Here is a 91,983-nt window from a genome sequence, read left to right as displayed (position 1 = left end):
GAATATTGCAAAATAATCTACCCTATAAAACAAAAAAAGTCGGAAGAAAAAATCTTCCGACCATGGCTACCAAAATAGGCGCCTTTTTAAATTATTATGAAAAATTTTAGTTTGAGTTTACAAAACTACTCCTAAATCCATCACTGGCAAAAAGCGCTCTGGACCTGGTATGCTGATCAACAGTAAACATATACATACAATCATCATAAACATAATCCATATAGTTCATGGTCATGTCATTTGAGCCACATGCAACAGTTGGGTATTCTGGACACGCATAGTTAGGCCCGTCAGATATTGGAGTGTCATCAACATAATCGTCTACGGAGCAACCACCGTCACCCCATATGTGTCTTAAGTTTAACCAATGCCCCACTTCGTGGGTCGCGGTTCTGCCATCTCCATAAGCACCACTAGTTTCTCCAAAGTAATTAGTACTTATTACCACGCCGTCTGTTGAAGTTGGTCCTCCTGGAAATTGGGCATATCCGAGTATACCTCCTCCAATTTCGCAAACCCAAATGTTTAAATAATGAGAGGTGTCTGTTGCATCAATACCTCCTTTTTTAGAAGATTTCATGGCATCTCTGGTGCCCCAACTATTTTTGCTCGAAGTTTTTCTGCTTATTTTGCTTAATGTAAACGTAATATTGTAATTGGCAACTAAGCTAGCAAACTCATTGGGCACTTTAGATGTATTGGGGTTTAGATTGTTGAAGTCTTCGTTTAAAATAGCTATTTGTGAATTAATTTGAGCATCTGAAACCTGCCCTTCAGAATTTTCAATAACATTAACAACAACAGGGATGGTTATTGGCCCATCATAAGGAATTGGGTTAGATGGTGGATCCGGATCTTCATTGTTGCCTGGAGGGCCACCACCTGGAGTTCCGGTAGGCTTTTTTGTTGCAATAAATTTTCTTGTATGATATTCTATATCGTACATCCTTTTTTCTAGACCGGGGTTTTCATTTAATAAACGGTTTAAGTTTTGCATTGTATAACAAGGCTCTATATTTCTTTTTCCTTGGATTTGTTTTGAAGTTACGTCGGTGTCATTATCGGTATAGACAAAAAAATCACTCATGTCAATTTCAATTTGATCCTGAGTTATATCTATGCCATTGTTATTACAGGCGGTTACCAGCAACAAAATAGATGCAATTTTCAAAAAATACTGTTTCATTTTAGGTGGTTTTGGTTAAGATTTAATAAAAGATATAATTTATTAGGAAAATAGTAGCATAAAATCTTTAAAGGCATCACCTTTTCGATAAACTACCTAACTTGGTACTAATTCTAGTCAGGTTGCGTTATCTGATAGGTATCATCGTATTGACCAAGTTGGATTTTTTTCCATTGAGCTCCTTCTAAAAATACGGGGTGAGGAAGTGTTACATCCCATTCGCCCAATGTCTTTAATAAATCTTTTGTTGTTTCTAAATGTTTAAGGGCAATGTTGTTTTGTTCTGAAGGGTCGGATGGTAAATGGTATAGTAGGGGTAACCTGTCTGGGAGTCTTATTAATTTCCATTCACCTTTTCTAATAGCAGCACTAATGGTAAATCGCCATTTAAGCAGCTCGTGAGGTTCTGCTAATGGGGTTGTTGATGTGATTGCTGGAAGTAAATTAACACCACTAAACGAAACAGCTTTTTCATTTCCCCCAGCTAATGCCATAAAGGTGGGAGCAAAGTCTAACGACGAGACAGGGTTGCTGTATGTAGTGCCTGAAGGGATAGTTCCTGGCCAATGCATAATATAAGGGACATGGATACCACCTTCTAATAAGGTGCCCTTCTTTCCGTTATATGGCGCGTTAATAGAGCCATTTGTTTTAGTTGGGCCTCCATTATCACTAATAAATATAACCAAAGTGTTTTTGTCCAAGCCTTGATTTTTTAAAGTGTTCATGATTTTACCAACATTAACATCTAAACGATGAACCATGGCAGCATAGGTACGTCTTTTAGAGTCTTTTATATGGGCATAAAGCTCTAGATCCTCTTTGGTGGCTTGCATAGGCGTATGCGGAGCGTTAAAGGAAGCGAATAGGAAGAACGCTTCATTTTTATGGCGCTTAATAAAATCAACACATTCATCGCCTTTGTCATCTGTAATATAAGTTATTTGTTGGGGTTTTTTGTAATTACATTCTAAGGGAACCCGATAACCTTTTCCATTAGTTTCTGAAACAAAGTAATCGTGGCCGCCTCCTGTATAGCCCCAGAATTCATCAAACCCACGTTTTAAGGGGTGAAATTGTTTGGTGTGTCCAAGGTGCCATTTTCCTATTAAGCCATTAACATATCCAAGTGGTTTTAAATGATCCGCTATGGTTTTAACAGATAGAGGTAACCCTAAATATTCGGGATCGAAACCTGGTTGGTTGTTTGCTAAATTATTGTCATGTCCAAATTCTACTTGGTTAATGCCTGTAATAAATCCGGCTCTTGACGGACTACAAACAGCAGAAGATACATAACCTTGTGAAAAAAACATACCACCATTTGCAAGTTTGTCTATGTTAGGTGTTTTAATTTGAGTGCTTCCAGTTAAGCTTAAGTCTCCATAGCCTAGATCGTCAGCTACGATTAAAATAAAGTTTGGTTTTTGTTTTTGATTTTGCCCTAAAGTGATGAGACAATTTAGTATTACTAAGAAGAGTAATCCTGTTCTTTTTTTATTCATAGAGTCTTTACAGTTTTAAAGGCTAAAAGATAAAAAAAGAAAACAATAAACTTTATAAAGCACTTTACTTATTTGTAAAAGAGTGTTAAAGAAGCATATGCTTTGCTTTGATAACTCCCTCAACAAGGATGTCAATTTCGTTTTTAGTATTGTAAAAAGCAATAGAGGCTCTAACCGTACCTGGGATATTGTAGAAATTCATAATAGGCTGGGCACAATGGTGTCCGGTTCGAACGGCAATACCCAATTTATCTAAAATGGAGCCAACGTCATAGGGGTGTATGCCTTCTAAATTAAACGAAATAACCGATGTTTTACGTTTTGAAGTACCGTATATTTTTAGTCCTTCAATCTCCAGAAGTTTTTTGGTGGCATACTCCAGTAATTCATTTTCATAGGAAGCAATAGTGCCTATGCCAATAGTATTCATATAGTCTATGGCTGCTCCAAAGGCAATACCACCACAAATATTGGGTGTGCCAGCCTCAAATTTATGGGGTAAATCGGCATAAGTTGTTTTTTCGAATGTTACTTCGGCGATCATTTCACCTCCACCTTGGTATGGAGGTAATATTTTAAGCAAAGCTTCTTTTCCATACAACATACCCACGCCTGTTGGACCACACATTTTGTGAGCGGATGCTACATAAAAGTCGACGTCGAGTTCTTGAACATCTATTTTTATATGAGGACAAGCCTGTGCACCATCAATTAATACAGCAGCCCCTACCTGGTGTGCTTTTTCAATAATGTATTCAATAGGGTTGATGGTTCCTAAGGCATTTGAAATATGGTTAACAAAAACCAGTTTAGTTTTTTTACTTAGTAGGTTATCATACGTTTCCATGAGTAATTCACCATCTTGATTCATGGGGATGACTTTTAAAATGGCTCCGGTACGTTCGCAGAGCATTTGCCAAGGAACAATATTGCTATGGTGTTCTAATGCGGATACAATAATTTCATCGCCCGCTTTTAAAAGTGATGTAAACCCACTAGCCACAATGTTAATGCTATGGGTTGTTCCCGAGGTTAATATAATCTCGTGAGCGTGTTTAGCATTAAAGTGCGCTTGTATCTTTAAGCGTGCTTGTTCGTATTTATCCGTAGCTTCCTGGCTTAAGGTGTGAACACCACGATGGATATTAGCGTTATAGTTTGAATAATAATCAACAATTGTGTCAATAACCTGCTGCGGGGTTTGAGATGTTGCAGCATTATCAAAATAAACCAAGGGTTTCCCATTTACTTCACGTTTAAGTATGGGGAAGTCTTTTCTAATATCTTCAGCTTTAAACATATTTATAGTAAATGGAATTCAACAACTTTAAGGAAAATTACAGGTCAAAACCAATGTTTACACCTAGCTTGTTGGCTATGATCTTGTTAATGCGTTGTTTTATTTCTGGTATTTTAACCGAATCCAAAACGTTATTGCTAAAAGCGTACATTAATAAAGCTTTTGCTTCTTTTTGAGGAATGCCCCGTGAACGCAGGTAAAACATGGCACTTTCGTCTAGCTGACCAATGGTGCATCCATGCGAACACTTAACATCGTCTGCAAAAATTTCAAGTTGTGGTTTGGTATTAATAGTGGCTTTATCACTAACAAGAATGTTGTTGTTGGCTTGGAACGCGTTGGTTTTTTGTGCTTCTTTTTCAACAACAACCTTTCCGTTAAATACACCTGTTGCGCTATCACCAAAAATACCTTTGTAGTCTTGATGGCTTTCACAGTTAGGTTCTATATGGTGAACTAAAGTGTTGTGGTCTACATGTTGTTTGTCTCCAATGATTGTAATGCCTTTTAAAGTGGAATCGATACGTTCTCCGTTTTGGTAAAAATTAAGGTTGTTACGTGTTAATTTTCCGCCAAATGAGAAGGTATGAACAGAACAGATGCTTTCCCGTTGTTGCTTAATAAAGGTGTTGTCTATTAAAGACGCATTAGCATTATCATTCTGAATTTTATAATAATCTACAATAGCACGTTTTTTAGTAAAAACTTCAGTAACGCTATTGGTTAATACGGGATTGTCTGTTAGACTTTGATGTCGTTCAATAATTTGAACATGAGAGTTCTCTTCTACTACAATCAAGTTGCGAGGTTGTACCATGGTAGCCGACTCACTACCTGTAGAGAAGTTTATTATTTGAATGGGTTTATCTACTAATTTATTCTTTGGGATATGGATATAAGCCCCTTCGCTTGAAAAAGCAGTATTTAAAGAAGTCAAGCTATCTTTTGTAGCGGCTTTATTAAAATAGTTTTCAATAACTAAGCGGTATTTGGGCTTAGAAAGTGCAGCAGACATAAGGCAAACATCCATGCCGTCGTGTGTTGTTTGCGATAAATGCGATGAATATTTACCATCAATAAAAACAACTTTGTAAGTGTCTATATCGTGGATAAAGTATTTTTTTATGTCTTTATATTCCAAAGCGTTTTCCTGCTTTGGAAAAACACTAAAATCTTGCTTTAAAATGCTGTTTAAAGAGGTATACTTCCAAGCTTCTTCTTTTTTAGAAGGAAAACCTTTCTCTTCAAATGTTTTTATAGCATCGGTTCTTATGTCATGTACATAGGTGTCTACATCGGTTTGGTTCTCAAATACCAGAAAGGATGCTATTAATTTTTCTTTTAAATCCATTTGTTTCAGTTTTCAGTCGCCAGTTTACAGTTTGCAGTAAAATAACTGCTTGCTTGATACTGAGGCTGCTTACTAGTTTAAGCGTTTACTTCTTCTTTAATCCAATCGTAACCTTTCTCTTCAAGTTCGTGGGCTAATTCTTTTGTTCCTGATTTTACAATTTTACCATTATACAATACGTGTACATAATCGGGAACGATATAGTCTAAAAGTCTTTGGTAGTGTGTAATGACTACAACAGCATTGTCCTTGCTTTTTAACTTGTTTACACCATTTGCTACTATACGTAGTGCATCGATGTCCAATCCAGAATCTGTTTCATCTAGAATGGCTAGCTGGGGTTCTAGCATGGCCATTTGGAAAATTTCATTACGTTTTTTCTCTCCTCCTGAAAAGCCTTCATTTAATGAGCGCGATAGAAATTTTCTGTCTATTTCCAGTAACTCCGATTTTTCACGGATAAGCTTAAGCATATCTTTGGCAGGCATTTCTTCTAAGCCTTTGGCCTTACGAGTTTCGTTGATGGCCGTTTTCATGAAGTTGGTTACCGAAACACCTGGAATTTCAACAGGGTATTGAAAAGAGAGAAAGATACCTTTATGGGCACGTTCTTCTGCAGCCAATTCTTCAATGTCTTCATTATTAAAGCTTATGTTTCCTTTGGTTACTTCGTAATCTTCTTTTCCTGCAATAACAGATGCCAGTGTACTTTTACCTGAGCCGTTAGGCCCCATAATGGCGTGTACTTCTCCAGCCTTTACTTCAAGGTTTATACCTTTTAGAATAGTCTTATCTTCAACACTTGCGTGTAAGTTTTCAATTTTTAACATACTACTATTATTCGTTTCCTAATTTTATAACGTTGTTATCTTTTGGGTTGGGTCTGGAAACATTTAAAATTTCCTTTATCTCAATTAGAAATGGCCAACCTTCTTCATTTTCTGGTTTTGGAATTATTTTACCGCGAATCTCAACAGGAACCATATCTGTATCTGCTACTTTAAATTTTTTTACTTGCTCGTTGAGTTCATGCATTTTAGTGTCTATTATAACACCATATATGTCTGTGTTGGTTTGCAGTACTGCGGCATCTGCATAGTAAATAAATTCCCCTTTTATAAGTGTTAAGCCATCATTTTTAGCAACAGCTTCTGGATTTTCTGCTGATACACTTTTTTTATTGTCTTTCTTGCAGCTGGTGAAAGTGATTAAACAGATTAATAGAACTAATATTTTTCCCATGTGTTTAAATTTTGGTAATGAGCTATTAATATTTGTTTTATGAATTTATGTTTACGAATTTTACCCAACACTTCCTTCTAAACTTATCTCTAATAATTTTTGAGCTTCAATAGCAAATTCCATGGGCAGCTTGTTTAGTACATCTTTGCTAAATCCGTTGACTATTAATGCGATGGCTTTTTCAGTATCAATACCACGTTGATTACAATAGAAAATTTGGTCTTCACCAATTTTACTTGTAGTTGCCTCATGTTCAATTTTTGCCGTTTTATTTTTGGCTTCAATATAAGGGAAGGTATGAGCACCACACTCATTGCCCATTAATAAGCTGTCGCATTGTGAAAAGTTACGAGCATTTTCGGCACGTGAACTTATTTGTACCAATCCCCTATAACTGTTTTGCGATTTACCTGCAGAGATACCTTTAGATATAATGGTCGATTTGGTGTTTTTTCCTAAATGGATCATTTTTGTACCTGTGTCGGCTTGCTGGTAATTATTGGTTACTGCAATGGAGTAGAATTCACCTACTGAATTATCGCCCTTTAATACGCAAGAAGGGTATTTCCAGGTGACAGCACTTCCTGTTTCTACTTGAGTCCAGGAAATTTTTGCATTGGTTTCACAGAAACCGCGTTTTGTTACAAAATTATAGACGCCACCTTTGCCTTCAGCATTCCCAGGGTACCAATTTTGAACGGTTGAGTATTTAATTTCGGCATCATCCAGAGCTATTAGTTCAACAACGGCTGCATGTAATTGGTTTTCGTCCCTGCTTGGTGCCGTACAGCCTTCAAGGTAACTTACATAACTGCCTTCGTCGGCAATAACCAGCGTGCGCTCGAATTGACCAGTGCCGGCTTGATTAATCCTGAAATAAGTGGATAATTCCATAGGGCATTTTACGCCTTTAGGAATGTAGCAGAAACTACCATCACTAAAAACGGCACTGTTTAGTGCTGCATAAAAGTTGTCTTTTTGTGGAACGACGGTTCCAATGTATTTTTTTACTAATTCGGGATGTTCTTGGATAGCTTCACTAATAGAACAGAAGATAATACCTTTTTCGCCCAAGGTCTTTTTAAAAGTTGTAGCTACCGATACAGAGTCTACTACAACATCCATAGCAACACCCGCTAGCTTTTTTTGTTCATCTAGAGAAATACCTAGTTTTTCGAAAGTAGCTAATAGTTCGGGGTCGACTTCGTCCAGACTATCGTATTTTGGTTTGCTGTTAGGAGCAGAATAGTACGAAATGGCTTGAAAGTCTGGCTTTTCATAGTTTACGTTGGCCCATTCTGGTTCAGTCATTTCTTTCCATATACGAAACGCATCTAGCCTCCAATCGGTCATCCATTGCGGTTCTTCCTTCTTTTGGGAAATAGCGCGTACAATATCTTCGTTTAAACCAACGGGAAACGTCTCGGATTCTATATCGGTATAAAATCCGTATTCGTATTCTTTGGTTTTAAGTTCTTCTCTTAAATCGTCTTCTGTATATTTACTCATCTTTGTTTTTAACTTTTAAACAACTTTCTACTTTAGAAACTACAGAGAAAAACTTTCTCCGCAGCCACATGTTCTATTAGCATTAGGGTTATTAAATACGAAACCTGTTCCGTTGAGTCCTCCAGAATATTCTAATGTAGTACCTATTAAATAAAGAAAGCTCTTTTTGTCAACAATGATCTTAACACCGTTATCTTCAAATATTTTATCATCCTCTTGATTTTTCTTGTCAAACTTTAAATCGTAGGACAAGCCAGAGCAACCGCCACTCTTAACGCCGACACGAACATAGTCTGTAGATGGATTATAGCCATCTTCTGTCATGAGTTCTATAACTTTCTTCTTAGCCGTTTCAGAAACCTTAATCATAATTTATAGATTTAATCATGTGATACTATTAACTTTTACATGTCACATGTAAGCTTCTATTTATAAAACCAACTCAATTAGTAAAATTGTTTTATTAAGAAGGTTTCTAAATAGAGTGCAAATATACAATATAAGTCATGGATAACCATATTACCTAACATTATATTGTTATATAGTTTCATAGGTTTTTCTTATTGGTAATAAAACGGAGTATTTCTTGATGAATTTTTGTTTTTAGACTGATAATTTTGTTTGAGGTTAAATTGATAAATATTATCGGTTTGTGGAATAAGCTTCTTATTTTTGCAGCATGATAGAAGACAAAAATCAACAACGTACACAGTTAAGTGATTTGGGTGAATTTGGCCTGATAGAACATTTGACCAAAAATTTTAAAATCACTCAAGAGTCAACCGTTAAAGGTATTGGTGACGATGCTGCTGTTTTGGAATTTAAGAATAAGCAAGTGGTGGTTTCTACCGATCTTATGGTTGAAGGCGTACATTTTGATTTGAGCTATATGCCCTTGAAGCATTTGGGTTATAAAGCAGTGGTTGTTAATCTATCGGATGTGTATGCGATGAATGCCAAGGCTACACAAATAACCGTTTCTATTGCAGTTTCCAATAGGTTTCCCTTAGAAGCCTTGGAAGATTTGTATGCAGGTATTGAAACAGTGGCAAGAATTTACGGTATTGATGTTATTGGGGGGGATACCACTTCCTCAAATAAAGGTTTGTTGATCTCTGTTACAGCAATTGGTGAAGTTGATAGTGATGGTGTTGTTTATAGAAATGGAGCAAAACCCAACGATCTTTTAGTGGTAACGGGCGATTTGGGAGGTGCATATATGGGGCTTCAGATCCTTGAACGCGAAAAAGAAGTGTTTAAGGTCAATCCTAATAACCAACCCGATTTAGAGCCTTACTCGTATATTGTTGAGCGCCAACTTAAACCCGAAGCACGTAAAGATATTGTTAAGTTGTTGACCGACTTGGAAGTGAAGCCAACTGCAATGATCGATATAAGTGATGGTTTGTCGTCGGAGATTATGCATATTTGTACACAAAGTAATGTGGGCTGTGATTTGTATGAAGAAAAGATTCCTTTGGACCCACAAGTTATTTCGACCTGTGAAGAGTTTGATATTGATAGTACTACGGTTGCTTTAAATGGAGGGGAGGACTATGAATTGTTATTTACAGTTTCGCAAGATGACTACCCTAAAATTAAGGCCAATCCTAATTTTTCAGTTATAGGATTTATAAAAGAAGCATCAGCAGGATTGCATTTGGTTACTAGAGCTGAAACAAGAATACCTATTAAAGCCCAGGGTTGGAAGAACTTTAATGCATAAACTAGGCGAGTTGCATTTCGCTTAGATGTTGTGTTTTGTAATAAGCCGAATGGTTTTTTGCTTTTCGTTTGTGATGTACGCGAGCTAAGACATCATTAATTTCCTTGTATTTTGGAGTAAGCGTAATTAAATGACCATTTCCATTAATGGTAAGCTCTTTTTTGCAGTTTTTGCAAGAATATTCTTTAACGTGGTAGGTGACATGTCTGGTTATTTGGAACTCGTGTCCAAACACCTTACATTGAAGGTTTTTCATTTTTGCTATTTAATCAAATTATTGTGAGTTGATTAAATTATTGAAAATCATTCGTTGGATTTAGTTTTATGTTAACAAATCGATGAAGTGATTGTTTTTCTCTGCGAACGGATCATTCTTTTGTTGTGTATTCGTTCTAATATGGCGTTTATTTCTTTAAACTTGGGGGTGAGTTCTGTTAAATTGCCATTACTATTTGTTGTTAATTGTTTTTTGCAATGGCTACATGTGTATTCTTTAACATGCCATGTAACTTTTTTCGTTACCTGAAAATCATGTCCAAAAAAGGAGCAATACATTTTTGGGATAAAAGCAGGTTTGCTGTTAGTTTTTTCCATGATGTCAAAATTTTGGAGGAACAATATAATAGAAATTAACAAAAAAATCGTTGAAATCTATATATTTTCGATGAAATGCATTATTTTTTGAAGGAATAAACTTTCATTTTCAATATGACTCATGTGTCCATCAGGAAATTCAACAACATTTACATTGGTATTTTTTGTTTGCTCAATGAGTTCATTGTAGTTTAATACGGGATCCTTTTTACTTATTATCATCATTTTTCTGTAAGGGGAAAAGTGTAGTAGAACTTCCCTGTCATTTCTTATTTTCATGCCTTCCAGCGCAGCTATGATACCTTGAACAGGTGTTTTTAAGGCTTCTTGTTTTACAAGTCTTATTTCTTTGGAGAAAATTTTTCTGTTTTTTGGCCTAAACAAATTGGAGATGGCCATTCGTATAAAGGTCTTGTGGTTTTGTTTTACAGCAAGGATCGCCCGATCTCTATTAGCTTTGCGTTCAGGAGAATCGGCTTTTGAAGTAGAATTCATTAGGCATAATCCTTTAAGGGAATCTGGGTGAGCTTCGGCAAAGACTAATGCTACGTAACCACCCATGGAGTGGCCTATAAAAATAGATCGTCTAATTTTTAGGTGTTTAAGAACGGCGCTTACGGCTTCGGCCATTTGCTCCATTGTGTGTACATAGCCTAAGCAACCTGTTTTTCCATGACCTAGCAGGTCGATACAAATAATCCTATTTCTTTTTGATAGTTCGGGAATAAAGACATGCCACATTGTTAGGTTTTCCAAAAAGCCGTGTAGAAGCACAACAACTTTGCCTTTTCCGGTATCTGTGTAATGTATGTCAATTCCTTTGTGGGCAAGAATCATTTTGAGATAAAATAAAAGCAAAGATAATTTGAATTGCTAATAATATCAACTCGGTTTTTAATTTGGGACAAGTATTATAATATAATGTTTTATGATTTCACCTTTTTTATGGCAGTAAATGCTTTGTCTACATATTCGTCCTCGACTAATATGGTAAACTCGTTGGTAGTGGATAGTACCTCGTATAAGACAATGCCTTCCCAAGCTAGTCGTTTAAAGAAATGATAATAAAGTCCTGCAATTTTAGAGTTGTCTTGTGGCAGGTTTATACTTATGGCCGATAAGCCGCTTTGCGTGGCAAGAAAGGTTTCGTTACGCAATTGTTCGTTAATAAATTCTTTCAAGCTACTTGAAACGATAATGTTGCTTTCGTGAATACCTCTAGTAAATGTGTAGAATAATTTAGATTCTTGGTTGATGCGCTCTAGGATTTTTGCATGATTGTTTATCAATGTATCCGAATTTCTTACTGTGAAATCAGTTAAATTAGAGCGCACCGTTATGTCTCCTAAGTTTTGGATCACCTTTTTCATCTTAACGGAATTCGTTAAAGTTGTAGGAGGACTATAGCGCCTTAAGGCCATCATGATAGCACCAGGTTTTACATCCTTCTTTAGCATTTTACTTATTGGTTCTGTTAGCTCAAGTGCTAAAGCGCTAAAGTTTATTATGTTTCTCGAAAGCGCTTCTTCTAAGTAAGGTTGTGTTATTAAAATGTCTTCAACACAGTTAGATACGGTCTTCATGTTAATTATTTAACAGTTTGTGTAAAAATAAACTTTTTTTTAAATAAATATCGTTTTTAGGTCTGAGAATTATAATTTAGCCTGCAAATTAGTGAAAATGAAGTGTGTAGGAGGGGTAAGGGGCTTGTGGTTTTGAGTGTTGTCACTTAAAACAGTCTGCAAGAATAGAATAATATAATTAACAAAAAATTAAACGAGTGAAAGTATTAAAATTTGGTGGAACATCGGTTGGGTCTATCGAGAACATGGCTAATGTTAAGAGCATTATTAATGATGGAGAGCAAAAGATAGTGGTGTTGTCTGCTATGTCTGGAACAACAAATCAGTTGGTGACGATTGCGGCAGACATAGCTAATGGTTCGACTAATGAGGCTGTAAATAAGATTGAGGTGTTAGGGGCTAAATATAAGGATACAATTAACGGACTTATAAGTGATGAGGTTTTGAATGCTGAGGTAACGGCTTATATAGCAGGTGTTTTTGATGTGATAGCTGCTTGTGCCGAAGATTCTTTTTCTGAGGTGTTGGAAAACAAAATCTTGGCTCAGGGTGAATTGATGTCTACTTATATGTTTAATGCTTATTTAAAACAGGAAGGCATTAGTTCTGTACTATTGCCTGCGTTGGATTTTATGCGTATTGACACGGCTAAGGAGCCTAATCAAGAGTATATAAGAGAGCATCTAATGGCGCAGCTAAATAAGGTAGGGGCCTACGATATATATATTACTCAAGGATTTATTTGCCTTGATGCAAATGATGACATTTCTAATCTGCAACGTGGAGGTAGTGATTACACAGCTACTATTATTGGAGCGGCTATAAAAGCTGAAGAAGTGCAAATTTGGACAGATATTGACGGGATGCATAATAACGATCCGAGGTATGTGGAAAATACGCGACCCATTTCAAATTTATCATTCGACGAAGCTGCAGAGCTGGCCTATTTTGGCGCTAAGATCTTGCATCCTCAAACAGTAACGCCTGTTAGGGCAGATAATATTCCCGTGCGTTTAAAAAACACAATGAATCCAGATGCTTGTGGTACCTCTATTACTAGTGATTATGTTGAAACAGGAGTAAAGGCCATTGCTGCAAAAGATGGGATTACAGCAATCAAGATCAAATCTGGAAGAATGTTACAGGCACATGGATTCTTGAAAAAGGTGTTTGAAATTTTTGAAGTTTATGAAACATCAATCGATATGATCACGACCTCTGAGGTGGCTGTTTCGTTAACAATTGATGACGACAGGAATCTAGATAAGATAGTAGCGGCCTTAGAAACATTTGCTTCTATTGAAGTTGATAAAAACCAAACTATTGTGTGTTTGGTGGGGCACTCAATTGTGAAGCATTCTGATACCTATAAATTGTTTCAGATACTTCAGGATGTAAAAATTAGAATGATCTCGTATGGGGGAAGTAACAATAATATATCGTTGTTAATCAACTCGAAAGATAAAATAACGACACTTAGCAAGCTAAACGATTATTTATTTGAATTAGTCACTCTATAAATTGAAAGATTTGGTATTGTTAGCAATCGGGATCGTTTTAACGATCCCGATTTTTTATTGTTAAGAATTCATGATGTCCTCTATCTCTTCAATTTCAATAGGGATGTTTCTCATTAAATTAAAAGGTTCACCATTTTCTTGGATAACAACATCGTCTTCTAAACGGATTCCAAAACCTTCGTCGGGTATATAGATGGCTGGCTCTACCGTAAATACCATGTTTGCCTGCATGGGTTCGGTTAAAATACCATAATCATGAGTGTCTAATCCCATGTGATGCGATGTGCCATGCATAAAATATTTTTTGTAAGCAGGCCAGTCTGGGTTTTCATTTTGTACATCGGCTTTGTCAAGTAGTCCCAGTCCAAGTAATTCCGATGTCATCATTTTACCAACTTCAGCATGATATTCTGTCCAGTCGGATCCTGGGACAAGAAGTTTAGTGGCTTCCTTTTTTATTCTATTCACGGCATTGTACACGTCTTTTTGCCTGTCGGAAAAACACCCCGATACTGGGATGGTACGTGTTAAATCACTGGAATAGTTGGCGTATTCAGCAGCAGTATCCAGTAATAACAGATCGCCAGCTTTACATTGTTGGTTGTTGTTTATATAATGTAATACATTGGCATTGTTGCCAGAAGCAATAATAGGCGTATAAGCAAAACCTTTGGATCGATTTCTTAAAAATTCGTGCATAAATTCGGCTTCAATTTCATATTCCCAAACACCCGGTTTTAAAAAGTTAAGGACACGACGAAATCCTTTTTCGGTGATGTTGCACGCTTCTTGGATAAGATCTATTTCTATAGGATCTTTAACAGAACGTAAACGTTGTAATATAGGGTTGCTTTTGGCTACAGCATGTGCAGGGTATCTGTTTTTTAGCCATTTTGTATAGCGGTCTTCCCTAGTTTCTGTTTCAACATTGGCGCGGTAGTGCTCGTTGGTGTTAATATATACCGTTTCACACTGAGTCATGAGTTCGAACATGATCTTTTCCATGTCCTGTAACCAGTAAATGGTTTTGATGCCGCTGGTTTCAAATGCTTGTTCTTTAGTTAATTTTTCGCCTTCCCAAATAGCAATAAGTTCGTTTGTTTCTTTTAAGAATAATATTTCGCGATGTTTTTCTTTTGGGCAATCTGGAAATAAAACCAGAATACTTTCTTCTTGATCGATACCGCTTAGGTAAAGAATATCGCGATGTTGTTGAAAAGGCATAGTGCTGTCTGCGCTAATCGGATAGATGTCGTTAGAGTTAAAAACAGCTAAACTGTTAGGAGTCATGTTAGCCGTGAAATTTTTTCTGTTTTTTATAAATAGTTGTTGGTCTATTTTATGATACTTCATTGTTCAGTTTTTTTAATTTAAGGTAAAAGCAATGTCTCTTTTGTGTTTTTATTGAAAGAAGGGTTAATGTTATAGAGGTGTTCTTTATTCAAAATTTTTCAAAATTACATAATATGTTTCAAGCAATAAAAAAAAGAGAGCCGATATGTTTATTGTTAAGTTAAAGGTTAATAGTTATTGGTTAATGGGAAGTTAGAAGCTAAGGTTGGTTTATGTAGTTTTTCAATTTTAGTATGCCTCCATATTGGGGAGTTAACAATCAATATGTAGTAGTTCTGTTATAAGTAAACGCTCTTTTTTAAAACCATTCTAAATACATAATAAAAGACCATATAAAACTTGTTATAATTACGCTTGCTCATTACATTTGCGTCAGTATAAACTAACTATGTAAAAAATGGGTGGATTTTTCAAATCTTCGATAGGAAGAAAAGTCGCTATGGCGCTTTCTGCTTTTTTCCTAATGTTTTTTTTATTGCAGCATTTTGTGATCAATTCTTTGTCTGTTTTTAGTGCAGAACTTTTTAATGAAGTGTCTCACTTTATGGGGACTAATTGGTTGATTCAATTTGTTTTGCAACCTGTGCTGATATTTGGTGTTGTTTTCCATTTTGTTATGGGATTTGTGCTAGAGCTTAAAAACAAAAGTGCAAGAAAAATTACATATGCTAAAAACAACGGTGCGGCTAATTCGTCATGGATGAGTAGAAATATGGTTTGGAGTGGTCTGGCTATTCTGGCATTCATTGTGCTACACTTTATCGATTTTTGGTTTCCAGAAATAAACACCAAGTTTATTAAAGGCGATTGGTCTGGTGTGCATGAAGGTGTTGAAGGCTATAGGTATTTTCATGAACTGCAAGGTAAATTTGTAAGTCCGGTAAGAGTAGCGGCTTATGCTTTAGCGTTTGTGTTTTTGGCATTGCATTTATTGCATGGATTTACATCGGCATTCCAATCGATGGGAGCTACGGCTGGGAGAAAGAAAACATTACAGAATATTGGAAAAGCTTATTCAATAGTAATACCTGTAGGGTTTATTATTATAGCTATTTTCCATCATCTTAATCACCATTAATCTTAGTATATTATGGCTTTAGATTCAAAAGTACCAAAAGGTCCAATTAAAGATAAATGGACAGATTATAAAAACAAAATAAACTTAGTGAACCCTGCGAACAAGCGTCATATAGATGTTATTGTTGTTGGAACAGGATTAGCAGGTGGTTCAGCTGCTGCTACTTTAGCAGAGTTGGGCTATAATGTAAAAGCGTTTGCTTATCAAGATTCGCCTCGTCGTGCACATTCCATTGCGGCACAAGGAGGAATTAATGCTGCTAAGAATTACCAGGGAGACGGGGATTCAACATATAGGTTGTTTTATGACACTGTAAAAGGAGGCGATTATAGGTCTCGTGAAGCGAACGTATACCGTTTGGCAGAAGTGTCTGCCAATATCATTGATCAATGTGTTGCTCAAGGTGTGCCATTTGCTCGTGATTATGGTGGGTTGTTAGATAACCGTTCTTTTGGAGGTGTTTTGGTTTCAAGAACATTTTATGCAAAAGGGCAAACAGGTCAGCAATTATTATTGGGGGCTTATTCAGCAATGAATCGTCAAATTGCTCGTGGGAAGATTGAAATGTTCAATCGTCATGAAATGCTCGATGTAGTCGTAGTGGATGGTAAGGCTCGAGGTATTATTGCCAGGAATTTGGTGACAGGTGAAATTGAGCGTCATTCGGCTCATGCTGTAGTAGTTGCTTCGGGAGGATATGGAAATGTATACTTCTTGTCAACTAATGCCATGGGGTCTAATGCCACCGCAGCTTGGAAGATTCATAAAAAAGGAGCTTATTTTGCCAACCCATGTTATACGCAAATCCATCCAACTTGTATTCCAAGATCAGGCGATTATCAGTCTAAATTAACATTGATGTCGGAATCGTTACGTAATGATGGGCGTATTTGGGTTCCTAAAAATATGGATGATGTTAAGGCCATTCGTGAAGGGCGAAAAAAACCGACTGATTTATCGGAAGACGAACGCGATTATTATTTAGAAAGACGTTATCCTGCTTTTGGTAACTTAGTGCCGCGTGATGTGGCTTCCAGAGCAGCTAAAGAACGTTGTGATGCTGGTTACGGAGTAAATGCTACTGGAGAAGCTGTGTATTTAGATTTTGCTTCTGCTATTGAACGTTATGGGAAAGAACAGGCTAAAATCCATAACATACAAAACCCTTCTAAAGAAAAGATTACAGAGCTTGGTGAGAAAATTGTGGAAGCCAAATATGGTAATCTATTCCAAATGTATGAGAAAATTGTGGATGAAAACCCATATAAAACACCTATGATGATTTACCCAGCTACACATTATACAATGGGAGGTGTTTGGGTAGACTATAACTTAATGACAACCATACCAGGTTGTTATTGTATAGGTGAGGCCAATTTCTCAGACCATGGTGCTAACCGTTTAGGGGCTTCGGCATTAATGCAAGGTTTAGCTGATGGCTATTTTGTGTTGCCTTATACGATAGGGGATTATTTGGCTGATGATATTAGAACAGGGAAAATACCAACCGATTCACCAGAGTTTGATGAAGCTGAAAAAGCGGTTAAAGATAGAATAGATTTCTTCATTAACAATAAAGGAACAAAGTCTGTTGACTATTTCCATAAGCGTTTAGGAAAAGTGATGTGGGATAAAGTAGGTATGGCTCGTAATGAAAAAGGCTTAAACGAAGCTATGGCTGAGATCAAAGCCATTCGTGAAGCGTTTTGGAAAGATGTTAAAGTACCGGGGTCTGCGAACGAAATGAACCCAGAATTGGAAAAAGCAGGGCGTGTAGCTGACTTTTTAGAGTTAGGTGAATTGTTTGCTAAGGATGCTCTAATGCGAGAAGAATCATGTGGCGGGCACTTTAGGGAAGAGTCTGTTGAAGAAAGTGGTGAGCAAAAAGGTGAGGCTAAGCGTAATGATAAAGATTTCGCATTTGTTGCAGCTTGGGAATATAAAGGGGATCCAGCGGATGCAGTTTTACACAAAGAACAATTGGAGTTTAAGGATATCGAGTTAAAGCAGAGGAGTTATAAGTAGTTAATTGTTATTGGTTAATAGTTAACAGTGTTATGGGTAATGATATTCAAACTTTTGAAGATTTAAACTGTTGGAAGAAAGCTAGAGATTTAAGAAATAAAATTTCAAAACTTGTTAAACAGTTTCCAAAGGAAGAAAAGTTTGCATTAACAGCTCAAATTATAAGGGCTTCGAGATCTGTAACCCATAATATAGCTGAAGGTTATGGTAGATATCACTATAAAGAAAATGCCCAATTTTGTAGAACAGCAAGAGGATCTTTATATGAGGTTTTAGACCAAATTATTGTGGCAAATGATGAAGGCTATATTGATGAATTTGTCACTAAAGAATTAAGGAATGAAATTATAGAAACAATAAGAATATTAAATGGTTACATCAATTATTTGGTAAATAAAGGCACTAACAACGATTAACCATTAACTAATAACTCAAGATTATGAATCTGACACTAAAGATTTGGAGACAAAAAGATGCCGCTTCAAAGGGACAAATGGTAGATTATAAGGTTACTGATATTTCAGAGCATATGTCCTTTTTAGAAATGATGGATGTTCTAAACGAGCAATTGGTAAATGCAGGTGAAGAGCCTGTAGCTTTCGACCACGATTGTCGTGAAGGTATTTGTGGGATGTGTTCTATGTATATTAACGGGGAAGCACATGGACCTGATAGAGGTGTAACCACATGTCAATTACACATGCGTATGTTCAATGATGGTGATACCATTACTATCGAACCATTTAGGGCAGCTGCTTTTCCTGTAATTAAGGATTTAGTTGTCGACAGATCTTCGTTTGAACGTATTCAGCAAGCGGGAGGGTACATTTCTGTAAATACTTCTGGAAACACTCAGGATGCTAATGCGATTCCTATTTCTAAGCATGCTGCCGATGAAGCTATGGACGCAGCTACTTGTATTGGTTGTGGTGCTTGTGTAGCTACCTGTAAAAATTCGTCTGCTATGTTATTCGTGGGGGCTAAGGTTTCGCAATATGCATTATTGCCACAAGGACAGGTTGAAGCCGTCGATCGTGTTAAAAACATGGTTGCACAAATGGATTTGGAAGGTTTTGGTAACTGTACTAATACAGGAGCGTGTGAGATAGAATGTCCTAAAGGTATTTCTCTGGACAATATTGCTCGTATGAATAGAGAGCTTATGAAAGCTTCTTTAAAATAGTTGTTTTTAGAACACATTTTTTAATAATATTTGAATCCCAGGCTTATGCTTGGGATTTTTAGTTAGATTTGATTCTAAATTAAACGCTAGGATGTATTATAAGCTAATAATTGCTATACTTGTTGCTTGCTTGCCCTCTGTTGTTATTTGTTTTGCTCAAAACAAACCAAAGGATACTTTGTTGTTTAATGAAAACTTAATGTTGCAACATGTAAAGACGCTGTCGTCCGATGCGTTCGAAGGGCGGCGAACAGGAACCGAAGGAGCAATAAAGACAAAGAAATATATAATCAATCAATTCCATGCCTTAAATGTTTTGCCAATAGGAGAGACCTACGAACAACCGTTTTCTTTTGTAAAAGGGAAGGAAACATTTCATGGCGTAAATGTTTTAGGGCAGATTAAAGGGAGCACGTTTCCCGAAAAGTATATCGTAATTAGTGCGCATTACGATCATGAAGGGATTAAACAAGGTCGTATTTACAATGGAGCCGACGATAACGCATCGGGTGTGGGAGCATTGTTTAGTGTGGCTGAATATTTAAAAAATAATCCGCCCAAACACTCAATCATCTTGGTGGCTTTTGATGCTGAAGAATTAGAACTCCAAGGATCTAAGTATTTTGTAAATCATCCAGTGGTACCTTTAAACAAAATAAAGGCAAATATTAATATGGATATGATTAGTAGAAGTGATAATAAGGAGTTGTTTGTTGTTGGTTCTCGGTATAATAAGTCATTGGATTATATTATTAAAAACTTGGAGTCGTTTAATAATATAAAGCTTAGTGTTGGCTACGATGGTGCCAAAAGGGGTGAAAACTGGGTTTACTCTTCCGATCATGCCTGGTTTCATAGAAAAGGCATTCCCTTTTTATACTTTGGTGTTGTAGATCACGAGGATTATCACGAACCAACGGATGACTATGAAAACATACAGCCAGCATTCTACATAGAAGCTGTTAAGGTTATTGTTTCGATATTAAATAAGGTGGATTGCTCTACATTTTAAAAATAGGCTTTTAGCTGAACCGATCCAGTATGTATGGTTTTGCTGGTTTCTGTTTTTCTGCCAAAGTAACTTAGGTTGAGGTCTAAGAAATTGGTTAGCTTTTTTTGAGCCAATAGGCTCCAAGTAAAGTTTTTTCCAGGTTGCAAGCCTTCGAGCATTTGGTATGATACAGGGGTATTCGAGCTGCCATTAAAAGCATTTGAGAAATAATTGAATTCACCATTAATGGCTCCTTTTTGCTTGTTGGAAAAACTAAAGGCGACTCCATATTTTTGTTGATTCAGGGACTCTAGGCTTCCAATGGTATTGTCTTTTGTGGCCAGTTGATAAAACATACTAAAACTGGATGTGTCACCAAACAAATAGGATAATTTAGGGCTAAAACGTGTTTCATCAAAATTATAATTTTTGCTTGGAAAGTTTTCACTAATACTTTCATTAACTTCAAAGATAGTTAGCAAATTTACTAGCCAGCTTTCGGAAAACTTATGGTTAAAGTTAAGTTGATGGCTTTTTAAACTGTTAGAAATAAATCCAATTGATAATGTGTTTTTTGATGAATTAGAAAGGTAAGTGTAGGAACTCGTATAATGTTGTTTTCCCCTATTAAAAAACAACACATTTCTAAAGTTTAATTGTAGCCCTAGTTGGTTGTTAATGTTTACGTCAAACGGATTCAGGTTAAAATTGTTACCATCTCGTTTAATTTTTCTGTTAATTAAATAACTGGTTTGGTTGTAAAAATGCGACCAGAATTTTTCAGATTTATTTTCAGAAACAGACCAGTGGGCCGGATTGATGGTTAGTGTTTGACTTAATCTGTTTTGATGGGTTTTTACATAAACACGATTGGGTAGTAATACACGAATGTATTTGCCTTCATCCTGAAATTTTGCCAGCTCAAACTCTTCAAGTTCTTGAATGCCATTGTTGTTATAGTCAATCCATGTATAAGAGCCTTGGCCAGGTTCTACTTCAATATAAGTGAAGTCCTGTTGAGGTAAAGTTCCCGAATTGGTTTCAAAAATGGTGTTCCATTGCATCAGTTGCTTGAACAGCTTTTGATTGTATTGTAGTCGGGAGTTTATGGATTGCTCATTGTTAATGCTTTTGTCCGTATTGTTTAGTGTTCGGTAATTGGCGTATAGAGAAAGCGATGTATTGGTGTTTTGGATTAATTTAGATTTTAAATAGTAGGTATTGGAAGTGTTTACCTTAGTTAGTTCATTATTCCTGATACTGTCATTTATTCTATGTCTATAGCCTATTTCTGTAAATATTTTGGTGCTGTCTCCAAAGCCCATAAAGAGTTGATAAGATTTAAATTTTTGGCTTAAAGGCGTTAAAATATCTGTGTTTTTGTCTTTTTGTTCATTGTGCTCTATGGCAATTTTAGTGCCCAACCAACTTTTTTGCATCCCGTAGGTAATGGTGTTATAAGATCGTAAAAATGTAGAGGTATTTATATTGGATGTAGCGTTTAAAAAGCTAGAATGGGAAACCAGACGAAATTTGTTTAAAAGTAAATCAATATTAGAGACATGTCTGTTGCCGTTAAAATTTTCAGAAAACTCTAAATGCTCCAGTTGATAATTAATGAGTCCCTTTTTAGGGTGGTTTAGGTTTAAGCCAGTTATAAAAAGGTGTTGATTCCCTAAAGGATCTTTAATGTTCCAATCTCTGTAAAATTCGGCATTATATAGGCGTTCAATGGTTTTAAACTGCTTATGGATATAATCGGTATCTGCAAAAGCATTTAAAGTCCAAAGACTGTCATTTTTTATAAGGGTATGGGTTATTTTTAGTTTTCCGGCAAAGCCATTGTTATTGTTGTCGTCAAGATTGGAAAAAAGGTTTAGGTCATTCTTACTACCTGCCGCTTCAAAGTGAACAATGGTTTTTTCAGATGGTTTGTAGCGTCCGTTAACAACAGCCATTTGTAGTTTTACGGGTGCAATGAGTTGTACGATAGGTGCATAATTACCTTGTGGTATTCCCGCAATAGGACTTATATACTCGTAAATATTATCGATTGTATTGCTATTCTTTAAAATGTAATCACCTTGGTTGGAGCCTACCTGAGTAAAAGTGACACGGTATAGGGTGTCGTCTGGATTATTTGAAAACACAAAAGCTTCTATGCCGTTAATAAGCTTTTTTTTGTAAAGGATTCTATTGTCGTTGGGAGATTCCAGTATTTCAGAAGGGGCTGCCATTAAATTTTTATCATCACCGGCATTCGATAATATTTCTACTTGTTCTTCAGAAAGGTTTTGTTGTAAGGGTTGATTTTTAGCATCATTTTCAGAATATACCGAAATACCTATGTCCAGTTTTTTACTTTTAATCGTTCCACCGCCATAAGCTACTAATCGGGAATAGTTACGCTCGCTAAATTGGTAATCGACTGTTATACGCATTTCGGATGTTATGGGAAATGTGGCGTTAAATGTAATCTCGCCAGCATTGTAATCTATTATGTAGTCTTGGTCTTCACCACGTTTAACAGCTACACCGTTAACATATACCGTTTCACTTCCCGAAACAATAAGAACAAAAAGCTCTCCATTTTGTCCTTGAAGTTTATAAGGTCCTTGATTGCCTTCTTGAGCTAAAAATTGACTTCTTGTAAATTGTCCGCGAACCAAAGCACCGGATGCAAACAAATGTGTTTCAGAGGATTCGTTGTCAATACTAGCTTGAACCGACAGACCTTGTACACGCTTAGAAAAGTTAGCAAAGTAGGAGTCTTTGTTTTGTAGGTCGATATCCCCGGCGCGAATATTCCAGCGGTCGCTATAAAGCTCAATAAAAACTTGGTCGAATTCATCTAAACGCTGTGAGTAACCGCTTTCTTGTAGTGGGATATTGGCATCTTGGATGGAGGCTCTCAATGCAACTTTATCATTTAGTTTTCCTGTAATTTGAAGGTCAAGTTCGCTGTTTAGAACAGAATTTTGGTTATTGCCAATAGTTACACCTCTGGAAATACTTCCAGAAGTGGTTAGACCATCAAAAGGAGTAAAGATTTTGGATTCACTAGGTTGTGTTAGTTTGTACAATGTTTGTGCATTATTGTTATTGCTTAGTATGATGGAATCGTCTAATTGTTTGTAGGTTTTCGTTAAAAAATCAGGGTATTTGAGATAACTGATAATAATACTGTCGGTATCTATGGGTCTGATAAATGTTAAAAAAGCTTTGGAGAAATCAATTTTATAGTAACTTGAATCGATTGTGGTATGATTTTTTCTTGTAATCGAAAAAGTATTTGGATTGATGCTAACACTGTCGATAAGAACGGTGTCTTTTACAGCTACTTTTTTAGTAACGTAATTAGAGGTTAGATCTTGAGCTGTTATACAATGAGCTAACAAAAAAATAAGTAAAAATACGAGATATCTCATTAGATACTTAAACTGTAATTAGCATAAAATATTTTGTTGATAGTTTTGGTTAAATCGAACGAAAAATAATAGTGTAAAAGTAAGGCATTATTTAATTTAGCTAAAATTTGATTTTTTTCATAAAGAATAACATCAAACGAATTGAAGGTTAGTAATTTAAAAAGGAAGAAATAATAATGAATATTATATCGTATAATGTAAACGGCATTCGGGCAGCAATTAATAAAGGTTTTTTAGATTGGCTCAAAAGCGCTAACCCAGATGTTGTATGTTTACAGGAAATAAAAGCGTTAAAAGAACAGTTGGATTTAAATGTTTTTACAGAACTTGGATATAAATACAATTATTGGTTTAGTGCCCAAAAAAAAGGATATAGTGGTGTTGCTATTTTGAGTAAAGTAGAGCCAGATCATGTTGAATATGGTACAGGTATTGAATCGATGGATTTTGAAGGACGTAATATTCGCGCCGATTTTAATGGTATTTCGGTAATGAGCTTGTATTTGCCATCAGGTACCAATGATGCACGTTTGGATCATAAATTAGAGTACATGGCGCTTTTTCAAGATTATATAAATGAACTAAAAAAAGACGTGCCCAATCTTATTATTTGTGGCGATTATAATATCTGTCACGAAGAGATCGATATTCATAACCCAAAGGGACTAAGTAAGGTCTCTGGTTTTTTACCCGTAGAACGTGAGTGGATTGGTAATTTTATAGATAGTGGATTTATAGATTCATTCCGGTATTTAAATCAGGGAAAACAACAGTACAGTTGGTGGAGTTACCGTGCTAATGCACGGGCTAATAATAAAGGATGGCGATTAGATTATGCTATGGTTTCCCAGTCTTTACAAGAAAAAATAAAACGAGCCGTTATACTTTCAGAAGCAGTGCATAGTGACCACTGTCCTATCTTGGTAGATATTGAAAGCGAAGCTTCTTAATTTTATATTAATAATAAATAGAACCCAATAAAAATGATTAAAAAGATTTCATTATCAGTAATTACATTGATGCTTTTGGCCTCATGTGTATCCCCAAAAGTTTATAAGGAGTTAGAAGGGAAATACGAAAACTTAAAGAAAGAAAACAGAAAGCTTTCTAGAGATAACAATACGCTTTTAGATGCAAAAAATGCAGCCGAATACGAGCTTAAACAACTCAAAGAGGCATATGATGAAACGGTTACTGAACGCGATAGATTATTGAGTGATTATAATGCAACCAAGGCCAGTTATGATAATTTGAAGGCGTCGTACGAAGCTTTAGAGAAAAACAGTTCAGCTGCCATTGCTAAAAATTCCCAAAGAAATAGGGAGCTTTTAGCACAACTTGAAGCTAAAGAAGATGCATTGGCAGCCGAAAATGAGCGTTTGGCAAAACTTAAGAGAGAGTTGGAAGAACGTTCTAATCGTGTAGCCGAATTAGAAAATGTTATTGCCGCAAAAGATGCTGCTATGACACAATTAAAAAATGCAGTTTCAAGAGCATTAACCGATTTTGAAGGTAAGGGATTAACAGTAGAGCAGCGTGATGGAAAAGTGTATGTTTCAATGGAAAATAAACTGTTGTTTGGTTCTGGTAGCTGGGCTGTAGGAACCGAAGGAAGAAAAGCTGTTGAACAATTAGGTAGTGTGTTGGCCGTAAATCCAGATATTGCTATTTTAATAGAAGGACATACCGATAACGTGCCTTACAAAGGCAGTGGGCAGTTGGATGGTAACTGGGATTTGTCAACCAAACGTGCTACTGCTATTGTAAATATTTTAAGAGAAAACACAGCTATTAACCCCGAAAACCTTACAGCGGCAGGACGTGGCGAATTTGCTCCTGTAGCAACAAATGACACTCCTGAGGGCAAAGCTAAAAACAGGCGTATTGAGGTGATATTAACACCAAAATTAGATGAGTTGTCAAAATTATTGAACGAGAATTAGGGTGTTATAGTTATTAACATCATGTTCAAAACAGCTTAGATGAAGCAATGCTTTTAAAAGAAATACAAAAATAGATTAAAGCTAGATAAAACCTTTTGGGACTATAGTCCCAAAAGGTTTTATCTTTAAAGAATAACCGTAAAAGATAAATAACTAAAATTTAAACGTTTGAAATATACAACACTACCCAATACCAATATAAAAGTTAGTAAAATATGCTTGGGTTCGATGACCTGGGGAAACCAAAATACAGAAGCTGAAGGACATGCGCAATTAGATTATGCATTTAAACAAGGCATAAACTTTATCGATACAGCCGAATTATATCCTGTTCCTGCTTCTGCAGAAACACAAGGTCGAACAAGTAAAATAATTGGAACTTGGCTAAAAAAGACAGGAAATAGGGATAAAGTGGTTTTAGCCTCTAAAATTGCAGGGATAGGCGATTATACTGCGCATATCCGTACGACAGGTTTTAGTAAAGAGGCTATAGATGAAGCTATAAATGCGGAGTTAAAACGATTGCAAACCGATTATATAGATTTGTATCAGTTACATTGGCCAGAACGCGATACCAATAGGTTTGGGGTTAGGGATTTTAAATACGATAAAGATGAGGTTTGGAAAGATAATTTCAACACAATACTTCATGCACTTCAAGAAAATATAAAAGCAGGTAAGATTAGGCATATAGGGGTGTCCAATGAAAGTTCATGGGGGACGATGCGTTATTTGGAAGAAGCAAAGAAAAACGCATTGCCTAGAATGTGCACCATTCAAAATGCATATTCCTTGATAAACAGGGTTTTTGAAGGTGATTTAGCAGAAATTTCAATACGAGAAAATATAGGCTTGTTAGCCTATTCGCCCATGGCTTTTGGAGTGCTATCAGGAAAATATATAAAAGGGACGGCTGCAGAAAATGCCAGACTTAAGCTGTTTCCTAGATTTGCAAGATATAGTAGTGAACAGGCTACAGAAGCAACAAGGCTTTATTTAAAAATAGCAGAAGCCAACCAGATGACTTTAGCTCAGATGGCATTGGCTTTCGTTACGCAACAACCATTTGTAACAAGTAATATTATTGGAGCCACAAATTTAGAGCAACTAAAGGAAAATATAGCTAGTATAGATATTAGTTTAAGTGAAGTAATATTAGGTCAAATTAACGAAGTGCATGCGGTAATCCCTAATCCAGCACCGTAGGGCAATTCAAAAAAGAAAATAAGTTATTTAAAAAGCGCCTTACTTTTATATAAAAATAAGGCGCTTTTTTTTAAGCTTTACAAGACAACTTAACTATTTAGTTTCCTTAGAAGAAAAGGTTTCAACAGTTTTCATGTCACTAACTTTATAAGTATCAGAAACTTTAGTTACTGTTTCTTCAAGTAATACAGGCGTTACTTTAGCTTCGTTATATTCGACCATAGCTAGCTTTCTATCAAAGTCTACAGTAGCTTCCTTTACACCTTCCATTTTGGAAATCTTTTTTTCAATGGTTTTGGCACATCCAATGGCGCAGGTCATTCCATCAATGGTAAACTCTGCTTTTGCATAAGTTGCGTTTGGATCTAAGGTTTTAGCCGTTTCAGTAGATTCAATGGACACTGTTTTAATTTCTGGTTTCGTCTCGTTTTTACAGTTAAAAAAACTTAAAAGAACAAGTGTAACAGTTATAATTGTTTTTGTTGTTTTCATGTGTTTAAAATTTTATGCCTCTTAAGAAGTTCGCGCCCGTTTCTTTTTAATGAGCATTTATACTATGCAAAAGTAGAAAATATTACTGTTTATTGTGCCAAAAATTAAACTTTTGGTTGCCTAAGGTTTTTGAAAAACAAGGCTTTGAGACTTTGCAATTTCAAAAAGATTCGACTTTAAAATGTTCCTTTTGAGCAAATTAATAATGCTAAAATTATTTTAATACATAAATTTTTACGAAATTTAAGAGAATCAAATTGTGTAGAGATGAAACGAACATTAATAAATTTTGAGCATTTTTTCATAAAAGGGAATGTTTAAAATTTTTAATGTGAGAGCGTAGCGGTTGTATGCGTTCTCGATTTTATAATTAACATAAAATCTGATGATTATTAAAATTTTAACGTATGAAAAAATTATCATTAACCGTTCGATTTGGTCTTGTTACTAGTGCCGTCTTAATTGCATATTTTTTAATTCTAGCATTATTCAATAAGCATATAAATCCTGTATTTAGTTTTTTTAATGCCGTTATTACTGCATTGGGAATATATGAAGCTGTTCGTATAACAAAGTTGCAGCATCCAGAGGCTTTTTCTTATGGAGAAGGCTTTAAAACAGGATTGATTACGGGCTTTATTGCTACATTGTTTTTTACCATCTTCTTTTTGTTTTATGCCACAGAAATTAATGTTGGTTTTTTGGGGCAATTGTTTAAAACCATTCACGGTGGTTTTAATACAGATATAGGGATGGTAACCTTTATAGTAGCTGTTATGGGCTTCGCAACGACTGTCGTTGCAACGCTTGCTGTAATGCAGCTCCTTAAAAATAGCGGAAATATGTCTTCAAAGTGAAGAAAACGTTTGTAGTTTAATTAATTAGCAGTATATTTGCACTCATTTTTTGAACAAATTAATTAATAAAACGTTACGCTATGTACGCAATTGTAGAGATAGCAGGGCAACAATTTAAAGTTGTAAAAGACCAAAAAGTTTTTGTTAACCGTTTACAAACAGAAGAAGGAAAGCAAGTAGCTTTCGATAATGTACTTCTTGTTGCAGATGGGGACAATGTAACTGTAGGCGCCCCAGCTATAGACGGAGCTCAGGTAGGAGCAAAAGTCTTAAAGCACCTAAAAGGTGATAAAGTTATAGTTTTCAAAAAGAAAAGACGTAAGGGTTACCGCGTTAAGAACGGTCATCGTCAAGCTTTAACAGAAATTGTAATTGAAAGTATAGCTGCTTCTGGAGCTAAGAAAGCTGCCCCAGCAAAAGCAACTAAAAAAGCTGCCCCTAAAGCTGAAGCCCCTAAGGCAGAAGCTTCTCAAGATTTAAGCAAATTAACAGTGGCTGAATTAAAAGAGATGGCAAAAGCTAAAGGTATTGAAGGAATTTCTTCTATGAAGAAAGCCGATTTAATAGCTGCTTTAAGTTAAATTAAAATCTAAAATCGAAATAAAATGGCACATAAAAAAGGAGTCGGAAGTTCGAAAAACGGTAGAGAATCAGAATCGAAACGCTTAGGTGTTAAGATTTTTGGTGGTCAGGCTGCAATAGCTGGCAACATTATCGTTAGACAAAGAGGTAATACTCACCACCCAGGCGAGAATGTATATGCTGGAAAAGATCATACATTACACGCTAAAGTTGACGGTGTTGTGAAGTTCACAAAGAAAAAAGATAATAAGTCTTATGTTTCTATTGAGCCTTTTGAGGCTTAAGAAATTAATTCTTTAGAAAATCAAAGCCCTTTCTGTTTTCAGAAAGGGCTTTTTTTATTAGGTGGTTATCCTAATATTTAATTATTGTTAAATACAGATTTTTTCGTTCTCATTTTAACACAAGCTTTATTTTGGCTTAAAGTAATTTTATGCCCTATTTCATTATTTAGCGTCAAACTTTAATCAGCTTATAATGAAATATTTTTTTACTTTAACAACACTATTGATTTTTTCGATTAACGGATTTTCCCAAAAAGGCAATATACAAGGGATAATAGCAGACGAATACGGTATAGCCATACCAGGAGCGACTGTGCTAATAGAGACTTTAAACAAAGGAGCCATATCTGATTTTGAAGGTAAATTTATACTTATAAATGTGCCAGAAGGCAATCAGGAAGTAACCGTTAAATACTTAGGTTATTCAGATGTTAAAAAGGAGATTCACGTAGTAGCAAGTACTACAGTTGTTTTAAATTTAGAGCTGTCATCCCAAAATACGGAACTAGATGAAGTGATTGTAACTACCTATGGTCTTGGGGGGCAATCACGTGCGTTAAACACTCAAAAAAACAAGCAGAACATTACTAATATCGTTTCTACCGATCAAATTGGAAAGTTCCCCGATGCCAATATAGGCGATGCTGTTAAGCGTATTCCGGGTATAACAATGCAAGTAGATCAAGGAGAAGCAAGAAATATTATAGTGAGAGGTTTAGCTCCGCAATTAAACTCGGTGACTTTAAATGGTAGCCGCATTCCTTCGGCAGAAGGCGATAATAGAAATGTTCAAATGGATTTAATCCCGTCCGATATGATCCAAACCATTGAAGTTAATAAAGCAGTAACTCCAGATATGGATGCCGATGCACTTGGTGGTTCAGTAAATTTAATAACCAGAACATCTCCCCAGGGATTTCGTTTATCTGCTACGGCCGGATCGGGAGTGAATTATATTACCAATAAAAAAATCTTGAATGGCGCTTTTTTATTAGGTGACCGATCCAAGGATATGAAGTTTGGTTGGATGTTGTCAGCATCATTTAATGATAACGATTTTGGTAGTGATAATTTTGAGGCAGAATGGGAAGATGAATTTGAATACAATGCTTTTGACGATGAAGATAATCTGGAAGAAGTTAGCGTAAACCCTTATGCTAAAGTATTTGAAATTAGAGAGTATTTGGTACAACGTATAAGACGTAGTTTTTCGGCGAATTTAGATTATCAGTTTAATGATAACAATAATATTTATTTTAAATCCATCTATAACTGGAGGGATGATCGTGAAAACAGGTTTCGATTAGAACATGAAATCTTAGATGGGGAAGATATAGAGCCGGGAGATTTTACAGTAGATACAAATGGATATTTAACGTCTTTTCCAGTTGAAGCTAAAAGACAATCAAAAGGAGGGATTGATAATAGTCGAAATAAAAACAGACGTTTAGAAGATCAACGTATGTACAATTTTAGTTTAGGAGGCGATCACTTGGTTAATAAATTACAAATAGACTGGATGGCGTCATTTGCAAAAGCCTCTGAAGAGCGATTAAATGAACGTTATTTAGAATATGAAAGCGAATATGCAGTGTCTTATAATAATGATTCTGAATTTCCTTTATATACTCCTTTAAGTGCTGAAGATGCTGCCTACAATAATTTTGAATTTGACGAACTGACAGAAGAGAACCAATATACCGAAGAAGAAGATTTTAATGTATTTGCAAATTTTCAATTGCCACTACATATGTTTAACCAAGAAGAGGGGTTTCTAAAGTTTGGTGCACGTGCTAGATTAAAAAATAAGAATAGGAACAATAATTTTATGGAGTATAGCCCAGAGAGCTCGACTTTCGATTTTCTGGGAGGTATACCAACAAGAGATTATTCAGATCCAGATTTCTTAGCAGGAGAACAGTATCTTGTTGGGTCGTTTGCAACACCAGAGTTTATAGGTGGTCTTAATTTAAATGATGCAACACAGTTTGAAGGAGAAGATGTGCCAGATGAATATTTAAGAGCCAATTTTGACGTAGAGGAAAATGTTTTTGCTGGATATGCGATGGTAAGTCAAAAACTATCAGACAATCTAAGCATGCTTTTAGGGATAAGAATAGAAACAACAAAAATTACAGCTACGGGAAACCAGATTGAAGATGAAGAAAATGTTATAGGACAAATTACTGAGGAAAGCTCTTATGTTAATGTACTTCCTGGAATTCATTTTAAATATGATTTAACAGATAGAACCATTTTAAGATTTGCTTGGACAAATACCTTAGCCAGGCCTAATTATGTAGACTTGGTGCCAACCTTGGATGTCGTTTTGGGAGATGAAGAAATTTTTGTCGGTAATGCTGATTTAGATCCAACAACATCCATGAATTTTGATCTTATGGCTGAGCATTATTTTAAGAATGTAGGAATCATTTCTGGAGGAGCATTCTATAAAAGAATTAACGATTTCATTTATACGTTTCAAACAGAAACTACAGACGATTCTTTTGGTAACGGAACAACTGGCTTTGATGTATATCAGCCTTTAAATGGGGATGATGCATCTGTATTAGGGTTTGAATTTGCCCTGCAACGAAAGTTGGATTTCTTGCCCGGTTTTGCTAAAAATTTCAGCCTTTATCTTAACTATACCCATTTAACATCCAATGCAAATGGAGTTAGAAATGAGGACGGAGAAACCCGTACAGATTTAGATTTGCCCAATACAGCCCCCAATATGTTTAATGCCTCTTTGGGTTATGCAAGTAAAAGAATAAGCGTGCGTTTATCAAGTAATTTTTCTGATGCCTATATAGATGAGATTGGAGGACGCCCTTTTGAAGACAGGTATTACGACGAACAATTCTTTTTAGATTTTAATGCTAATGTAGCAATCAATGAAAACTTAAGCGTGTATTTCGATTTTAATAACATAACAGATCAACCATTGCGTTATTACCAAGGCATAAAAAATAGGACAATGCAAAGCGAATACTATGGTAGGCGCTTAACTTTTGGTTTGAAATATGATTTGTTTAAGAAAAAGTAAAAGTGAAGATAACAATGAATAAACTAAAGGCAAATATTGTTTTTGGCGTTGTTGTGTGTTTTCTCGCATGCGTTAGTAAATTGCCCGAAATTGTAGCGGTAACAGTTACCGAAAAAACACCTCACGACACCGATGACCCTGCTATTTGGGTAAATAAAGACAATCCAGAACAAAGTATTGTATTTGGTACAGATAAAGACGAAGTTAATGGTGGAGTGTATGCTTTTGATTTGAAAGGGAAAATTATAGCCGAAAAAAGTCTTACCAATGTTAGCTACCCTAACAATGTAGATGTAGAGTATGGTTTTAAGTTGTCGGACAGCACAAAAACAGATATTATGGTATTCTCTGAAAGAGAAAAACATCAAATTCGTGTATACTCAGTTCCCGATATGAAACCATTGGATCAAGGAGGTCTTAAGGTTTTTGAAGATGAAACCAATGTAGAAATGAAACGGCCAATGGGGGTTTCAATCTATAAGGAACCAGTTACAGATCGGGTTTCGGTTTTTGTAAGTAGAAAACAAGGGCCTAAAGAAGGTTATTTGTATCAATATGAATTGAAAGCAGATTCATTAGGGGTAAAAGCAAAATTACTTAGAAAAATAGGGGCGTTTAGTGGACAAAAGGAAATTGAAGCCATAGCAGTCGATGATACTTTAGGACTTGTATATTATTCTGATGAGGGTGTTGGTATAAGAAAATATCATGCTAACCCTAGTCAAGGTGATGATGAAATTTCACTGTTTGGAGGTGAATATTTTAAGGATGATATAGAAGGTATTGCTATTGCAAGATATGCGGACAAAGGGTTTTTAATAGTATCCAATCAGCAAGCACATACTTTTAATGTTTTTGATTTAAAAACAAATGTATTTATAAAGGAAATTAATTTAGGAACGACCGAAACGGATGGTTGTGACGTAACGACGATCGATTTGGGGAGTAAGTTTACAAACGGTTTATTTGTGTCTATGAACGATGATAAAACGTTTTTTTTCCATGACTTAACATCGCTTAAATTAGTTGAATAAATGGCTTATGCAATGAATTTAACAAGCCCTCCAAAACAGAAGAATATTTGTGTAAAAATTCGTATTTTCGGATCCCAAAACAAAACCGAAAGGTGAAATTTAAATAGTCACCTAAGGTTTAATGCGAAAATATTCTAGACAGATGAAAAAGAATTTTTATATTTTTCTTTTGGTAACATTATTTAGTTTGCCAAGTGTTTTTTCTCAAATTAATCTGAAAGTTGGTGCTAATATTGGAGGGCAAGTATCTAGCTTAAGAGGTATGGATTACGAAACCGACAAGAATTTTATGGTGGTGCCAACCTTAGGAGTCAATATTGAAGTTGCCTTAAAGCCATTTGTTTCAGTGATTACGGGTGTGAATTTTGAAAGATGGAAAAAGAAAAGAGATGTCCGATATTATAATAGTTACAATAGTTCTAGCTACGAGAGTACAGTAACGGAAGGGCATGATTTTTTCAACATACCATTTCTGATTCGTTATAAATTTGGGAACAAACGGTCATTTTTTGTTGACGGGGGAGGTTTTGTAAATTACTTTAATCAGGGGAAACCAAACGGTCTTATGTCATTGTTTATAAATTTTGAAGATTATAATTTTGGCTTGGCATTAGGGACAGGCACAACATTTCGCTTAAATGACTATTTGGATTTAATAATACAGGTAAGAAACGAGCTAGGGCTAACAGATGTTAATAAGTATAAAACAATGTTGAGTGGAAATGTAAAGACTAATACGATTAGACTAATAGCCACATTTAACTTCGACATTTAAATAGATTTACCAATAGCGTTAATTTTTAGAATAGTCTTTATTGATTTTATGGAAATAATTAAGTAATTTAATAGCATGTAAATAATTATTCTTTCTAAACAATTGAGCATATGAACGTCCCTTTTAGATCTGAGATTAGAAATTCCCCAAATCAACAAACCATTAAAATTTTCTTGGGAGATGAATCGCTAGATGAAAAAATTAAAAGACATTTGGTGCGTTTTAACGAGATAGATTTTATAGAAATTCGTGAAACGGTAGGACAAAATAGAGCTAATGAAAATATTACGGTATTTTTAAAAGAAGGTGTTGACATCATTAAAATGAAATCTATTATTGATTCTAGTCTGTGGTGGTATTTTGAAGAAGATATGGTTGAGTGATTAGGTTTATAGTCTTCTCTTATCATTAAAAAAATATAAAAATTCTCAGGCTGTTATACAACCTGGGAATTTTTATATGAATATGTTATGTCATCACTTTTTCTGTTTAGATAAGTAAGTTACCAGAGAGGCAAATTCCTCGAACGAAAGCGCATTGGCCAACCCGGCAGGCATCATTGATGTTTCCAATTCATCCCGACTACTAATGTCACTGGTTTTTATAGTAAACTCCTGTCCAGCGATATTACGCATTACCAATTTGTCTGGAGTCTCTGAAGTTACAAACCCAGCATAACTTTTGTCGTCTTTGGTATGTATCATTACTGTTGCAAACCCTTGCGAAATGGATGCGTTTGGTTTTAATATGGATTCTGCAATTTGCTCACGCGTCATAATAGAGCCAATTTGTCCCATATAAGGTCCTTTTAAAGCCTCACCTTTTTTGATACTATGACAGGCAACACAACCTTGTTGGGTAAATAGTTTTTCTCCTTTGGCAGGATCACCCTTAATTTTGGAAATGGCAATCATAACATCTTCAATGGATGTTTTGCCTATTTGCCCTTTCGTATTTTTTATTTTTTCAAGATCAACTTTGGTTTCTTCTTTAGTTGTTTTTACTTCTTCGCCTCCAAAAGCAGCAATTCCCATGCGGTGCTTTTCGTTTAAGTTTACGAAAAGGCTTTTTTCGCTATCATTAACTTGCTCCCAAACTTTAGTTAAGAAAGTTTCAATTTTTGGAGAGCCTTCCCAAGTTATACTTTTATAATAAGGACCATGTGTGTCTGGACGTGTACTCCACCACCAAGAACCATCATATGGGGCTTCTTTTTTATATAATCTTGATAGTGTTGTAAGGATTTCTTCTTTAAAGAGATCGTTTACAGAAGTATTATAGGCTTCAATAAGTCCATTTACTGCACGTGTGTCATGCATGTATTTTAATGCCCAGATACCTAAAGCTGATGCCTCATTCTTAACGGCTTGTATGCAAGGGTCTATAGCATTCATGTCAACTAAGGCCTTTACTGCCAAATGAGCAGGGATAATAGCGCTGTTGGGGGTTGCATGAGGACCTTCTGTTCCCTTAGCTGGTACTGTAGCATTGGCAGGAACAGGAATTTGTAATAGAGCCTTTGCTGCTTTTTGGTCGCCTATGCGACCTAGTCCAATTATAGCTGCCGCTTTAACGCGATCGGAAGGATCATTTAATGCATCGATAAATAGGTCTGTTGGAATGTCCTTTAGTCTTGATTTGCGATCGGTCATAGCCCGTAAGGCAAATTCTTTAACTGCTTTGTCATGACTTAGTTCTATTAAATTTTCAAGCGTTCCTTTGTAATTAATTTGCGCATAAGCAAATATAGCGGCAACTCTGCTGTCTAAAGGGAGTTCTTTATTAGAAGCAATATCCCAGGCAGCTACGGCTGCTTTTTTTGCAGATCTGGTAATTAACTCTTGTTGGGCGTATAACCTAACAGTAGCCGATCGTTCTTTAAGTAATGCTGCTAATTCTTTTACAGAAAGTTTTTTAAGGTTAGGAAAGGCTTGGTATTCCCAATTTTTTGGAACAGCTCTAGTAACAAAACCTTTGTCTGGATTTCCAGAATATCCGGCGCCGTCCCACGCACTCATATACAAGCGCCCAGAAGCATCGATGTCCAGATCGGTAATTTGGGCTAACTTAACAAATGCCTCCTCTGTTTGTTTAAAACTCGCACCGTCTGGGGAAACGCGATGGATAAATAATTGGTTTCTTCCCCAGTCTGCCATCATAGGAACATGGTTGTATTGCTCAGGCCATCTGTTGTCATCCATAAAAAGAGCTCCTGTGCCAGAACCACCACCAACGTCTACTAGAGCTGGAATGATTTCATTGGTAAAGTGCTTGAATAAAACAGGGTATCCATATTCTCCAGATTGGATATGATGGGCAAATCTCACATTCCAGCCCCCTCCATCGTTGGTGTTCCCTCTGGTGTAAATGTTCATATAAGGGTCTATAGCAACATCATAAATATTTCTCAATCCGTGTGTGTAGATCTCCATTTCTGTGCCGTCTGGTCTAACCCTAACAACACCGCCACCTAGCATGGTCATTTTTTTTCCAGTACTGTCTGTAGCATTATGGAAACCAAAATCACCTACTGCAATGTAAATCCATCCATCAATCCCCATTCGAATACCATTGGTCGCATGATCGGTTCCTCTCTTTGCAATATGAGCAGGAGAACAAATGTTTTCGATAATGGGTTTAGAAGGACCGTCTGCAACATCATCATGATCTTTATCTTCAAAAACAACAAGATTCATTCCTGTGGCCACACCCGTTGCTTTCGAAAAGGTAGTGTGAAGTACAAAAAGTTGGTCTCCTAAAACAAAAACACCTCTTGGATTATCAACTTTGGCATACTCAGAATATAAGTCTGCTTTACCATCATTATCACTGTCGATTAGTTTTATAATGCTTCCTTTTCCTGGTTCTTTTCCAAGAGATCCCATCATATCCACACCAACATATACTTCTCCTGAAGGTGAAACTGCCAGACAGGCGGGACTAGGAACAATATCTGGTCCTGCAAAGGGTGTAATTGAAATATCCTCAGGGTTGCCATCGGTATCTATTTTAACTTCAATAAGTTTGTTTTCAATAGGAATAGCTTTGCTTTCTACTTGAGTGCAGTTTTGAAGCGTAATAATAGTTGTTACAATACACGAAAGTTTTAATAGGTAATGCATTTGTTTAGTTTGTAAGGTTCTTTCTTAATGAATTAATACTATCTTAAATTTAACAATGTTTCATGAAATCATGCATAACCTTTATCGGTCATGCGATTAAAACATTATTGGTAGGAGGTTTATAATCAAATTGTTTGCACGTAAAAATAGATAACTTGTTGTTTAGTAACGTTTAATATTTTTCATTGAAAAAAACCAAACAAGAAAATACTTTAAAATAAGACACGTTTTTAACAGCCATAATTCTATTAATTAACAGGTGTGATTAATTGGTAGTTCCTGTAGATATGTAAACAAGTACATCGTTAATACAACGATTTAAATCTGTTTTAATTTCGTTAGCCCAAAACCTAAATACAGAGAAGCCCATTTCGTAGAGTTGGAGATTAACCTCTTTATCGCGTTGTAGGTTGCGTTCTATTTTTGGAATCCAAAATGCTCGGTTCTTTTTAATTGATTTTTTACGTTCGCTCCAGTTGTAACCATGCCAAAATTCGCCATCAATAAAAATGGCTAATTTGTATTTTTTAATGGATACGTCTGGTCGCCCAGGAAGTTGTTTGCTATCCACACGATAACGAATGCCTTTTGCCCATAAAGCTTTTCTAAATATAAGTTCGGGTTTGGTGTTTTTACTCCGAATTTTGCTCATGATCTTTGAGCGTTTTTTAGTAGTATAAAACCCTGCAGCCTCATTAAAACGAGGCACTTTTATTTTATTATCCTCATATGACATATATGATACAAAATATGAATAATTTTAGTCAATCTGGAAACAAGTATGTAAAATTTGTTGGAAGGCTTTTTTTAGATGTTGAAATGGACTGAGGCTATAAAGGCACAAAAAAAGAACATGTCTTGGCAATCATCTAAATAAAAAAACCAAGCAACTGCTTGGTTTTTTTATTTGGGATTCTAAAATTTTTAATATCTATAATGCTCAGGCTTGTATGGCCCTTCAACCGTAACACCTATATAGGTTGCTTGCTCTTCGTTAAGTTCTGTAAGTTCTACGCCAATTTTTTCGAGGTGTAATTTTGCTACTTTTTCATCTAAGTGCTTGGGTAGCATATATACCTGGTTTTCATATGCGTCAGCATTATTCCAAAGTTCAATTTGTGCTAGGGTTTGGTTTGTAAACGAGTTACTCATCACAAAACTTGGATGCCCTGTAGCACAACCAAGATTTACTAGACGACCCTCGGCTAGAACAATAATGTCATTGCCGTCAATAGTGTATTTGTCCACTTGAGGTTTGATGGTATTTTTGGTGTCTCCGTAATTGTCGTTTAACCAAGCCATTTGAATTTCGTTGTCAAAGTGCCCGATGTTACAAACGATGGTTTTATCTTTCATAGCTTTAAAGTGCTCGGCTCTTACGATATCTTTATTTCCAGTGGTTGTAATAACGATATCCGCATTATTGATAACAGTTTCTAATCGTTTAACTTCAAAACCGTCCATAGCAGCCTGTAAAGCACAAATAGGATCGATTTCGGTAACTGTAACAATGCTTCCAGCACCTTTAAAGGATGCAGCAGTACCCTTGCCAACATCACCGTAACCGCAAACTACTACACGTTTACCTGCAAGCATCACATCGGTAGCACGACGAATCGCATCAACTGCACTTTCTCGGCATCCGTATTTATTATCGAATTTAGATTTTGTTACCGAGTCATTAACATTTATCGCAGGCATAGGTAATGTGCCATTTTTAACGCGCTCGTAGAGTCTGTGTACTCCAGTTGTTGTTTCTTCAGATAAGCCTTTAATGCCACCTGCAAGTTCAGGGTATTTATCCAATACCATGTTGGTTAAATCGCCTCCATCATCAAGAATCATGTTAAGGGGTTTTCTGCCCTCCCCAAAGAAAAGAGTTTGTTCAATACACCAGTCAAATTCTTCTTCGGTCATATCTTTCCATGCATAAACAGCTGTTCCGGCAGCAGCTATAGCAGCAGCGGCTTGGTCTTGTGTAGAAAAAATGTTACAAGAGCTCCACGTAACTTCTGCACCTAAAGCCTGTAAGGTTTCTATTAGTACAGCGGTTTGTATGGTCATATGTAAACATCCAGCAATTCGAGCACCCTTTAATGGTTGAGAATCTTTATACTCTTCACGAAGGCTCATAAGCCCTGGCATTTCTGCTTCGGCTAATTCAATCTCTTTTCTTCCCCATGCCGCTAGGGACATGTCTTTTACCTTATTAGGCACGTAAGCAACAGTTTTTGTACTCATATCAACTTTCTTTATACTTTTTTAAACAAAACAACATTGTTATTAGAACTTAAAATGGTTAAATTCGCCTAACTATTTTTAGTATTGTTGTGCTGTTCTTTTGTTTATTTCAAAATCGACTGCAAAGATAACCAATAACTTTCAGAATATTAAATGCCTTTATATAAAACCATTACCCCAAATTCACAAACTACTGTTAAAATCTGGAAAATAACAGAGTCTTATAAAGACTTGATAGAGGCTGTCAATTTGAAACCAGAGAGTTTAGAACGGGTCATAGGAATGAAAAGTGAGTTGCACCAACGTGGCTTTTTGAGTGTGCGACATTTGTTGGCTGCTTTTGGATATGAAGATTCCGATTTGTTTTATGATGCTAATGGGAAACCACATTTAAAAGACGGTAAACATATTTCCATAACCCATTCGTTTCAGTTTTCAGCGGTTATTGTTAGTGATTGCAGCGTAGGAATTGATATAGAGAAACAGCGTGAAAAAATACGCATTATAGCCCATAAGTTTGTAGATTATGAGTTTGAATATTTAAATGAATCGGAAGCCGATTACGTTAATAAGCTTACAGCTATTTGGTGTGTTAAGGAATCCTTATATAAGTTGTTTGCTACTCCTGGATTAAGTTTTAAAGACCATTGTTTAGTGATCCCTTTTGGAGTTGATTCAGATGAAACAGTTGCCTGGATTGATTATAAAGAAAACAAATGCCGTTTCCAAATTAGATTTTTGGAATTTGAAGGGTTTACTTGTGCCTATGTAGTTGCTTAATATGGAAGGGGTTTATAAAGACATACAATTGCAAAAGCAAAAGAAACAAAAGCTTCTTGCGGTTTTAATAGATCCAGACAAGATGTTGCCTGAAAAAGCAGTTGGGTTTGTTGAAAAGATAAACAAGTCTGTGGCAACTCATATTTTTGTAGGAGGGAGTACTGTCGATTTGTACAAAACAGAAATTTTAGTTACGAAAATCAAAGCAAAAACAAAACTGCCGGTCATATTGTTTCCAGGAGATGTCTCCCAAATAACTGGCGAGGCAGATGCATTATTGTTTTTGTCATTATTATCTGGTAGAAATCCCGATTACCTTATAGGGAAACAGGTTCAAGCTATTGCTACATTAAGAAAGCTGAGTTTAGAAGTTATTTCAACGGGATATTTGCTCATAGAAAACGGAAAAGAAACCGCCGTACAAAAGGTTACGCAAACACAACCGATGCCTTGGGCAGATGTTCAAAACATTGTAGATACAGCTAAGGCAGGGGAACTATTGGGGATGAAGCTAATTTATTTAGAAGCAGGGAGTGGAGCCATACATCCAGTTTCGGATTATATAATTAAAAGAGTTAAAAATGAACTGGAAATTCCACTTATTGTTGGGGGTGGTGTGAGAAGTAAGCAACAGTTGGAAAATGCTTATAGTTCTGGAGCAGATATGGTTGTTATTGGCACAGCTTTTGAGGACAATGAGTCGTTTTTTGACGATCTAAAGAAGTAGCAATTTAGATTGTGAATCGTTTAGTCTGTTATAAAATATTATGTGTTTAACAGTCTCTAAACAAAAAAGATTAGTATACTACCTCGGTGTAAGCACGCGAGGTAGTTGAAGGAAATTATTTTATGATTTCGAGGCAAGCTTCGTAATATATAAATCTCGATTATCGAGTAAAATTTAAACAAATGAAAATATCGGTAGAGCTAACTTTAACACCATTACATGACGATTACGAACCAGTAATTATCCATTTTATTAAAAAATTAAGAGCCACTGGTTTAAAGGTTTTAGAGAATCCATTAAGTACTCAGGTTTATGGTGATTACGATGTTGTAATGCGTTTGTTGACAGCCGAAATAAAAGAGGCTTTTGAGCTCATGGAGCGTGGTTTGTTATTAATGAAAATCGTTAAATCAGATAGACACGATTATGAACCTCATTTTTGATTTTTTTTTCCATCAATACGCCGATTATCAGGTTTTCGATATTGTTCTGGAAATAATAGCAGTGATATTGGGATTTTTATCGGTTTGGTACTCAAAGCAAAATAAAGTTTGGGTATTCCCTACTGGGATGTTAAGCACTCTTATTTTTGTTTATTTACTACTAAAATGGGAACTGTTGGGAGACATGATGATCAATGCGTATTATTTTGTTATGAGTATTTATGGTTGGTATGTTTGGACTCGTAAGATTGACGCAACGCATGTAACGCCCATATCGGTAATATCTAATCAAGAAAAACGCTTAAGTCTGGTCATATTTGCTGCAACCTTATTGTTTGTGTATATAGTTTATAAAATAAATGGAAAATGGTCGGATTGGGTAGCTTATGTAGATACATTAACTACAGCAATATTTTTTGTCGGTATGTGGTTAATGGCAAAGCGTAAGATAGAGAATTGGATCTGTTGGATTATTGGTGACATCATCTCGGTGCCTTTGTATTTTTATAAGGGATTGGTATTTACAAGTTTTCAATATTTAGGATTTACTATAATTGCAATTTACGGCTATATAGCATGGAAGAAATATATAAACAGCAACCTTCAAATTGCATAAAAGTTGTTTTGTTTGGACCGGAATGTACCGGGAAGACCATTTTGGCTAAGCAGTTGGCAGCATATTATGATACGCTTTGGGTGCCTGAATATTCGAGAATATATGCCGAACAGAAAGCTGCAAACAACCAAGTGTTAACAAAAATGGATGTTTTACCTATCGCTCGAGGTCAAATTGCTTTAGAAAACAAGTTGGCAAGTCAAGTAAAAGAGTTGCTGATTTGTGACACCGACCTGTTGGAAACTAAAGTATATAGCGAGAACTATTACAATGGTTATGTGCCAAGAAAATTAGATAAGTTTGCTATAGAAAATCAATATGATCTCTATTTTTTGACCAATATAGACGTTCCTTGGGAAGCTGACGGGATTAGAGATAAACCCAATGAGCGGGAACATATGTTTAATGCGTTTCGAAATGCATTAATTGCCAATAAAAGGCCTTATGTTTTGTTGAAGGGAAATAAAAAAGTACGCTTGGAAGAAGCAGTAAAGCACATAGATAAACTAATAAAAAATAAGGATGGTATTTGAGGAAAAAGATGTTAAACAGATAGAAAGAAATGGATTAACTCTTGAAAAAGTAAAAGCACAGATAGCTTTGATCAAGGCGGGGATGCCTTATTCTAATTTAGTTGAAGTAGCTTCTGTAAGTAACGGAATCAGGACAATTAAGCCCTCCAAAGAGCAAGATTATATCAATTTGTATGAAAATGCTCGTAATTCACTATCTATAGTCAAGTTTGTACCAGCTTCGGGATTGGCAACGCGTATGTTTAAATTTCTATTTCGCTTTTTAAAGAATTACGATCTTGAGAAAGAAAGTATCAATGCATACATTAACAGAAACAAGGATAACGAATTAAAAGTATTTTTGGTAGGGCTGGAAAAGTTGCCTTTTTTTGAAGAGGTAGTGCATAAGTTACATGAAGTTATTCCTAATTTTAACGATCTGTCCTATGATGAAAAGCGAGTGGAGTTTGTGAAGACCATGCTGGATGAAGATCGGTTAAACTACAGCTTTTTTCCAAAAGGCTTATTGCCTTACCATCGTTATAAAAAACATGTGTCGACAGCCTTTGAAGAGCATTTGTTCGAAGCGGCTTTATATGCATCATCAAATAATAAAGCTAAATTACACTTTACAATTTCCGAAAGGCACAACCACAGGTTTGATGAGGAGTTTAGATATATTGAAGAAGATGTAGAAGAACAAACCAAAGCGAAGTTTGATATTTCTTTTTCTTATCAAAAAAAATCAACGGAAACAGTTGCTTTAACCGCAGATAATGAGATTTTTAGAAAAGCAGATGGTAGCTTGGTTTTTCGCCCCTCTGGACATGGAGCGCTAATAGAAAATCTTAATGATTTAGAAGGTGATCTGGTTTTTATAAAGAATATTGACAATGTTGTTGTGTCCAAACATAAAGAGAAAGTGTCTTACTATAAAAAAATATTAGCAGGTGTGTTATTGGAAACTCAAGCGCAAGTATTTAATTATTTACACCAATTGGACAAGGAGCCATTATCAGATAAAGAACAAGAGGTTATAGTAGATTTTTTGGCTAAAAAATTAAACCTGTCGGTAACACCCGATTATAAAAAGTATACCCAAGAATTTAAGATAGAGTACTTAAAAGAAAAATTAAACCGGCCTATTCGGGTATGTGGAATGGTTAAAAATGAAGGCGAGCCTGGAGGTGGTCCGTTTTGGGTTGAAAATGCCAATGGCGATGTGTCTTTGCAAATTGTTGAATCAGCACAAATCGATATAAAGAACAAACAGCAAAAAGAAATTGCCAAAAGAGCTACGCACTTTAATCCGGTAGATTTGGTTTGTGGTGTCAAAAATTACAAAGGAGAAGCTTTCGATCTAACAAAGTTTGTAGATAGCAAAGCTGCTTTCATTACAGAAAAGAACCAGAATGGTATCGATATAAAGGCATTGGAGCTTCCTGGCTTATGGAATGGGAGCATGGCATATTGGAACACGGTGTTTGTTGAGGTTCCATTGCTAACATTCAATCCAGTAAAAACGGTTAACGATCTGTTGAAGATGCCACATCAAGTAGCACATGATGAATAAGGAAGCCTTACTTCAAGAAGTTAAATTTAAAGCAGTAAGAAGTTCTGGTAGTGGAGGACAGCATGTAAACAAGGTAGCTTCAAAGGTAGAACTAACGTTTAATCTTGATGCCTCTTTGGTTTTTAATGATGATGAAAAGCGACGTATAAGTGAAAAGCTTAAGCATAGGTTAACAGATAAAGGTGTTCTCATTCTACAATGTGACGAGAACCGAAGCCAGCATAAAAATAAGGAACAGATTATAAAACGCTTTTTGGAACTTATAAAAAAAGGGTTAAGCCGCCCTAAGAAACGAGTGCCTACTAAAGTTCCAAAAGCAGTAATCCAGAAGCGCTTAAAAAGTAAGCGGATACGCTCAGATAGAAAAGCAAACAGGAAAAAGCCAGATATTGACTAAAAAAAACGAAAAACCTGATTCTTAATTCGTAAATCTAAATTACTTTTGCAGCGTTCTCAAAAAGGGGTGCTTTTTCAGTTAACGGGCATAGTTTTTAGTTTGTAGTTCATTCATTAGAACTTTTAACTTTTAAACTCTTAGCGTTTAACTTCGAAAGGCTGAGATCATACCCATTGAACCTAGAACAGATAATGCTGTTTAGGGAGGCGATAGTCGCTGTTTGGATAAATCATTTATCACAATAAAAGAATAATTACCTCTTTTTATTCGATTTTAAATGTAATCGCATGAAATGAGCTGTAATATTGAGTTGGATCCTATCTAAAATTATTACTGCCAATTACATCCGGTTTTAAAAACGATAAAATTTGAAACAGATGAAACATTTATTTCTTTTTTTAACACTTTTAGTGTTGTCGCTTAATACGCAGGCACAACAAAAGCAAGCTGATCAAGATTCAACAAAAGTTGAGAAATTAGATGAGGTTTTTGTAAAAGCGGTCCGTGTTAATGCAACCTCTCCCATTACGCATTCTAATGTAACCAAAGCACAATTGGAAAAGCGTAATTTAGGACAGGATATACCAGTTTTGTTAAATTATTTGCCATCGGTGGTTACAACCAGTGATGCAGGTGCAGGTATTGGTTATACTGGTATTCGAGTGCGAGGCGTAAGTGGCGAGTCTACCAATATTACTATTAATGGTATTCCGTATAATGATGCAGAATCCTTGGGGACATTTTGGGTAAACTTACAAGATTTATCTTCTTCTGTAGAAAGCCTTCAGGTTCAACGCGGTGTCGGAACATCTACAAATGGTTCTGGTGCATTTGGAGCGAGTATTAATATTTTAACAGATGCCATTTCAAACGAAGCATTTGCATCGGTGTCCAGTAGCTATGGTAGCTTTAATACACTTAGGCGTAACATTAAGTTTAGTACAGGGTTGCTTAATGATAAAGTTGAGCTTTCTGGTCGGTTGTCTAAGATCGAGTCAGATGGTTATATAGATAGGGCAAGTTCCGATTTAAAATCCTATTTTTTACAAGGAGCTTACAAAGACAACAACCGTCTTATAAAAGCCATTGCGTTTGGTGGTGAAGAAATAACATATCAAGCTTGGTATGGTGTAGATGTTTTTACTATTGACTCCAATAGAACGTTTAATATTGCTGGAATTATAACTGATGACGAAGGAAACAATACAGGATTTTATGACAATCAAGTAGATGACTACAGGCAAGATCATTATCAGTTACATTGGAATGAGCGATTTGACAACCAATTATCTCTAAATGTAGGTTTGAACTATACCAATGGTAGAGGTTTTTATGAAGAGTATGTGGATGATTATTTCTATACAAATGTATATTGGGCAGACGATTCAAAATTTTCATTTTTAGGCTTAGATCCTATTACGGTTGACGGCAATACAGTAGAAAGCATGGACTATGTTCGTAGAAAATGGTTGGATAATAACTTTTATGTGGCTAATGCAAGTTTAAATTTTAAAAATGACAAGTTGGATGTAATAACAGGAGGGTCGTTTAGCCTTTACAAAGGCGATCATTTTGGAGAAATAATTTGGGCGCAATATGCAGTCGATATTAGTAAGGATTATCGTTATTACTTTGGACAAAGCAAAAAGCGTGATGCTAGTGGGTTTTCGAAAGCGACCTACAAAGTAAATGATAAATTAAGCCTTTATGGTGATTTGCAATATAGGTACGTAGACTATAAAACCAATGGAACTGGATCTGATCGCACTTTGTTTGAGATTAATAAAAAGTACAATTTTATTAACCCAAAAATAGGGGCTAGTATTAATCTGGATAATAAAAACAATATTTATGGTTCCTATGCAAGAGCCAATAGAGAGCCTAGTAGAACAGATTTTGAAAACAGTGCCGATGTAAAACCAGAACAGCTTAATGATTTTGAGTTGGGATATCGTTACAATAGTAAAAAGATAAAATTTAATGCCAATGCATATTTTATGTATTATAACGATCAGTTAGTTTTAACTGGAGCCATAGATAATGTAGGTGCCCCTATTAGGGCTAATGCAGGAAAGAGTTATAGAGCAGGGGTAGAATTAGAGACGGTTATTGCTGCTGGTAGCAATCTAACAGTTCAATCGAACCTTACTTTAAGTAGAAATAGAAATTTAAATAAAGGACAGTTTATAGATGACCAGCCTTTGGGTGAAACGGACATAGCTTATTCTCCTAATGTGGTAACAAGTACAGCACTTAATTATACACCTGTAAAAGGAATGCAATTAGCACTTGTTAATAAGTACGTTGGCAAACAATTAATGAACAATATAGGCGATAAGGATTCAAGTTTAAAAGCATATAATACCTTAGATTTTAATCTTGCTTATGAGTTTAAGCCAAAAGCCATTTTTAAATCGGTTTTAGTGAATGGCATTGTGAATAATATAACAAACGTGAAGTATAATGCCAATGGATTTGATTATGGTGGTGGGTATTATGTGTATTACCCGCAAGCCACAACTAACTTTTTAGCAGGGGTTACCTTAAAGTTTTAGATAAAAAAACAAGCTAATTTTTAGGCTCCAACGAATTAGTTGGGGCTTTTTTAATTGGAAATTAAAAGTGTGTTACCACTAGTGGTAACACGATAATTTCGCAAACTACATTGCAGTGAGCCGTTGTTTAAGGGTGCGCCCGTCACTAAACTATAAGTGTTTTTATCATCACAGCCGCAAGTAGCATTTAAACCAGAATTAACAAGTACCGAACATTCGCTTTGAGGGTGGTTGGGGTCTGCAGCATCCCAGGCAAGATAGTCGGCACCGGTAAAAGCCACGATAACACCACCATTGCCCGCATTGGGGATGTATACCGAATTACCTGTAAACTGAAGTTGACTGTATTCTGGGAGGTTAAGGTTTACAGCTACGTTAACACCAATATCTAGAAGGAATTTACAATTTTTGTTGTCAATAGAATTAGAGCTGCAGGACATAAAAAAAGCTAGCAATATTAAATAAAAAAGGGACTTCATAGAATCTTAAAAAATTAAAATGCAATTTACAACAAAAAGCAAATTGCGATAAATATTTTGTATATTTGTTATATGATCTCGTTTATACGGGATTTTTTTATTCCGAACGATTCACTGAGCATCGTCGAAGTGTGTTTTCGGAATCTTTTTATTAAGTAAACGATGAAGTTATGAGTAAAGTATCTTACTATACACCAGAAGGATTAAAAAAATTAAGAGATGAGTTAAACCACCTTAAAGATATAGAACGTCCTAAAGCATCGCAGGCCATTGCTGAAGCGCGAGATAAAGGCGATTTAAGTGAGAATGCCGAATATGATGCCGCTAAAGAAGCACAAGGCTTATTGGAAATGAAAATATCGAAGTTGGAAGAAACCTTGTCAAATGCACGTGTTATTGATGAATCGCAGTTAGATACTTCAAAGGTTTTGGTGCTTTCTAAAGTAAAAATTAAGAACCAGACCAATGGTATGGAAGTGACTTATACTTTGGTTGCTGAGAGTGAAGCCAATTTAGCTTCAGGAAAAATTTCGGTTAACTCGCCTATAGGAAAAGGTTTGTTAGGGAAGTCAGTTGGTGATGTCGCCGAAATTAAGGTGCCCAATGGTATTGTAAAGTTTGATATTATAGAAATATCCCGTTAAAAATAGTATAGCACATGGCTTCAATTTTTACTAAAATAGTTAAGGGAGAGATTCCGTGTTATAAAGTAGCCGAAACAGATGATTTTTTGGCATTTTTGGATGTAAACCCAAATAGTAAAGGTCATACACTATGTATTCCTAAAAAAGAAGTCGATAAACTTTTTGATTTGGACGAAGTCACTTATAATGGATTAATGGCTTTTTCAAGACGCGTAGCTATAGCTATTGAGAAGGCAATACCCTGCAAGCGAGTAGGGGTGTCGGTAATTGGTTTGGAAGTACCGCATGTACATGTGCACCTTATACCATTGCATAGTATGGAGGATGCCCGGTTTATCCAAAAAGCTAAGTTAACTCCTAGTGAGTTTGAAGATGTAGCTAAAGCCATTAAGGACAAATTATAGCGCGCGCTCTAACGCAATTTGTATAGTAGTTCCTTTATCTATTTCAGACTGAAGTACACTTATCTTTCCGTTATGGAAATCCTCAATAATACGCTGGGTTAAAGAAAGTCCTAAGCCCCATCCGCGTTTTTTGGTTGTATACCCAGGTTCAAAAATTTTATTGAACAATTTTTTGTGTATGCCTTTGCCAGTGTCGGTTACACTTACTTTTATGGTGTCTTCCAATTCAGAGATCTCAACAGTAAGCTTACCTCTTCCTTTCATGGCATCGATGGCATTTTTAACGAGATTTTCGATTGTCCAACTGTACAACTGTTTGTTTAAATTTACAAAAATAGGCTCTTCAGGTGTAATGAGTTCAAAATCTATTAGTTTTGATGATCTTGATTTTAAGTAATCATACGAATTGATGGTTTCTTCAATAATATTAACAACCTCTAAAGTAGGAGTCGATCCAATTTTACTAAAACGTTCGGTAATGGTTTGCAACCGATCTATGTCTTTCTCTATTTCAAAAATATAGTCGGGATTGACGTTTTCAGACTTTAAAATTTCAGTCCAACCGATCAACGATGATAAAGGCGTGCCAATTTGATGGGCTGTTTCTTTAGCCATTCCAGACCATAGTTTGTTTTGTGTTGCGTTTTTAGAACTCTTATAAAAAAGGAATAATACCACCACGAAAAGAAAGATGATTAGTAACAGGGCGAGAGGGTAATATTTTAATTTGTTCAATAAAGGCGAGTTGCCATAGTATATTGTGCTAACCTTTTTGCCTCCAACAATAACATCTATAGGCGTGTTTTCTCTTTTAAATTGGTTTATGGTCTTTTTTACAAAGGCATCGTCTTTAATTTTTTCTTCGTCAATGTTAAAGAAGCTTTCTATATTCCCATTAGCATTTATAAGCAGCATTGGAGTTGTTGCATTGCTATTAAGAACTTGTAGTGTTAATTCGCCAATATCATTTTCAAGATTGGTATCTTTAAGTAAATTCATTTGCGCTATGGATAAATTTTCCATTTTTATACGCTCCTCTTTCTTAAAGTGCTGGAAAAAAGAATAAGTATTCCATAAAATAAGGGACACAATACCAAACGAAATAATAATAATAATCCAACGAAAGGTATTTCTATGTTTTGTAAAGACCATTAATCTGTATAAATAGAATTAACATGTAATATAATGTAAATCTGTTAAAATTATTGCGCAATACACTGGGAAATGTATTATTTATAATTTAACTGCTTCGGTACAAGTTCATGAGGCATTTGTAGGAAATTATTTTTTTGATTTCTAGGGAGCCCTCTGGATATATAAATCTCGATTATCGAATTAAAGAATGGATATAGAAATTTTGTGGATGTGAACTAATAATAAAATCATGATTAATTTTTAATGAATATTTTAATTAGCTTTGTGGAAATTAAAAGGTGAATGAGGTCGTTTGATCCAAACAGTTTGTCAACCAGTAAATTGCACAGTTATCTGTTAAGTGCGGTAGCACCTAGACCTATTGCTTTTGCAAGTACAGTGGACAAAAATGGAAGGCCAAATTTGTCGCCCTTTAGTTTTTTTAATGTTTTTAGTGCAAATCCGCCAATATTAATTTTTTCGCCATCGCGCCGTGTTCGGGATAATACAACAAAACATACTTTAGAGAATGTTGAAGTGGTAAAGGAAGTAGTGATAAACGTTGTTAGTTATGATATAGTTTATCAAATGTCTTTAAGTAGTACGGAATATGATACGGGAGTTAATGAGTTTGATAAGACAGGGTTAACAATGTTGAAATCGGATATTGTAAAGCCTTTTCGTGTTTTGGAATCGCCAGTGCAGTTTGAATGTAAGGTTAATGATATTATTAAGCTTGGAACAGAGGGAGGAGCAGGTAATTTAATTATATGTGAAGTTGTAAAATTACATATAAATACCGATGTGCTTAATGACGATGAATCCATCAATCAGGAAAAACTGGATCTAGTAGCCAGAGCGGGTGGGAGTTATTACAGTCGTGCAAATAAAGGTTTTTTTAAAATACCTAAGCCTTTGTCTAGCTTGGGAATAGGCGTAGATAGTTTTCCAGATCATGTTAAGAATAGTATGATTTTAACAGGTAATGATTTGGGTATGTTAGGAAATGTAGAATCCTTACCAACACCTAACATGGTGAAAAATTTTATAGGGGGACTAGAAGCCAGATATCCAGATATTAAGAAATCGACCCACAGGGAAAAACATATTTTGGCACGTAATTATTTAAGTTATGGTGATGTGGATAGTGCATGGAAAATTTTATTAAGTTAGTGTAAATTAAATAATAGATATAAATTATAATTAATGGAAGTTCAAGGAAGCGTAAAAATGATAGGAGAAACCCAAACTTTTGGAAGTAACGGGTTTAGAAAAAGAGAAATTGTTGTAACTACTGATGAGCAGTACCCACAACATATTATGATTGAATTTATTCAAGATAAAACCGATTTACTAAATAGCTATCAAGTAGGTCAACAAGTAAAGGTAAGTATTAATTTAAGAGGTAGAGAGTGGGTAAACCCACAAGGGGAAACGAAATACTTTAATTCCATTCAAGGTTGGCGTATAGAGGCTTTACAAGCCGATGCAAGCGGAGGGAATATGCCTCCCGTTCCTCCAGCCGATGCCTTTGAGCCAGCAGGAAATTTGAATGAGGACGAGCACGACGATTTGCCGTTTTAAATAATTAAGGATGCAAAAAGTATCCTGATTTAAAAGATTTAAACAGCCTCAATGTTATTAGCATTGGGGCTGCTGTTTTTTTAGAAAATAATTAAATGCAGTACCTAACAAAAGACATATGGTTCCCAGATGTAACTGAAGCAACACAAGAAGGTTTGTTGGCTGTAGGGGGCGATCTATCCGTTAGCCGTTTGTTATACGCTTATAAAAGCGGAATTTTTCCATGGTTTTGTAAAGGAGAACCAATTTTATGGTGGTCGCCAGATCCACGTTTTGTTTTGTTTCCTGAAAAACTAAAGATTTCTAAAAGTATGAAGCAAGTGTTACGTAATTGTAGCTATGAAGTAACGGTAAATAAGGCGTTTAAAGAAGTCATAAAAGAGTGTGCTGTTGTGAAGCGAGAAGGGCAGTCAGGTACTTGGATAACCGATGACATGATTAGTGCCTATGTAGGATTGCATGAAATGGGATATGCTAAATCGGTGGAGGTATGGAAAGGAGATGTCTTGGTAGCCGGATTATATGGGATTGATTTAGGGAATAATATATTTTGTGGCGAAAGTATGTTTACAAAAGAAAGTAATGCCAGTAAAGCGGGTTTTATTACCTTTATTAAAAACAGTAATTATAATTTAATAGATTGCCAGGTGTACACCGTTCATTTAGAGAGTTTAGGAGCCGAAGAGATACCGAGAGGCTTATTTTTGAAATACATGAGAGCTGTGTAACATTAAAATAGTTTTCCCTAGCAAATAAATAAAATTGGAATGATTAAAAAGACGTGTTTCATATGGTTTGTTTTCTTAACAACACTAACAACATTAGCGCAAGAAGCCCCCTTAAAAGTTGGTGTTATTGGGCTTTCTCATTCGCATGTACATTGGATTCTTAACGATCTGGCTCGAAAGGATATCGATATTGTAGGCATTGTAGAACCTAATAAGGATCTTGCCCAACGTTATGCACAACAGTATGGCTATTCCATGTCTATGGTGTATAATACCATAAAAGAGATGATTGCTGTAGCAAATCCAGAAGCAGTTACTGCTTTTGGCTCTATTTATGAACATTTACACGTTGTTGAAGTTTGTGCGCCAGAAGGCATTCATGTCATGGTCGAAAAGCCTCTGGCCGTTAGTATAGCGCATGCAAAGAAAATGAAAATGCTTGCAAGGAAATACAATATACATTTGCTTACCAATTATGAAACCACTTGGTATCCTACTAACCATAAAGCCTATACGTTGTTAAAGGAAGATTATATAGGAGCTGCTAGAAAAATTATTGTACGCGATGGGCATAAAGGGCCTAAAAAGATAGGTGTAAATAAAGAATTTTTAGATTGGCTAACAGATCCCATTCAAAATGGAGGAGGAGCTATTACCGATTTCGGTTGCTATGGTGCAAATTTGGTCACTTGGTTAATGGACGGCAAAAAGCCTACTACTGTTACAGCTGTAACCTTACAGCAACAACCTGAAAATAATCCTAAAGTAGATGATGATGCGACCATAATTTTAACTTATAACGATAACGTTAATGCCATTATACAAGCATCATGGAATTGGCCTATTGGAAGAAAGGATATGGAAATTTACGGGGTAAACGGCGTTATATATGCAGATAATAAACACGATATGCGCGTTCATATTTCAAAAGGATACGACGGATTTACTGCTGAGACCTTTAATTTAGAAGAGCGAACACCGCCTTTTAATGACCCCTTTTCATTGTTAAAAGCAGTAGTACGTCATGAAGTAGTATTAGAACCAAATGACCTTACTGCTCTTGAAAATAATATGATAGTCGTTGAGATTTTGGAAGCAGCAATAAAAAGTGCAAAGTCGGGTAAAACCGTAAAATTAAACGCTAATGATTAACCTCTTTATGTCTAAAGCAATCGATTATATGGTCGTTAACCATACCAGTAGCTTGCATGTGGGCATAAACAACGGTAGAACCAACAAACTTAAACCCTCGTTTTTTTAAATCGTTACTTAAGGCATCAGATATTGGCGTGGTTGCTGGGATGTCTTTTAAAGATGCCCAAGTATTTTTAATAGGTTTACCGTCAACAAACCCCCACATGTATTCGCTAAAACTACCAAACTCTTCCTGGATTTTTATAAAAGCCAAAGCGTTGGTTACAGTAGCGTTTACTTTTAGCTTGTTTCTAACAATCCCTGGATCCTTTAAAAGAGCATCAATTTTGTTTTGCTTATAGTTGGCTATCTTTTTGTAATCAAAATTATCGAAAGCCTTTCTGAAATTTTCACGTTTTCGTAAGATGGTTATCCAGCTCAATCCTGCTTGAAAAGTTTCTAAAATTAGAAATTCAAAAAGAGTTGCATCATCGTAAACGGGAACGCCCCATTCTATATCATGATAAGTTTCGTATAAAGGATCTCCAATACACCAGTTGCATTTTGTTCTTGTATTCATAATGTTTTGACCTCTAGAGCTAAAGCATGACAAATGTCATATTAATTACCTAAGCAAGATACTAATTTTGAAACTTGAATATTTACTTATCTATAAATTTATATTTATGAGTACCGTAATAAAAGAGAGTTTGCAACGTAGCATGTCGTATAAGGAGTATAGGGATTTAATGACGAAATTGGCTGCCGAAGGCAGAACGACAGGTTTAGAAAAAACCAGGGAAAGGATCGATTTTACGAAGCTTAACGACCAGCGCATGAAGCGTTGGGATAAGACAATTAAGGTTTCAGAAAGTACTCGGGAAAAGATAGCTAGGTTTAATCATCGTGTTATATGGTTGGTTATTGCAGAGAGTTGGTGTGGTGATGGAGCTCATATGTTACCAGCTTTAGATAAGATAGCTACATTAAGTAGTTATATTAATTTAAGAGTGGTACTTCGAGATGATAACCCTGAGCTAATGGATGCCTTTTTAACTGGAGGAGCCCGAGCCATACCTAAATTGATAATGATAGATAGTGAAACAGGAGAGGCTTTAAAAACCTATGGGCCAAGACCAAGCGAAGCAACCAACTATGTAAGTCGATTTAAAAATATGTATGGTAAGTTAACGCCAGATTTCAAAAAAGACCTTCAGCATTGGTATAATAAAAATAAAGGCCAGAATATTATAGAAGATGTTGCCGAGATGCTTTGTGATATGGAGCCTAACTTTTACCTATAAAATAAAAGGTTATAGACCCTATTTGCGATGCGTTACTAGGATCGGAGCTAAAGGTAGATTTCTTGGCATATTCCAGAGCATGTTCTCTTAAACATTCGTTGGAGGAATTAGATGAAGTGTTTACATAGGCATCTGTAACGTTGCCTTTGGCATTAACCGTAATATTAATGACAATCTTTCCTCCTTTTTCACAAAGATATACTGGAGGGGGAATGGAAATTTTGTTGCGATCCTTTAACGAAAAACTAATCGTACTTTTCGAATTGTTGCTGTCTTCCTGTTGTTTTTTTAAAAGGTCGTTTACTTTACTGAATTTAGATAGCTCTTCTTCATTTAATTTAGAATCTTCAGTGTTTTCATAGCTTTTAGAAGCTGTATTAGGGCCTTCTGCTAAACTGCTTGTTTTTGGGATGTAGTCTTCTGGGGGCGCAATGGGCTTATATGCTTGGGCAAAATGTTTGGCTTCCTGAGTTTCATTAAAAGCCTCGTTGGTTTCAGCTTTACTGGCATTTAGTTTCTCTAAAGCTTCAAGAACTTTAATTTCTTCCTCGGTTAATGCTTCTTCAGGCTCTATTTCGTAAAAGCTTTCGGCAATCATCGCACTCTGTTTTTTTATGCTAAGGTTAAAAACAGCCATAACTAGCGTTCCGGAAATAAAAAACGTGATTAAAAGGGCTCTATGTTGATTTGTTAGCTTCAAATCGAAATCAAATTGAATCCATTATCATCACCAAATTAAAGAAAGTTTTTCCTTTAACCAGTTGTTTGTCTATAGCAATAAATAGACATGATAATAGTATTACACATTGAAATATACGTAAAATTAAGTAATTTGGTTGTTAAGCCCCGTTATAAAATCTTCAATAGAAGCAGCATTGATAACATCAAAATCACCAATTTTTGTCCGACGGAGTTTCGATAAGTAGGCTCCCGATTGCAATGCTTTGCCAAAATCATTTGCTAAAGATCGAATGTAAGTGCCTTTGCTGCAAACTACTCTAAAATCAATATTAAGACCGTCAATATTAGTGATTTCAAATTCTTTGATGTGTATGGTGCGTGGCTTTATTTCAACAGTTTCACCTGCTCTGGCAAATTCATACAAACGTTTTCCATCCTTTTTTATCGCAGAGAATAAGGGAGGAAACTGTTCTATATCTCCAAGGAATAGTTTAGTGGTCTCACGTATTAAATTTGGGGTAATGTGTTCTGAAGGAAATGTCTTGTCGACTTCAGTCTCCATATCATAAGAGGGCGTTGTGCTGCCCAAAACAAAAGTGCCAGTATATTCCTTTATCTGACCTTGGAACGTATCAATTTGTTTGGTCATTTTTCCAGTACATATAACAAGAAGCCCTGTTGCCAATGGATCTAAAGTGCCTGCATGGCCTACTTTTATTTTCTTAATTTTAAAAGCTTGTCTAATTTCCCAGCGTAATTTGTTTACCACTTGAAAAGAGGTCCAATGCAGCGGTTTGTCTATAAGCAAAACCTGACCAGAAAGATAATCTTCACTTGTAAGCATGTTAGGAATTTAGTAGGGAAAAAACAATAGCAATCAATCCAACAATAACGCAATGAATTGCAAAATAAGTAAGCTTACTTTTTTTAACCAGTGCTATCATCCAAGTACAAGCAAACAATCCTGCAATAAAAGCAGCTACAAAACCAATAGCCAAAGCTGTAAAATTCTGGCTCTCGGTAGAAATGTCTCCGCTTAATATGTCTTTAGCTATTTTTCCAAAAATAAGTGGTACTACCATTAAAAATGAAAAACGAGCTGCTTTCGTTTTATCATTGCCCAGTAAAACAGAGGTCGAAATCGTAGCACCAGAACGAGATATCCCGGGTAACATGGCTATGGCTTGTGCTATACCAATAACAAAAGCATTTTTAAAAGATACTTTCTTATTGGTGTCTTTGGCTTTATCGGCTAAGAACAATAAAATTGCTGTAACGATTAACATAAAACCTACCAACAGGATGTTACCACCAAAAAGAGATTCTAACTGTGTTTCAAAAAACAAGCCTATAACTACTGCTGGAATCATGGAAACAATAATCTTAGAAATAAATTGTAAATCGTCGTTCCATTTAAAACTTAGAGCACCTTTTATAATGGATAAAACATCCTTTCTGAAAACAATAATGGTACTCAATGCAGTAGCAAAGTGCAAAACAACAGTAAAGAGTAAGCTTTCTTCTGGTACAGAGTGATCCCCGAGAATTGCTTTTCCTAATTCTAAATGACCACTTGACGATACAGGAAGAAATTCGGTAAGGCCCTGGATAATACCAAGGATAATAGCATTAATTATATCCACGCTACTTCTTGTTTGGATTTAACAAAATAGCATAGACCTGAATGCCAAATCCAAATAAAATTAACGCTGGAGCAAGGCGAATGCGTCTCCAGTGGAAAATATCCGGATTGAATACATTAGGGTCGTCACTACCGCCTCCAGCCATTAATATAAAGCCTAAAGCGATACAGGCTAAACCTATAAACATGAACCTGTAATTTTTTTTGCCGAACACAAAAACAGGTTTTGTGTTTTCCTTTTGTTTCTTTTCTCCCATAATCAATGCCGAAAACGCAAAATTATTAATAATGATTGCAAAGTAATAGAATTATTTATAAAAGAGCGTTAACGATTTCTAAATTTAAGGGGAGAACAAGGATTAGAGGTCTAGATTAGAATAGAAATATTATTGTATAGTTAGATTTGTCGTTCCCGAAACAAGAAAAACATGGCAACAATCGGCAGCTACTACATAATTTTCGGTAACTATTTGTTGACTGTTTTTAAAACCCCTGAACTGAACTTCTATTTCTTTATTTCGATAAGTATTGGTGTATTCGTCTCCAAATAAGGGATAAGTGCCGTTTTGTTGCATCAAAGCCAATTCACTACTGCTGGTTTCCCGGGTAAGATCGTTGCCCGATACTACTGCTATAACTTTAAAACTGTCTAAAGCTACAGGTATATCATTAGTGTCTTTTATTGTTACTGTAAGTGTTCTAAACTCTTCAGTGCAAGCTATGTTTGCGCAGCTCGGATCAGTTTCGTCGTTGTTGTTACATGCTGACACAATATGAAATAATACCAAAATCAATAGCAATTTTTTTACCATAACCATTTTCGCGTTTTTCCTAAAGATGCTAAAAGAGCAAAAAGGTTGCTTAGTGCAATTATAAATTTACTCGATAATCGAGATTTAAGTGTTACGAGGCTAGTCTCGAAATTAATATAGCTTTCTTATAATTATCAGGCCAGATTGCCTGTGGTAGTTTATGTTAATAATAGAGCTGATCGGTTTTTAAGTTCAAGAAGCGCTGCGTTGCAATATGAGTACTTATCCAGGTAATAACGATGCCCAATGCAAATACGAAAACAAAAAGTAAAATTACCAAGGTAGCATTGTTAAGCAATTCCAGCTCAGGGAATGTTTTATTTAAATAATATAAAACAATAGCCATGCCTATTAGAGCTAAAAGCGCTCCTATTATGCCCAAGCGGACACTCTTCCATACAAATGGGCGCCTGATAAACTGTTTGGTGGCACCAACCATTTGCATGGTCTTAATGGTAAAGCGTTTAGAATAAACAGCTAATCTAATGGAGCTATTGATAAGCAATACGGCAATTAAAGTAAAAATACCACTTATTACCAATACCCAAAAACTGATCTTTTTAACGTTATCGTTCATTAAATTTACCAAATCATTATCGTAGGTTACTTCATCAACAAAGTCTTTGTTGAGTGCGTCAGAGGATATTTTTTCAAGATGTTCCGACGTAACAAATGCCGCTTTTAAGTGGACATCTATAGAATTCTGTAATGGGTTATAGCCAACAAAATCCATAAAGTCCTCACCATTTTCGGCTTTCATGAATTCGGCTGCTTGCTCTTTAGAAACGTACTCGGTAGATTTTACATAGTCGGCCATAGCCAGACTTTTTTGCAGTTGCTTTATTTCGATATCCTTAGCAGTATCTTTTAAATAAATTGTAACAACCACTTGTTCTTTGAAGTGATCAGAAACTTTTTTCGCATTCAAGATAAGCATGCCTAATAACCCCAATAAAAACAAGACCAAAGCAATGCTCAGTACCACTGAAAAGTAAGATGAAATAAGGCGGCGCTTTTGATGTCTTTCAAATGATGAACTCATAGGATATTGGATTGATGACGTAAAAATATAAAAGTTAATCTAAAGAAACTTTAAAAGCATACGTCTTTTGGCATTACAAAAATTGATTTTTAACTTAAAAATTAAAAGATCCGCTCTAGTATAACCTGAATATTGAAATAATGTTGTGTAACTTATTTAAATCAAGCTAGCTTTTTTGGTGGTTTACTTACAAGATAAACACCAACAACAACCATCAGGCAGCTTAATACCTTTAAAAGGTTAATATCTTGTGTATAAACATTATTGTTCAATATATAAGCATATATACTTACCATAATAAAACTTATCATGGGTTGTAAATAAATATAACTGCTGTTTACCGAAGGTGATACATACTTAAGGGCATAAATATTAAATAAGTAGGCGAAAAAGGTGGTAAAGATAACAACATACCCAATTACCAAGTAGGTGTTTGTTGTAAATGCAGCAAAGTTAGTAGCTAGCAGATCATTAAATCCGAAGGGAATAATGTATGTAAAACCAAATAAAAACACCCAACTTACAATAGTGATGGCATGGTATTTTTTCATTAAAGGTTTAACAACCACTAGGTACAGTCCATAACAGGAAGCGTTCATTAAAACGAACAGGTTGCCAAGAAAAGAGCTAGTACCTATGGCACTACTGCCATAAACAATTAAAAAAATAGCGCCAATGCCGCCAATAGTAATGCCCAATACTTTGTTTTTGGTAATGCGCTCTTTAAGAAGAAGTGCGCTAAAGGTAAGGACAATAACTGGGGTAGCTGTCATGATAATAGAAGCATCGATTGGTGATGTTAAATTAATACCATGAAAAAATAACAGCTGATTGGCAGCAGCTCCCAGCAAACCACAAAGTGCCAGTTTTGGGAAGTCTTTTTTGGCCACAGATTCTTTTATGAAAAATGACTTAATAAACCAAAATAATAAGGTGCAACAGATTAACCGGATAAAAACAAAAGCGTTTGGATTTATTTTTTCGGGCATAATGCCTTTGGCTATAATATAGTTAGCACCATAGATTAAGTTGGCTCCCAAAAGAGCAAGATGCGCTTTATAAATAGGTTGTTTCAAACGTGTTTTGTTTTGAGCGACAAAAGTAAATTATAATCATTGAAAAACAGCTTGTAATAGAATAATTCACCTTATTTATTAAGGCTTAAAGGTTTTACAGTTAGAACGTGTTTAAACTTTTTGGGTTTAAGCGAAAATTAGGTGTTTTTTTGCACATTTGAAGGTTTTTTTGAGTTGCATAGCTGAGCTATGGAAGGAGAAAAGGACAAAAAATGGGTGAAAAAGGGCAATTTTTTAGCAAATTGAAAAAGTTTAAATGAGTTCTTTGTTTATAAACCGTAAATTTGCGCTTTTAAAAAGTAGAATTACAATTAGGATGAAGTACGATTTCAATCAAATCGAAAAGAAGTGGCAAGATTACTGGGCCAAAAATCAAACCTTTAAGGCTGAAAATAATTCAGATAAGCCTAAGTTTTATGTGTTAGACATGTTTCCTTATCCTAGTGGAGCCGGATTACATGTTGGTCATCCGTTAGGTTATATAGCTTCCGATATATATGCGCGATACAAGCGCCATCAAGGCTTTAACGTATTGCATCCGCAAGGTTACGACAGCTTTGGATTACCTGCTGAGCAATATGCCATTCAAACGGGACAGCACCCAGCAATAACAACAGCCGAAAACATAAAAACCTATCGCAGACAGCTGGACCAAATAGGGTTTTCTTTCGATTGGAGCCGCGAAGTCCGTACCAGTGATCCTAGTTATTATAAATGGACCCAATGGATCTTTATTCAATTGTTCAATTCGTGGTATAATAACGATAGCGACAAAGCTGAGGATATTACGGAATTGGTCGGCATCTTTGAAAAAGAAGGGAATGCCAATGTTAATGCCGCCTCTGATGAAAATGTTGATATGTTTACTGCGGAAGATTGGCTGTCTTTCTCGTCCAAAAAACAACAAGAGATCTTATTACAATATCGTTTAACCTATTTAGCCGAAACCGAAGTAAACTGGTGTCCAGCATTAGGAACGGTATTAGCTAACGATGAAATTGTAAATGGTGTATCCGAACGAGGTGGACATCCAGTTATAAGGAAAAAAATGACCCAGTGGAGTATGCGTATTTCGGCCTATGCCGAACGCTTATTGCAAGGTTTGGAAAAAATAGATTGGACCGATGCACTTAAGGAAAGTCAGCGTAACTGGATAGGCAAATCGGTAGGAGCTTCGGTTACTTTTAGTGTCATGTCGAGCGCAGTCGAGACATCTCATAAAATTTCGGTGTTTACTACCCGTCCCGATACCATTTTTGGAGTTAGTTTTATGACTCTAGCACCAGAACATGAATTGGTGTCCCAAATAACAACGCCAGAGCAGCAAGCTGAGGTTGAAGCTTATGTTGAGGCAACAGCAAAACGCAGTGAACGCGATAGGATGGCCGATGTAAAAACCATTACAGGCGCGTTTACAGGAGCCTATGCCGAGCATCCATTTACCAAAGAACCCATTCCAGTTTGGATTGGTGATTATGTATTGGCTGGTTATGGAACAGGTGCTGTGATGTCTGTACCTTGTGGTGATCAGCGTGATTACGATTTTGCAAAACATTTTAATATCCCCATTCCTAATATTTTTGAAGGCGTTGATATTTCTGAGGTAGCATTTGCCGATAAGGATAATACCATTATAGCCAATAGTGACTTTTTAAATGGTTTAAACTATAAAGAAGCCACCAAAAAAGTCATTTTAGAACTTGAAAAACTTGGTTGTGGAGAAGGGAAAACCAACTACCGTTTGCGAGATGCAGTATTTAGCCGTCAGCGTTACTGGGGAGAACCATTTCCGGTATATTATGTAAATGGCATGCCACAAATGATTGAAGCGGAGCATTTACCAATACAGTTACCCGAAGTAGAAAAATATTTACCCACCGAAACAGGTGAGCCGCCGTTAGGAAATGCCACCGTTTGGGCCTGGGACACTAAAAATAACAAAGTCGTTTCCAATGACCTTGTCACCCCGAGCGGAGTCGAGGGGTCTCACGATAATGGTGTATATCCATTAGAGTTAAATACCATGCCCGGTTGGGCCGGTAGTTCCTGGTATTTTAACCGTTATATGGATGCCAATAACGAGAACGAATTTGCCAGTAAGGAAGCTTTGAATTACTGGAAAGATGTCGACCTGTATATTGGTGGTAGCGAACATGCCACCGGGCACTTATTGTACTCTCGTTTTTGGCAGAAATTCTTGTTCGATAAAGGATTGGTGCCTGTGGATGAGTATGCTAAAAAATTGATAAACCAGGGGATGATTCTGGGTACGAGCGCTTTTGTCTACAGGTTACGAGTTAATGCAATTTTAGAAGAGGAGAATATAGATAACATTAATAAACTAGAATATTTGAAGTCTAATTATGCTATTTATATTTCTGAAGGAGAATTGAAGTGCATTCAAGGCAATAAAGAGTATGAAAAGAAATATGAAGATTTTAAACAAAGCTATACTAAATTCTTAGAGTCTGAGCTCAATACTACAATTGTGAAACCTTTAATTTTTAATTTTGGAAGTTGTGTTCCAATTCGAGTTAAAGTTGATTATATCAACGCTTCTGACGAATTGAATGTTGAGGGTTTAAAAACTGATAGTGAATTTGGTAAGGAATACAAGAATGCTGTTTTCATTGGGGAAAATGGAGTGATTATTGAAGGAGATAACGAGGTTTATAAAGTAGGGCGTGATGTTGAAAAAATGTCCAAATCCAAATACAATGTCGTCAACCCGGACAATATCTGTAAGCAATACGGTGCCGATAGTTTACGTTTATATGAAATGTTCCTGGGGCCATTAGAGCAATACAAACCCTGGAATACTGCCGGTATTACAGGGGTGCACAGTTTCCTTAAAAAGCTATGGAAATTATATATAGATGATAACGGATTAAAAGTTAATGATGTAGAGCCATCAAAAGACAGTCTAAAAACACTTCATAAAACCATTAAGAAAGTACAGGAAGATATTGAGAATTTCTCGTTTAATACCTCGGTGTCTACTTTTATGATTGCCGTAAACGAGTTAACTGCTCAAAAATGTACAAGCAAGGCTATTTTAGAACAGTTGTTGGTTTTAATAGCGCCTTATGCACCGCATATTGCAGAGGAATTATGGAGTCAGTTAGGAAATACTGAATCGATTTCTACGGCACCATTCCCTAAATTTGAGGCCAGCTATTTGGTAGAAAGTAGCAAGAATTACCCGATTTCCTTTAATGGTAAAATGCGTTTTACCTTGGAGCTACCGTTGGATATGAGTAAAGATGAGGTTGAGAAAGCCGTACTGGATCACGAAAAAACCCAGGAACAGTTGCAAGGACGTACCCCTAAAAAGGTGATTGTTGTTCCGGGAAAAATCGTAAATGTTGTAGGGTAAATGAATATTCAGATAGAACATTTAGAAGACAAATTCTTGTCAACCGCTTTAAAGAATGGTCTTAGCTATTGGAAAAAAGACCAATTTGAGATTATCCATAACAGTGCTACTTCCCTAAAGGCAAAAGTTTTTGGGAGTGATGAATATTTGACCGAAATGATGTTTTTAGGGAATTACGTAACTGATGTTAACTGTAACTGCCCAAATAACCGAACCCTGTTTTGTAAGCATGTGGCTATTCTATATTATGAAAAATTAAAGGAGGTCTTAGAGTTAAAAAAATCAAAGCCTAGAAAAACTGCAGCTAAGTCCAAAGTAGCTGGTGTAGAAACTAAGAAAACATTTTCTATCGAAGAAGCTGTAGATAACTTGTCCTTAAATGAATTAAAGGAAATAATTCTCAAGGAAATTAAAAGTAACCAAATGCTCAGGGATACTTTGGAGCATAAACTAAGTCCTAAAAATAAAAGCGTAAAAGAACTCTATGGTTTTCATAAGACCCAAATTCAACAATTAATTAAAAAGCATCAAAAAAACGGCTATATAAATTACTCTGCTTCTAATAAAATAGGCAATGTGGTTATAGATATGGCTAAGGATGCTTTGAAGCACTATGAGAAGAATTCGCTAGAAGCATGTTTTGAAATTTGCAGAGCAATTATAGAAGTAATGCTTAAGCCTTTATATTACACTGATACATCTTCAGGTATTTTCTATCAAGGATTGGATGAGGCATTGAGTATTTCCAAGACTATTGCTGAAATGGAAACGCTTAGCACTAAGCTAAGAAAATATATGTATGGTGTTTTCTTGAAATTGTTCAAGGATAATAAAAATCACGGTTGGGGATACGAAGTATATTTTGTTGATGTATTGATTTTGTTGGCTGATAGCGAAAGTCAGAAGGAAGAATTAATCAGTGCTATTCATGACAATGGCATTGAAAATTATACTGTACAGCTGTATAATATTATTAGAAAATTTGAAGGAGAAGAAGCGGGGAAAAACTTTGTTTTAGAGCATAAAACCTTACCAGAGTTTAGACAGATGTTGTTTGACGATCTCCTGCAAAAAGAAGATTATAAGGGAGCTAAGGATTGTATGCTTGAAGGGATTAATGTAAATAAAGAGTTTAAGGGAGTGGTTATTGGCTGGCTACAAAATTTACACTACTTAGCCGACTTAACAGATGATAGGGAGTTATTGATTAAAACAGTCAAGATTTTATTTTTAGAGATTGGGTTTAATTCCTATAAAGATTCTAAAGATTATTACAGTATTTTAAAAGAACAGTTTACTAAGAAAGAATGGCAGAAAGAATGCGCTTTGTTGTTAAATCAAGTTCAAGATAAAAGTACCTTAGAGGAAATTTATTATAGGGAAGAAAACTTTGAATTATTGTTTAAAAGTATTGCAGAGGATCAAGATCATTATTTTGGAGCTAATTATTTGAATCTTGATATAAAATATATTAAAAGCCTGATTCCAAAATATGAAGAACCGTTAAGAAATCTATTGTTAGATAGGATAACCAAGTATATTGATTTGTTTCAAGGGAAGAAATACTATATAGAAGTTTGTAGAATATTAGTTAGTTTAAAAAAGCAAGGAATGGACATAGACCATTTTATCCTATCGTTAAAGGTCAATTACCAAAGAAGACCATCACTCATGGCTAGATTGGAAGAGTTTTTTGGGTAGGCAAGCTGACAAACTTTCATATTAAAAGATTGGCGTTATTATTGCTATGATTATTTCGTAATAAAGCATAAAAAAAGAAAAAAATGATAGGATATTATATATTAATAGGAGCTATAGCCTTAGTAAGTTGGTTGGTAAGCAGTACATTAAAGCGGAAGTTTGAGACGTATTCTAAAATACAGTTACGTAATGGTATGAGTGGTCGTGAGATTGCAGAGAAAATGCTTCACGATCACGGTATTTATGATGTTGAAGTGATTTCGACCCCTGGACAGCTAACCGATCATTATAACCCCAAGAACAAAACGGTTAATTTAAGCGAATCGGTTTATCACCAGCGTAATGCCGCAGCAGCTGCCGTAGCAGCACACGAATGCGGTCATGCTGTACAACATGCCAAAGCTTATAGCTGGTTGCAAATGCGATCGTCTTTAGTGCCAGTAGTGAGTGTTACATCAGGTATGTCGCAATGGTTAATTATTGGAGGCCTTATATTAGGAGGTGCAGCCGGAGTAGGTTTAGGTTGGTGGGTAGCTGCAGCCGGTGTGGTATTTATGGGCTTTGCGACCTTATTTAGCTTTATTACATTACCTGTGGAGTATGATGCGAGCCATCGTGCTTTGGCATGGCTTAAAAATAAAAATATGGTTAGTCAGGAAGAATATGCCGGTTCTGAAGATGCGCTTAAATGGGCAGCGCGAACCTATTTGGTGGCAGCTATTGGAGCACTTGCATCCTTGTTGTATTGGGCACTGCAAGTATTTGGTTCCAGAGATTAATTAAGACTGATAATGTAAATAAAAACCGAATTTTTACAGTTGCGTAGGAATTCGGTTTCTTTTTTTATTACATTTAAGGCTCTAACAAAAAACGATATTATTTATGGAAAATATGATTCAAAACAAACTGATGGTAGCTGATCTTTCAGAAGCGGATAAAGTTGCTTTTTATAAGAAGACCTATACGCATGTTGCGGGTGGTGTACTGGTGTTTATCCTTTTCGAGTACCTGTTACTTCAAAGTGAGACCATCGTTGATTTTGCATTGTCTATGACCCAAGGGTATCGCTGGTTGCTTATGCTGGGTGGCTTTATGTTGGTAACCAACTATGCGGAACGTATGACCTTGAGAACAGCCGATAGGAATAAGCAATATATGGCCTACGGATTATACATTTTGGCTGAGGCCTTTATTTTTGTGCCTCTAATTTACATTGCAGCGTTCTACATGGAATCCGGTACTGAGATTTTAAACCAAGCCGCTATCGTTACCTTGGGGTTATTTACTGGGTTATCGGCTATTGTATTTGTGACCAAAAAGGATTTTTCGTTTTTAAAAGCCGGTTTAACCGTTGGGTTCTTTATTGCTATTGGTTTAATTTTGGCAGGAACCTTATTTGGATTTAACTTAGGGCTTTGGTTTTCGGTTGCTATGTGTGCGTTGGCAGCGGGTTCCATTTTATACCAAACCTCTAATCTAATTCATAAATATTCAAATGATGAATATGTACCAGCAGCCTTGGGCTTATTTGCATCACTCATGTTGCTATTTTGGTACGTCCTTAGTATTCTGATGTCTCGGGATTGACCCAGTCAATATTTATACAAGTCAAGCCTTGAAGTTGTTCAGGGCTTTTTTTGTGTTTTTATGGGAAGCCTGTTCAACGCTGTTTAATTTTTTTGTCATGCCTGTGTAGGCAGGTATCCACTTTTGGCTATGTATATAATAAAACCATGTTTAGTACTATGATTGGAATCGTTGGTCAGGACTATATTATGATTTCTTACTTTTTCCCATTGCCGCAAAAAGTAAGCAAAAAGGTCTAGGCTTACGATAAAACCCTGAGAAAATGCTACGGTATCTCCTTCCACGGATGAAAATACCTCCTCCTCATTGCTTCGGGGTCAAACAAGATTTTCATCCCTATGCCTTCCTTCTGCCTTGATTTTTAAGGGTTTTCTCGGTAGGCCGTGGTTCTTATTGTCTTTGGTTTTCTTTGTCATGCCTGCCTTTCGTCTTTGCTCAAGATAAACTGTGGCAGGCATCCATTTTTTGATGCATATATTAAGAAATCATGTTTGTTTCCTTGTTTAGGGTCGTATAGTGAGAGTTGCTTTGTGACTTCTTACTTTCTTTATTGAAAAGAAAGTTGGTAATATGATTTGAAAGCTGATTTAACCTCTTTATATTGTGGGAAAATTAGTTGTAAAATAATAGAGAGACTTTAGACAATATACGGGACTCATCATGTCTGTTTCTAATCGAAAAACATTAATATGAACAATACAATGGGTAAAAAAATTGTTTTAATACTTATGATGGCTTTGAGCAGTTTAGCTCATGCCCAAAAAGGAAAGGCCATGCTTATTTTAAAGGATAGTACTAGAATTAACGGAACCGGTGAGATAAGTGGAATTTCATCCATTGTTACGGTAAAATTTTACAATGATACATTAAAATTAAAAACCTATAAATTCGAAGAAATTATTGGAATTGATATTTTAGAAAATAACTATTTCAGAAAGTTTAGATATAAGTTGACTGATAAGTATGGGAAGAAAAAAAGGTATCCAGAACTTTTAGAAATAGTATCATTGGATAACTTAAGTCTTTATGTCAGAATTTATGAAACAAGTGTTTTGTCAAATTCATTTTCTAATGAACCGATTCAAATTGGAGGTTCATCTGATCCGTTAAATGATAATTACGTGAGCGAAGTAGAATTGGATAATGGTGACAAAATAAAAATTGCTAAAAGTTTCAATAAATACCAGGAAATCACCTTTCCGAGATATAGCTATTACGTAGGCAAAGGGAAAAGCGATGAAGTTGATCATCTTTATACCAAGGGGTTGCCTTTTGCGAAAAACTTTAAAAACGCTATGAAAGATTACTTTCAAGATTGTCCGGAGTTAATTGAAAAAGTTAAAAACAAGGAGTTTAATAATAATGAGCTGTGGAAAGTACTGGAATTTTACAATAGGAAGTGTTTAAATGTCAATTTGGAATAGATGTTGTGGACAGTGATGTGTCTCTGTTGATAGAATTGTGTAGAGTAGTACTTATAAAAAAGCAGCAACCTATTGAAAAGTATTTAAAGAAAGTTTTGAATGTGTTTTAAAATCAGATTATAATATGAAGTCTTTTAGTAAGTCATTTCTATTGTTTTTATTAATTCTCTCAATGTCACTCATTGGAAATACCCAAAATAAAAATATTCAAGACTCAAAAAACATTAGTTCCTATGACCGTGATTTAAAAATACTTGAAGAAAAGTTAGTCCATACTGCTAAGGTCTGGGATAGTTTGGATTATATCCTCAGACAAAGGCCTTCCGATACCATTTATAGAAATGTTGTTAGGCAACAGTTTAAGGAAAATAAGCAAAAACAACTCGATGTATATCGAAGTTTCATTTATGAGAATCCCAATTCTCTTGTGTCGGCCGAAACACTAAATAATTTAAAATTTCTTTATGGTAAAGAGGGGACTCAAGAATTGTTTCAACCAATGTCCGAAACAATAAAGAGTTCTCAACTAGGACAAAATATATCCAATTTTATTGATTTATATCAAACTCCAGAAATTAATGAAGAGTATATTGATTTCGAATTGCAGAATCAATATGGAGAGAAAGTTAAACTTTCAGAACACTTGGGAGAAGAATATACCTTAATCGAATTTTGGGCTTCTTGGTGTGTTCCATGTAGGAGGTCGAACCCTGAATTAATAGAAATTTATGAAGCTTTTAAGGATAAGGGGTTGAACATTATTGGTGTTTCAGTAGATGAAGATAAAGCGTCTTGGATTCAGGCAATTAAAGAAGACGGTCTCGCTTGGATAAATGTTAGTGATTTAAAAGGAAAAGAAAATACAGCAGCGTTAAAATATGGTATAACAGCTGTTCCTACTAATTTTTTAATCAATAACAAAGGAATTATCATTGCCAAGGATGTTGATATAATACGTTTGAAGAGTTTGATAAACTAGAAGACAAAGCTTCATACATAATCAGTAACCTTTTTATATGCCCAAGTTTTGTTAACACCAGACAACAAGAAACCTTTAAAAACCACTTAAAATGCGGTTTAATCATTTATTTGTAACATTTTAAAAATAATTAGACAATTAGGATGTAAAGTATTCCCATAATAATGGTGAAATTTACCCTAATATATACATGTCTTTTTAGTAAATTGGCCGCTTTAGCATATTAACGAATTATCTATGAATACCCCCTTAGCATATTACCAGAACCACTTAAAAAAATACCAGGCAGAAGCGCAGCGTTTATACAAAAGGATGACACTGCTAAGCACACTCAGGCTTTTGGTATTTGTAGGAACAGGCTTTGGTATTTACCTGTTTTTTGGACATTGGCAGCTAGTGGTTCCGATAGCCGCGGCAGGGGTTGTTACATTTGCTTACCTGCTTTCAAAATATACCGATACCAAGGCAGAAAGAAATTTTAACAAGGCACTGGTGGCGATTAATGAAGAAGAAATAAAAATAGCTTCTGGAGAATGGTACGACAGGGATAAGGGGTTGCAGTTTCAAGATCCAAATCACTTTTATAGTTTGGATATCGATCTGTTTGGTCGGGGATCGTTTTTTCAGTTTATTAATAGAACCACTATTAACGAAGGCACACAAAAGTTAGCCGATGCGTTAAAAGCCAATGCCGTAGATGGGATTGAGGCAAGGCAGGAAGCAATACAAGAACTAAGTGGAAAACCGGAATGGCGGCAGTTCTATACCGCGACGTCTAGTCTGGTAGATATTGAAACGCCGACAAAACAAATTATCGTTTGGTTGCATAATCACAAGGTCTTTTTGCCGAAAATAATGCGATGGCTACCGCTGAGCTTTGGGATACTATCGGTTGTGGTTTTTGTGTTAGCTGCTTTTGGTATACTGCCCAATCCATCCATTGTGGGGTATTTGTTGTTTATTGGTTTGGGAATTACGGGACGTTATTTAAAGAAAATCAATGTACTGGCATTAAATACCGATAAGGTTCGGGACACCTTTAGGCAGTATGCCTTGTTGCTGGATTTAATTGAAAAGGAGTCCTTTACTTCAGAACTATTAAAGGAAAAGCAGCAGCAGATCCAGTTGGAAGGTAAGAAAGCGTCCGTTATTTTTAAAGCGTTTTCAAAATCTCTGGATGCCTTGGATAATAGAAACAATCTTATCGGTGCTATTTTTGGAAACGGTTTCTTTCTGGCGGATATTAAAAATGCCTACCATATCGAACAGTGGATTCATCAGTATGCCGATACCGTTACCGAATGGTTTGAGGTCGTTTCCTTTTTCGATGCATTCAACACGCTTGGGAATTATGTATATAATCACCCGGAGCTTGTATACCCAAAAATTGAAGAAGGCCAGGCTGTTATAAAAGCAGACGCTTTGGGGCATCCGTTATTAAACAAAGACAAACGGGTAGATAGCAATTTAATAATGGAAAATGAGCAATTTTTTATTGTGACCGGAGCCAATATGGCAGGAAAGAGTACCTTTTTGCGAACCGTTTCCCTGCATATTGTTATGGCCAATATGGGATTGCCTGTTTGTGCCAAGAATAGTGTGTACTCCCCCGTAAAATTGATTACGAGCATGCGAACGTCCGATTCCTTAACCGATGACAGCTCCTATTTCTTTTCGGAACTTACACGTTTAAAATATATAGTAGAAGCCATTCAAAAAGAACCTTATTTTATTGTTTTAGATGAAATACTGAAAGGCACTAACAGCACCGATAAGGCCATTGGCTCCCGAAAGTTTGTTGAGAAACTCGTAGCATCCAACGCTACGGGCATTATCGCTACGCACGACCTGAGCCTATGCGAGATCGAAATGGAATTGGACGATGTTAAAAATTACTATTTTGATGCCGAGATCATAAACGACGAACTACATTTCGATTATACCTTAAAAAAAGGTGTTTGTCAAAATATGAATGCATCCTTCCTGTTAAAGAAGATGGAGATTGTTTAAAACCTCTTATTGATCATTGAATTGGTGGTTATGCTTCTAAGGTTTTTATAAGTTCATCCAGTTTTTTTAGCCTGGGAATAATTTCATTTCTCACTCGTTTTTTGTTTAAAAAATAACCGTAAACCCCCATTCCGATAGCCGCTAGAAAAGTAATGATTATTACATGGTGTGTTGTGGGGATATGCCATAGACCATTAAAGAAGAGCAGCAATATGGGGTAAAGAGGTAAAACAAGCCAATACACGGCGGTTTCAAGTAATCTCTTTTGGGCATTAAGGTATGTTCGAGTCTTCTTGAGGTATTCAAGATAATTTTCTTCCAAATCCTTGGGCTTAAATTTTTTTATACCAAGTACCTTAACTACTAAATTGATCAGTAAGATTACAAACAAGGCAGAAGCAATTTTAGTAGTAGTGAAAGGAATGAAATAAACGTAAAACGCAAAGGCTAGTATGCCAATGCTAGCAGAAATTAGCTCAATGAGCTCTAAATACTTCCACCAGCGATGTAAACGTCCTAAACTGGATTGTAGTTCTATCATCAGTTTCGATTTCTCAAATTTTATGCGCTCCTGATTGCTGGACGATTGCCAGATTTTAATTAATTCATCTTCTATCATGATTGTTCATTTATACAGTTCAATAATTTTAACTTAATTCTTTTGATCTTTACGGCTATGTGGTTTTCTGTTAGGCCAGTAATAATCGAAATGTCTTTATAAGGTACTTTCTCGAGGTAAAGTGTTATAATGGCTCTGTCTGCTTTATTCAGCTCATTGATACAACAACGAAGTTTTGTCAGCTTTTCATCAAGTTCATTATGTTTAGTTTCTGTTTGAGCACTTACGATGACAATGCTGTCCATTGATATAAATCGCTTTTGTTTTTTAATGGTATTTGATCGAAAACGCAAACAGGTATTAAGGGTAATGCGATACATCCAGGTGTCTATAGAGGACTCTGCCTTAAATGATGGCATAGACTTCCAAATGTTAATCAAGACTTCCTGGAGTAGGTCTTTTGTGTCCTCAGAATTTTTGGAATAGACAGAACATATTCTTACTAATTTTTGTTGGTTTTCTTCAAACGCTTTTAAAAAGACATCCTCCAATGTTTTACCCATAATTGTTTCTTGTTTCTATTGTATTAGTTACAAGTGCTTTAAAAATATGACAATTTAGATTGACAATAATGAGTTCAATTTGAGAATGGTGCTGTTTTTAAGGCTTATATCTTGACGTTACATTAAAATTATTGGTATTAAATTTGAGTATTTTTAGTGCGTAAATGGTTTAATCGAAAAGAATTTATCGCTCTGTCTCGGGGATAGTCAGTTTCAATAAATTCTTTATTAACAAGAGTCTACCTGAAATTTGATTCTCATTTAGATCTTCGTAGCAATTGTGTACAATATTAAGGATTTAGATAACAATTATAATTATTAACAAGGTGTATTATTAAAATACTTTAAATGAAGAAAAAACTTACTAAATAGCATTTTTTTTGTAAATTGCACGAATTATAATACAATTTACTATGAAAATCAATATTGTTGTTTTTAGAAGGTTTTTTATCCTTTTTACAATGCTATGTGCAGTCTTAAGCTGTGAATACCCTGAACCCCACAAAGATGCTCTTGTAGAAAGTGAAACAATGGGTTCAAGAAGAATAGTGAGGCAGGTAAAAACCTTGTTCGAAGCACAACTACTTAAGCAGGACAGTAATATTTTTAAAGGAAATTTAACTGTAGATTGCAATCCCTAAGTATGCAAACAAAAGATAGTACTACCTACTATGTTTTCGAAGCACAAACTGTCGAAAAATGGCAGGTGGAGTCTTCCATTCTGCAAGATGATATATTTAATGTCATAGCCTTTGTTAATAACAATAATGAAATTGAAGTTTCGTTATTAAAGATAAAGCCCCACAAAGAAAGTCCTGTTCAGGATTACAGTTTTTTTAATTTAGGGAACTTTGGTGGGATGCTGTATTTCTATAACCTGGAAGGAGAACTTCCGCTAATTGCATATTGGGAAGACGGGCAAATGGTTGAGAGTATTGAGAATGAGCTCATTCCTAAAAACAAATTGCATTTTTCCACTGCCAAGTGTGCCCAAAAGGTGGTTAGGGATCTTAAGCTTACCAGCAAGTGTAATTCCCTGGATCCCGATTGCGACAGTAACCCCTTGGATCCCTGTAGAGGTGGTGGTGGGGGCTATGTACCCGTAGTAACCTATTACTATACCGATTGGTACAAAATATATTCTAATGGCGATAGCGAATATACCTATACACAGTACAACGGTAGTACTACAGAGTATGTATATGTGAGCAATCCCGATGGTGGTGATTACAGCCAAAGTGCTTATAGTCGTTATAATTATTATGCGAATGGAGGAGGAGGGTATTATAGTAGTAATACAGATGATAATATTAAAAGATTGTACAATAATTTAACAGGAAAGGCAAAATGTGTGTATGATTTGTTGGTTAAAAGTGGTAGTAACTTGTTTAAAGAAACTGTTGAAAAATTTGATGGGGATGCTAAATATCATTTAATATTGCAAAATGGAGATTGCTCTGGAGCCGCTTCAGCTTGTACAAATACTGAAAAAATAAGTACAACTGGAGAAGTTACAATTACTGTTGATACTTTATCTGAAAGTATTTTAGAAGATGCGGCTTTAATTTTACATGAAGCAATTCATGCTGAATTAGCAAGGTATGTTCAAAGATATAAGTCAGGAGAGGATCCTAATAACAGAGCAAGAATGTTTCAATTGTATAAATATTACAAGGAATTAGAAGTTCCTGAAAAACATTTTGATCACCCATACATGTCTATGCATTATATAAACCCAATTGCATCTGCATTACAGAAATTGGATGGGTTTAAATACCCCATCGATTATTATAAATCATTTGCTTGGGATGGATTAAGAGATTGGGATGTGTCAAACTTGCTAGGATTAGAAGAGGATAAAAAATATAGTGAATATAGAAATATTGTTAATTCTAATACTAGTTTATCATGCGATTAATTATAATGTCATTACTTTATGTTTTAGTTATAAGTTGCTCTTCAAGCCAAACAATGGAAAATGAAGCATTAAATGTAATTGCTGTAGTTTACAAGCGTATACCAAAAATGTTAATGCCCCCTCCGCCACCGCCACCTGATAGTGAGGTTAAGGAAGAAAACAACATAAACTATGCTCAGCTTAAGCCTCTTAAATTCACCTATGCAATATATGACCATTTTGTTTATTTCAACTTTGATTATATAAATGGTATTTCCAATCGATTTCATCCTACAAAATCAAAGGAATTATTCGAAGAAAAAGCTTTAGACAGTTCTTATATGAAATTAGTAAAGGGTTTGTCCAAATATAAAGCAGGGCAGAAAATTGACAAAGCTAAGCTTATTAAAAGTGCTGATGAGGATTTAATTTTTTGGAATAAGCAGACTATTAGTAGACAAGAAAAGTCAGATACTGATATTTCTGGAATCATCAGTTTTTCCAAAGTATCATTTAATGATAATCTTACCAGAGCAGCGATAGTTGTTGGTGATTATTTCGGAAAAATTAGTGGTAGCGTTAATCTATATATTTTAGAGAAAACAAATAACAAGTGGGAGGTGAAGTTTAGTAAAACATTAGAAATCTCTTGAAATAAACAAAGGAATAGAGTAGGTGAAACTTAACGGCTTTTAAATGACTTTTTTGGTGAGGATGCGGCATATGATCTGTATTTTGAGGTTGTTCCTAATTTAACTTGTGGAAATAGTGGTGATCCAGAAGGTTGCATGTCAAACAATTTAAAGAGTGAGGGGGCGGTTACTATCAAAATAGACCAAGATTATATCAATGACGTTCAAACACCAACTTTATTTATTGCACAAACTATTATTCATGAAGCCATACATGCTAATATGTATTTAGCGATTTACAATCATGTAAATGGGAATTTATCTAACATTCCTGATGTTGATGATTTTCCAGCTATTTATGAAGAGTATAGGGTGCTGAATAATTGGCAGCACGAGTTTATGGCAGACCATTATATAGGACTTATTGCCCAAGGTTTACAGGAAGTGCACCCCAGGTTAAACGATCAAATCTTTATTGACGATTTGGTAAACAGTTATCCAGATCTTACCTTAGAGGCATTTTATACCAATTTAGCTTGGATAGGCTTAAATGGTACACAGTCACAAACGACGTATTTAAGTAACCCAGACAATTTGGCTAATTATAGTATATGTTATGAAGCAGCCAAATCTAATTCAACAAAAACTCCTAATTGTAACTAAACATGAAAAAGTCAATTTGTTTAATAATTAGTATTTTATTTGTGATGTTAAGCTTAAGCTTTATGGTTAGAAGATCACAAATTGAACAACCTCTTTATTTTTATTTTAATGCTCAAGATAGCTTGATGTCAAAAAAATATAGCGGTTATGACAAAATAACCAGTAAGGGTATAGGTAGTCTGAAATACATTTATTTGCTTGAAAATGACAATATAATTTTTACACCCAAGGAAAAAGGAGATAATCCTAAAAGATTACAAATTGCATCAAAAGATACCCTTGGCTTCAACGTAAAAACTATAAAATGGCTTAAAAACTATAATGGTATTCAAAGAGATTCTATCTTTTTGAGAAAAGGAAACAGAAAGTATTATGTTATAGAAAAGCAAGCTTCAGATAACAAATTGTATATGGTTGAAGTAGTTTTTATACAAGAAACAGAATAAAGATTTTGAACTTTTGTAATCTAGATAATTAGACTAATTAAAGTATAAGCTATGAGGCGGACAGGGCAAATTCTAATAAAAGCCCTAACTGCAATTAGACATGAAATCAGCCATAACAATTCTTGATGCCAACAGTGAGTTTAATAGCGAATTACAATTACACCTAACGGATAAAAATAATAAGATTTAAACAGATGAAACACATGAAAAAATTTATGTTATTTGCCATACTGCTTTTGTCTTTTTATAGCTGTTTGTCACAACAGCATAGGAGAGATACACTTTACATTCTTTTTGACCAGAAAAAAGATGGCATGAAAAAACAGGTTATTAATAAGGAAAGATTAGTTGTAAAAGGCGTTTTGCCTGTAGACGATTCTTTTGTTTATGAAATTGACGAAAAAAGGGAAGGGCGTCTTTATGAATTTGAATACAGGTTTTCGCATTTTAATTGGAGTAAAAACCAGTACATGAGTAATTCTAACTACAAACCTCCTCTTATCATAAAAAAAGACACTAGTTTTTTAAAAACAATAAGTGTTTTGGATATTGATTTTTTTAAAAGTACAGATTACCTAAAGGTTTGTAAAACTTTTGAAGACGAAGATAGTTGGAAACAAGATGTTTTAATATTTATTATAGATATAGATGAAATCGTTGATGATAAGATTGTTTTAAGAGAAGTACAATTTAGTAGACCTGTTAAACAATAGTAACATAATTAGCTGTTCAAGAGTAGCTTTTTAAGAATCCTAAGTAAGAACAAGTCGTTTGGAGAAGTTCAACCTAAACTCCAAATTACGATTAGTTATGAAACTCTTATTGATAACATTACTGGTTTTAGTTTTTTCTTCAGAGAAAATAAATAGCGGGTGGGAGGTGAAGTACTATAAAAGATTGGAAATCTCTTGAAATAAACAAAGGAATAGGGAAGGTGAAACTTAAACGGTCTCTTGATCATATTAAAATTATCACTACTTTCAAGCTGTAAATGTGTTCAGCTTTGGAAACTCAAAAAACATACGATATTACTATAGTTGGCGGCGGTATTGTTGGGGCGGCGACAGCTTATAAATTACAGCTTAAGTACCCCAATTTGAAGCTTTTGCTTATTGAAAAGGAAGCGTATCTGGCAGCACATCAAACCGGAAACAATTCCGGGGTTATCCATTCAGGACTCTATTATAAGCCCGGTTCGGCTAAAGCTAAAAATTGTGTCGATGGGCGTAAGCAGTTGGTGCAGTTTGCCAAAACTTATGGTGTAAGGCATGAGGTGTGTGGGAAAGCGGTTGTTGCCGTCAATGAATCTGAGTTGCCTTTTATGGATAAGATCTTTAAAAATGGACTGGCTAATCATACAGAAGGCATTGAAAAAATCGACGCCGATCAGCTAAAAGATATTGAGCCCCATGTAAAGAGCATTGGCGGTATTTGGGTGCCTTGTACCGGTATTATCGATTTTAAAGGGACTACCGAAAAACTGGTAGAATTGGTTTTAGGCCAACAATCTGAAAGTAAGTTGGTTCTTGAGGAGGCGGTAATTTCCTGTTCTCATGACAGTAATACAAGTTTAGTCGTTACCACTAAAAATAAGTACCAAACAAAACACCTAATATTTTGTGGTGGTTTGCAAGCCGACCGTTTGGCCAAAAAGGACCAGGTCGATCTCAGTGAAAAGGTCGTTGGTTTTCGTGGCGATTATTATAATTTAACCGAACAGGCCAAAGATAAGGTCAGGAATTTGATTTACCCCATACCCAATCCCGTATTTCCATTTTTAGGAGTGCATTTTACCCGCATGGTCAATGGCGATGTGGAATGTGGTCCCAATGCTGTTATGACGTTTAAAAGGGAAGGCTATGGTAAGACCGATTTTAATATAAAGGATACTTTGGATGCGCTTAGTTACTCAGGGACGTGGAATTTACTGCTCAATAACACCCGATTTGCCATGAATGAATACCGCAGGGCCTTTTCAAAAAAGCTGTTTTTAAAAACATTACAACGCCTTATTCCAACTTTGACTATGGACGATATTGAGCCCGGAAGAGCGGGTGTACGTGCCATGTTACTCAAAAAAGATGGCCGTATGGAAGATGATTTTAAGATTGCTTACAATGGCAAAAGCATTCATGTGCTAAACGCACCTTCGCCAGCTGCCACAGCCTGTTTGTCCATTGCGGACAGTATTGTCGAAAAGGCAGGAGTATATTTCAATCTGGATTAATATCTTTACGGCTATGCAGCATCCATCAAAACTACCTCGTATAGGCACGACCATTTTTACCGTCATGAATCATCTGGCAAAAAAATACGATGCCATAAATTTATCACAGGGCTTTCCCGATTTTGATCCGGACAGCAGGTTGATCGATCTAGTTACAAAGGCCATGCATTCCGGGTACAACCAATATGCCCCTATGGCCGGGAATATGGAATTGCGTGAAGCCATTGCGAAAAAGTATGATGTATTGTATCAAAGTAGTTACCATCCCGAAACTGACATAACCATTACTGCTGGCGCAACGCAAGCTATTTTTTGTGCTATTTCTGCTTTTGTAAAATCGGGTGATGAAGTGATCATTTTTCGGCCTGCTTACGACTGTTATGAGCCGGCTATAGCATTGAATGGCGGTAAGACCATATCAGTAACGCTTGATGGTCCGGATTATCAGGTTAACTGGAACACTGTTAAGGAAGCGATCAATGATCACACTAAAATGATTATTATAAACACACCACAAAATCCTATAGGAACTATCTTTTCAGAAAAGGATCTGTTGCAGTTGCAGGCCTTGACCAAAGACACAAATATTATTGTGCTTAGTGATGAGGTGTACGAGCATATCGTTTTTGATGGTGAGACTCATAAAAGTGTCTGTTTGTTTCCCGATTTGAAAGCACGAAGTTTTGTGGCTGCTTCCTTTGGGAAGACCTTTCATAATACCGGATGGAAAGTAGGGTATTGCTGTGCCCCTAAAGCTTTAATGGACGAGTTTAGAAAAGTACATCAGTTTAATGTGTTTTGCATTAACCACCCTACCCAAAAGGCCCTAGCCGATTATCTGAATGAGCCAGATCATTATTTGGAGTTGCCTGGTTTTTATCAAAAAAAACGAGATTTGTTTTTGGATCTTATAAAGACCTCGCGATTTCGTTTTACCCCTTCCAAGGGAACGTATTTTCAGCTGTTGGACTATTCGGCTATCACCGATGAGGGAGATGTCGATCTCGCCAAGCGATTAGTAAAAGAAAAACAGTTGGCCTCCATACCACTATCGGTATTTTATAACAAGGAAATAAATAATAATGTATTACGGTTTTGTTTTGCAAAAACCGATGATACTTTAAAGCGTGCAGCAGATATCATTAACACCATTTAACTATGCAAGACCAATTAAAAATAGCTTTAGTACAATCGGATTTGGTATGGGAAGATCCCAAAGAAAATCGCAGTCGTTTTGCAGAAAAAATAAAGGCTATCGATGAAGTGGTTGATGTGATCGTACTTCCTGAAATGTTTTCGACAGGTTTTACTATGAATGCCAAAGCTGTTGCCGAGACCATGCATGGTGAAACCGTTAATTGGATGAAGGAAACAGCCCTAAAAACCAAAGCGGCTTTAATGGGGAGTTTGGTGATTGAAGATAACGGAAAGTATTATAACCGTCTGCTTTTTGTGGAGCCTTCGGGAGCCATCACAACCTACAATAAACGCCATACCTTTACTTTAGTGGGTGAAGAGAAAACCTATACGGCAGGCACAGAAAAAGTGATTGTAGATTACAAGGATTGGAAGCTCTGTCCGTTGATATGTTACGATTTGCGCTTTCCCGTTTGGGCAAGAAATACCGAGGATTACGAGGTTTTAATCTATGTTGCTAATTGGCCTAAGCCGAGAATAGCAGCATGGGACGCCTTGTTAAAAGCACGAGCCATTGAAAACATGAGCTATTGCATCGGGGTAAATAGAGTAGGGGTTGATGGTGTAAATATTGAATATCTGGGGCATTCGGCCGTTTACGACGTGTTAGGAGCATGTATAGCAAAAACACGTCCGGGTAAAGAACAGACAGCAATAGTTACTTTGGAAAAAAGACATGTTACAGCCTATAGAAACAAGTTTAAGTTTCTAAACGACAGAGATACCTTTACTTTGGAATAAGTTCAAGCGTTTGTTGATAATTCCAGTCAGAACGCATATCATCATCTAGTTCAAAATGGCTAACACGTTCGGGAAGTTGCTTTTTTAGATAGTTACCCGTATCGTATTTTTGGTTCCCATTATTATCAAAAATAACCCTTACGTAATATTTTCCAGGGTCTACTGTTAGAAAATCAAACGCCCTGTTTTCGGTGGCATATTGTTCATATTTTACGTCGCCCTTCTCTGTGGTTAGCTGTACGATAACCGGATATACAGCGTTTTTTAAAGTGATACGTAATTTACTGTAATCCGATTCTTTTTTAGTGCGTACCGAATAGTTTAACGTGTCGTTTTTGTCATCAAAAAAGCCTGTGAATGCTTCAGGGAGGACTTGTATTTTATAACTGTTATCCATAGCTTTTTTAAAATTAAAAGCATAGGTGTTTGTAATAGAATCAAATTCGGTAGTAAAGGAAACAAGTGTGGAATCCTTGTCCATTATGGTAACTTTAGAAGGGTCGAAAGCAACAAAAGGCGTGCTTCCCGCAATTTTAAAAGGCTCTTCGCTACCAATATTTCCTGAAGGATAAGATTGTATGGTCAGCGAGTCTCTTGGTTGTTCACTAATACGGGCCGTAAAGTCTTTTTTAAGTACGGGGTGTGATACCGTAAACAGTAAAGAATCTACTTCCAATCGTGGCTTGTACCAATAGTATAGCGTATCGGCTTTGGGGTCTTTGGTGATCCTATAGTCAAAATCACTGGGTACTTCAGAGTTAATGGTGATTTTCATGTCTTTATGATCCCCTTCATAACCAAAGGCAATTTTTTCACCAGAAATTAAACGCGGCCTTACAGCTTTAAAGTCAATGGCTTCATTGAAAAGCTTTAAGGTATAAAGCGAATCGGTGGGTACATTGATAAACGTATTGTGAAAAGCAATCTGATCGGTTTTTTGTTGGAATTTATTATCGCCATTACCATCCTTTAAAGCCATAAGCATGTATTTGCCAGCTTTAATATTTTCTATGGAAAAGGTTGTGACACTGTCTAAAGTATTCGTAATATACTTGGGAGGTTGTTTGTAAATAATGGAGTCGTTAAAAGTAGAATCCACTTCGTATAAGCCTACCGAAACGAACGTTTCGGGCTGTCGTTTTAAAGCATCTACAATTTGTCCTTTAACAGTTAGTGAATCGATATAATCTCCAGTAGAAAATACATAGCGGTAAAACGAAAACGGATTCCCTTCGTTATTGTCCGTAATACTGTTCCCAAAATTAAACGCATAAGTCGTATTGGGCTGCAGCGTATCGAAAATTTTTATGGTAATAAATTTACTAGCACTCCCAAGTGGCGTTATTTCTGGCTGCGTTTTCATGGGAGGTGATATGATAAGCTGTTTTTGTAAATCTTTTATTTTAATAAATTCATCAAAATAAATCTTAATTTCTTTTGCATTAAAGTGGGTAGAAAAATTTTCTGGTTCCGATTTAATAATAACAGGAGGCGTTTCATCTTTTGGGCCGCCATCCGGAGTGCCACGGTTAGCACAATTGATAAATACCAAACTTATAAAAACTAATAAAATACCATTGGAAAGTGCTTTACTCATGTACTTGTTTCTTTGTTTTGAAGTGCTGATCCGTAATTTTTCACAAACCTACATAATTTTAGAGATATAACGGTTAACTCATTAGGCTATTGCCATGGTCGCAACACTTATTTTTACATTTTGGGCCTGATTTAAAACATTGATACACGCTTCCAGTGTGGCGCCAGTGGTTATAATGTCATCAATCAAGAGTATGTGTTTGTTTTCAATAGTTTCAGGGGTTTGGAGGGCAAAAAGTGTTTCGTTATTTTGCCAGCGGGCAAACCGTTTTTTGTTGACTTGCGATTTCATGTTGGTTATTTTTACCAGTACTTCGTCATTGTAATTGCAATTAAGGACTGCTGCAATATGTTGCCCGAATTTAGCAACCTGATTGTAGCCTCTTTTTTTTAATTTATTTTTGTGAAGCGGTACTGGGATAACCATTTCAACAGTGCTGTATGCCTGAATGGTTTTTAACTCATTCCCCAACCATTGCCCTAAAAAGACACCAACCGACTCGTAGCCCCTGTATTTTAATCCGTGAATAAGCTGTTGAACGATTCCTTTTTTCTCAAATCGGAGCAAAGCTGTGGCGTTTTCCACTTTTACGCGGCCATAGAATACTTTTAGAACACTGTTGTCATTATTAAAATGATAATTGGTAACAGGTAAATTGTGTCTACAATCCACACATACGGTTTCCTCGTTGTCCTGTAATAAGTTAAGGCATGCATAGCATACTTTTGGGAAAAATAAATTGACTAAGGACTTAAACATGGATTATAAATAAGCTGTCTTGTAAACATAAGTAAAAAAATAATCAAATTCGCACTTAATTTTTAACAAACATCTCGAATTGTTTGAAGCGGTTTTTTATTTTTGCAGCATGGCAAATCAAGACGATCAATTTAAGAAGGTAATCGCTCACGCTAAGGAGTATGGTTACGTATTTCAGAGTAGTGAAATCTACGATGGATTAAGCGCTGTTTATGACTATGGGCAGAACGGAGCAGAGCTAAAGAAAAACATACGCGACTATTGGTGGAAAGCCATGGTGCAAATGCATGAGAATATAGTGGGTATCGATGCCGCTATTTTTATGCATCCTACCACATGGAAAGCATCTGGACACGTTGATGCCTTTAACGATCCTTTAATAGATAACAAGGATTCGAAGAAGCGTTATAGGGCAGATGTTTTAATTGAGGATTACTGTGCTAAGATTGAAGCTAAAATAGATAAAGAAGTAGCCAAGGCCGCTAAACGTTTTGGAGAGGCCTTTAATAAAGAGGAGTTTTTGTCTACTAACGGACGTGTTCTTGGTTATCAGGAAAAGATTAACACTACACTTTCGCGTATGGCAAAATCTTTGGAAAACGAAGATTTGGCCGATGTAAAAGCGCTTATTGAAGAATTGGAAATTGCCGATCCTTTAACAGGAAGTAAAAACTGGACGGATGTGAAGCAGTTTAACCTGATGTTCGGGACGAAACTGGGAGCTTCTGCCGAAAATGCGATGGATCTGTATTTGCGACCTGAAACGGCACAGGGTATTTTTGTGAACTTTTTAAATGTTCAAAAAACCGGGCGTATGAAGATTCCGTTTGGGATTGCACAAACAGGAAAAGCATTTAGAAACGAAATCGTTGCAAGGCAGTTTATCTTTAGAATGCGTGAGTTTGAACAAATGGAAATGCAGTTCTTTATTAAACCAGGTACGCAACAGGAATGGTATGAGCATTGGAAAGATGCCCGATTGAAATGGCATTTGTCTTTGGGAATGGGAGAAGACAATTACCGATTCCATGACCACGAAAAATTAGCACATTATGCTGATGCTGCAGCGGATATAGAATTCAAATTCCCATTTGGTTTTAAAGAATTGGAAGGGATCCATTCCAGAACCGATTTTGATTTAAGTCAGCACGAGACATATTCAGGCAAGAAATTGCAATATTTCGATCCAGAAGAGAATAAAAGTTATGTGCCGTATGTTTTAGAAACATCTATAGGTTTGGATCGCATGTTCTTAGCGGTATTTTCTAATTCATTGCAGGAGGAGGAACTGGAAAACGGAACAACTCGAACGGTTTTAAAATTACCAAGTGTTTTGGCTCCTATAAAAGCAGCTGTATTGCCATTGGTTAAAAAAGATGGCTTGCCGGAGATAGCACGTCAAATTGTAGATGATTTAAAGTGGGACTTTAATATAAGCTATGATGAAAAGGATGCCGTGGGACGCCGTTATAGACGTCAGGATGCTAACGGAACGCCATTTTGTATTACTGTAGATCACGATACGTTGGAGGATAATACTGTAACCATTCGCTACAGAGATACCATGGAGCAGAAACGTGTTAAAATAGATGACCTTAGAAGTATCATTAAACAAGAGGTTGATGTGCGTTCTTGGTTAATGAAGATGTAGTAGGCTAAGATAAGTTTACACCAGACAAATATTAAAATCCTGAACACGTGTGTTCGGGATTTTTTGTTTCATTTCAATATACAGAACTATATTTTTATCTGCCGGTCTATTTGCTTATCCAGAGAAATAAGCGTTTCAGTTCTTAGCACACCAACGATGGTTTGTATCTTGTTGTTAAGTAAGTGCATGACATGTTCGTTGTTGTAACAGAGTACTTTTATAAAGATGTTCCACTGCCCCGTTGTGTAATGACATTCTACAACTTCGGGAATCTTTTTTAACTCCCTAAAAATAGTCTCATTATTTACACTGTTGTCTAAATAAAGCCCCATAAAAGCCATGGTTGTGTAACCTAGTACTTTTGGATCGATAATAAACTTTGATCCTGTAATGAGTTTGGCTTTTTCCAGTTTTCGTAAGCGTTGGTGAATAGCTGCTCCCGAAATACCAACATTGCGGGCAATTTCAAGTATGGGTGTTCTGGCATCAGCCATTAACGCACGCAGTATTTTTTTGTCTATACCATCAATAGTAATAACTTTATTTTTGGTTTTCATCTTTATAGAGCTTCATTTAAAAGCTTAAAAGTAACTATTTGCTTTTAATTTGTAATCATTATTGTGGTTATGTGTTAATTGTTTAAAGGGTTGTAGCCTAAATAAGGGACTTCTTTTTCTTGAAAACTAATGCCAAAGGTTTTTAGCTCTTCCAAGATAGGTTGGTATATTTCTTTGTTAATTGGAATTTGCACCCCTGGAGAAGTAATTTTTCCATTTAAAATAGCGAGTGTTGCAATAGCAACTGGTAGGCCAACCGTTTTTGCCATGGCTGTATAGGTTTGATCTTTGCCTAAAACGACCATACTAGCGTCAATTTGGTGCTTTTTGCCGTTTAGTTCGTAACCAAACTTATGGTACATGACGATCATGTCTTTGTCGTCGTCGTCCAAAGTCCAACTGTCCATTAAAATCTTCTGTAGAATTTGGGCTGGAGTAGCTTGCTTTAGAGCAACCCGCTTGTTAGGGTTAAAGATGTCTAGTTCTACCAGTTTGTCCCACACGATATCATCTTGGTCTATTTTAAGTTGATGCCTCAGTTTAAGCTCTACCGAGTCCGACGGACTATAAGGTAAAAATGCATTAACAAAGTCACGATAGCTCATGTTTTCACTGTCATCAATAGTGTAGCTGTCATCGGTCATACCTAAAGTAACGAAGATGTTCCAGGCACGGCAAAAGCCTACGCGTCTTATAGTTCCGCGATATAAGGTCCTTACGGAATCAAGACCATAAACGCTTTGGTATTTAAGGGAGTCGCGATTGGCATATACCTCAAAACGGCCATAGCCATCAATATCTAAAAATTCGGTGCGCCTAAATAATCTGTTGTATGGTATATACTTGTAGGTGCCCTCCTGTAAAAATTTGGCAGCACTTCCCTGTCCGGCAATAACGACGTTTCGGGGGTTCCAAGTAAATTTATAGTTCCATAAGTTAGTGTCACTTTCGGGAGCAATGAGACCGCCGGTAAACGATTCAAATAAAATAGGGTTGCCACCATTGTCGCGTATTTTATCCAGTACTTGCATAGCGCTCATATGGTCAATGCCTGGGTCGACACCTATTTCGTTCATAAGTATAATACCTTTGCTTTTAGCAGCTTTATCCAGTGTTTGCATTTCTGGACTTACATAGGAAGCGGTGACTAAGTGTTTGCCATGCCGCACACAGTCTTTTGCGACTTCGATATGAAAACGTGCAGGAAGCATTGAAATAACAATGTCGGTTTTTTTAATAGCTTCTGTTCGTAAGGTTTCATCAAAAACATCTAATGAAATAGTAGTCGCGCGGTCATGATTTCCAATAAGTCTTTTGGCGTGATCGGTATTGAGATCGCCAATTGTAATAAAAAGGTTTTCCGAAACAGATTTATCCAATAAATAGCTTAAAAGATATGAGGTAGATTTACCTGAACCAATGACTAAAATCTTTCGCATAATGAGATTAGTTAAGTAAGTTTGTTTTACGAATGTAATAAATACTAGAGACTGTTTAAAATTCGTTTTTGAAATTAGTTATAGGGCATTTTTTTACCAATAAAGGCTTTAAAGCCCTAGTTTAGTGGTGCTAAATGAGGATTTTCATAACGAAAAAGGGTGAAAAAGACATAACAAAACCGAAAGTTGAAATTTAAATAGTCTTTAAGCATTTTTAAATATTTGATCATGAGTAATAAAACACTATTAATTACTGCAGCACTTTTAGGTTTAACAAGTGTTGTTTTTGGAGCCTTTGGAGCTCACGGGCTTAAAGCATTGATAACAGTAGAAGCACAACAAACATTTGAGACTGGGGTAAGGTATCAAATGTATCATGCGTTGCTACTATTGTTTGCTGGAAGCACGTCTTTTATTAGTAACAAGTCAAAAAAATACATTTACTATTTGGTTGTTGTAGGGGTGCTGTTTTTTTCAGGCTCCATTTATGGATTGGCCACTAATGCGCTAACAGGGTTTGATTTTAGGAAGATCGCTTTGGTGACTCCTGTAGGAGGTTTACTTTTAATATTGGGCTGGAGTATTATGCTTGTGGATTTTGTAAAAAACAAGCTTTAAAAAAGGCTTAAAATGAGATATTCTTTAAAATAATATTATAATTTTGCGACATAATTAATTTTATAGCAAACTTATGGTAAGTTACAATCAATTTACGAAAACGATTTCGTTAGATGTTTATGGTATTAAAAGTGATAAAATAAATTATCAATTATCACCTGAGCAACTGCATGACATAACTATTGATAAGGGTCAGGGTGTTGAGGCTTCTTCGGGAGCATTGGCTGTTAATACTGGTGAGTTTACGGGACGCTCTCCCAAAGACCGATTTATTGTTAAAGATGATATCACCAAAGATCGGGTTTGGTGGGGTGATATTAATATTCCTTTTGATGCCGACAAGTTTGATGCTTTATACAATAAGGTAGTGGCATATTTATCGGATAAAGAAGTCTATGTAAGGGATAGTTATGCTTGTGCAGATCCTGATTACAAATTGAATATTCGCGTTATTAACGAGTACCCGTGGAGTAACTTGTTTGCCTATAATATGTTTTTGCGGCCAACAGAAGCCGAATTAGAACATTTTATTCCAGAATGGACTGTTATTAATGCTCCTGGTTTTATGGCTAATCCAGATGAAGATGGTACGCGTCAACATAATTTTGCTATTTTAAATTTTTCTAAAAAAATAGCTTTAATTGGTGGGACTGGCTATACTGGAGAGATTAAGAAGGGTATTTTTTCGGCACTTAACTTTATACTACCTGTATTTAAAAATACTTTACCCATGCATTGTAGTGCTAATGTTGGTGCTGAAGGAGATACAGCTGTTTTTTTCGGATTATCTGGAACAGGAAAAACGACCTTGTCTACCGATCCTAACAGAAGTTTAATAGGCGACGACGAACATGGTTGGACCAACGAGAATACCGTGTTTAATTTTGAAGGTGGTTGTTATGCCAAAGTTATAAACCTATCGCGAGACAACGAGCCAGAAATCTATGATGCTATTAAGAAAGGAGCCATTCTTGAGAATGTTATTTTAGATGAGGAAGGGCATGTTGATTTTAAAGATACCTCTATTACCCAAAATACTCGGGTAAGTTACCCTATTTATCATATAGAGAATATCCAGCAACCGTCCATAGGAAAGAACCCAAAGCATATCTTTTTTTTAACAGCTGATGCTTTTGGTGTTATACCGCCAATATCCAAATTAACACCAAGTCAGGCCGCCTATCATTTTATCTCAGGTTATACCGCAAAAGTAGCAGGCACAGAAGCAGGCGTGGTAGAACCAGTACCGTCGTTCTCTGCCTGCTTTGGAGCGCCTTTTATGCCATTACATCCAGCAAAATATGCCGAAATGTTAAGCAATAAAATGATAGAGGCAGGTGTAAATGTATGGTTGGTTAATACAGGTTGGACAGGTGGCCCTTACGGCGTTGGAAAGCGTATGGAGTTAAGATACACCCGAGCCATGATAAATGCGGTATTGAATGGCGATTTAGGTTTGTACAATTACGACGATTACCATATACATTCTGTGTTTGGTGTTGCACAACCAAGAACATGTCCAGGGGTGCCAACAAGTGTTTTAAGTCCTCGGGCCACTTGGAATGATGATGAGGCTTATTATAAAATGGCGTTTAAATTAACGAATGCCTTTCGCGAAAACTTTAAAAAGTTTGAGGCTTATTGTAGTGAAGAGATCCGTCGCGGCGGACCACAACGTTATGCCTTTTAAATGCAAAAGCGCGGTTTAAAAAATTAAATCGCGCTTTTTATATGAGTTTGAGGGATTATTATCTCCCCTTGTTAGCTTTTTCAATATATTTTTCCAGAGCCATAGTCATTGATGGTGTTTCAGGTGTTGGTGCTGAAATATCAACACGTAATCCTTTTTCTTCAACAGCCTTAATGGTTGTATTGCCAAATACAGCAATGCGTGTATTGTTTTGTTTAAAATCCGGGAAATTATGGAATAAAGACTCTATGCCCGAAGGACTGAAAAATACTAATACATCGTAATATACGTCTGCTAAATCCGAAAGATCGCTAATAACAGTTTTGTAAAATGTAGCTTGCTTCCAATCAATACCCAGTGCGTTTAAAGTTTCAGGAACCTCTGGTTTTACTTTATCGGTGTTAGGTAACAGGAATTTTTCGTCTTTATATTTCTTGATTAAAGGGGACAATTCAGAAAAGGTACGTTTGCCTACATAAATTTTACGTTTTCTATAAACTACATACTTTTGTAAGTAGTAAGCAACTGCTTCGGACTGACAAAAATATTTCATGGTATCTGGTACTTTAAATCGCATTTCTTCAGCGACTCTAAAAAAGTGATCCACTGCATTTCGACTTGTTAAGATAATAGCCGTATACTTGTTCAAGTCTACCTTTTGTTGTCTAATGTCTTTTGCAGAAACACCTTCAACATGGATAAAAGGCCTGAAGTCTATTTTTACTTTTTGTTTTTCTTGTAAATCGAAGTAAGGTGAGTTCTCTATTTTAGGTTCCGGTTGAGATACTAAAATTGTTTTTACTTTCATATGTGCAAGCAGTTTGTTCTTTGTTAGGCAATAAACACCTTAAACAAAATAATATAAGGTGCAATTTCAAGTGCGCAAAGATACAAAATAAAATAGAAAAAGTTGTGCTTTAATAAACTTTGATGCGATTTAAAAGATGTCATTACCCCTAACAAATTTATAATTAACAATAGTATAACCATTATATAAATGTTGGTTAACGATTGGGGTATAGTGTAAAGTAATAGAGCGTTTATTGGAATAAGAACTAGCCCCATAAAGTTTTTGTAACTAATCTTTTGAAACAAATAGCTGTCTATTACGCTGTCTATATTAAAGAGACTAGCTATTAAACGCTCTAACAGTACTTTTATTAAGATTAAAGAACCGATCCCGAAAATTAATTTAACGATAATATTTATGGAAAGAATCTTTGTGTCCATCATGTTTTGATAAACAATCGAACCAAAAATGGAAACAGAAAGCATTAAGTTAACAAACAACAAGCCGTCAAAAGTATCCAGGAATTTTTGCTCCCTACCGTAAATTTTAAGGTACTTAAAGTTGCTTATAATAGATATAAGGTCATTAAACCGTTTAGGAGACACCATCTTTGCCAGGGTAACAAAGATTAACCCTGTAACGATTAAAATAGTAAACAATTCGTTTGAAGCAATGTCGCGTAACATGTGGTAAAAATATTGTAAAATTTTAAGATGCTCGCTATATAATGGTATTCAAATTTTAAAAAGGGTTAAATCGCTTATATATTTATTAATGTTTGTTTTTTCAAGGGGCTGAGTGCAAGTATTTCGCTTTAATGAAAGAAGAATCTTCTTAATTTGTCCACCTTTTTGCATAAAATGTCCGCCTTGGTTTGAATTCATGAAAGTATATTCGTTCAATATAAAATGAACCTATCAATAGAAAGCTTTGGGGCTAAAGTTTTTTTCAATGTTGTTTTGATAGCTTCGTTGTCTATGTTGTAAACAACAGATTATAAAAGAGTTTATCTCAATGTTAGTAAAACCAGATTTAATTAATATTTAGTGTTAGCTATTATAACTTAACCTTTAATATTCCATGAAGATTGCTTCTTTGGCCAATACTTTATTGCTAATAGTATTATTAATATGCCTGACATATTTGCCTTCAGTTAGTAATGCTAGCTACAACAACGCTACCATAACTGCTAAATTTATAGCATTTTCTTTTGGTTGTTCAGTTGCTTTATTGTGCTTTGTAATGGCATTTGTCTTTTCGAAGAAACAATTGTTACGATGGACTAAATTAGATATTGGAGTGTTATTGCTTGTCGGGTATATAGTCATTAACAGATATGTTATTCAGTCGGATTATGGTTTTTCTATTCGGTTTTATGAACTATTAGGTTTGAGCGTCTTATACCTTGTGTTAAGAAACATTTCTAAGCAAGGCTATTTGTTACTTTTATTGGCTATTGTTATATCAGGAATTATACAAGCTATTTATGGAAATCTCCAACTAATGGGGTATTATTCTTCTAACCATTCCGGGTTCAAATTAACAGGAAGTTTTTTTAATCCAGGACCTTACGCTGGTTTTTTGGCATCTGTGTGTCCAGTGGCTTTTGGCATTTATTTATTTAAAGAGAAAGTTATTCAATTTGTACAGGTCAAAACAAGAATAAGTTCAAAATGGATAAACATGATAATACCTTATGTTTTTGAGTATGTACCCTTGTTAGGTATTATAAGTATTGCCCTGGTGCTGCCCGCTTCGCATTCCAGAGGGGCCTGGTTGGCAGTAATCATTAGTAGTGGTTTTTTAATTGAATGTCGTTACCATTTTTTTAAGAAATATTTGAAGGAATTTAATAACTTAAAACGAGTTGTTTTTATTGGCTCAGTACTATGTATTGTTGGTGCTAGTTTTCTGGGTGTTTATTATTTTAAGAAAGGATCGGCAGACGGGCGTTTATTTATATGGAAAGTGACGTCTGGAATCATTAAAGATAATCCTGTTTTTGGAATAGGTTTCGACCGTTTTAAGGCTCATTATATGGATTCCCAAGCCGGTTACTTTACTAACCACGGCGAAACCAGTGAGGCTTTGGTGGCAGATAATAGTTATTATGCTTTTAATGATTGGCTCCAGTTTGTTGCCGAAAATGGGATGATAGGCTTTTTATTTTTATTACTTATATTGTATGGTTTTTTTAAGATAAAAATAGCACCTCAAGACAAATTTCTTTCACTAATTGTACAATGCACATGTTTGTCTATAGGTGTTTTTGCTTTGGTGTCTTATCCTGTACAGATATTACCAATTAAATTGGTTTTGGTAGTTATGTTGGCATTTCTCGGAAATTTAGACAGTAACGGTTTTACTTTTAGTCTGAGCCCGCAGAAAGTGCCACACCTTATGTGGGGATATAAAATGATGTTTTTAGCACTGGGTATTATTGTTGTTGTTGCCTATCCTAAGCTACGAGGAGTCGAGCAAAGTTTTAGGGTCTGGAAAATAGCCTTGACTACATATCAATATGGAGATTACGAGAATGCTATTGAAACTTACGAAGAAGCCTATCCCTTATTGAAAAAGGATGGTGACTTTTTAATGAATTATGGTAAGGCACTTACCATGGCTAAACGAAATGATAAGGCGGTAGTTATACTACTACAAACCCAGCAATATTTAAATACCACCATCGTGGCTACGGCACTTGGTGATGCCTATAAGGGTTTAAAGGAATATGATAAGGCAGAGACCGCTTACCAACAGGCCTATAATATGATCCCCATAAGGTTTTATCCTCTCTATTTATTGGCCAAGTTATATGATGAGAGTGGGCAAAAAGAAAAAGCTATAAGTATAGCCCAAAAAGTATTGGAGAAGGAAGTGAAAGTACCTTCAACGGCGATAAAGGAAATACAGGCGGAGATGCAAAAGCTATTGAAAAATAACAATGACAGTAATGTCAGGCTGAGTTTGTCGAGGTCTGTTCAAAAAAGGAATAACTAAATAATAAGCAGTTTGAACACAAAACCCCCATATCACATATTTAACAACAACCGGCTTTTGCTATTGGAAGAGTGGTTGTGGATGGCTTTTGGTATATACCGCGAAGTCTCGGGGTTAATTCTCTCAGCTATTTTTAATTCGCCAATTACATTAGCTTTTCAAAATAGATGCTCATTAAAAAGGGAGACTAGCTCAAAATATAAAACGTTACTCGCGATAAAATTTCAGTTTTGGTAGCTCCCTTAGGGGAGCAAAGATATTAATTCCTGCGAAAGCAGGAATCTCTAAAAAGGATTTCTTCAATGTATAAATGAAGAATAAATCATAAAACGAGTATTATACTCAAATTTAACAATCTTACCTGTCGGATAGACAGGTCTAAATGGACTTCCTATATTAGACTGGACACAAAGAAGAGAGAATATGCTTGCTAGTTATTAACTTAGCAAATATG

General features: G+C 35.8%; 88 protein-coding genes. 52 read left to right on the top strand and 36 right to left on the bottom strand.

Annotated elements, in window-relative coordinates; genetic code table 11:
* Window positions 1-106 precede the first annotated feature (106 nt).
* From ABD792_RS10505 to ABD792_RS10470, 8 genes are all read right to left on the bottom strand, one after another.
* Entirely contained in the window at window positions 107-1,186 is a 1,080-nt protein-coding gene (locus ABD792_RS10505) for a zinc metalloprotease (protein WP_345005951.1), read from the bottom strand.
* A 113-nt stretch (window positions 1,187-1,299) separates the two neighbouring features.
* The gene (locus ABD792_RS10500; RefSeq protein WP_345005950.1) at window positions 1,300-2,691 is read right to left on the bottom strand and encodes a sulfatase-like hydrolase/transferase; all 1,392 of its coding nucleotides are present in this window, start codon (window positions 2,689-2,691) and stop codon (window positions 1,300-1,302) included.
* Between the two features lie 85 nt (window positions 2,692-2,776).
* Window positions 2,777-3,991, bottom strand: coding sequence for an aminotransferase class V-fold PLP-dependent enzyme (locus ABD792_RS10495; protein ID WP_345005949.1), 1,215 nt, complete (start codon window positions 3,989-3,991; stop codon window positions 2,777-2,779).
* A 37-nt stretch (window positions 3,992-4,028) separates the two neighbouring features.
* The gene (sufD, locus tag ABD792_RS10490; protein WP_345005948.1) at window positions 4,029-5,342 is read right to left on the bottom strand and encodes a Fe-S cluster assembly protein SufD; all 1,314 of its coding nucleotides are present in this window, start codon (window positions 5,340-5,342) and stop codon (window positions 4,029-4,031) included.
* Between the two features lie 77 nt (window positions 5,343-5,419).
* The gene (sufC, locus tag ABD792_RS10485) at window positions 5,420-6,172 is read right to left on the bottom strand and encodes a Fe-S cluster assembly ATPase SufC (protein WP_345005947.1); all 753 of its coding nucleotides are present in this window, start codon (window positions 6,170-6,172) and stop codon (window positions 5,420-5,422) included.
* A gap of 7 nt (window positions 6,173-6,179) precedes the next feature.
* Window positions 6,180-6,584: a hypothetical protein gene (locus ABD792_RS10480; protein ID WP_345005946.1), complete on the bottom strand. Its 405-nt coding sequence runs from the start codon at window positions 6,582-6,584 to the stop codon at window positions 6,180-6,182.
* A 60-nt stretch (window positions 6,585-6,644) separates the two neighbouring features.
* Window positions 6,645-8,093, bottom strand: coding sequence for a Fe-S cluster assembly protein SufB (sufB, locus tag ABD792_RS10475; protein WP_345005945.1), 1,449 nt, complete (start codon window positions 8,091-8,093; stop codon window positions 6,645-6,647).
* Between the two features lie 39 nt (window positions 8,094-8,132).
* Complete coding sequence (locus ABD792_RS10470) at window positions 8,133-8,462, bottom strand: HesB/IscA family protein (RefSeq protein WP_345005944.1); 330 nt, start codon at window positions 8,460-8,462, stop codon at window positions 8,133-8,135.
* A 310-nt stretch (window positions 8,463-8,772) separates the two neighbouring features.
* Between ABD792_RS10470 and thiL the strand changes: the two genes are divergently transcribed.
* The gene (gene thiL, locus ABD792_RS10465) at window positions 8,773-9,819 is read left to right on the top strand and encodes a thiamine-phosphate kinase (RefSeq protein WP_345005943.1); all 1,047 of its coding nucleotides are present in this window, start codon (window positions 8,773-8,775) and stop codon (window positions 9,817-9,819) included.
* A 1-nt stretch (window position 9,820) separates the two neighbouring features.
* Here the strand turns inward: thiL and ABD792_RS10460 are convergent, their stop codons facing one another.
* From ABD792_RS10460 to ABD792_RS10445, 4 genes are all read right to left on the bottom strand, one after another.
* The gene (locus ABD792_RS10460; protein WP_345005942.1) at window positions 9,821-10,075 is read right to left on the bottom strand and encodes a hypothetical protein; all 255 of its coding nucleotides are present in this window, start codon (window positions 10,073-10,075) and stop codon (window positions 9,821-9,823) included.
* Between the two features lie 71 nt (window positions 10,076-10,146).
* Entirely contained in the window at window positions 10,147-10,413 is a 267-nt protein-coding gene (locus ABD792_RS10455; protein WP_345005941.1) for a hypothetical protein, read from the bottom strand.
* 57 nt (window positions 10,414-10,470) lie between these two features.
* Window positions 10,471-11,250 carry an alpha/beta fold hydrolase gene (locus tag ABD792_RS10450; RefSeq protein ID WP_345005940.1) on the bottom strand — a complete coding sequence of 260 codons (780 nt, stop codon included), beginning with the start codon at window positions 11,248-11,250 and terminating at the stop codon, window positions 10,471-10,473.
* Window positions 11,251-11,339: 89 nt separating this feature from the next.
* Window positions 11,340-11,996 (bottom strand): hypothetical protein, encoded by a 657-nt coding sequence (locus ABD792_RS10445; RefSeq protein WP_345005939.1) that lies wholly within the window; start codon window positions 11,994-11,996, stop codon window positions 11,340-11,342.
* A gap of 197 nt (window positions 11,997-12,193) precedes the next feature.
* Between ABD792_RS10445 and ABD792_RS10440 the strand changes: the two genes are divergently transcribed.
* The gene (locus tag ABD792_RS10440; protein WP_345005938.1) at window positions 12,194-13,516 is read left to right on the top strand and encodes an aspartate kinase; all 1,323 of its coding nucleotides are present in this window, start codon (window positions 12,194-12,196) and stop codon (window positions 13,514-13,516) included.
* Between the two features lie 60 nt (window positions 13,517-13,576).
* On the opposite strand, the gene ABD792_RS10435 is transcribed toward ABD792_RS10440, so the two are convergent.
* Entirely contained in the window at window positions 13,577-14,869 is a 1,293-nt protein-coding gene (locus ABD792_RS10435) for an aminopeptidase P N-terminal domain-containing protein (RefSeq protein ID WP_345005937.1), read from the bottom strand.
* 397 nt (window positions 14,870-15,266) lie between these two features.
* On the opposite strand from ABD792_RS10435, the gene ABD792_RS10430 reads away from it, so the two are divergent.
* From ABD792_RS10430 to ABD792_RS10410, 5 genes are all read left to right on the top strand, one after another.
* Window positions 15,267-15,947 (top strand): succinate dehydrogenase cytochrome b subunit, encoded by a 681-nt coding sequence (locus tag ABD792_RS10430; protein ID WP_345005936.1) that lies wholly within the window; start codon window positions 15,267-15,269, stop codon window positions 15,945-15,947.
* A 12-nt stretch (window positions 15,948-15,959) separates the two neighbouring features.
* Window positions 15,960-17,972 (top strand): fumarate reductase/succinate dehydrogenase flavoprotein subunit, encoded by a 2,013-nt coding sequence (locus ABD792_RS10425; protein ID WP_345005935.1) that lies wholly within the window; start codon window positions 15,960-15,962, stop codon window positions 17,970-17,972.
* A gap of 32 nt (window positions 17,973-18,004) precedes the next feature.
* Window positions 18,005-18,388: a four helix bundle protein gene (locus ABD792_RS10420; RefSeq protein WP_345005933.1), complete on the top strand. Its 384-nt coding sequence runs from the start codon at window positions 18,005-18,007 to the stop codon at window positions 18,386-18,388.
* 23 nt (window positions 18,389-18,411) lie between these two features.
* Window positions 18,412-19,155, top strand: coding sequence for a succinate dehydrogenase/fumarate reductase iron-sulfur subunit (locus ABD792_RS10415; RefSeq protein ID WP_345005931.1), 744 nt, complete (start codon window positions 18,412-18,414; stop codon window positions 19,153-19,155).
* A 91-nt stretch (window positions 19,156-19,246) separates the two neighbouring features.
* Window positions 19,247-20,167 (top strand): M28 family peptidase, encoded by a 921-nt coding sequence (locus ABD792_RS10410; protein WP_345005930.1) that lies wholly within the window; start codon window positions 19,247-19,249, stop codon window positions 20,165-20,167.
* Here ABD792_RS10410 and ABD792_RS10405 read toward each other — a convergent pair.
* Window positions 20,164-23,574, bottom strand: coding sequence for a hypothetical protein (locus tag ABD792_RS10405; protein ID WP_345005929.1), 3,411 nt, complete (start codon window positions 23,572-23,574; stop codon window positions 20,164-20,166). The genes ABD792_RS10410 and ABD792_RS10405 overlap by 4 nt on opposite strands.
* Window positions 23,575-23,750: 176 nt before the next feature.
* Here ABD792_RS10405 and ABD792_RS10400 point away from each other — a divergent pair, with 176 nt between their 5' ends.
* The 3 genes from ABD792_RS10400 (at window position 23,751) to ABD792_RS10390 (ending at window position 26,723) form a co-directional block, all read left to right on the top strand.
* Window positions 23,751-24,524, top strand: coding sequence for an exodeoxyribonuclease III (locus ABD792_RS10400; RefSeq protein WP_345005927.1), 774 nt, complete (start codon window positions 23,751-23,753; stop codon window positions 24,522-24,524).
* 33 nt (window positions 24,525-24,557) lie between these two features.
* Window positions 24,558-25,517, top strand: coding sequence for an OmpA/MotB family protein (locus tag ABD792_RS10395; protein ID WP_345005925.1), 960 nt, complete (start codon window positions 24,558-24,560; stop codon window positions 25,515-25,517).
* A gap of 168 nt (window positions 25,518-25,685) precedes the next feature.
* Window positions 25,686-26,723, top strand: coding sequence for an NADP(H)-dependent aldo-keto reductase (locus tag ABD792_RS10390; protein ID WP_345005924.1), 1,038 nt, complete (start codon window positions 25,686-25,688; stop codon window positions 26,721-26,723).
* 93 nt (window positions 26,724-26,816) lie between these two features.
* Here the strand turns inward: ABD792_RS10390 and ABD792_RS10385 are convergent, their stop codons facing one another.
* Window positions 26,817-27,215 carry a heavy-metal-associated domain-containing protein gene (locus ABD792_RS10385; protein ID WP_345005923.1) on the bottom strand — a complete coding sequence of 133 codons (399 nt, stop codon included), beginning with the start codon at window positions 27,213-27,215 and terminating at the stop codon, window positions 26,817-26,819.
* A 407-nt stretch (window positions 27,216-27,622) separates the two neighbouring features.
* Here ABD792_RS10385 and ABD792_RS10380 point away from each other — a divergent pair, with 407 nt between their 5' ends.
* The 7 genes from ABD792_RS10380 (at window position 27,623) to ABD792_RS10350 (ending at window position 34,179) form a co-directional block, all read left to right on the top strand.
* Window positions 27,623-28,072, top strand: a complete 450-nt coding sequence (locus tag ABD792_RS10380; RefSeq protein ID WP_345005922.1) for a DUF4199 family protein — start codon at window positions 27,623-27,625, stop codon at window positions 28,070-28,072.
* A gap of 80 nt (window positions 28,073-28,152) precedes the next feature.
* Window positions 28,153-28,653, top strand: a complete 501-nt coding sequence (gene rplU / locus ABD792_RS10375; RefSeq protein ID WP_345005921.1) for a 50S ribosomal protein L21 — start codon at window positions 28,153-28,155, stop codon at window positions 28,651-28,653.
* Window positions 28,654-28,677: 24 nt separating this feature from the next.
* Window positions 28,678-28,938 carry a 50S ribosomal protein L27 gene (gene rpmA, locus ABD792_RS10370; RefSeq protein WP_199114381.1) on the top strand — a complete coding sequence of 87 codons (261 nt, stop codon included), beginning with the start codon at window positions 28,678-28,680 and terminating at the stop codon, window positions 28,936-28,938.
* Between the two features lie 193 nt (window positions 28,939-29,131).
* Window positions 29,132-31,987, top strand: coding sequence for a TonB-dependent receptor (locus ABD792_RS10365; RefSeq protein ID WP_345005920.1), 2,856 nt, complete (start codon window positions 29,132-29,134; stop codon window positions 31,985-31,987).
* Window positions 31,988-32,001: 14 nt separating this feature from the next.
* The gene (locus tag ABD792_RS10360) at window positions 32,002-33,021 is read left to right on the top strand and encodes a phytase (RefSeq protein WP_345005918.1); all 1,020 of its coding nucleotides are present in this window, start codon (window positions 32,002-32,004) and stop codon (window positions 33,019-33,021) included.
* A gap of 142 nt (window positions 33,022-33,163) precedes the next feature.
* Window positions 33,164-33,796 (top strand): outer membrane beta-barrel protein, encoded by a 633-nt coding sequence (locus tag ABD792_RS10355; RefSeq protein ID WP_345005917.1) that lies wholly within the window; start codon window positions 33,164-33,166, stop codon window positions 33,794-33,796.
* 110 nt (window positions 33,797-33,906) lie between these two features.
* Window positions 33,907-34,179 (top strand): hypothetical protein, encoded by a 273-nt coding sequence (locus tag ABD792_RS10350; RefSeq protein WP_345005916.1) that lies wholly within the window; start codon window positions 33,907-33,909, stop codon window positions 34,177-34,179.
* 93 nt (window positions 34,180-34,272) lie between these two features.
* On the opposite strand, the gene ABD792_RS10345 is transcribed toward ABD792_RS10350, so the two are convergent.
* From ABD792_RS10345 to ahcY, 3 genes are all read right to left on the bottom strand, one after another.
* The gene (locus ABD792_RS10345) at window positions 34,273-36,918 is read right to left on the bottom strand and encodes a PQQ-dependent sugar dehydrogenase (RefSeq protein ID WP_345005913.1); all 2,646 of its coding nucleotides are present in this window, start codon (window positions 36,916-36,918) and stop codon (window positions 34,273-34,275) included.
* Window positions 36,919-37,183: 265 nt separating this feature from the next.
* Complete coding sequence (locus ABD792_RS10340) at window positions 37,184-37,654, bottom strand: very short patch repair endonuclease (protein ID WP_345005912.1); 471 nt, start codon at window positions 37,652-37,654, stop codon at window positions 37,184-37,186.
* A gap of 188 nt (window positions 37,655-37,842) precedes the next feature.
* Window positions 37,843-39,159 carry an adenosylhomocysteinase gene (ahcY, locus tag ABD792_RS10335; protein WP_345005911.1) on the bottom strand — a complete coding sequence of 439 codons (1,317 nt, stop codon included), beginning with the start codon at window positions 39,157-39,159 and terminating at the stop codon, window positions 37,843-37,845.
* Window positions 39,160-39,312: 153 nt separating this feature from the next.
* Between ahcY and ABD792_RS10330 the strand changes: the two genes are divergently transcribed.
* From ABD792_RS10330 to ABD792_RS10295, 8 genes are all read left to right on the top strand, one after another.
* On the top strand, window positions 39,313-39,939 hold the full coding sequence (locus ABD792_RS10330) for a 4'-phosphopantetheinyl transferase family protein (RefSeq protein WP_345005908.1): 627 nt from the start codon (window positions 39,313-39,315) through the stop codon (window positions 39,937-39,939).
* Window position 39,940: 1 nt separating this feature from the next.
* Window positions 39,941-40,666 carry a phosphoglycerol geranylgeranyltransferase gene (locus ABD792_RS10325; RefSeq protein WP_345005907.1) on the top strand — a complete coding sequence of 242 codons (726 nt, stop codon included), beginning with the start codon at window positions 39,941-39,943 and terminating at the stop codon, window positions 40,664-40,666.
* A gap of 182 nt (window positions 40,667-40,848) precedes the next feature.
* The gene (locus ABD792_RS10320) at window positions 40,849-41,109 is read left to right on the top strand and encodes a thiamine-binding protein (RefSeq protein ID WP_345005905.1); all 261 of its coding nucleotides are present in this window, start codon (window positions 40,849-40,851) and stop codon (window positions 41,107-41,109) included.
* Window positions 41,093-41,725: a nicotinamide riboside transporter PnuC gene (gene pnuC / locus ABD792_RS10315; protein ID WP_345005903.1), complete on the top strand. Its 633-nt coding sequence runs from the start codon at window positions 41,093-41,095 to the stop codon at window positions 41,723-41,725. Before ABD792_RS10320 ends, pnuC begins: the two co-directional genes overlap by 17 nt.
* Window positions 41,686-42,258: an AAA family ATPase gene (locus ABD792_RS10310; RefSeq protein ID WP_345005902.1), complete on the top strand. Its 573-nt coding sequence runs from the start codon at window positions 41,686-41,688 to the stop codon at window positions 42,256-42,258. Before pnuC ends, ABD792_RS10310 begins: the two co-directional genes overlap by 40 nt.
* Entirely contained in the window at window positions 42,248-43,810 is a 1,563-nt protein-coding gene (locus ABD792_RS10305) for a DUF4301 family protein (RefSeq protein WP_345005899.1), read from the top strand. Before ABD792_RS10310 ends, ABD792_RS10305 begins: the two co-directional genes overlap by 11 nt.
* The gene (gene arfB / locus ABD792_RS10300) at window positions 43,800-44,207 is read left to right on the top strand and encodes an alternative ribosome rescue aminoacyl-tRNA hydrolase ArfB (RefSeq protein ID WP_345005898.1); all 408 of its coding nucleotides are present in this window, start codon (window positions 43,800-43,802) and stop codon (window positions 44,205-44,207) included. Before ABD792_RS10305 ends, arfB begins: the two co-directional genes overlap by 11 nt.
* 377 nt (window positions 44,208-44,584) lie before the next feature.
* Window positions 44,585-46,762: a TonB-dependent receptor gene (locus tag ABD792_RS10295; RefSeq protein WP_345005897.1), complete on the top strand. Its 2,178-nt coding sequence runs from the start codon at window positions 44,585-44,587 to the stop codon at window positions 46,760-46,762.
* Between the two features lie 50 nt (window positions 46,763-46,812).
* On the opposite strand, the gene ABD792_RS10290 is transcribed toward ABD792_RS10295, so the two are convergent.
* Window positions 46,813-47,241 carry a Rieske (2Fe-2S) protein gene (locus tag ABD792_RS10290; protein WP_345005896.1) on the bottom strand — a complete coding sequence of 143 codons (429 nt, stop codon included), beginning with the start codon at window positions 47,239-47,241 and terminating at the stop codon, window positions 46,813-46,815.
* Between the two features lie 170 nt (window positions 47,242-47,411).
* Here ABD792_RS10290 and greA point away from each other — a divergent pair, with 170 nt between their 5' ends.
* Window positions 47,412-47,885, top strand: coding sequence for a transcription elongation factor GreA (gene greA, locus ABD792_RS10285; protein WP_345005895.1), 474 nt, complete (start codon window positions 47,412-47,414; stop codon window positions 47,883-47,885).
* 14 nt (window positions 47,886-47,899) lie between these two features.
* Window positions 47,900-48,289, top strand: a complete 390-nt coding sequence (locus ABD792_RS10280; protein ID WP_345005893.1) for an HIT family protein — start codon at window positions 47,900-47,902, stop codon at window positions 48,287-48,289.
* Here the strand turns inward: ABD792_RS10280 and ABD792_RS10275 are convergent.
* Complete coding sequence (locus ABD792_RS10275; protein ID WP_345005892.1) at window positions 48,284-49,441, bottom strand: sensor histidine kinase; 1,158 nt, start codon at window positions 49,439-49,441, stop codon at window positions 48,284-48,286. The genes ABD792_RS10280 and ABD792_RS10275 overlap by 6 nt on opposite strands.
* 285 nt (window positions 49,442-49,726) lie before the next feature.
* On the opposite strand from ABD792_RS10275, the gene ABD792_RS10270 reads away from it, so the two are divergent.
* From ABD792_RS10270 to ABD792_RS10255, 4 genes are all read left to right on the top strand, one after another.
* Window positions 49,727-50,596 (top strand): flavin reductase family protein, encoded by an 870-nt coding sequence (locus tag ABD792_RS10270; RefSeq protein WP_345005891.1) that lies wholly within the window; start codon window positions 49,727-49,729, stop codon window positions 50,594-50,596.
* Between the two features lie 33 nt (window positions 50,597-50,629).
* Window positions 50,630-51,007 (top strand): DUF3127 domain-containing protein, encoded by a 378-nt coding sequence (locus ABD792_RS10265; protein ID WP_345005890.1) that lies wholly within the window; start codon window positions 50,630-50,632, stop codon window positions 51,005-51,007.
* A gap of 95 nt (window positions 51,008-51,102) precedes the next feature.
* A complete protein-coding gene (aat, locus tag ABD792_RS10260; RefSeq protein ID WP_345005889.1) occupies window positions 51,103-51,735 on the top strand; it encodes a leucyl/phenylalanyl-tRNA--protein transferase in 633 nt (210 codons plus the stop codon).
* Window positions 51,736-51,774: 39 nt separating this feature from the next.
* Window positions 51,775-52,887 carry a Gfo/Idh/MocA family protein gene (locus ABD792_RS10255; protein WP_345005888.1) on the top strand — a complete coding sequence of 371 codons (1,113 nt, stop codon included), beginning with the start codon at window positions 51,775-51,777 and terminating at the stop codon, window positions 52,885-52,887.
* On the opposite strand, the gene ABD792_RS10250 is transcribed toward ABD792_RS10255, so the two are convergent.
* Window positions 52,877-53,449 carry a DNA-3-methyladenine glycosylase I gene (locus ABD792_RS10250; protein WP_345005887.1) on the bottom strand — a complete coding sequence of 191 codons (573 nt, stop codon included), beginning with the start codon at window positions 53,447-53,449 and terminating at the stop codon, window positions 52,877-52,879. The genes ABD792_RS10255 and ABD792_RS10250 overlap by 11 nt on opposite strands.
* 106 nt (window positions 53,450-53,555) lie before the next feature.
* Between ABD792_RS10250 and ABD792_RS10245 the strand changes: the two genes are divergently transcribed.
* Window positions 53,556-54,173: a thioredoxin family protein gene (locus ABD792_RS10245; RefSeq protein ID WP_345005886.1), complete on the top strand. Its 618-nt coding sequence runs from the start codon at window positions 53,556-53,558 to the stop codon at window positions 54,171-54,173.
* Here the strand turns inward: ABD792_RS10245 and ABD792_RS10240 are convergent.
* From ABD792_RS10240 to ABD792_RS10210, 7 genes are all read right to left on the bottom strand, one after another.
* The gene (locus ABD792_RS10240; protein WP_345005885.1) at window positions 54,157-54,771 is read right to left on the bottom strand and encodes a hypothetical protein; all 615 of its coding nucleotides are present in this window, start codon (window positions 54,769-54,771) and stop codon (window positions 54,157-54,159) included. The genes ABD792_RS10245 and ABD792_RS10240 overlap by 17 nt on opposite strands.
* A gap of 225 nt (window positions 54,772-54,996) precedes the next feature.
* Window positions 54,997-55,698: a tRNA pseudouridine(55) synthase TruB gene (gene truB / locus ABD792_RS10235; protein WP_345005884.1), complete on the bottom strand. Its 702-nt coding sequence runs from the start codon at window positions 55,696-55,698 to the stop codon at window positions 54,997-54,999.
* Window position 55,699: 1 nt separating this feature from the next.
* A complete protein-coding gene (locus ABD792_RS10230; protein ID WP_345005883.1) occupies window positions 55,700-56,497 on the bottom strand; it encodes an undecaprenyl-diphosphate phosphatase in 798 nt (265 codons plus the stop codon).
* Window position 56,498: 1 nt separating this feature from the next.
* Window positions 56,499-56,753, bottom strand: a complete 255-nt coding sequence (locus ABD792_RS10225) for a DUF3098 domain-containing protein (RefSeq protein WP_345005881.1) — start codon at window positions 56,751-56,753, stop codon at window positions 56,499-56,501.
* Window positions 56,754-56,882: 129 nt separating this feature from the next.
* Window positions 56,883-57,308, bottom strand: coding sequence for a hypothetical protein (locus ABD792_RS10220; protein ID WP_345005880.1), 426 nt, complete (start codon window positions 57,306-57,308; stop codon window positions 56,883-56,885).
* Between the two features lie 163 nt (window positions 57,309-57,471).
* Entirely contained in the window at window positions 57,472-58,350 is an 879-nt protein-coding gene (locus ABD792_RS10215) for a cell division protein FtsX (protein ID WP_345005879.1), read from the bottom strand.
* 161 nt (window positions 58,351-58,511) lie between these two features.
* Window positions 58,512-59,426: a DMT family transporter gene (locus ABD792_RS10210; protein WP_345005878.1), complete on the bottom strand. Its 915-nt coding sequence runs from the start codon at window positions 59,424-59,426 to the stop codon at window positions 58,512-58,514.
* Window positions 59,427-59,742: 316 nt separating this feature from the next.
* On the opposite strand from ABD792_RS10210, the gene ABD792_RS10205 reads away from it, so the two are divergent.
* The 7 genes from ABD792_RS10205 (at window position 59,743) to ABD792_RS10175 (ending at window position 70,503) form a co-directional block, all read left to right on the top strand.
* Window positions 59,743-62,802, top strand: coding sequence for a leucine--tRNA ligase (locus ABD792_RS10205; RefSeq protein ID WP_345005876.1), 3,060 nt, complete (start codon window positions 59,743-59,745; stop codon window positions 62,800-62,802).
* A complete protein-coding gene (locus ABD792_RS10200) occupies window positions 62,803-64,503 on the top strand; it encodes an SWIM zinc finger family protein (RefSeq protein WP_345005874.1) in 1,701 nt (566 codons plus the stop codon).
* A gap of 83 nt (window positions 64,504-64,586) precedes the next feature.
* Complete coding sequence (locus tag ABD792_RS10195) at window positions 64,587-65,282, top strand: zinc metallopeptidase (RefSeq protein ID WP_345005873.1); 696 nt, start codon at window positions 64,587-64,589, stop codon at window positions 65,280-65,282.
* A gap of 103 nt (window positions 65,283-65,385) precedes the next feature.
* Window positions 65,386-66,090 (top strand): Bax inhibitor-1/YccA family protein, encoded by a 705-nt coding sequence (locus ABD792_RS10190; RefSeq protein WP_345005872.1) that lies wholly within the window; start codon window positions 65,386-65,388, stop codon window positions 66,088-66,090.
* A gap of 689 nt (window positions 66,091-66,779) precedes the next feature.
* Window positions 66,780-67,514: a hypothetical protein gene (locus tag ABD792_RS10185; RefSeq protein ID WP_345005871.1), complete on the top strand. Its 735-nt coding sequence runs from the start codon at window positions 66,780-66,782 to the stop codon at window positions 67,512-67,514.
* A 172-nt stretch (window positions 67,515-67,686) separates the two neighbouring features.
* Entirely contained in the window at window positions 67,687-68,493 is an 807-nt protein-coding gene (locus ABD792_RS10180; RefSeq protein WP_345005870.1) for a peroxiredoxin family protein, read from the top strand.
* A 237-nt stretch (window positions 68,494-68,730) separates the two neighbouring features.
* The gene (locus ABD792_RS10175) at window positions 68,731-70,503 is read left to right on the top strand and encodes a MutS-related protein (protein WP_345005869.1); all 1,773 of its coding nucleotides are present in this window, start codon (window positions 68,731-68,733) and stop codon (window positions 70,501-70,503) included.
* A 28-nt stretch (window positions 70,504-70,531) separates the two neighbouring features.
* Here the strand turns inward: ABD792_RS10175 and ABD792_RS10170 are convergent, their stop codons facing one another.
* Window positions 70,532-71,122, bottom strand: coding sequence for a hypothetical protein (locus tag ABD792_RS10170; protein ID WP_345005868.1), 591 nt, complete (start codon window positions 71,120-71,122; stop codon window positions 70,532-70,534).
* Window positions 71,119-71,625 carry an RNA polymerase sigma factor gene (locus tag ABD792_RS10165; RefSeq protein WP_345005867.1) on the bottom strand — a complete coding sequence of 169 codons (507 nt, stop codon included), beginning with the start codon at window positions 71,623-71,625 and terminating at the stop codon, window positions 71,119-71,121. The genes ABD792_RS10170 and ABD792_RS10165 overlap by 4 nt, the downstream gene beginning before the upstream one ends.
* Window positions 71,626-72,038: 413 nt before the next feature.
* Between ABD792_RS10165 and ABD792_RS10160 the strand changes: the two genes are divergently transcribed.
* From ABD792_RS10160 to ABD792_RS10120, 9 genes are all read left to right on the top strand, one after another.
* Window positions 72,039-72,266 carry a hypothetical protein gene (locus tag ABD792_RS10160; RefSeq protein WP_345005866.1) on the top strand — a complete coding sequence of 76 codons (228 nt, stop codon included), beginning with the start codon at window positions 72,039-72,041 and terminating at the stop codon, window positions 72,264-72,266.
* Between the two features lie 2 nt (window positions 72,267-72,268).
* Entirely contained in the window at window positions 72,269-73,543 is a 1,275-nt protein-coding gene (locus tag ABD792_RS10155; RefSeq protein ID WP_345005865.1) for a hypothetical protein, read from the top strand.
* 53 nt (window positions 73,544-73,596) lie between these two features.
* Complete coding sequence (locus tag ABD792_RS10150) at window positions 73,597-74,175, top strand: hypothetical protein (RefSeq protein ID WP_345005864.1); 579 nt, start codon at window positions 73,597-73,599, stop codon at window positions 74,173-74,175.
* 135 nt (window positions 74,176-74,310) lie between these two features.
* Window positions 74,311-74,817, top strand: coding sequence for a hypothetical protein (locus tag ABD792_RS10145; protein WP_345005861.1), 507 nt, complete (start codon window positions 74,311-74,313; stop codon window positions 74,815-74,817).
* Between the two features lie 2 nt (window positions 74,818-74,819).
* Window positions 74,820-75,263 carry a hypothetical protein gene (locus ABD792_RS10140; protein WP_345005860.1) on the top strand — a complete coding sequence of 148 codons (444 nt, stop codon included), beginning with the start codon at window positions 74,820-74,822 and terminating at the stop codon, window positions 75,261-75,263.
* A 203-nt stretch (window positions 75,264-75,466) separates the two neighbouring features.
* A complete protein-coding gene (locus tag ABD792_RS10135; RefSeq protein WP_345005859.1) occupies window positions 75,467-75,976 on the top strand; it encodes a hypothetical protein in 510 nt (169 codons plus the stop codon).
* 290 nt (window positions 75,977-76,266) lie between these two features.
* Window positions 76,267-77,490 (top strand): L-2-hydroxyglutarate oxidase, encoded by a 1,224-nt coding sequence (gene lhgO / locus ABD792_RS10130; RefSeq protein WP_345005858.1) that lies wholly within the window; start codon window positions 76,267-76,269, stop codon window positions 77,488-77,490.
* Window positions 77,491-77,503: 13 nt separating this feature from the next.
* Entirely contained in the window at window positions 77,504-78,646 is a 1,143-nt protein-coding gene (locus ABD792_RS10125) for a methionine aminotransferase (RefSeq protein WP_345005857.1), read from the top strand.
* 2 nt (window positions 78,647-78,648) lie between these two features.
* The gene (locus tag ABD792_RS10120) at window positions 78,649-79,428 is read left to right on the top strand and encodes an amidohydrolase (RefSeq protein ID WP_345005856.1); all 780 of its coding nucleotides are present in this window, start codon (window positions 78,649-78,651) and stop codon (window positions 79,426-79,428) included.
* Here the strand turns inward: ABD792_RS10120 and ABD792_RS10115 are convergent.
* Together ABD792_RS10115 and ABD792_RS10110 are read right to left on the bottom strand one after the other, a co-directional pair.
* Window positions 79,415-81,025 carry an Ig-like domain-containing domain gene (locus ABD792_RS10115; protein ID WP_345005855.1) on the bottom strand — a complete coding sequence of 537 codons (1,611 nt, stop codon included), beginning with the start codon at window positions 81,023-81,025 and terminating at the stop codon, window positions 79,415-79,417. The genes ABD792_RS10120 and ABD792_RS10115 overlap by 14 nt on opposite strands.
* A gap of 81 nt (window positions 81,026-81,106) precedes the next feature.
* A complete protein-coding gene (locus tag ABD792_RS10110; protein ID WP_345005854.1) occupies window positions 81,107-81,784 on the bottom strand; it encodes a ComF family protein in 678 nt (225 codons plus the stop codon).
* A 109-nt stretch (window positions 81,785-81,893) separates the two neighbouring features.
* On the opposite strand from ABD792_RS10110, the gene ABD792_RS10105 reads away from it, so the two are divergent.
* The gene (locus tag ABD792_RS10105; protein ID WP_345005853.1) at window positions 81,894-83,435 is read left to right on the top strand and encodes a glycine--tRNA ligase; all 1,542 of its coding nucleotides are present in this window, start codon (window positions 81,894-81,896) and stop codon (window positions 83,433-83,435) included.
* Window positions 83,436-83,521: 86 nt separating this feature from the next.
* Here ABD792_RS10105 and ABD792_RS10100 read toward each other — a convergent pair whose 3' ends face one another.
* Complete coding sequence (locus ABD792_RS10100; RefSeq protein ID WP_345005852.1) at window positions 83,522-83,992, bottom strand: Lrp/AsnC ligand binding domain-containing protein; 471 nt, start codon at window positions 83,990-83,992, stop codon at window positions 83,522-83,524.
* 74 nt (window positions 83,993-84,066) lie between these two features.
* Window positions 84,067-85,431: a saccharopine dehydrogenase family protein gene (locus tag ABD792_RS10095; protein WP_345005851.1), complete on the bottom strand. Its 1,365-nt coding sequence runs from the start codon at window positions 85,429-85,431 to the stop codon at window positions 84,067-84,069.
* 228 nt (window positions 85,432-85,659) lie between these two features.
* On the opposite strand from ABD792_RS10095, the gene ABD792_RS10090 reads away from it, so the two are divergent.
* On the top strand, window positions 85,660-86,049 hold the full coding sequence (locus ABD792_RS10090; protein WP_345005850.1) for a DUF423 domain-containing protein: 390 nt from the start codon (window positions 85,660-85,662) through the stop codon (window positions 86,047-86,049).
* 73 nt (window positions 86,050-86,122) lie between these two features.
* Window positions 86,123-87,739 carry a phosphoenolpyruvate carboxykinase (ATP) gene (pckA, locus tag ABD792_RS10085; protein WP_345005849.1) on the top strand — a complete coding sequence of 539 codons (1,617 nt, stop codon included), beginning with the start codon at window positions 86,123-86,125 and terminating at the stop codon, window positions 87,737-87,739.
* A gap of 58 nt (window positions 87,740-87,797) precedes the next feature.
* Here the strand turns inward: pckA and ABD792_RS10080 are convergent, their stop codons facing one another.
* Together ABD792_RS10080 and ABD792_RS10075 are read right to left on the bottom strand one after the other, a co-directional pair.
* A complete protein-coding gene (locus tag ABD792_RS10080) occupies window positions 87,798-88,547 on the bottom strand; it encodes a uroporphyrinogen-III synthase (protein ID WP_345005848.1) in 750 nt (249 codons plus the stop codon).
* 23 nt (window positions 88,548-88,570) lie between these two features.
* The gene (locus ABD792_RS10075; RefSeq protein ID WP_345005847.1) at window positions 88,571-89,215 is read right to left on the bottom strand and encodes a DUF4271 domain-containing protein; all 645 of its coding nucleotides are present in this window, start codon (window positions 89,213-89,215) and stop codon (window positions 88,571-88,573) included.
* Window positions 89,216-89,609: 394 nt separating this feature from the next.
* On the opposite strand from ABD792_RS10075, the gene ABD792_RS10070 reads away from it, so the two are divergent.
* Window positions 89,610-91,529, top strand: coding sequence for an O-antigen ligase family protein (locus tag ABD792_RS10070; RefSeq protein WP_345005845.1), 1,920 nt, complete (start codon window positions 89,610-89,612; stop codon window positions 91,527-91,529).
* The last annotated feature ends 454 nt before the right edge of the window (window positions 91,530-91,983 follow it).

The organism is Snuella lapsa, assembly GCF_039539345.1.
GTDB lineage: Bacteria > Bacteroidota > Bacteroidia > Flavobacteriales > Flavobacteriaceae > Snuella > Snuella lapsa.
This window is presented reverse-complemented; position numbering and strand designations above follow the sequence as displayed.

Bases quoted from the DNA above. Each gene is read 5' to 3' on its own strand.
- ABD792_RS10505 (WP_345005951.1), bottom strand. From the start codon at position 1,186: ATGAAACAGTATTTTTTGAAAATTGCATCTATTTTGTTGCTGGTAACC.
- ABD792_RS10500 (WP_345005950.1), bottom strand. From the start codon at position 2,691: ATGAATAAAAAAAGAACAGGATTACTCTTCTTAGTAATACTAAATTGT.
- ABD792_RS10495 (WP_345005949.1), bottom strand. From the start codon at position 3,991: ATGTTTAAAGCTGAAGATATTAGAAAAGACTTCCCCATACTTAAACGT.
- sufD (WP_345005948.1), bottom strand. From the start codon at position 5,342: ATGGATTTAAAAGAAAAATTAATAGCATCCTTTCTGGTATTTGAGAAC.
- sufC (WP_345005947.1), bottom strand. From the start codon at position 6,172: ATGTTAAAAATTGAAAACTTACACGCAAGTGTTGAAGATAAGACTATT.
- ABD792_RS10480 (WP_345005946.1), bottom strand. From the start codon at position 6,584: ATGGGAAAAATATTAGTTCTATTAATCTGTTTAATCACTTTCACCAGC.
- sufB (WP_345005945.1), bottom strand. From the start codon at position 8,093: ATGAGTAAATATACAGAAGACGATTTAAGAGAAGAACTTAAAACCAAA.
- ABD792_RS10470 (WP_345005944.1), bottom strand. From the start codon at position 8,462: ATGATTAAGGTTTCTGAAACGGCTAAGAAGAAAGTTATAGAACTCATG.
- thiL (WP_345005943.1), top strand. From the start codon at position 8,773: ATGATAGAAGACAAAAATCAACAACGTACACAGTTAAGTGATTTGGGT.
- ABD792_RS10460 (WP_345005942.1), bottom strand. From the start codon at position 10,075: ATGAAAAACCTTCAATGTAAGGTGTTTGGACACGAGTTCCAAATAACC.
- ABD792_RS10455 (WP_345005941.1), bottom strand. From the start codon at position 10,413: ATGGAAAAAACTAACAGCAAACCTGCTTTTATCCCAAAAATGTATTGC.
- ABD792_RS10450 (WP_345005940.1), bottom strand. From the start codon at position 11,250: ATGATTCTTGCCCACAAAGGAATTGACATACATTACACAGATACCGGA.
- ABD792_RS10445 (WP_345005939.1), bottom strand. From the start codon at position 11,996: ATGAAGACCGTATCTAACTGTGTTGAAGACATTTTAATAACACAACCT.
- ABD792_RS10435 (WP_345005937.1), bottom strand. From the start codon at position 14,869: ATGAAGTATCATAAAATAGACCAACAACTATTTATAAAAAACAGAAAA.
- ABD792_RS10430 (WP_345005936.1), top strand. From the start codon at position 15,267: ATGGGTGGATTTTTCAAATCTTCGATAGGAAGAAAAGTCGCTATGGCG.
- ABD792_RS10425 (WP_345005935.1), top strand. From the start codon at position 15,960: ATGGCTTTAGATTCAAAAGTACCAAAAGGTCCAATTAAAGATAAATGG.
- ABD792_RS10420 (WP_345005933.1), top strand. From the start codon at position 18,005: ATGGGTAATGATATTCAAACTTTTGAAGATTTAAACTGTTGGAAGAAA.
- ABD792_RS10415 (WP_345005931.1), top strand. From the start codon at position 18,412: ATGAATCTGACACTAAAGATTTGGAGACAAAAAGATGCCGCTTCAAAG.
- ABD792_RS10410 (WP_345005930.1), top strand. From the start codon at position 19,247: ATGTATTATAAGCTAATAATTGCTATACTTGTTGCTTGCTTGCCCTCT.
- ABD792_RS10405 (WP_345005929.1), bottom strand. From the start codon at position 23,574: ATGAGATATCTCGTATTTTTACTTATTTTTTTGTTAGCTCATTGTATA.
- ABD792_RS10400 (WP_345005927.1), top strand. From the start codon at position 23,751: ATGAATATTATATCGTATAATGTAAACGGCATTCGGGCAGCAATTAAT.
- ABD792_RS10395 (WP_345005925.1), top strand. From the start codon at position 24,558: ATGATTAAAAAGATTTCATTATCAGTAATTACATTGATGCTTTTGGCC.
- ABD792_RS10385 (WP_345005923.1), bottom strand. From the start codon at position 27,215: ATGAAAACAACAAAAACAATTATAACTGTTACACTTGTTCTTTTAAGT.
- ABD792_RS10380 (WP_345005922.1), top strand. From the start codon at position 27,623: ATGAAAAAATTATCATTAACCGTTCGATTTGGTCTTGTTACTAGTGCC.
- rplU (WP_345005921.1), top strand. From the start codon at position 28,153: ATGTACGCAATTGTAGAGATAGCAGGGCAACAATTTAAAGTTGTAAAA.
- rpmA (WP_199114381.1), top strand. From the start codon at position 28,678: ATGGCACATAAAAAAGGAGTCGGAAGTTCGAAAAACGGTAGAGAATCA.
- ABD792_RS10365 (WP_345005920.1), top strand. From the start codon at position 29,132: ATGAAATATTTTTTTACTTTAACAACACTATTGATTTTTTCGATTAAC.
- ABD792_RS10360 (WP_345005918.1), top strand. From the start codon at position 32,002: ATGAATAAACTAAAGGCAAATATTGTTTTTGGCGTTGTTGTGTGTTTT.
- ABD792_RS10355 (WP_345005917.1), top strand. From the start codon at position 33,164: ATGAAAAAGAATTTTTATATTTTTCTTTTGGTAACATTATTTAGTTTG.
- ABD792_RS10350 (WP_345005916.1), top strand. From the start codon at position 33,907: ATGAACGTCCCTTTTAGATCTGAGATTAGAAATTCCCCAAATCAACAA.
- ABD792_RS10345 (WP_345005913.1), bottom strand. From the start codon at position 36,918: ATGCATTACCTATTAAAACTTTCGTGTATTGTAACAACTATTATTACG.
- ABD792_RS10340 (WP_345005912.1), bottom strand. From the start codon at position 37,654: ATGTCATATGAGGATAATAAAATAAAAGTGCCTCGTTTTAATGAGGCT.
- ahcY (WP_345005911.1), bottom strand. From the start codon at position 39,159: ATGAGTACAAAAACTGTTGCTTACGTGCCTAATAAGGTAAAAGACATG.
- ABD792_RS10330 (WP_345005908.1), top strand. From the start codon at position 39,313: ATGCCTTTATATAAAACCATTACCCCAAATTCACAAACTACTGTTAAA.
- ABD792_RS10325 (WP_345005907.1), top strand. From the start codon at position 39,941: ATGGAAGGGGTTTATAAAGACATACAATTGCAAAAGCAAAAGAAACAA.
- ABD792_RS10320 (WP_345005905.1), top strand. From the start codon at position 40,849: ATGAAAATATCGGTAGAGCTAACTTTAACACCATTACATGACGATTAC.
- pnuC (WP_345005903.1), top strand. From the start codon at position 41,093: ATGAACCTCATTTTTGATTTTTTTTTCCATCAATACGCCGATTATCAG.
- ABD792_RS10310 (WP_345005902.1), top strand. From the start codon at position 41,686: ATGGAAGAAATATATAAACAGCAACCTTCAAATTGCATAAAAGTTGTT.
- ABD792_RS10305 (WP_345005899.1), top strand. From the start codon at position 42,248: ATGGTATTTGAGGAAAAAGATGTTAAACAGATAGAAAGAAATGGATTA.
- arfB (WP_345005898.1), top strand. From the start codon at position 43,800: ATGATGAATAAGGAAGCCTTACTTCAAGAAGTTAAATTTAAAGCAGTA.
- ABD792_RS10295 (WP_345005897.1), top strand. From the start codon at position 44,585: ATGAAACATTTATTTCTTTTTTTAACACTTTTAGTGTTGTCGCTTAAT.
- ABD792_RS10290 (WP_345005896.1), bottom strand. From the start codon at position 47,241: ATGAAGTCCCTTTTTTATTTAATATTGCTAGCTTTTTTTATGTCCTGC.
- greA (WP_345005895.1), top strand. From the start codon at position 47,412: ATGAGTAAAGTATCTTACTATACACCAGAAGGATTAAAAAAATTAAGA.
- ABD792_RS10280 (WP_345005893.1), top strand. From the start codon at position 47,900: ATGGCTTCAATTTTTACTAAAATAGTTAAGGGAGAGATTCCGTGTTAT.
- ABD792_RS10275 (WP_345005892.1), bottom strand. From the start codon at position 49,441: ATGGTCTTTACAAAACATAGAAATACCTTTCGTTGGATTATTATTATT.
- ABD792_RS10270 (WP_345005891.1), top strand. From the start codon at position 49,727: ATGAGGTCGTTTGATCCAAACAGTTTGTCAACCAGTAAATTGCACAGT.
- ABD792_RS10265 (WP_345005890.1), top strand. From the start codon at position 50,630: ATGGAAGTTCAAGGAAGCGTAAAAATGATAGGAGAAACCCAAACTTTT.
- aat (WP_345005889.1), top strand. From the start codon at position 51,103: ATGCAGTACCTAACAAAAGACATATGGTTCCCAGATGTAACTGAAGCA.
- ABD792_RS10255 (WP_345005888.1), top strand. From the start codon at position 51,775: ATGATTAAAAAGACGTGTTTCATATGGTTTGTTTTCTTAACAACACTA.
- ABD792_RS10250 (WP_345005887.1), bottom strand. From the start codon at position 53,449: ATGAATACAAGAACAAAATGCAACTGGTGTATTGGAGATCCTTTATAC.
- ABD792_RS10245 (WP_345005886.1), top strand. From the start codon at position 53,556: ATGAGTACCGTAATAAAAGAGAGTTTGCAACGTAGCATGTCGTATAAG.
- ABD792_RS10240 (WP_345005885.1), bottom strand. From the start codon at position 54,771: ATGATTGCCGAAAGCTTTTACGAAATAGAGCCTGAAGAAGCATTAACC.
- truB (WP_345005884.1), bottom strand. From the start codon at position 55,698: ATGCTTACAAGTGAAGATTATCTTTCTGGTCAGGTTTTGCTTATAGAC.
- ABD792_RS10225 (WP_345005881.1), bottom strand. From the start codon at position 56,753: ATGGGAGAAAAGAAACAAAAGGAAAACACAAAACCTGTTTTTGTGTTC.
- ABD792_RS10220 (WP_345005880.1), bottom strand. From the start codon at position 57,308: ATGGTAAAAAAATTGCTATTGATTTTGGTATTATTTCATATTGTGTCA.
- ABD792_RS10215 (WP_345005879.1), bottom strand. From the start codon at position 58,350: ATGAGTTCATCATTTGAAAGACATCAAAAGCGCCGCCTTATTTCATCT.
- ABD792_RS10205 (WP_345005876.1), top strand. From the start codon at position 59,743: ATGAAGTACGATTTCAATCAAATCGAAAAGAAGTGGCAAGATTACTGG.
- ABD792_RS10200 (WP_345005874.1), top strand. From the start codon at position 62,803: ATGAATATTCAGATAGAACATTTAGAAGACAAATTCTTGTCAACCGCT.
- ABD792_RS10195 (WP_345005873.1), top strand. From the start codon at position 64,587: ATGATAGGATATTATATATTAATAGGAGCTATAGCCTTAGTAAGTTGG.
- ABD792_RS10190 (WP_345005872.1), top strand. From the start codon at position 65,386: ATGGAAAATATGATTCAAAACAAACTGATGGTAGCTGATCTTTCAGAA.
- ABD792_RS10185 (WP_345005871.1), top strand. From the start codon at position 66,780: ATGAACAATACAATGGGTAAAAAAATTGTTTTAATACTTATGATGGCT.
- ABD792_RS10180 (WP_345005870.1), top strand. From the start codon at position 67,687: ATGTCACTCATTGGAAATACCCAAAATAAAAATATTCAAGACTCAAAA.
- ABD792_RS10175 (WP_345005869.1), top strand. From the start codon at position 68,731: ATGAATACCCCCTTAGCATATTACCAGAACCACTTAAAAAAATACCAG.
- ABD792_RS10170 (WP_345005868.1), bottom strand. From the start codon at position 71,122: ATGATAGAAGATGAATTAATTAAAATCTGGCAATCGTCCAGCAATCAG.
- ABD792_RS10165 (WP_345005867.1), bottom strand. From the start codon at position 71,625: ATGGGTAAAACATTGGAGGATGTCTTTTTAAAAGCGTTTGAAGAAAAC.
- ABD792_RS10160 (WP_345005866.1), top strand. From the start codon at position 72,039: ATGAAAATCAATATTGTTGTTTTTAGAAGGTTTTTTATCCTTTTTACA.
- ABD792_RS10155 (WP_345005865.1), top strand. From the start codon at position 72,269: ATGCAAACAAAAGATAGTACTACCTACTATGTTTTCGAAGCACAAACT.
- ABD792_RS10150 (WP_345005864.1), top strand. From the start codon at position 73,597: ATGGAAAATGAAGCATTAAATGTAATTGCTGTAGTTTACAAGCGTATA.
- ABD792_RS10145 (WP_345005861.1), top strand. From the start codon at position 74,311: ATGTCAAACAATTTAAAGAGTGAGGGGGCGGTTACTATCAAAATAGAC.
- ABD792_RS10140 (WP_345005860.1), top strand. From the start codon at position 74,820: ATGAAAAAGTCAATTTGTTTAATAATTAGTATTTTATTTGTGATGTTA.
- ABD792_RS10135 (WP_345005859.1), top strand. From the start codon at position 75,467: ATGAAAAAATTTATGTTATTTGCCATACTGCTTTTGTCTTTTTATAGC.
- ABD792_RS10125 (WP_345005857.1), top strand. From the start codon at position 77,504: ATGCAGCATCCATCAAAACTACCTCGTATAGGCACGACCATTTTTACC.
- ABD792_RS10120 (WP_345005856.1), top strand. From the start codon at position 78,649: ATGCAAGACCAATTAAAAATAGCTTTAGTACAATCGGATTTGGTATGG.
- ABD792_RS10115 (WP_345005855.1), bottom strand. From the start codon at position 81,025: ATGAGTAAAGCACTTTCCAATGGTATTTTATTAGTTTTTATAAGTTTG.
- ABD792_RS10110 (WP_345005854.1), bottom strand. From the start codon at position 81,784: ATGTTTAAGTCCTTAGTCAATTTATTTTTCCCAAAAGTATGCTATGCA.
- ABD792_RS10105 (WP_345005853.1), top strand. From the start codon at position 81,894: ATGGCAAATCAAGACGATCAATTTAAGAAGGTAATCGCTCACGCTAAG.
- ABD792_RS10100 (WP_345005852.1), bottom strand. From the start codon at position 83,992: ATGAAAACCAAAAATAAAGTTATTACTATTGATGGTATAGACAAAAAA.
- ABD792_RS10095 (WP_345005851.1), bottom strand. From the start codon at position 85,431: ATGCGAAAGATTTTAGTCATTGGTTCAGGTAAATCTACCTCATATCTT.
- ABD792_RS10090 (WP_345005850.1), top strand. From the start codon at position 85,660: ATGAGTAATAAAACACTATTAATTACTGCAGCACTTTTAGGTTTAACA.
- pckA (WP_345005849.1), top strand. From the start codon at position 86,123: ATGGTAAGTTACAATCAATTTACGAAAACGATTTCGTTAGATGTTTAT.
- ABD792_RS10080 (WP_345005848.1), bottom strand. From the start codon at position 88,547: ATGAAAGTAAAAACAATTTTAGTATCTCAACCGGAACCTAAAATAGAG.
- ABD792_RS10075 (WP_345005847.1), bottom strand. From the start codon at position 89,215: ATGTTACGCGACATTGCTTCAAACGAATTGTTTACTATTTTAATCGTT.
- ABD792_RS10070 (WP_345005845.1), top strand. From the start codon at position 89,610: ATGAAGATTGCTTCTTTGGCCAATACTTTATTGCTAATAGTATTATTA.